The sequence below is a fragment of the Mucilaginibacter sp. FW306-07-L genome (assembly GCF_058782065.1).
In genome coordinates this window covers 2,074,241-2,189,583 of record NZ_JBYSXI010000001.1, presented here as the reverse complement: position 1 = coordinate 2,189,583, position 115,343 = coordinate 2,074,241, and the positions used below count along the sequence as shown (strand labels likewise).

General features: G+C 43.7%; 93 protein-coding genes, 1 tRNA gene, 1 other RNA gene and 1 riboswitch (2 of these 96 running past the window's edge). Of the genes, 56 read left to right on the top strand and 39 right to left on the bottom strand.

Annotated features, from left to right (window positions below; genetic code table 11):
* A protein-coding gene (gene mnmE / locus AC3WJC_RS09565) for a tRNA uridine-5-carboxymethylaminomethyl(34) synthesis GTPase MnmE (RefSeq protein WP_492398856.1) crosses the window boundary here: on the top strand, window positions 1–427 show its final stretch. Its footprint begins 935 nt before the window's first position; the window shows 427 of its 1,362 coding nt (coding positions 936–1,362); its start codon lies beyond the left edge, outside the window; the stop codon is at window positions 425–427.
* 340 nt (window positions 428–767) lie between these two features.
* On the opposite strand, the gene AC3WJC_RS09560 is transcribed toward mnmE, so the two are convergent.
* The gene (locus AC3WJC_RS09560) at window positions 768–1,970 is read right to left on the bottom strand and encodes a hypothetical protein (RefSeq protein WP_492398855.1); all 1,203 of its coding nucleotides are present in this window, start codon (window positions 1,968–1,970) and stop codon (window positions 768–770) included.
* A gap of 109 nt (window positions 1,971–2,079) precedes the next feature.
* Here AC3WJC_RS09560 and AC3WJC_RS09555 point away from each other — a divergent pair, with 109 nt between their 5' ends.
* The 9 genes from AC3WJC_RS09555 to AC3WJC_RS09515 all read left to right on the top strand — a co-directional run bounded on the left by AC3WJC_RS09555 (window position 2,080) and on the right by AC3WJC_RS09515 (window position 12,398).
* Window positions 2,080–3,075: a sensor histidine kinase gene (locus tag AC3WJC_RS09555; RefSeq protein WP_492398854.1), complete on the top strand. Its 996-nt coding sequence runs from the start codon at window positions 2,080–2,082 to the stop codon at window positions 3,073–3,075.
* Window positions 3,060–3,758 (top strand): LytR/AlgR family response regulator transcription factor, encoded by a 699-nt coding sequence (locus tag AC3WJC_RS09550; RefSeq protein ID WP_492398853.1) that lies wholly within the window; start codon window positions 3,060–3,062, stop codon window positions 3,756–3,758. The genes AC3WJC_RS09555 and AC3WJC_RS09550 overlap by 16 nt, the downstream gene beginning before the upstream one ends.
* Before the next feature lie 362 nt (window positions 3,759–4,120).
* A complete protein-coding gene (locus tag AC3WJC_RS09545; RefSeq protein WP_492398852.1) occupies window positions 4,121–4,717 on the top strand; it encodes an RNA polymerase sigma factor in 597 nt (198 codons plus the stop codon).
* 75 nt (window positions 4,718–4,792) lie between these two features.
* Complete coding sequence (locus tag AC3WJC_RS09540; RefSeq protein ID WP_492398851.1) at window positions 4,793–5,902, top strand: FecR domain-containing protein; 1,110 nt, start codon at window positions 4,793–4,795, stop codon at window positions 5,900–5,902.
* A gap of 235 nt (window positions 5,903–6,137) precedes the next feature.
* Window positions 6,138–9,563 (top strand): TonB-dependent receptor, encoded by a 3,426-nt coding sequence (locus tag AC3WJC_RS09535; protein ID WP_492398850.1) that lies wholly within the window; start codon window positions 6,138–6,140, stop codon window positions 9,561–9,563.
* Window positions 9,564–9,580: 17 nt separating this feature from the next.
* On the top strand, window positions 9,581–10,366 hold the full coding sequence (locus AC3WJC_RS09530) for a hypothetical protein (protein ID WP_492398849.1): 786 nt from the start codon (window positions 9,581–9,583) through the stop codon (window positions 10,364–10,366).
* Window positions 10,367–10,369: 3 nt separating this feature from the next.
* Window positions 10,370–11,158 (top strand): hypothetical protein, encoded by a 789-nt coding sequence (locus AC3WJC_RS09525; RefSeq protein ID WP_492398848.1) that lies wholly within the window; start codon window positions 10,370–10,372, stop codon window positions 11,156–11,158.
* Between the two features lie 294 nt (window positions 11,159–11,452).
* Window positions 11,453–11,806, top strand: coding sequence for a hypothetical protein (locus AC3WJC_RS09520; RefSeq protein WP_492398847.1), 354 nt, complete (start codon window positions 11,453–11,455; stop codon window positions 11,804–11,806).
* 16 nt (window positions 11,807–11,822) lie between these two features.
* Window positions 11,823–12,398 carry a Crp/Fnr family transcriptional regulator gene (locus AC3WJC_RS09515; protein ID WP_492398846.1) on the top strand — a complete coding sequence of 192 codons (576 nt, stop codon included), beginning with the start codon at window positions 11,823–11,825 and terminating at the stop codon, window positions 12,396–12,398.
* A 105-nt stretch (window positions 12,399–12,503) separates the two neighbouring features.
* On the opposite strand, the gene AC3WJC_RS09510 is transcribed toward AC3WJC_RS09515, so the two are convergent.
* From AC3WJC_RS09510 to AC3WJC_RS09490, 5 genes are all read right to left on the bottom strand, one after another.
* Entirely contained in the window at window positions 12,504–13,418 is a 915-nt protein-coding gene (locus tag AC3WJC_RS09510) for a helix-turn-helix domain-containing protein (protein WP_492398845.1), read from the bottom strand.
* Window positions 13,419–13,477: 59 nt separating this feature from the next.
* The gene (locus AC3WJC_RS09505) at window positions 13,478–14,479 is read right to left on the bottom strand and encodes an aldo/keto reductase (RefSeq protein WP_492398844.1); all 1,002 of its coding nucleotides are present in this window, start codon (window positions 14,477–14,479) and stop codon (window positions 13,478–13,480) included.
* A gap of 175 nt (window positions 14,480–14,654) precedes the next feature.
* Window positions 14,655–15,542 carry an NAD(P)H-binding protein gene (locus AC3WJC_RS09500; RefSeq protein WP_492398843.1) on the bottom strand — a complete coding sequence of 296 codons (888 nt, stop codon included), beginning with the start codon at window positions 15,540–15,542 and terminating at the stop codon, window positions 14,655–14,657.
* Between the two features lie 73 nt (window positions 15,543–15,615).
* Window positions 15,616–16,680 carry an alkene reductase gene (locus AC3WJC_RS09495; RefSeq protein ID WP_492398842.1) on the bottom strand — a complete coding sequence of 355 codons (1,065 nt, stop codon included), beginning with the start codon at window positions 16,678–16,680 and terminating at the stop codon, window positions 15,616–15,618.
* A 97-nt stretch (window positions 16,681–16,777) separates the two neighbouring features.
* The gene (locus AC3WJC_RS09490; RefSeq protein ID WP_492398841.1) at window positions 16,778–17,761 is read right to left on the bottom strand and encodes a helix-turn-helix domain-containing protein; all 984 of its coding nucleotides are present in this window, start codon (window positions 17,759–17,761) and stop codon (window positions 16,778–16,780) included.
* A gap of 238 nt (window positions 17,762–17,999) precedes the next feature.
* Here AC3WJC_RS09490 and AC3WJC_RS09485 point away from each other — a divergent pair, with 238 nt between their 5' ends.
* The 12 genes from AC3WJC_RS09485 to AC3WJC_RS09430 all read left to right on the top strand — a co-directional run bounded on the left by AC3WJC_RS09485 (window position 18,000) and on the right by AC3WJC_RS09430 (window position 35,907).
* Window positions 18,000–18,554 carry an RNA polymerase sigma-70 factor gene (locus AC3WJC_RS09485; protein WP_492398840.1) on the top strand — a complete coding sequence of 185 codons (555 nt, stop codon included), beginning with the start codon at window positions 18,000–18,002 and terminating at the stop codon, window positions 18,552–18,554.
* 40 nt (window positions 18,555–18,594) lie between these two features.
* Window positions 18,595–19,653, top strand: coding sequence for a FecR family protein (locus AC3WJC_RS09480; protein ID WP_492398839.1), 1,059 nt, complete (start codon window positions 18,595–18,597; stop codon window positions 19,651–19,653).
* A gap of 30 nt (window positions 19,654–19,683) precedes the next feature.
* On the top strand, window positions 19,684–22,695 hold the full coding sequence (locus AC3WJC_RS09475) for a SusC/RagA family TonB-linked outer membrane protein (RefSeq protein WP_492398838.1): 3,012 nt from the start codon (window positions 19,684–19,686) through the stop codon (window positions 22,693–22,695).
* Window positions 22,696–22,709: 14 nt separating this feature from the next.
* Window positions 22,710–24,305: a RagB/SusD family nutrient uptake outer membrane protein gene (locus AC3WJC_RS09470; protein WP_492398837.1), complete on the top strand. Its 1,596-nt coding sequence runs from the start codon at window positions 22,710–22,712 to the stop codon at window positions 24,303–24,305.
* Between the two features lie 67 nt (window positions 24,306–24,372).
* Window positions 24,373–25,353 (top strand): metallophosphoesterase, encoded by a 981-nt coding sequence (locus AC3WJC_RS09465; protein WP_492398836.1) that lies wholly within the window; start codon window positions 24,373–24,375, stop codon window positions 25,351–25,353.
* Between the two features lie 163 nt (window positions 25,354–25,516).
* Window positions 25,517–25,897 carry a hypothetical protein gene (locus tag AC3WJC_RS09460; protein WP_492398835.1) on the top strand — a complete coding sequence of 127 codons (381 nt, stop codon included), beginning with the start codon at window positions 25,517–25,519 and terminating at the stop codon, window positions 25,895–25,897.
* A gap of 102 nt (window positions 25,898–25,999) precedes the next feature.
* Window positions 26,000–27,142, top strand: a complete 1,143-nt coding sequence (locus AC3WJC_RS09455) for an efflux RND transporter periplasmic adaptor subunit (protein ID WP_492398834.1) — start codon at window positions 26,000–26,002, stop codon at window positions 27,140–27,142.
* A gap of 87 nt (window positions 27,143–27,229) precedes the next feature.
* A complete protein-coding gene (locus AC3WJC_RS09450; RefSeq protein ID WP_492398833.1) occupies window positions 27,230–30,391 on the top strand; it encodes an efflux RND transporter permease subunit in 3,162 nt (1,053 codons plus the stop codon).
* 3 nt (window positions 30,392–30,394) lie between these two features.
* Window positions 30,395–31,852: a TolC family protein gene (locus AC3WJC_RS09445; RefSeq protein ID WP_492398832.1), complete on the top strand. Its 1,458-nt coding sequence runs from the start codon at window positions 30,395–30,397 to the stop codon at window positions 31,850–31,852.
* A 266-nt stretch (window positions 31,853–32,118) separates the two neighbouring features.
* A complete protein-coding gene (locus AC3WJC_RS09440) occupies window positions 32,119–34,590 on the top strand; it encodes a glycoside hydrolase family 95 protein (RefSeq protein WP_492398831.1) in 2,472 nt (823 codons plus the stop codon).
* 95 nt (window positions 34,591–34,685) lie between these two features.
* Window positions 34,686–35,165: a PA2169 family four-helix-bundle protein gene (locus AC3WJC_RS09435; RefSeq protein WP_492398830.1), complete on the top strand. Its 480-nt coding sequence runs from the start codon at window positions 34,686–34,688 to the stop codon at window positions 35,163–35,165.
* 61 nt (window positions 35,166–35,226) lie between these two features.
* Window positions 35,227–35,907, top strand: coding sequence for a DUF421 domain-containing protein (locus AC3WJC_RS09430; RefSeq protein ID WP_492398829.1), 681 nt, complete (start codon window positions 35,227–35,229; stop codon window positions 35,905–35,907).
* Between the two features lie 20 nt (window positions 35,908–35,927).
* Here AC3WJC_RS09430 and AC3WJC_RS09425 read toward each other — a convergent pair whose 3' ends face one another.
* Complete coding sequence (locus tag AC3WJC_RS09425) at window positions 35,928–37,229, bottom strand: DEAD/DEAH box helicase (RefSeq protein WP_492398828.1); 1,302 nt, start codon at window positions 37,227–37,229, stop codon at window positions 35,928–35,930.
* Between the two features lie 212 nt (window positions 37,230–37,441).
* Here AC3WJC_RS09425 and AC3WJC_RS09420 point away from each other — a divergent pair, with 212 nt between their 5' ends.
* The gene (locus AC3WJC_RS09420; protein ID WP_492398827.1) at window positions 37,442–40,156 is read left to right on the top strand and encodes a family 78 glycoside hydrolase catalytic domain; all 2,715 of its coding nucleotides are present in this window, start codon (window positions 37,442–37,444) and stop codon (window positions 40,154–40,156) included.
* Here AC3WJC_RS09420 and AC3WJC_RS09415 read toward each other — a convergent pair whose 3' ends face one another.
* Complete coding sequence (locus AC3WJC_RS09415) at window positions 40,157–40,459, bottom strand: hypothetical protein (RefSeq protein ID WP_492398826.1); 303 nt, start codon at window positions 40,457–40,459, stop codon at window positions 40,157–40,159.
* Window positions 40,460–40,588: 129 nt separating this feature from the next.
* Between AC3WJC_RS09415 and AC3WJC_RS09410 the strand changes: the two genes are divergently transcribed.
* Both AC3WJC_RS09410 and AC3WJC_RS09405 read left to right on the top strand, forming a co-directional pair.
* Window positions 40,589–40,990 (top strand): hypothetical protein, encoded by a 402-nt coding sequence (locus tag AC3WJC_RS09410; RefSeq protein WP_492398825.1) that lies wholly within the window; start codon window positions 40,589–40,591, stop codon window positions 40,988–40,990.
* A complete protein-coding gene (locus tag AC3WJC_RS09405) occupies window positions 40,906–42,153 on the top strand; it encodes a M20/M25/M40 family metallo-hydrolase (RefSeq protein WP_492398824.1) in 1,248 nt (415 codons plus the stop codon). The genes AC3WJC_RS09410 and AC3WJC_RS09405 overlap by 85 nt, the downstream gene beginning before the upstream one ends.
* A gap of 28 nt (window positions 42,154–42,181) precedes the next feature.
* On the opposite strand, the gene AC3WJC_RS09400 is transcribed toward AC3WJC_RS09405, so the two are convergent.
* Genes AC3WJC_RS09400 through AC3WJC_RS09390 form a run of 3 tightly spaced genes read right to left on the bottom strand, consistent with a single transcriptional unit; the run spans window position 42,182 to window position 43,841 of the window.
* Window positions 42,182–42,772 carry a hypothetical protein gene (locus tag AC3WJC_RS09400; RefSeq protein ID WP_492398823.1) on the bottom strand — a complete coding sequence of 197 codons (591 nt, stop codon included), beginning with the start codon at window positions 42,770–42,772 and terminating at the stop codon, window positions 42,182–42,184.
* Window positions 42,759–43,256 (bottom strand): RNA polymerase sigma factor, encoded by a 498-nt coding sequence (locus tag AC3WJC_RS09395; RefSeq protein WP_492398822.1) that lies wholly within the window; start codon window positions 43,254–43,256, stop codon window positions 42,759–42,761. The genes AC3WJC_RS09400 and AC3WJC_RS09395 overlap by 14 nt, the downstream gene beginning before the upstream one ends.
* A 57-nt stretch (window positions 43,257–43,313) precedes the next feature.
* A complete protein-coding gene (locus AC3WJC_RS09390) occupies window positions 43,314–43,841 on the bottom strand; it encodes a hypothetical protein (RefSeq protein ID WP_492398821.1) in 528 nt (175 codons plus the stop codon).
* Between the two features lie 95 nt (window positions 43,842–43,936).
* Between AC3WJC_RS09390 and AC3WJC_RS09385 the strand changes: the two genes are divergently transcribed.
* The 11 genes from AC3WJC_RS09385 to AC3WJC_RS09335 all read left to right on the top strand — a co-directional run bounded on the left by AC3WJC_RS09385 (window position 43,937) and on the right by AC3WJC_RS09335 (window position 53,283).
* The gene (locus AC3WJC_RS09385; protein WP_492398820.1) at window positions 43,937–44,263 is read left to right on the top strand and encodes a YbjQ family protein; all 327 of its coding nucleotides are present in this window, start codon (window positions 43,937–43,939) and stop codon (window positions 44,261–44,263) included.
* Between the two features lie 68 nt (window positions 44,264–44,331).
* Window positions 44,332–45,702, top strand: a complete 1,371-nt coding sequence (locus tag AC3WJC_RS09380) for a dicarboxylate/amino acid:cation symporter (protein ID WP_492398819.1) — start codon at window positions 44,332–44,334, stop codon at window positions 45,700–45,702.
* A gap of 112 nt (window positions 45,703–45,814) precedes the next feature.
* Window positions 45,815–46,315 carry a hypothetical protein gene (locus AC3WJC_RS09375; RefSeq protein ID WP_492398818.1) on the top strand — a complete coding sequence of 167 codons (501 nt, stop codon included), beginning with the start codon at window positions 45,815–45,817 and terminating at the stop codon, window positions 46,313–46,315.
* 70 nt (window positions 46,316–46,385) lie between these two features.
* On the top strand, window positions 46,386–46,694 hold the full coding sequence (gene rplU, locus AC3WJC_RS09370; RefSeq protein WP_492398817.1) for a 50S ribosomal protein L21: 309 nt from the start codon (window positions 46,386–46,388) through the stop codon (window positions 46,692–46,694).
* Window positions 46,695–46,744: 50 nt separating this feature from the next.
* Window positions 46,745–47,131: a 50S ribosomal protein L27 gene (gene rpmA, locus AC3WJC_RS09365; RefSeq protein WP_492398816.1), complete on the top strand. Its 387-nt coding sequence runs from the start codon at window positions 46,745–46,747 to the stop codon at window positions 47,129–47,131.
* Between the two features lie 177 nt (window positions 47,132–47,308).
* Window positions 47,309–47,587: a 30S ribosomal protein S15 gene (gene rpsO / locus AC3WJC_RS09360; RefSeq protein ID WP_194100721.1), complete on the top strand. Its 279-nt coding sequence runs from the start codon at window positions 47,309–47,311 to the stop codon at window positions 47,585–47,587.
* 134 nt (window positions 47,588–47,721) lie between these two features.
* The gene (gene pnp, locus AC3WJC_RS09355; protein ID WP_492398815.1) at window positions 47,722–49,863 is read left to right on the top strand and encodes a polyribonucleotide nucleotidyltransferase; all 2,142 of its coding nucleotides are present in this window, start codon (window positions 47,722–47,724) and stop codon (window positions 49,861–49,863) included.
* A gap of 173 nt (window positions 49,864–50,036) precedes the next feature.
* Window positions 50,037–50,309 carry a hypothetical protein gene (locus tag AC3WJC_RS09350; protein WP_492398814.1) on the top strand — a complete coding sequence of 91 codons (273 nt, stop codon included), beginning with the start codon at window positions 50,037–50,039 and terminating at the stop codon, window positions 50,307–50,309.
* Between the two features lie 62 nt (window positions 50,310–50,371).
* Window positions 50,372–51,040: a ribulose-phosphate 3-epimerase gene (gene rpe / locus AC3WJC_RS09345; protein WP_492398994.1), complete on the top strand. Its 669-nt coding sequence runs from the start codon at window positions 50,372–50,374 to the stop codon at window positions 51,038–51,040.
* Window positions 51,041–51,186: 146 nt separating this feature from the next.
* Window positions 51,187–52,254: a 3-phosphoserine/phosphohydroxythreonine transaminase gene (serC, locus tag AC3WJC_RS09340; RefSeq protein WP_492398813.1), complete on the top strand. Its 1,068-nt coding sequence runs from the start codon at window positions 51,187–51,189 to the stop codon at window positions 52,252–52,254.
* Between the two features lie 81 nt (window positions 52,255–52,335).
* A complete protein-coding gene (locus tag AC3WJC_RS09335) occupies window positions 52,336–53,283 on the top strand; it encodes a D-2-hydroxyacid dehydrogenase (protein ID WP_492398812.1) in 948 nt (315 codons plus the stop codon).
* 206 nt (window positions 53,284–53,489) lie between these two features.
* On the opposite strand, the gene AC3WJC_RS09330 is transcribed toward AC3WJC_RS09335, so the two are convergent.
* Together AC3WJC_RS09330 and AC3WJC_RS09325 are read right to left on the bottom strand one after the other, a co-directional pair.
* Window positions 53,490–54,890 carry an MBL fold metallo-hydrolase gene (locus AC3WJC_RS09330; RefSeq protein WP_492398811.1) on the bottom strand — a complete coding sequence of 467 codons (1,401 nt, stop codon included), beginning with the start codon at window positions 54,888–54,890 and terminating at the stop codon, window positions 53,490–53,492.
* A 118-nt stretch (window positions 54,891–55,008) separates the two neighbouring features.
* On the bottom strand, window positions 55,009–55,785 hold the full coding sequence (locus AC3WJC_RS09325) for an SAM hydrolase/SAM-dependent halogenase family protein (protein WP_492398810.1): 777 nt from the start codon (window positions 55,783–55,785) through the stop codon (window positions 55,009–55,011).
* Between the two features lie 100 nt (window positions 55,786–55,885).
* On the opposite strand from AC3WJC_RS09325, the gene AC3WJC_RS09320 reads away from it, so the two are divergent.
* The 4 genes from AC3WJC_RS09320 to AC3WJC_RS09305 all read left to right on the top strand — a co-directional run bounded on the left by AC3WJC_RS09320 (window position 55,886) and on the right by AC3WJC_RS09305 (window position 59,284).
* Entirely contained in the window at window positions 55,886–56,845 is a 960-nt protein-coding gene (locus AC3WJC_RS09320) for a PhoH family protein (protein ID WP_492398809.1), read from the top strand.
* 128 nt (window positions 56,846–56,973) lie between these two features.
* Complete coding sequence (locus AC3WJC_RS09315) at window positions 56,974–57,918, top strand: phosphoribosylaminoimidazolesuccinocarboxamide synthase (protein ID WP_492398808.1); 945 nt, start codon at window positions 56,974–56,976, stop codon at window positions 57,916–57,918.
* 49 nt (window positions 57,919–57,967) lie between these two features.
* Window positions 57,968–58,345, top strand: coding sequence for an STAS domain-containing protein (locus AC3WJC_RS09310; RefSeq protein WP_492398807.1), 378 nt, complete (start codon window positions 57,968–57,970; stop codon window positions 58,343–58,345).
* Between the two features lie 21 nt (window positions 58,346–58,366).
* Complete coding sequence (locus AC3WJC_RS09305) at window positions 58,367–59,284, top strand: ribonuclease Z (RefSeq protein ID WP_492398806.1); 918 nt, start codon at window positions 58,367–58,369, stop codon at window positions 59,282–59,284.
* A 3-nt stretch (window positions 59,285–59,287) separates the two neighbouring features.
* Here the strand turns inward: AC3WJC_RS09305 and AC3WJC_RS09300 are convergent, their stop codons facing one another.
* The 4 genes from AC3WJC_RS09300 to AC3WJC_RS09285 all read right to left on the bottom strand — a co-directional run bounded on the left by AC3WJC_RS09300 (window position 59,288) and on the right by AC3WJC_RS09285 (window position 61,909).
* Window positions 59,288–60,250, bottom strand: a complete 963-nt coding sequence (locus AC3WJC_RS09300; protein ID WP_492398805.1) for a YpdA family putative bacillithiol disulfide reductase — start codon at window positions 60,248–60,250, stop codon at window positions 59,288–59,290.
* A 153-nt stretch (window positions 60,251–60,403) separates the two neighbouring features.
* Window positions 60,404–61,066, bottom strand: a complete 663-nt coding sequence (fsa, locus tag AC3WJC_RS09295) for a fructose-6-phosphate aldolase (RefSeq protein WP_492398804.1) — start codon at window positions 61,064–61,066, stop codon at window positions 60,404–60,406.
* Window positions 61,067–61,157: 91 nt separating this feature from the next.
* Window positions 61,158–61,257, bottom strand: an RNA gene (gene ffs, locus AC3WJC_RS09290) — signal recognition particle sRNA small type.
* 100 nt (window positions 61,258–61,357) lie between these two features.
* The gene (locus AC3WJC_RS09285) at window positions 61,358–61,909 is read right to left on the bottom strand and encodes a 2'-5' RNA ligase family protein (protein WP_492398803.1); all 552 of its coding nucleotides are present in this window, start codon (window positions 61,907–61,909) and stop codon (window positions 61,358–61,360) included.
* 76 nt (window positions 61,910–61,985) lie between these two features.
* On the opposite strand from AC3WJC_RS09285, the gene dinB reads away from it, so the two are divergent.
* Window positions 61,986–63,170, top strand: a complete 1,185-nt coding sequence (dinB, locus tag AC3WJC_RS09280) for a DNA polymerase IV (RefSeq protein ID WP_492398802.1) — start codon at window positions 61,986–61,988, stop codon at window positions 63,168–63,170.
* A gap of 52 nt (window positions 63,171–63,222) precedes the next feature.
* Here the strand turns inward: dinB and AC3WJC_RS09275 are convergent, their stop codons facing one another.
* From AC3WJC_RS09275 to mnmA, 4 genes are all read right to left on the bottom strand, one after another.
* A complete protein-coding gene (locus tag AC3WJC_RS09275; RefSeq protein WP_492398801.1) occupies window positions 63,223–68,817 on the bottom strand; it encodes an alpha-2-macroglobulin family protein in 5,595 nt (1,864 codons plus the stop codon).
* A gap of 64 nt (window positions 68,818–68,881) precedes the next feature.
* Window positions 68,882–69,286, bottom strand: coding sequence for a hypothetical protein (locus AC3WJC_RS09270; protein WP_492398800.1), 405 nt, complete (start codon window positions 69,284–69,286; stop codon window positions 68,882–68,884).
* Between the two features lie 26 nt (window positions 69,287–69,312).
* Window positions 69,313–71,643: a type I DNA topoisomerase gene (topA, locus tag AC3WJC_RS09265; protein ID WP_492398799.1), complete on the bottom strand. Its 2,331-nt coding sequence runs from the start codon at window positions 71,641–71,643 to the stop codon at window positions 69,313–69,315.
* A gap of 206 nt (window positions 71,644–71,849) precedes the next feature.
* Complete coding sequence (mnmA, locus tag AC3WJC_RS09260) at window positions 71,850–72,938, bottom strand: tRNA 2-thiouridine(34) synthase MnmA (protein WP_492398798.1); 1,089 nt, start codon at window positions 72,936–72,938, stop codon at window positions 71,850–71,852.
* A 238-nt stretch (window positions 72,939–73,176) separates the two neighbouring features.
* On the opposite strand from mnmA, the gene AC3WJC_RS09255 reads away from it, so the two are divergent.
* Window positions 73,177–73,695: a GNAT family N-acetyltransferase gene (locus AC3WJC_RS09255; RefSeq protein WP_492398797.1), complete on the top strand. Its 519-nt coding sequence runs from the start codon at window positions 73,177–73,179 to the stop codon at window positions 73,693–73,695.
* A gap of 419 nt (window positions 73,696–74,114) precedes the next feature.
* Here the strand turns inward: AC3WJC_RS09255 and AC3WJC_RS09250 are convergent, their stop codons facing one another.
* The 3 genes from AC3WJC_RS09250 to queG all read right to left on the bottom strand — a co-directional run bounded on the left by AC3WJC_RS09250 (window position 74,115) and on the right by queG (window position 77,553).
* On the bottom strand, window positions 74,115–75,365 hold the full coding sequence (locus AC3WJC_RS09250; RefSeq protein ID WP_492398796.1) for a glutamate-5-semialdehyde dehydrogenase: 1,251 nt from the start codon (window positions 75,363–75,365) through the stop codon (window positions 74,115–74,117).
* Between the two features lie 8 nt (window positions 75,366–75,373).
* Entirely contained in the window at window positions 75,374–76,450 is a 1,077-nt protein-coding gene (gene proB / locus AC3WJC_RS09245; protein WP_492398795.1) for a glutamate 5-kinase, read from the bottom strand.
* Between the two features lie 146 nt (window positions 76,451–76,596).
* Window positions 76,597–77,553: a tRNA epoxyqueuosine(34) reductase QueG gene (queG, locus tag AC3WJC_RS09240; protein ID WP_492398794.1), complete on the bottom strand. Its 957-nt coding sequence runs from the start codon at window positions 77,551–77,553 to the stop codon at window positions 76,597–76,599.
* A gap of 175 nt (window positions 77,554–77,728) precedes the next feature.
* Here queG and AC3WJC_RS09235 point away from each other — a divergent pair, with 175 nt between their 5' ends.
* The 3 genes from AC3WJC_RS09235 (at window position 77,729) to AC3WJC_RS09225 (ending at window position 79,854) form a co-directional block, all read left to right on the top strand.
* Entirely contained in the window at window positions 77,729–79,150 is a 1,422-nt protein-coding gene (locus AC3WJC_RS09235) for a hypothetical protein (protein WP_492398793.1), read from the top strand.
* Between the two features lie 124 nt (window positions 79,151–79,274).
* Window positions 79,275–79,667, top strand: coding sequence for a SpoIIAA family protein (locus tag AC3WJC_RS09230; RefSeq protein ID WP_492398792.1), 393 nt, complete (start codon window positions 79,275–79,277; stop codon window positions 79,665–79,667).
* The gene (locus AC3WJC_RS09225) at window positions 79,657–79,854 is read left to right on the top strand and encodes a hypothetical protein (protein ID WP_492398791.1); all 198 of its coding nucleotides are present in this window, start codon (window positions 79,657–79,659) and stop codon (window positions 79,852–79,854) included. The genes AC3WJC_RS09230 and AC3WJC_RS09225 overlap by 11 nt, the downstream gene beginning before the upstream one ends.
* Before the next feature lie 17 nt (window positions 79,855–79,871).
* On the opposite strand, the gene AC3WJC_RS09220 is transcribed toward AC3WJC_RS09225, so the two are convergent.
* The 5 genes from AC3WJC_RS09220 to AC3WJC_RS09200 all read right to left on the bottom strand — a co-directional run bounded on the left by AC3WJC_RS09220 (window position 79,872) and on the right by AC3WJC_RS09200 (window position 87,881).
* On the bottom strand, window positions 79,872–80,420 hold the full coding sequence (locus AC3WJC_RS09220) for a hypothetical protein (protein ID WP_492398790.1): 549 nt from the start codon (window positions 80,418–80,420) through the stop codon (window positions 79,872–79,874).
* A gap of 345 nt (window positions 80,421–80,765) precedes the next feature.
* Entirely contained in the window at window positions 80,766–81,173 is a 408-nt protein-coding gene (locus AC3WJC_RS09215; protein WP_492398789.1) for an OsmC family protein, read from the bottom strand.
* 84 nt (window positions 81,174–81,257) lie between these two features.
* Window positions 81,258–82,280, bottom strand: coding sequence for a PorP/SprF family type IX secretion system membrane protein (locus AC3WJC_RS09210; RefSeq protein ID WP_492398788.1), 1,023 nt, complete (start codon window positions 82,278–82,280; stop codon window positions 81,258–81,260).
* Between the two features lie 19 nt (window positions 82,281–82,299).
* Entirely contained in the window at window positions 82,300–86,523 is a 4,224-nt protein-coding gene (locus AC3WJC_RS09205) for a PKD domain-containing protein (protein WP_492398787.1), read from the bottom strand.
* Between the two features lie 119 nt (window positions 86,524–86,642).
* Window positions 86,643–87,881, bottom strand: coding sequence for a nucleoside recognition domain-containing protein (locus AC3WJC_RS09200; protein WP_492398786.1), 1,239 nt, complete (start codon window positions 87,879–87,881; stop codon window positions 86,643–86,645).
* A gap of 170 nt (window positions 87,882–88,051) precedes the next feature.
* On the opposite strand from AC3WJC_RS09200, the gene AC3WJC_RS09195 reads away from it, so the two are divergent.
* The 3 genes from AC3WJC_RS09195 to AC3WJC_RS09185 all read left to right on the top strand — a co-directional run bounded on the left by AC3WJC_RS09195 (window position 88,052) and on the right by AC3WJC_RS09185 (window position 91,416).
* Complete coding sequence (locus tag AC3WJC_RS09195) at window positions 88,052–88,480, top strand: OsmC family protein (RefSeq protein WP_492398785.1); 429 nt, start codon at window positions 88,052–88,054, stop codon at window positions 88,478–88,480.
* Window positions 88,481–88,507: 27 nt separating this feature from the next.
* Window positions 88,508–89,689 (top strand): trans-sulfuration enzyme family protein, encoded by a 1,182-nt coding sequence (locus tag AC3WJC_RS09190; RefSeq protein WP_492398784.1) that lies wholly within the window; start codon window positions 88,508–88,510, stop codon window positions 89,687–89,689.
* 359 nt (window positions 89,690–90,048) lie between these two features.
* Window positions 90,049–91,416, top strand: coding sequence for an OmpA family protein (locus AC3WJC_RS09185; protein ID WP_492398783.1), 1,368 nt, complete (start codon window positions 90,049–90,051; stop codon window positions 91,414–91,416).
* Between the two features lie 75 nt (window positions 91,417–91,491).
* Here AC3WJC_RS09185 and AC3WJC_RS09180 read toward each other — a convergent pair whose 3' ends face one another.
* Window positions 91,492–91,875: an SRPBCC domain-containing protein gene (locus AC3WJC_RS09180; RefSeq protein ID WP_492398782.1), complete on the bottom strand. Its 384-nt coding sequence runs from the start codon at window positions 91,873–91,875 to the stop codon at window positions 91,492–91,494.
* Window positions 91,876–91,899: 24 nt separating this feature from the next.
* Window positions 91,900–92,490 carry an acetate uptake transporter gene (locus tag AC3WJC_RS09175; protein ID WP_492398781.1) on the bottom strand — a complete coding sequence of 197 codons (591 nt, stop codon included), beginning with the start codon at window positions 92,488–92,490 and terminating at the stop codon, window positions 91,900–91,902.
* Window positions 92,491–92,601: 111 nt separating this feature from the next.
* On the opposite strand from AC3WJC_RS09175, the gene gpmA reads away from it, so the two are divergent.
* The gene (gpmA, locus tag AC3WJC_RS09170) at window positions 92,602–93,291 is read left to right on the top strand and encodes a 2,3-diphosphoglycerate-dependent phosphoglycerate mutase (protein WP_492398780.1); all 690 of its coding nucleotides are present in this window, start codon (window positions 92,602–92,604) and stop codon (window positions 93,289–93,291) included.
* 34 nt (window positions 93,292–93,325) lie between these two features.
* Here the strand turns inward: gpmA and AC3WJC_RS09165 are convergent, their stop codons facing one another.
* The 3 genes from AC3WJC_RS09165 to AC3WJC_RS09155 all read right to left on the bottom strand — a co-directional run bounded on the left by AC3WJC_RS09165 (window position 93,326) and on the right by AC3WJC_RS09155 (window position 99,314).
* Window positions 93,326–94,465 (bottom strand): efflux RND transporter periplasmic adaptor subunit, encoded by a 1,140-nt coding sequence (locus AC3WJC_RS09165; protein WP_492398779.1) that lies wholly within the window; start codon window positions 94,463–94,465, stop codon window positions 93,326–93,328.
* A 10-nt stretch (window positions 94,466–94,475) separates the two neighbouring features.
* Window positions 94,476–98,828 carry a CusA/CzcA family heavy metal efflux RND transporter gene (locus AC3WJC_RS09160; RefSeq protein WP_492398778.1) on the bottom strand — a complete coding sequence of 1,451 codons (4,353 nt, stop codon included), beginning with the start codon at window positions 98,826–98,828 and terminating at the stop codon, window positions 94,476–94,478.
* A 108-nt stretch (window positions 98,829–98,936) separates the two neighbouring features.
* Complete coding sequence (locus tag AC3WJC_RS09155; protein WP_492398777.1) at window positions 98,937–99,314, bottom strand: hypothetical protein; 378 nt, start codon at window positions 99,312–99,314, stop codon at window positions 98,937–98,939.
* Window positions 99,315–99,449: 135 nt separating this feature from the next.
* Window positions 99,450–99,557: riboswitch (SAM riboswitch) on the top strand.
* Between the two features lie 69 nt (window positions 99,558–99,626).
* Here AC3WJC_RS09155 and AC3WJC_RS09150 point away from each other — a divergent pair.
* The 4 genes from AC3WJC_RS09150 (at window position 99,627) to AC3WJC_RS09135 (ending at window position 104,455) form a co-directional block, all read left to right on the top strand.
* Entirely contained in the window at window positions 99,627–100,763 is a 1,137-nt protein-coding gene (locus tag AC3WJC_RS09150; protein WP_492398776.1) for a cysteine desulfurase family protein, read from the top strand.
* Between the two features lie 12 nt (window positions 100,764–100,775).
* Window positions 100,776–100,846, top strand: a tRNA-Cys gene (locus AC3WJC_RS09145).
* 864 nt (window positions 100,847–101,710) lie between these two features.
* Entirely contained in the window at window positions 101,711–102,613 is a 903-nt protein-coding gene (locus tag AC3WJC_RS09140) for an AraC family transcriptional regulator (protein WP_492398775.1), read from the top strand.
* A 3-nt stretch (window positions 102,614–102,616) separates the two neighbouring features.
* Window positions 102,617–104,455 (top strand): DUF885 family protein, encoded by a 1,839-nt coding sequence (locus tag AC3WJC_RS09135; RefSeq protein ID WP_492398774.1) that lies wholly within the window; start codon window positions 102,617–102,619, stop codon window positions 104,453–104,455.
* A 125-nt stretch (window positions 104,456–104,580) separates the two neighbouring features.
* On the opposite strand, the gene AC3WJC_RS09130 is transcribed toward AC3WJC_RS09135, so the two are convergent.
* The 5 genes from AC3WJC_RS09130 to AC3WJC_RS09110 form a co-directional block, all read right to left on the bottom strand.
* Window positions 104,581–105,552: a hypothetical protein gene (locus AC3WJC_RS09130; RefSeq protein WP_492398773.1), complete on the bottom strand. Its 972-nt coding sequence runs from the start codon at window positions 105,550–105,552 to the stop codon at window positions 104,581–104,583.
* A gap of 23 nt (window positions 105,553–105,575) precedes the next feature.
* Window positions 105,576–106,259: a hypothetical protein gene (locus tag AC3WJC_RS09125; RefSeq protein WP_492398772.1), complete on the bottom strand. Its 684-nt coding sequence runs from the start codon at window positions 106,257–106,259 to the stop codon at window positions 105,576–105,578.
* Between the two features lie 17 nt (window positions 106,260–106,276).
* Window positions 106,277–107,815: a RagB/SusD family nutrient uptake outer membrane protein gene (locus tag AC3WJC_RS09120; RefSeq protein WP_492398771.1), complete on the bottom strand. Its 1,539-nt coding sequence runs from the start codon at window positions 107,813–107,815 to the stop codon at window positions 106,277–106,279.
* Between the two features lie 16 nt (window positions 107,816–107,831).
* On the bottom strand, window positions 107,832–110,996 hold the full coding sequence (locus AC3WJC_RS09115) for a SusC/RagA family TonB-linked outer membrane protein (protein ID WP_492398770.1): 3,165 nt from the start codon (window positions 110,994–110,996) through the stop codon (window positions 107,832–107,834).
* Window positions 110,997–111,409: 413 nt separating this feature from the next.
* Complete coding sequence (locus tag AC3WJC_RS09110) at window positions 111,410–111,901, bottom strand: YajQ family cyclic di-GMP-binding protein (protein ID WP_492398769.1); 492 nt, start codon at window positions 111,899–111,901, stop codon at window positions 111,410–111,412.
* Window positions 111,902–112,046: 145 nt separating this feature from the next.
* On the opposite strand from AC3WJC_RS09110, the gene ppk1 reads away from it, so the two are divergent.
* The 3 genes from ppk1 to AC3WJC_RS09095 form a co-directional block, all read left to right on the top strand.
* Window positions 112,047–114,095 (top strand): polyphosphate kinase 1, encoded by a 2,049-nt coding sequence (ppk1, locus tag AC3WJC_RS09105; RefSeq protein WP_492398768.1) that lies wholly within the window; start codon window positions 112,047–112,049, stop codon window positions 114,093–114,095.
* Between the two features lie 3 nt (window positions 114,096–114,098).
* Window positions 114,099–114,986: a Ppx/GppA phosphatase family protein gene (locus AC3WJC_RS09100; protein WP_492398767.1), complete on the top strand. Its 888-nt coding sequence runs from the start codon at window positions 114,099–114,101 to the stop codon at window positions 114,984–114,986.
* A gap of 171 nt (window positions 114,987–115,157) precedes the next feature.
* Window positions 115,158–115,343, top strand: the 5' portion of a protein-coding gene (locus AC3WJC_RS09095) for a UbiX family flavin prenyltransferase (protein WP_492398766.1). 378 nt of this gene lie beyond the right edge of the window; only the first 186 of its 564 coding nucleotides appear in the window; the start codon lies at window positions 115,158–115,160; its stop codon lies beyond the right edge, outside the window.

Below are 115,343 nucleotides of genomic sequence, written 5' to 3'. Positions count from 1 at the left end.
CATTGAGGAGCTTAATGCCGATATTGAAAAACTACGCCGGCCCAATGTAAATATGCTTTTGGTAGCCAATAAGATAGATCTGTTAAACCAGGAGCAATTGAAGAGGTTGCCGAACGGTGTTATCCCCATATCAGCAGATAAAAAGCAGCAGATTGATGAACTGAAAAACAGCATCTACCAAGCTGCTGTAAAAGAAGAATTAACAGGCAACGAAACGCTGGTAACCAACATACGCCACGTAGAGGCCCTGCAAAAAACAGAAGACGCGCTAAACCGTGTGCTTAATGGCATAGAGGGCTCCATCACATCCGACTTTTTAGCGATGGATATAAAACAGGCCTTACACTATTTAGGAGAAATTACCGGCACCGTTACAACAGATGATCTGCTGGATAATATCTTCAGTAAGTTCTGTATCGGAAAGTAGTTATAGTTTACATGTTGTATATGTTTATTATTGTTTGACTATCAATATTTTATATTTAATTATTCGTTATTTTATCTTTTTATTATGCTAAACTTTGTTATATATTGTTGTTTTTGTACCCGAGCAACATATTAAGTAACAAATATCAGCATAAGAGTAAGATCGAAAAGATATGAGGATGGTAGAGAGAGTTTTTAAAAGATGTAATAAATCGTGATCATTCCTACCCGTAACACATCTGATTGTAGGACATGATGGGAGCTGCCTGTCTTATGTAAAAGTTGAAGTAGCAAATCGCTACGATATTCATAAACGTTAAGTTCATCTCCCGAATATATGCTTATTTGATTTTGCGCAACGTATAATGCAGGTTGTCCAGTTTAATCTTTTCCCAGCCTGTAGCAAGTTCCAGGGTATAAGTATCACCCGTCAGCGGAACGCTGACCACCTTCCAGTCCTTCAATAAAAAGCCGCCGCTGACTTTGAGCTTGCCCCAAACATCTTGGATCTCCCCGGTCGGGTAAACCGTGCCATAATCACCCAGGTCGAATAGGGTGTTCGGGTTAAAAACAATATTCATTTTTACGAGGTCGATTTGTAGTACGGGTTCCCGGGTAAACTGTTTTATATAAGCTGCCGCTTTTTCGAGGCGTGTGTTTTCCTTTTGTTGTTCGCTGGCGCGAATGGCTGTACCGCTGTAGCGGCTTTCATTCGCAGTAGTTATTGTTACCTGGTAGTATTTCCGGATCAACTCCGGAAAGTCGGCTGTGGAATCTAAGGTTTGTGTCCATTTGGAGTTTTTCTCCTGTAACAGCAAACCATAGAGTGGGCCGGTCAGGTAGGCGAAGGAGCGGATGAGTGAGCCGCGGTTACCTGCGGTATCTACTTGCTGATATAAATGACTACGCAGATCCTGCCGCCCCAAATAAGCACCGGTAAATTCCGCCAGTCCTTCGTTCATCTCCAGCACGCGCTCGTTACCGAAGGTCTTAGGAAACAATACTCTTCGTTTTTCCCTAAAAGCCAGGGCTTGCGACAGGTCAGGATTGCGCTGCCTGACCGGCTTCTGCAGCGCTGCTTTCAGCGCGTTGAGTTCCAGCAGAAAATAAGTTCGGCCAGCCATGGTGCTGAGGTGATCGGCTGTAGGGCTATGTCCATAAAAACCGATACTTTCCTGGATGCGGTGGAAATTTTCGTGAAGCACCAGATTGATACGCTCGTTCCGGTCTGTAGGCAAAGGCCATAACAGGCAGGACCAGGTTTTGCCCTGCCAGTGAATGGCCGTGTTAGCTATCATCACTGTTGATGGTAACTTCCCGACATAGATCCCATTTTCTGACTTAAACAAATGGGTGCTATCGGGCTGGTTGGCGTAAGTGAGGCGGGTTTGTGGGTCAACGAACAACATGGGGCCATATAAATGCGCATTCCAAAGCCGCTGATCTTGCGCCGCGGCTTCGGCTTCTTTAAAATAAGCGGCAGCTAAAGGCGATTGCGCTTTAACTGTGGATACGAACAATAGCAGGATCAGGAGCTTTTTCATAAAGCGAAGATCGAATAGCGGCTGATGGTTTTAAAGATCATTATACAAACGGTCATAAAATTTATATGAACGGTTAACCGGGATGACGTAAGGATGTGTATTTTAGGTAATGCGTAAAGTGCTGCTCCATGCCGGATTTTGGTTGCTGTTTTTTCTGCTTTGGGATCGGTTGTTATATTTTTATGTGAATAATGAATGGAACCGCCTTTATTTTTCGGCGTTGGATACGGCACTGATCATGTTGGCTTTCTACAGCATCTATTATTACCTGATGCCGGCATACTTTAAACACAAGAGTTTAACACGCCTCGTTTTTTCGGCAGTTCTGGTGATTGGTATTTTAGCTGGTCTCGCTGCCTGGATCATGGGGCAATTGCTCCAAAATATGATCGTTCCCATCAATTTCAAATTTAACTGGACCTATCGGGATATGCAATACAACCGGGTTTTGACGGCACTGACCGGGGTGCTGGCCGGGAGCTTTGTGAAGCTGGCGGCTGACCGCTTTGAAGCCCGGAAAAAGGTGCAGGCATTGGAAAAAGAACGGGCAGAAGCAGAGTTAACCTATCTCAAAGCACAATTAAACCCACACTTTTTATTTAATTCGCTGAATAGTTTATATGCTCAATTAGAATTACGAACAGGTGATCCTAAACAGACGCTGGCCGCACTGGCGGATTTATTGCGTTACCAGCTTTATGAGGGCACGCGGGAGTTTGTACCCTTAGCCGGTGAACTGGCTTATCTTGGTAACTATATTGCGCTGCAGCAAATGCGGCTGGATAACTGTACGGTGCATTACCAGGTTGACGGGGAGACGGACTTGTTGATCGCGCCGCTTCTGCTGATTACGTTTGTTGAAAATGCTTTTAAGCATGTATCGGACGCTGATCATAATTTTATTGAGGTTAAGGCCATAATTGCCGGTGACCGGCTGCGTTTCAGTTGCCGGAACAGTTATCAACTGAATAACAAACCGACCGGTATCGGTTTAACTAATGTCCGGAAACGTTTATCGCTGATTTATCAGGATGGTTTTGATCTGGCGATATCTGTAAGTGAAACAGTTTATGAAGTAAATTTAACCCTATGCTTAAAGTTTTGATCGTTGATGATGAACCCCTTGCCCGGCAGCAGTTAGAAGCCTATGTCGGCCGTTTGCCTGAACTGCAATTAGTAGGATCAGCACGGCATCCGGTCGCAGTACAGGCCATCCTGCAAACATCGGCTATCGACCTGATCTTCCTGGACATCCAGATGCCGCAACAGAACGGCTTGGATTTTTTAAAAAAAACAGATCTTTCGCAGCAGGTGATCCTGATCACCGCTTTCCCCGAGCATGCCGTCGAAGGTTTCGATCTTGAGGTAACCGACTATTTATTAAAACCGGTTACATTCGAGCGGTTTCAACGTGCCTGTCAAAAAGCGATCAGTAAAACTGAGAAGTCAGCCGGCTTTATTTCGGTCAAATGCGATCAGAGATTGGAAAGGATACCCATAGCTAACATTTTATATGTGGAAGCAATGGCCAATTATGTACACATCATTACCGATCAGCGAAAATATACGGTCTACTCCGGTCTTAGCGCAATTCAAAGACAGTTGCCCGGTCAGTTTAAACAAACGCACAAATCTTTTCTGGTGAATATGGAACGGCTGGTAAGCGTTAATAAGCAGGCAGTGTTCATCGGGGCCTACCAAGTTCCTTTAAGCCGCACCCGTAAGGCTGCTGTTTGGGAATACGTTAACACATTAAGAGTTTCTGCTTGCAATAAATCCAATTTATAAGGACATTTATGCACCATTAGACGGTGCTGTGGCCAATGCCGGTATCAGATTGAATGGTTGCAATGAAGCCACTTTACCGGCAGTGATATGTTCGGCAAAACTTTGCCTCCTGCACGAGTGATCATTTGGTTTAACAAATAAAGTCCGTAACCATTTCAACTCTTGTCATTTCATCAAAACTTAATTCTGTGACATTTAATTTATCAATAGGGTAGATGCTGGATTGAGAAACCGGATATATTGGTATGTAAGGCTTTAACTTGAATATTCACTGCTGTTTGTAAAATAACATTTACTTAATATTTAAACTATTTACCCTTTAAACTCACCGCTTAATTTTACAGGACTATTGTATAATATTAATGATTGTAAAGCGGGCTTACGATAAATTGAGTGATATGGAACTGGCTGCTTGTTTGGCAGAAAGGGATCATGCTGCATTTAAGGAGCTTTACAATCGGCATTGGCGATCATTATATACTTACGCCCGTTCCATACTGAACGACCGAGATGAGGCTGCGGATGTTGTACAAGATATATTTACTATCTTATGGAACCGCGCCGATCACTTACAAATTACTACCGGCCTGCGGGCATACCTGCTTACCGCTACGCGTAACCGGGCATTAAAGATGATCAGCAAAACAAAAAGGGCTGATGATTATGCCGAAGAACTCGCGGCATGTTTTGATGAGGAGGCCGGCGGCACAGACGAGCAGGCAAATTTTAAAGAGCTTTGCGCGATATTGGACAATGCTGTAAAAAAGTTGCCGGTAACCATGCGGGCCGTATATGTAATGCATAAAGAAGAGGAACTTTCTCACCGCTCTATAGCCGAAGAATTGGGCATTACCGAACATAGTTCAAGAACCATACTTAGCCGTGCTGTTGCTTCTTTACGTACCAAACTATCGCCGCTGCTTTCAATACTGCTGCTGTTTTTGGCTATCCAAAAATAATTTCATTTTTTTTGTTGACATCAGGTTCGCCTGAGGCTCTTATTATTAAACAGGGATATAACACTGTTGATAGTAATGAACAAAAGGCAGGCAAAGGAATTGATTGACAAGTACCTGAATGGTACCGCTACACCTGAAGAGCAGGCTCTTTTTGAACTGTTAGCTAACCGGGTTACCAAAAAAAGGCTGGAAAATATCGGTCCGGATGATTATACCGATCTGCGAGAACAGTTATATAAAAGACTGCCTCAGGCAACGCGCAGCACGGTGTTTAAACGGTACCGGTGGCTGGCGGCGGCATCACTTATTATTTGCGTTTCGGCAGCCGCACTCATCTTTTATCCCCGTAATTACCAAAAAACAGAACAGGTTTCGGCTATTGTGCCCGGGGGCAACCAGGCCATTTTAACCCTGGCTAACGGAAAGAAGATAACATTAACAACAGCCGGCGATGGCAAGCTGGCGGAACAGGCAGGCATCAGCATAAGTAAAACTCATAATGGCCAACTGATATACAGGGTAGCGGCAACTAACCCACATGCTGCCGTAGGTTATAACACAACCGAAACACCTAAGGGCGGGCAGTACCAACTGCAACTGGCCGATGGTACTAAAGTATGGCTTAACGCTTCGTCATCATTAAAATACCCAACCCGTTTTGAAGGCAGCGAGCGCAATGTCGAACTTACAGGCGAAGCCTATTTTGAAGTAGCCCATAATGTGGCCATGCCATTTAAGGTAAAAACAAGTAAACAGGTAGTAACCGTTTTAGGCACCCATTTTAACATTAATGCCTATGGCGATGAACCATTGTTAAAAACAACCTTGCTTGAAGGCAAGGTAAGGATAAACGCGCTCGGTTGCACGGCATCAGCCATATTGAAACCCGGCCAACAGGCCTCGCTTCGAGGAAGTGATCTATCAATAACCACGGGTGATACCGAAGAAGTCGTTGCTTGGAAAAATGGTTATTTCCGCTTTCGTAACGAACCTATTCAAAGCGTGATGCGCAAACTAAGCCGTTGGTACAATATTGATGTGCAATACACAGCCAACGTTTCAAACGAGGGATACTACGGCACTGTATCGCGGTACAAAAACATAAACCAGATTTTAACTGTGTTGGCAGAAACAGGATCAGTTCACTTTAAAATTGAAGGAAGGAGCGTAATTGTGATGAAATAATACAAAGCCAGCCCTTTGGTATTTCAACAAAAAAGGCCAAACCGGCGGCAACCGGAATGACCCTTGACCCGGAATACCCGACAATTCTTCAGGAACTATCAGCACCTGCAAAATGCCCCCAGCACGTAGAAATGTAGCGGCAGATTGCAATCAATCCAAGCAATAACAAATGTACACTATTTACCCTAATAAGTTAGTGCGGCGAAAGCACGCGCTTTATAAAACATTATTAATCATGAAGCTGACAACATTGATTATGATCATAGCTATCATACAGGTCAGCGCGGCAGTTAAAGCCCAAAGAATAACCTTATCAGCAACCAACACACGTATTGATAAAGTATTTAATCAAATACGTACGCAAACCGGCGTAGATTTTCTTTTTAACAACACCATCCTTAAAATGGCAAAACCCATAAATATTAACGTTAAGAATGCCGAACTGAAAGAGGTACTTGCGGTAATATTTCAGGATCAGCCGCTACGGTTTTCCATAAAAGAAAAAACCGTCATCATATCAAAAAAAGAGGATCAGCCGGTGAGTGATCAACACGGACCTATACTTGCCCGCCGGCCGGTTGCGGCAGGGAATATTGGCGGCAAGGTATTGGATGAACGCGGTGAGCCCCTGCCCGGTGCGAGCATCAGGATAGTTGAAACCGGCCAGGCAACCCAATCAGCCATTGATGGTAACTATAACTTTAACACTGAACCGGGGACGTATACCATTGAGGTGAGCTATGTTTCCTACCAAACAAAGCGAGTTACCCAGGTCGAGGTAAAGTCGGCAGAACTTACCAGCCTGAACATAGTACTGAAAAGTGCGACCAATGAACTGAACCAGGTAACGGTAACAACCAGTTACAGGCAGGAAGGTACCACCGCCTTATACGTTCGCCAAAAAAATGATGCGGGTATAACCAACGGCATCAGTCGCGAACAAATGGCGGCATTGCCCGACAAAAACATAGGCGAAACACTGAAGCGCATCTCCGGCATCAGCACGAATGATAACCGGCGGGTAGTAATTCGCGGTATTGCCGAGCGTTACAACCTGGCCATGATGGATGGTGCCACCCTGCCCAGCACCGATGTACAAGTACGCGATTTTGAGTTTGACATTGTACCAGCCAACCTGGTTGATAATGTTGTGATAAACAAAACAGCTACGCCGGATATGAGCTTTGGTTTTGGTGGTGGTCTGGTACAGATCAACACCATGGCAATACCCGATAATAATTTTACTACATTTAATATTGGCGGTAAATACATTAATGGCAGTACCGGTAAGGAATTTTTAGGTTACGGGAGAGGTAAGTATGATTATCTTGGCTTTGATGATGGCGGCAGGGATCACTTCCCTAAAAACCTGCTCATATTTACACCCAATAATTATAATCCTGGCAACCCCAATGCTACACCGTCGCCCGGCGTTACGCCCATAACCCCGGCAATGATAGCCGAGCAGAACAAGCGCATAGGCGGTTTTGAACGCCTGGGTACACGCAGCTACAAGGCTATGCCGGGCCAAAATTATCAGTTCAGCCTCGGGCGCAGCTATAACGTGGGCAACAGTCGCCTGGGTTTTGCAGGCTCGTTAAGCTATCGTAACGAACAATCTATAGATGACAACTCGCAATTTGGCCGGGGTGAGTGGGAAACATTGGGCAGTACTGCCTATGATGCCGTAACCGGGAAAGAACTGCTCCCCGGATTCTCAAAACAATATAACTTTAATACAACCTGGGGTGCCTTGTTAAATGTGGGCTGGAATACCAAAAACCACAAAATTGCGGCACGTAATTTTTACTCACGTGTGTTCCAAAACCAGTTTTCGTACCTTGAGGCTTATGGTCGCGACCCGCAGCCCCTGCCCACTGTACGCGAGTTTGACCGCCCCAAATTTATTGACCTGCTACAAAATCGTATAAATGGCGAGCATACCTTTGGCGCTTTCCGTTTCGACTGGAACGTTTCGAGAAACAAACTGATCAATAAAGAACAGGATGCTGTAGAGGCTTGGTTGGTACCCGGTCCGCCAAACGGCCCGCTGCGTGTTGTGCAGCCCAGCGCCACCAACGCAATTGGCGGTGGTACGTTTAACCGCTCACAATATTTGTATCAAGAAACAAATAAAATTGCGGAGGGAGCTTTAAGCTATCAGTTTAAGTGGTTAGGGCAAAAGCAGGTATTTAAAACAGGCTACCAATACCTCGAAAGAGAAGGTAAATATGACTGGATACTGCTCCCGATAGCCACAAACGCGGGCGGCGCATACGCTAATGTCCCGGTACAGCAATGGGGCCAATTTCTGGATTTTAAAGACCCTTTGAGAGACCTTTTTTATTACCCGGCCGGTTTTTCTGAAAACGGTTACAGTGGAAAAAACACCAATCAGGCCGTTTATGGCATGTTTGACAATCATTTTAACAGATGGCTGCGTGCTGTGTGGGGGCTAAGGGCCGAGTATTATCGCTATGACAGGATAAGAAATGGTGCCAACGACAAGATCACGGAGGAGCTTATTCAGCGGGGTGAAAAGGAGAAATTTGTTGACCCCGCAACCGGGAAAGTAGTTACCGCCTATGCCGATGCCGAAACTGAAGAAAAAACATGGCGCTACCTGCCATCGATAAGTTTAACCGCCACACCGATTAAGGATTTTAATCTGAGGGCGGCCTACGCCAAATCAGTAGTAAGGCCGGCGCTGATAGAAAACTCGCGCATGCAGCGCTATGACCCGGTAGTTGGTGGTTACCGCAGAAATGAAGGTGTACTATCTACCCTGATAGACCATTATGATCTCCGTGCGGAGTGGTACCCCAAAGCAGGGGAGGTGATATCCGCAGGGTATTTCTATAAGTATTTTGATAAACCGGCCGAGCTTTACCGTGATATGCCTGATGCTACCGGGCGTGTATACCTGGTAACCCGAAACTCGGAATGGGCCAAGGTACACGGCTGGGAGTTTGATGTACGTAAAAGCCTTGGCTTTATGCAACCTAACTGGCGCTTTATGAACGATGTTTACTTTAGCGGCAACCTTACCCTGCAATCATCTGAGGTACAGGCGCGCAGCTACGAAGGCAAAAGCATGGCAGCCGATAAATACGGCAACACTTATGAATACCGTGTTAAAGTTTTGCAAAAAGAAAAACGGCCTTTATTTGGGCAGGTACCTGTGGTTTATAATCTGGGTTTGCAATACAACGGCAGCAGGCTGGGTACCAATGTAGCTTACAACCACATGGGTTATAAAACATTTGTAACCGGCATTACGCCAGATATTGTTGAGTACGAACGCCCGCGCAAGCAGATGGATGCGCAGGTAAGTTACCGCTTTTTAAAGGACAAGAGGCTACAGGCCAGGTTTAACATGAGCAACATACTCAATACTCCATACCGCTTTTACATCAACAGTGCCGATACGTATAAGCTGCTTGATAAATGGCAGGGCATGAGCATGTCTGCAATAACTGCCACCGGCGTATCTGAGTGGAGCGATATTTATGAATGGAAGCCGGGCTTTTCGCAAAAATTTGAGGAAGGAAATTACGAAACCTCTGCCGACGGAAAAACAAAGACCCGCATAGGCGATAAAGAAACTCTGACCAGGCGGGTGGGCGCATCTTTCAGCCTTTCTATTTCCTACAACTTTTAAACATTAATACCGAATACATGAAAACGATAAAAATATATATCACAGCAGTAGCAGCCTCACTGGTACTGCTGCTGGGTGCGTGCAAAAAAAACGAGGGTAACATACTGGATAAAAGAAATGCTTTACCAATTACTTTCAGTATCCTGAACGTGAGCAACGCGCCGCTTGAGGCACTGATTGACACTACTAAGATAGATATACCCGTAGGGCGGTTCGACCTTAACAACGCGTATCCTATTCCTGATAATAAAAACAGCCTGAAACTAACCATTACCGAAAAAGAAACAGGGAAAGTGGTGATAGAAAAAGAGTTAAATAAGGATGACGGTCGCGCGTTCATCAGCTTTTTTTATATGAACGGAGAAATAGGTAAAATGCCCGAGTTGCCGCCTGTTGAGCCTGATAAGATCAAGATCATCTACATGTTCAGGCCCGTTAAAACAAATTACTCCGAACCGGTAGACATCGTATTGGGAAAATACTATTTAACGCCAAAGGTGTTTGAGGAGATAACCCGCATCAAGAACGTAAAGCCTAACGAGTTTACCGAGCCGGTAACTATTTCAACTTTTTCAACAGCGCCACAACCTTATAATGGAGTAAACTCGGCTGTTTCTTTCCAGGTTTACATTTATAAGGCAGGTACAAATACACTCTATGTAGACGGAACAAACTATACCTGGAACCCAACAGCGTCTACCGCGCCGAGACCAGGCGCTGCAACGGCCACTTCCAAATTGTATATTTTCAGCGAAGCCAGCACAACCGGTTATATGACATTCACCAAAAATTTTGAACTATAAAACATGAGCCCGATCATTAAACGTATAACCATACCCATTTTACTGGCCCTGCTGGTAATCACCATAGCCGCATGTAATAAAGATAATCTGGATACCGAAAAAGCCTTTCACGTGCTGGTAAGCGGTTACAACGGAACGGCCAATCCCTGGCAAATAAATATCGATACTACTGAATACAGGCACAATAACTACATTACAAAGCCTGCAAGTATAATGGCATTCAATGCCGTTTATACTTACCGGTCGCAAAAAGAGAGGTTTTTGACTATTACCGATACGGTTACAAAAGAGGTATTATTGAAAAAGCCGCTGCCGCCGACAGGCACTAAGGTCAATTTCAATTTTATTTATGTAGATGGACGAGAAGTGAAGGTAAACCCGCCTGCTGCTGATCCGGCCACCAATAAAGTGGGCTTCTATGTCCATCATTCCGCCGATAACAGGCCTTTTGACATCTTTTTGTACCGGCAGGATGCCATCACGGGCGAAGAATACCGCGTGTATCTGGCTAAGTCGGTAAGGCCTAATACATGGAAGTATGTTGATTACATGCCAACAGCAAATTTTGATAATAAAAATTTGTTGGACGCATCATATATTTACTTTACCAGGGCAGGCACTACCAACCAATGGGCATTTCAAAACAGTGAAGAAATGAGCCGGATCGCGGCCTCTGGACTGGGGCTCCCGCTTGCCGGTGAAAAAGGCCTGGTATTGCCTTACTTTTTAATTGAGGGAACCACTAATTTAGAGCATTCGCGCCTGTTCTTCACTCCCGACAGGTTTAATTGATAGGTCTGCACTCGTCCTAAAACAGTTAAGATTTATCCAGATTAATACAACAGCCCTTGCAATTACTGCAAGGCCTGTTATTTATTATGCATTATCAATGCGCTTAAATCAGCTTTTTTATCTCTATCAATAAATTTCATCCACTTATATCGGTTAACGGCCCGGATATTTTAAAACCTTCAACTACCTGAACTTTTTTAAGCCTGGCAACGGCGATCTTTGTAACAGAAAAACAGTTAAGCCCTGCTATGGCCACTGCGATGAATTTCTAAGTAAATAAAACGATATATAATAATGAGAGTAGTAACTATCCCGCAAAACGTGCAAGGCACAGAACCCATCATTATGCTAAATATGCTGAAATTTGCAGACCGCCGTCTGTATGTAGAAGAATACCTTCCGGCATTCAGCCGTGTGATGGAAACCCTGGGCTTAAAAGCCAAATTAAACCTTTTAAGCGATATGCTGGCCGGCATAATTGTTGACGAAGGTGAAAGCTGGGATGCTATACTGCTTGTAGAATATGAGAACGCAGATGCATTCCTGACCGTGGCACAAAGCGATACTTACCGCGAGATCGCCGAGCCATTAAGGTTAAAAGCCCTTGATGATCTGAAACTGTACATGACCCGGCAGTTCCGGCTGTAATATGTAATTTAGCCACATGCACCAACTGATCCTGAAAAATTTCGCCATGCACATAGCGCTTGGATCTCATGAGGAGGAACAGGCGCTTTCTTTCTTCCGTTTAAAGGAAGTGAAGAAACGCACCTGGTTGCTGCATCAGGGTGCAACTGATCGTTATATCTATTTCGTAAAGCGCGGTTGCCTGCGTATGTTCTACACGGATGAAAGCGGGGAAGAACATAATATCGGCTTCTATCCCGAGAACTGGTGGGCTTGCGATATCGTCAGTTTTTTCAAAGCGAAACCTTCAGCTAATGCTATCCAAACGCTGGAAGACAGTGAGGTATACTATATCGCTTTACCGCAATTGGAAGAATTGTTCCTGAACATTCCGAAGTTCGAGCGTTTTTTTCGCATCCTTACCCAAAACGGCTTTGAAGTGTTCCAACGCCGGGTTACCTCTCAGCTCTATAAATCCGCCCAAGAACGTTACCTCGAATTCCGAAAGTGCCATCCCGGGCTGGAGCAGCGTATCTCCCAAAAGCATATTGCCAGTTACTTGGGTATTACAGCCGCATTTTTGAGTATGATGCGAAAGGAAACCGGTGTTTAAAAGATAGAGCCACAATACCGGAACATGTAATTTTTAGCTTGTAAAGCAAATTAGTATGGCTATTATTTCAGAGCGAAATGGTATGTTTTATAAAGCCCCGCTTTTTCAATTTACCGACTGACGGTAGACAAGCGGTGTCTGATCTGTTTTTCGCCTGAACAATTTATTAAATGATTGCGGATAATCGAATCCAAGCCGGTAGGCTATTTCCGCAACCGTTAAGTCGCTGCTTGTTAGCAGTACTTTCGCTTTTTCGAGCAAATGATCCTGGATGTACTGCTGCGCGCTTCGCCCGGAAACGCTTCGCAGCAGATCACTGAGGTATTTAGGTGACCGGTTCAGCTTTTCTGCCAGGTAGTTAACCGTCGGCACGCCTTTGGTAAGCAGTAAATCATCATCATTAAAATAGGCGTGGAGCAGATTTTCTACCTCAGCTATCAGGTGGTGATGTGCCGTCTTACGGGTTTGGAACTGCCGGAGGTAAAAGCGCTGGCTGTAATGCAAAAGCAGTTCAAGATGCGATATCATTACTTCCTGTGTCAAACTATCTATTGAAGTGTTTAGTTCCTGACGTATGTTGTCAACAATACCGTTCATCAGGTTTTCTTCTTTCTCTGAAAGGAACAGGGCCTCGTTGATCGCATAAGAAAAAAAGTTGTATCCCTCAATCTTTTTTGCCAGTGAATAGCCTTTAAGCAGGTCCGGATGGAACGCCACGCACCAGCCCTCAAGCTCATGATCTTCAGGAACAGAGGCAACGATCTGCCCCGGTGCAAAAAAGGACATCAGCCCTTCATCGTAGTCATAAAATCCATGTCCGTACTGTACTTTTCCCGTCACTTTCTTTTTCAGGGCAATGCAATACACGTTCAGCAGTAAAGTGCTGAAGCGTTTATCCGGATTATGCTTCACATCTTCCATCCGAAAAACATCGATCAGCGGATGTTCTGCCCCCGGAAGAGAAAGAATCCGGCGGTGATCAGACATGGAATTTACAGGATATGGTATTTTATGGTTCATTGGCTGTAAGTTAAGTAAAGTAATGCAGGATATACCTGAATATACCCTGCGTTATTGTTTTATCGGTCAATTCCTTTCATTGAACCCGCGTCATAACGTGCACCCGTACTTGTTCCTAACGGCACGATAGATTCCAGGCGGGCCAATTCCTGCTCACTTAGCACAATATCGGTCGCGTCTATATTCTGCTCAATGTACTTAACGCGCTTGGTGCCGGGAATAGGCACATGGCCCTGCGCCAGCACCCAGGCTATCGCCAACTTTGAAGGGGTTACATTTTTTTCGCCTGCCAGCTCATTGATCGCGTTCACAAGCTCCACGTTCTTGTAAAACTGTTCTCCCTGAAAACGGGGTATATTTCTTCTGAAATCATCCGCAGGGATGTCATCCGGGCTTTTTAGGTCACCTGTCAGGAAACCCCTGCCAAGCGGCGAGTATGCGATCAAGCCAATGCCCAGTTCAGACAGCGTATCAGTTATACCGGCTTCCTCAACATCACGTTCAAACATGGAATATTCTGTTTGTACAGCAGTAAGCGGATGCACCGCGTGTGCTTTTCGTATGGTGGCCGAGGATACCTCTGATAGGCCGATATACCTCACTTTTCCTTCTTTAACCAATTCAGCCATAGCTTCTACAGTTTCTTCAATGGGTGTATTTGGGTCCAGCCGGTGCAGGTAATAAAGGTCGATATGGTCAGTCTTTAAGTTTTTTAAGGACCTTTCAGCCGATTTTTTTACGTAAGCCTTTGAGCCGTTGTAATTCCAGGTCAGTTGTTCATTATCATCTACCTCATAACCGAATTTAGTAGCAATAATATACTTATCCCGGTTACGGGCGACAGCTTTGGCGATCAATCGTTCATTCAGTCCGGGGCCGTACATATCTGCCGTATCCAGAAAATTGCCGCCCAGTTCAAAAGAACGGTGGATCGTAGCGATAGCTTCAGATTCGTCTGCCTTGCCGTAAATATCCCAGCCGTTCATGGAGGTCATCCCCATACAGCCCAGCCCTAACTGAGGAATTAAGAGTCCCTGACTACCTAACTTAACTATTTTCATAATGCAAATCGTTTTTTTGATAGGGCAAATCTCCGTCATATTAAACGCTTTGATGTGTCCATAAAGCGGAATATCGTGTCCATGCAGCCATATATAATGCTTCAATTGAATCAATTACCAGTGAATATGCATGGTTTTAATTAATCTGCGGTTAATAATAACCAGCCATCAATACTCAAGCCTGCAGATATGCGGCTTTAAACTCTTCGGCAAACTGTTCCAGCTTAATTTTGCCGGTTACTTTTGCACCGCTGCCAAAAAAATCACTGGTAATAATACCTGCACGTACGCCTTGGCCCATTTCTACTATAAGGCCCGTTAATTCAGGTGGCAAGCCTCCGGCAAGCATACCTTGTTTTAATTGTTCATCGGGTATTTGTGTCCATGTAATTTCAGGTTTACTTATAGCAAGGCCTAATAGTTTTGCAATATTGTTTCCGGTAGAAATATCACTTACCATGTACTTTACCTTAAAACCGTTCCCTTCGGTTTGTAATTCTGCTGCAAGTGCTGTTGACAGATCTTCCGGATGCGTAAGGGCCAATCGGTCATCACCATTGTAATTGTTACCGAATATACCCTTGCTTTTTATCAACGGAATATCTCTTAAAAAGTTAATGTAGAAAAAGCCTGATCTTAAAACGGTAATGTTCACACCATCTAACTCTTTAAATATCTTTTCAACACGATGAACGCCTTGTATAGGGCCGGTACCTTCAGCAGCGTCAGCGCCAATGCTGCTCAGCATTACTACCCTTGTTACGCTGGCCGCTTTAATGGCATTAGCATAAGCTTGTCCGGCATCGGCGATGTTTTGTATCATATTGCCCGGGCCCATTGATGGTGGCATCATGGTATAAACCGCATCAGCGCCGGTAAATGCTTTAGTTAAAAATGCCTGATCGCTAATGGAGCCGATAGCCGCCTTTGCGCCCAAGCCTTCAATTTCGATTTTGCGGTCATCATTGGTGGTGATCACGGTTATATCATGGCCGGCTGCGATCAGTTTTTTTACTAATGGTTTGGCTATATTTCCTAATGAGCCTGTGGTTGTAATTTTCATTTTTGGTAGTGTTTTAATGGTTAATGAAGCCAGTAAACTGGCGATTTAAGGTGTTTTATATTGATGATAAGTATTAATTGAGCACGGGATAATCCGTATAGCCTTCTTCGCCGGCAGTGTAAAGTGTGTTGTAATCCAACTCATTTAAGGGGGCGTTTTTTTCTATTCTCCTCATAAAATCCGGGTTGGCCAAAAAACTTCTGCCAAAGGCAACCAGGTCTGCCGAACCATCCTGGAGTTTGGCTTCGGCTGTTTCTGCCGTAAACCCGTTGCAGTATATAATGGTGTTAGCGAAGGCCTCACGAATTTGATGATGTGTTTTTTCGGGAATGCCCGGATTGTTTGAAATGTGCAGGTATGCTATGCCCAGCCGGTTTATTTCTTTAGCCAGAGTTACATAGGTTTCCTGTACTTCAGCCTCTGCGTAAACGGGCATATCATTAGAGGTTAAAAATGGTGAAATTCGCAGGCCAACCTTGTCCGGCCCAATAGCGGCTACTGTTTTTTCGATGATCTCCAACGTAAGGCGGGTGCGGTTAGTTATTGATCCTCCATAGTTATCCGTGCGGTTATTTACGTGGGGGTTTAAAGATTGCTCCAGCAGATAGCCGTGTGCACCGTGTAGTTCAACACCATCAAAACCTGCGGTTATGGCATTTTTAGCAGCCTGAACATGATCTTGTATAACACGGGCTATACCTTCTGCATCCAATGCCAATGGGGCCGAATATTCAAACATACCGGTATCTGTATAAATTTCGCCCGCCGCTTTAATAGCCGACAGGCCAACCACCTGATGGCCTTCGGGCAGGTTTAAGCTATGGGCTATTCTGCCGGTATGCATCAATTGCAGAAATATTTTGGAGCCGGCATCATGAACAGCATTGGTTACCTGTTTCCATCCTTCTACCTGCGCATTAGTAAAAATACCCGGAATACGTGGATAACCTAAACCCTCGGGGCTGGGCGAGGTGCCTTCGGTAATAATCAACCCGGCACCCGAGCGCTGCTTGTAATAGGTGGCCATTAAGGCATTGGGCACGTTGCCAATAGCACGGCTTCTGGTCATAGGTGCCATCACTACGTGATTTTTTAACTGTAGTGTGGCTTTGCTGTAAGGCGTGAATAACTTTTTCATTTTTTGCTTCATTTAGTTGATGAAGCAAAATTGCACCTAATAGTAAGCTGATAATAGCCTGATAAGGCAAAAAAACAGTCGGATACGACGAATAGGTTTAGGCCTGAGATGCATACCGTTTGGGTGTAAGGCCGTAATGTTTTTTAAACAGCCGACTAAAGTGGCTTAAATTGGTAAAACCCAGTTCGTACCCAACTTCAGCAACTGAATGCTTAGCCTGTTTCAACAAAAAGGCAGCCTCTTCCATACGGGCATACTGAAAGTAATTGTAAATCGTATCTCCAAAAGCCTGCTTAAATAGTTGTTTGAGTTTTGTCTCGCTCATGGCGGCAATCTTTGCCAATTCGTGCAGAACGGGTGGCGTGCTCAGGTCAGTAATAATTTCATTACGGATGTGGAGAAGCCTGGCCGCATCCGCGCTGTTAATATTTTGATGTGGTAAACTTTCGCGTTTAGATAGTTTTTGAAAAAGCAGGTACAGGAGTTCCTGTACTTTTATCTGCATGTAAAATTGGCTTAAATCATCGCTCATGTCTACCGCGCTTAAATTTTTTAGCAATAATTTAGCTTCTGCCGTCATGTTTTCAAAAAACAGAAATGTTTTACCGGGGCTGGTTATAGTTTCGAGTGTGGAATTTAATTTATTTAAGGCCAATAGTGTTTTCAGATAGGCGGGCATTATGGCGATCACCGCGTAACGTATGGTATGCCCCGCCGGGAAACGTATGGTTGAATTCAGGTCATTAGAGGTAACCTGAATGGCGGAATCATCGCGCTCGGAAAACTGGATATCCTGATCATTGTCATACGTGATGCCGAGCGTTTGCTCATTACTGTAAAAAAAGATGGTGATCAACTCATTACCCAATCCGGATGTGTTGCGTTTAATAATCAGGTCTTCCTTCAGCACATAATGGTGCATCGTGATCTTAAATCCCGGATCAAAGGATAGTTTGCGAATATATCCATTGCCTAAATTTTTCGGAATGGTTAATAAATCATTGGTTATCGTTGCCCCGATGTACCGGGCAAAATAGCTCATAAAATCAAACTCCGGTGTGGCGGTAAAGCTAAATATCATTAACTGTATTTTGTTAACGACCGAATTTAAGCATTAATAAAGCAAATATCTATACCTGGTTATTGCACCTCAAAAGCAGTGTTTATCATTAAGCTGAAATCTCTTGCCGGTCAATAAAAGATGTTGCGCAATATTTATTTATCTTCACGAAACCATTGAGTTAAGAATGATATTCTTAATAATAACCTAACATCAGGATAGCCTGCAGGTAATATTTATGCCAAACTTTTGCACTGCTATGGAAAACGTGCATGCACTAAAGCAGGATTGCCTAATAACCTACAAAATGGTATACTATCAATACCATCAAAAGGTTTATGCTTTTGTGGCACATAAAACCTCATCAGCCTATCTGGCTGAGGAAGTAACACAATTAACATTTATTAAACTTTGGGAAAAGCGGCACCAGCTTTCGGCCGAGCATACTATTGATGTGCAGTTGTTCCGCATAGCACGTAATGCCATGATTGACGAATTACGGAAGGATGCTGTGCGCAACAATTTGATCAACCAGTTAGAGCGTGAGATCAATCAGTCTTACATTGATAATCTGGGTGATAGGGAAACACTGAAAAATGTTAACGATGCCATTGAAAGGCTCCCGCCGGCACGAAAGATGATCTTTAAACTCAGCAGGTTTAATAATCTAACCAATGCCGAAATTGCTGAGATGTTGTCCATATCAATAAAAACGGTTGAAAACCATATAACCCTCGCCATAAAACAATTGCGTAAATCAGCTATCAGCACCACATTCATTATTTTGCTGGATGCTTTATTAAATAATTGTTAAGCGTTAGGGGCTAAGCGTTTGGCTCCCGTATTGGGAGTATATGCATCCAACGGACGAACTAATAAAACGATATTTAACCAGGCAGTGCACAGCCGAAGAAGCTGAACAGGTTTACCAATACCTTCTGCAAAACCCGGAGGCGGTAGAGCGTTTCCTCAGTTATAATGAATGGCACTCTTTTATTGCCGGCACACATCCTGATGACAAAAAATCAGAGGCGATGCTGGCGGCTATACTTTCAAAAGTTCATGTTGAGCCAAAAAGGCAACCGGTTAAGTTATGGCGATACATCAGCATCGCTGCTACAATATGCGTTTTTGCAGTATTGTTAATTTTTGAGCTTACACGCCATCAACCGATGAGCAAGCCGGATGTGGTTTCAAAAACGCAGATCATCAACTGGCAAAATGCTACCAACCATGGCAATCGTGTTCAGCATATTAAGCTGGATGATGGGTCGGATGTGGCTTTATCGCCGGGCTCAACGGTATGTTACAAACTTCCCTTTAAAAATAAAACACGCGATATATATCTTACCGGTGTTGCACGGTTTAAGGTAGCTAAGGACAGAATCCGTCCATTTACTGTATTCTCGGGCGAGGTAGCCACCACTGCATTGGGTACTGTTTTTACCATTACCGCCTGGCCTGCTGAAAATATAACACGTGTTAAGCTGCATTCAGGTAAGGTTAAGGTCATTAATACCGCGCATGGTTTTGAGCCGCAATACCTGTTGCCGGGTAAGGAATTGGTTTACAATAAAACTACCGGCAATGTAGATCTGCATAGCTTTATTAAGCAAGCCGCCGTTACTAAACCAGCAGTAGCAATTGCCGGCACCATGAAACTCAATGGCGATACCCTGCGCTTTGTTAACCAGCCATTGCCGGATGTATTCAGCAAATTGCAGCAGTTGTACGGAAACAACATTGCCATTAAGGCCGATCTGAAAAAGTACCGTTTTACGGGCGATTTTAACATCGCTACCGATTCGCTGCCGGTAGTATTATCAACCATCAGTACGCTCAATAAACTACAGGTAGTAAAAACCGATAGTACATATACCATCATACCCATCAGCATTCAAAAGAAAAAGTAAACATTTCATCACAAGAAAACCCAATTCATTATGTTCAAAAATTACAAAACTTGCTTTTCGGTCAGCTTGAAAACAGCTATGCTGTTTTTGGTGGCGCTGCTAAGCTTTACAATTGCCCGCGCGCAAACCGCGCCCTCGGCAACAGGTATCGTTAAGGATTCAACCGGCGTAGCCCTGCCCGGCGTAACAGTAAACGCGCAAAATATCGCTACAGGTGCCGCTATTAATGCCGTTACCGATAAGGACGGCCTTTTTAACATCAATAACCTGCAAACGGGCGGCAATTATACTTTTACCTTTACCTATGTAGGTTACATAACCAAAACCCTGTCGGGTTATACCGCTACGGCAGGTAACAAAATATCGCTGGCTGTTGTGTTAAAAGAGGGTGCTACAGCTTTAACACAGGTAGTGGTAACCGGCTACGGCCGCTCAAGCAAGGCAGAGGTTACGGGTTCTATTACCTCGGTACAAGCTGAGGATTTTAACCGCGGTGTAATTAGTTCGCCGGCGCAATTACTGCAGGGCAAGGTACCGGGGCTTAACGTTACACGCAGCGGCAACCCTAACGAAACGGGTTCTATCATTCTGCGTGGGCCCTCAACTTTACGGGGTGGCGGACAAGAGCCTTTTTATGTAATTGATGGCGTACCTGGTGCTTCAATAGCATTGCTTGCGCCGGAGGATATCATGACGATGGATATTTTGAAGGATGCATCATCAACAGCTATTTATGGTTCGCGTGCGGCAAACGGTGTTATCATGGTAACCACCCGCAAGGCCAAACCCGGCGAACCACGTTTAAGCTACAGCGCTTATGCCGGTTTTGAAAAAGTATCAAACCAGATAGATGTACTTACCGGCGACGAACTGCGTAAGTTTTTGGCTGATAACAACCGTAGCCTTAACCCGGTTGATAATAACGAGGGTGCTAACACTGATTGGCAGAAAGAACTTACCCGCAGTGCTTTTTCACATAACCACAATCTGTCCTTAAGCGGCAATACCGGTAAAACAGCTTACAATGTGAGTATGAATTACCTTAAAAATCAGGGTATCATCAAGGATTCGGAAATGGAGCGTTTTATTCTGCGCGCCAATCTCGATCAAAAATATTTTAATGATCGCCTGCGCCTGAATGTATCGGCAGTGAACAGCATTACTTCAACCAGCGATATCCCTGACGAGGTTTACCAAAACATGCTGACGTACTTGCCAACTGTTAATGTGAGGCAGCCTGATGGCAGCTTTACCGAAAACTTTACCCGTACCCGTGGTTATCTTAACCCGGTGTCGCTGGTTGAAAATTCGGTACTTGATGGTAAGGTAAAAACCTTTTTAGGTAACGCCATGGCCGAGGCTAAACTGTTTGACGGGTTGAGGTATACGCTTAGTTTATCGTACCAGGATGAGCAGAATAATAATAACGCTTATTACAATCGCGCTTCAGGCTTGGCACAGGGTTATAATGGTTACGCTTTGCGCAACAGTTATACAAATAATAAAAAGGTGTTAGAATCTTTTTTTAATTATGATAAAACCTTTGGCGATCATGATGTAAAGTTGCTTGCCGGTTACTCGTGGCAGGAAGACAGGAACAACGATGGTTTCAGTACCTCAAACCGTAACTTTATTACCGATGCTTTAACCTATAATAACCTAAGCCTGGGTAACGCACCTGCGGGTTCAACCATAGCTTATGATCAGGTAGCGCCCATCTCTACATTACGTCTCATCTCGTTTTACGGTCGTGCGCAATACAACTACAAGTATAAATATATGTTGCAGGCATCGCTTCGCCGCGATGGTTCATCGGCTTTTGGTATTAACAATCGCTGGGGCTATTTCCCTGCTGTATCAGCCGGTTGGAATATAAGTAAAGAAAGCTTTATGGAAAATGTAAAGTTTGTGAATGATTTAAAATTAAGAGCCGGTTACGGTAGCTCAGGCAACAGTTTAGGTTTTGACGCGTTTACGCGCCTGCTGCTTTACCAAACTTCAACCACGTCGCGTTTTTATTACAACGGCAATTTTATAAACGCGGTTGGCCCGGTGCAAAACCCTAATCCTGATTTAAAGTGGGAACGTACCGATATGACTAACATTGGTGTTGACTTCGCCTTATTCAATAACCTGTTAACCGGTTCAGCTGATGTGTATGATAAACGTACGTCTTCCCTTATTTGGAATTACAATGTATCTACCACAGAATATTTTACCAATACACTAACAGCTAATGCAGGTAAAATAAGCAATAAGGGTGTTGAGGTTATGCTTTCAGCTAAGCCTTTTAACGGCAAAAATTTTAAGTGGACAAGCTCTCTGAATTTCTCTTATAATCGCAACGAGGTAGCATCGCTATCAAACGATAAGTTTACGCTGCCTTATTTACAAACCGCATATCTGGGTGGTAAAGGCCAATCGGCCAATCCATCGCAAATTGTGCAGGAGGGTTATCCGATTGGTACTTTCTTATTGGCACGTTATGCAGGCAAGGATGCTAACGGCGTATCGCAGTTTTACAAAGCCGATGGTAGTATAAGCAACCAGCCACCCGTTGTAGCCGATTTTGCCATAGCAGGTAATGCGCAGCCAAAGCTGTTATACGGCTGGAACAATAGCTTTGCTTACAAAAACTTCGACTTTAGTTTCTTTTTACGCGGCGTTTACGGCAACAAAGTGCTGAATGCAACATTGGCTAACCTTAACAGCCCGTCTGACGCGGCTAACGTTAACATACCACGTTTTACGCTGGGTGAATCTCCTAATGATAATAACGCCTATATCCTTTCAGACAGGTACCTGGAAAGAGGTTCATACCTGCGTTTGGATAATGCTACCCTGGGTTATACATTTAAATTTAAAACCAAATCAATCAACAGCCTCCGATTTTACGCCACGGGCAATAACCTTTTTATTATAACTAATTATCGTGGTATTGATCCTGAAAGTAATATGGGCGGACTTAACCCCGGAATTGACAACAATAATTTTTACCCTAAAACCAGATCGTTCCTTTTAGGTATGAGCGTAAACTTTTAATCAGCCAAATAAACATGAAAAAGATATATTTATTTACCGCGCTATTAGCCGGTGTTATAACAAGCTGTACCAAGCTGGATACAGATGTTGAGTCGCAGCTTACACCCGGTAATTTTCCAACCAATCCCGAAAGTTTTATAGCCGCTACGGGTCCGGTATATACCCAATTGCGTTCAATTTACGCGGTGGATTACTGGCGTATGCAGGAGTTATCAACCGACGAAGCCATTATACCCGCCCGTGATGGTAATTATGACGACGGCGGCCAGTACCGATTTTTGCACCTGCACACCTGGGGGCCGGATCATCCGAACGTGCGCTCAAACTGGGAGTGGGGCTTTGGCGGTATAAACACCTGTAACCGAATTATCAGTTTATTTGAAGCCACGCCTGACAGTGATGATAAACGCCGCTCAATTGCCGAAATGCGTGCTATGCGTGCCTTATTTTATTATTTTATAATGGATCTTTATGGCAACGTTCCGTTAGTTACCAGCTTTCCGGTAACATCGCCGCCAAAAACCGCGCCACGTGCCGAAGTGTTCGCGTTTATTGAGAAGGAGCTGAAGGAAGTTGCGCCAAGCCTTAACGCTAACGCCGGAACGTTTACCTACGGCCGCCCAACCAAGTGGATGGCGTTTGCCCTGTTAGAAAAATTGTATCTCAATGCCCAATACTACACCGGCCAACCTAAGTTTACAGAGACGGTAGCCATGGCAGATAGTGTGTTGAACGGCGCAAAGAGTATCTACTCCTTAGATGCCGATTACATGACCTTATTCGCGCCGAATAATGGCCCGCAAATAAAAGAAACTATCTTTGCTGTTCCGTATGATCCGAATGTGGCTGAAGGTAATCACTTTACCCGTTTCGGCTTACATACCGCATTGCAGGCTAAATACAATATTCCGTTCCGCCCGAGTATCGCGCTGAGCACCATTAAGGATTTTTATGAGAAGTTTAACCTTGCCGGTGATGTTCGTAACACAACCTGGCTGGCCGGTAAGCAATATGAAAATAATGGGTCGCCGGTAGTTATCAAATCAACCAAAAAAGGCGTTGATGCGAGCTATACCGGTGCTGATGGTTCGGCAGCGGTTGATTATCACCTGGATTTTACGCCCGAAATGCCTTTGGTAAGGCCTGCTACCATGGATGTGGGTAATGATGAATTAGGTAAAGCAAGAGGTGTGCGCTCTATCAAATTTTACCCGGATCCGAACGCCAACTCAAGCACCCGTTATCAGGGTAATGATATGCCGGTGCTAAGGCTGGCCGATGTGATGATGATGAAAGCCGAAGCCATTTTAAGGGGTGCAACCGCCACCACCGTAAACGGCGAGCTGCAAACGCCTGATGTATTGGTGAATAAAATACGCGCCCGTGCCAAAGCGCCGTTGGTAACCGGTATAACCCTCGATCAACTGCTTGACGAACGCGCGCGTGAGTTTGCCTGGGAAGGCTGGCGCCGTAACGATCTGATCCGTTTTGGCAAGTTTGAAGGTGCCTGGGGCTTTAAAACCAGTACCGATGTTAACAAACGGATTTACCCGGTACCAACCAGCGAAAAAGCGCTGAACCCTAACCTGGTGCAAAATCCGGGTTATTAATCAGCTTAAATAAGTAACTTATAGCCCCGCTGCAATGGTAGCGGGGCTATAAGATTTTAAACTAAACATGAAGATAAAATTATGCGTTGCGCTGCTGGCCTTGGCAGGTCAGGCGTTATGTCAAACCAAAGATTATAAGGCCGAATATATAAAAGGTTATCGCGGTGGATACATCAAAGGCCAGGAGAGTATTGACGGTGCGCTTGAGTTTGCCGCCGTTGGCGATTTTGGTCGTGGCGGGGAGTATTTTCAAAAGGATATGGCAGCCAACCTGGCCAAAGCAGTAACCGGTGTAAATGCCGAATTTATTGTAGCCACGGGTGATAATATTTATCCTGATGGCGTGCAAAGCGTGCACGACCCGCTGTGGAACCTGTCGTTTGAGAATGTTTTTTATCAATACCCACTTCACCGCCCGTGGTATGCCGTGCTGGGTAATCATGATTATCATCAAAATCCGCAGGCCGAGGTCGACTATTCGCAGGTAAGCGGCCGTTGGAATATGCCTGCACGTTACTATTCGTTTAAACGTAAAGTAGGCGAAAATGCCGAAGCATTATTTGTTTTTATTGATACCAATCCACTTGAACCATCATCATACAATAGCTCCTACCGCGATGAATTGATTAAGCAGGACAGCACCAAACAAAAGCAATGGCTTGAAAAGGTTTTGGCTGATACCAGCTCAACCATTAAATGGAAGATAGTTATTGGTCATCACCCGCTTTATACCGCTGGTAACCGTGCGCTTAACAAGCCGGAGATGCGCTATTCGCTTGAGGGTTTATTTGAAAAGTATAAGGTAAATGTATACCTGTCCGGCCATGAGCATCATTTGCAATATTATCATCCACCACAAAAATTCACCCATCACTTTATTTCAGGCGCGGGGAGCGAAGCCAACCAAGAGCTAAAACCACGTGGACCGGTTGACTTTTTCGCCCCGATACAAGGCTTCATGATATTTTCGCTTACCCCTGATAAATTGCTGATGCAGGCCATTGACCGTAAAGGCAATGTACTTAAAAAAATTACTGTAACACGTTAGCCACGATTGTCTAAGTTGCTATATTAAAGTTTATTAATTAGCGGTCATTTTAATAACTGATTGAATAAGGTAAAGATTGTTTTAAATTTAATATTGTTAATACAGATTTGTTACTACACATTTGCCTGTTAGTTGAATTTTATTGATAACTTTGCAATTCAGGATGAATAACAAGTTTGCCTTCATATTTGTATCAGTTGTTTGCTGGTTTACCATCGCGGTAGTATCACCGTTCGCGGGCACTAATAACATCAGGCAAAGTATATTTCCATCATCTGATAATCATTATAGTCATCCTGCTGAAAGAACTACCTTCAGTACTGATGATGAGTCAGAGTCAGGCACCCAAAAAAGGCTGTTAGCCAGGTGCAGGCTTCGTTTTTTGGTTAACCGTAATTATGAGCTTAGTGTAATTACACCAACCAACGGTGTCATCCCCGGCTTTATATCGGCACATATTAAGCACTTATTTACGCGCTATGTTGTGCGTAAGGCTTCACTGCCCGGTTATTATGGCTTTCTGTTCAGGCTTAGCCCATTCTAAATCCATTTTTCTTTTCCACTGATTCATTCGCTTTTCGGCGGATGTGTTTTGCTTAATTATCGCGCTTGAGCGCTATTTTATTTCAGCTTTAACTACCAAACAATGAAAAAGTTAAATGTTTTAGGCTATGCTATAGCCGTTGCTTTGGCCTTCGCGGTCACGGGGTGCTCGTCAAGCGCCGCTACAGATGAAAAAACGGCTGATGCCGATACACTTCATTACCCGGTAATAACCTTGACGGCTACCGATACCGTATTAAAAAAATCGTACGTTGCCGATATACAGGCACACAGAAATGTAGAGATCAGGGCCCGTGTAAAAGGCTTTCTCGAAAAAATATATGTTGATGAAGGTAAGCCTGTTAAAAAAGGCCAGTTATTATTCAGTATCAACGATCAGGAATTTAAAGTAGAACTTTCAAAGGCTAAAGCGGCTTTAAGTAATGCCGTGGCCGATGCTAAGGCTACCGAACTTGAAGTTAACCGTGTTAAAATGCTGGTTGAAAAAAAGGTGATCTCCAGATCAGAACTGGAAGTTGCCCAGTCAAAATTAACGGCAGACAAGGCGACGATTGACGAAGCCCGCTCCATGGTGCAAAGCGCGCAAAACCAGCTTACCTACGCCCGCGTGCTTGCCCCGTTTGATGGTATTATTGACCGTATTCCACTAAAATCAGGCAGTTTGATTGATGAGGGTACACTGCTCACCAGCCTGTCAGACATTAGTTCGATGTACGCGTATTTCAGCTTCCCCGAAAATGAGTACCTGCGTTATGTACGCACCATGAAAACCTCGCCCGAAAAAACAAGCAATACAGTATCGCTGGTATTGGCCGATGGTGTTGAGTTTCCTCAAAAAGGAAAAATAGAAACCATTGAAGGTGAAATAGAACAAACTACAGGCTCCATAAATTTTCGTGCCCGTTTCCCTAATCCGCAGGGCCTGTTAAGGCACGGCGCCACCGGCAAACTATATATCTCTACAAAAACAGAAAATGTGGTTATGGTACCACAGCAATCGGTGTTCGACATTCAGGATAAAAGCTACGTTTACGTGGTTGATAAGGGTAACAAACTGCACATGCAGGCATTTACCCCGCTTACCCGTTTCTCACATTACTACATTGTAAAGGAGGGCCTCAAAGCAGGCGACAAGATACTTTACGAAGGTACACAGAACGTACGCGACGGAATGGTAATTAAACCCAAACAAGTAGCAAAGGACGCTATGATCGCTATGCAATAAGCAAAGCATCCCGACCTTCTATTGTGTTGGCGGCTCTATGCAAAGGGCACGCCTGAGTTTAGTATGTACACATCTTTCTGAAATGTTATGTTTGAAACCTTTATAAAGCGGCCCGTGCTGTCGCTTGTTATATCCCTGATTATTACTTTACTGGGTGTGCTGGCCCTGGTTACGCTGCCGGTTACCCAGTTCCCTGATATCGTGCCGCCATCGGTTACGGTAACTGCCAATTATACTGGTGCCAATGCCGAGGTGTGCGCCAAGGCCGTTGCCACCCCGCTTGAGCGGGCCATTAATGGCGTGCCGGGCATGACGTATATGTCCAGCGTTTGCAGTAACGACGGGTTGACCGTTATTCAGATCTATTTTAACGTGGGCATTGATCCCGACCAGGCCGCGGTGAACGTGCAAAACCGCGTATCGACCATTATTGATGAGTTGCCCGAAGAGGTAATTAAGGCTGGTGTTACCACCGAAAAGGAGGTGAACAGTATGCTGATGTACCTCAACGTAATGAGCGACGACAAGAATATGGATGAAAAATTCATCTACAATTTTACCGACATCAACGTATTGCAGGAGCTTAAACGTATTGATGGTGTTGGCCGTGCCGAAATTATGGGTGCCAAGGAGTACTCCATGCGTGTATGGTTAAAGCCGGATAAAATGCTGGCTTATAAAGTATCAACCGATGAGGTGATCGATGCTATCCGCGCGCAGAACGTGGAGGCCGCGCCGGGTAAAACCGGGCAAAGCTCCGATAAATCGCCGCAGATGCTGCAATATGTGTTGCGCTATCCGGGTAAGTTTTTTGATCCGAAGCAATACGAAAACATTGTTATCCGTGCCGATGAAGGCGGTGCGGTGCTGATGCTGAAAGAGGTGGCCGATGTTGAATTTGGCTCACTCACCTATAGCATGGTATCCAATACCGATGCCCGCCCTTCGGCTTCCATCATGATTAAGCAAAGGCCCGGCTCGAACGCCCGTGATGTAATCAACAATATCAAAACACGTATGGCCGAGTTGAAGGAAATCTCGTTCCCAACAGGCATGACCTATAATGTAAACTATGACGTATCCCGCTTTTTGGATGCCTCGATACATGAAGTATTACGTACGCTTATCGAGGCTTTCTTGCTGGTATTCATTGTGGTATATATTTTCTTGCAGGATTTCAGGTCGACATTGATACCCGCGCTGGCCGTACCGGTGGCCTTGATAGGTTCACTTTTTTTTATGCAGATGCTGGGTTTCTCCATCAATCTGCTTACACTGTTCGCATTGGTGCTGGCCATAGGTATTGTGGTTGATAACGCCATTGTGGTGGTCGAGGCCGTCCACGTAAAAATGACGGAAGAGCATTTAAGTCCGATGGATGCTACCGTTAGCGCCATGCGCGAGATCAGCGGGGCGATTGTTGCCATAACCCTTGTCATGTCGGCGGTGTTTGTGCCGGTGGCGTTCATGTCGGGGCCGGTAGGGGTGTTTTACCGCCAGTTCTCGTTAACGCTGGCCATTTCCATCGTTATATCGGGCGTTAACGCGTTAACGCTTACACCGGCGCTTTGCGCGCTGATGCTGAAGCATAACCACGCCACTCGGAAAAAGAGTTTTATTCAAAAATTCTTCTCCGGGTTTAACAAGAGATACGATGGCTTGCAAACCCGCTACGCCGGATGGATGAATTATCTTTCGCCACGTAAAGGCCTGACACTTATTATCCTGGTTGGCTTCTTTATCCTTACCTGGGGCACTAACGCCTTATTGCCAACCGGCTTTATTCCTACGGAAGATCAGGGGATGTTGTACGTGAACGTAACCACGCCCGCGGGTGCAACGGTTGAGCGTACCGAGCAGGTGCTGAAACAGGTTGAAGCGCAAACCAAAAGCATCAAATCCATTGAGTCGGTATCAACCCTTGCCGGTTATAGTTTGGTGAATGAGATAGCCGGTGCATCCTACGGTATGGCCATGATCAGCTTGAAACCCTGGGACGAACGGGAGGAGTCGTTAACCGATGTGATCAAGATATTAGAGGATAAAACACGCAACATCAGCGATGCTTCGATACAATTTTTCCCGCCGCCAACAGTGCCTGGCTTTGGTAATGCCAGCGGTTTTGAGATACGGATGCTCGACCGCAGCGGTCGTGGTGATCTGCAAAATGCGGCTGCGGTTACCCAAAAGTTTGTAAAGGCGCTGAATGACGCGCCAGAGATCATGGGCTCGTTCACCAGTTTCGACCCTAACTTTCCGCAATACATGATCACGGTCGATCAGCAAACGGCAGCGAAGAAAGGCATCACGATAGATAAAGCTATGTCGACCTTGCAAACTCTGATGGGTAGCTACTATGCTTCCAACTTTATCCGCTTTGGGCAAATGTACAAGGTAATGGTTCAGGCCGCGCCGGAGTACCGATCCAAACCTGAAGATGTGCTTAACCTGCAGGTGAAGAACAATAAAGGCGAAATGGTGCCATTTTCCACCTTCATCAAGATGGAAAAAGTGTTCGGGCCTGAACAGTTAACGCGCTACAATATGTATACCTCGGCCATGATAACGGGCGATGCCGCGCCGGGTTATAGCAGCGGAGATGCGTTGAAAGCCATCCAGCGTGTAGCCGAAGAAAACCTGCCCAAAGGCTTCGAGTTTGAATGGTCGGGCATGACAAGGGAGCAGGTACTTTCCGGCGACCAGGCGATATACATCTTCGCTATATGTTTGGTGTTTGTATACCTGCTGCTTGCCGCGCAGTATGAGAGCTTTTTGCTTCCGCTGCCGGTTATCCTCTCGTTGCCTACCGGTATTTTCGGAGCCTTCTTCTTTTTGAAGATATGTGGATTAGAGAATAACATTTATGCGCAGGTGGCCCTGGTTATGCTCATCGGCTTGTTGGGTAAAAATGCCATCCTGATCGTAGAGTTCGCCATTCAGCGTCAAAAAGAAGGTTTGACCGTAGTTCGAGCTGCCATTGAAGGTGCTGTATCCAGGCTTCGCCCGATCTTGATGACCTCGCTGGCGTTTATTGCCGGGTTAATTCCCTTGTGTATTGCCAGCGGCGCGGGTGCCATGGGTAACCGCTCTATCGGCACGGCATCAGCAGGAGGGATGCTTTTAGGCACCATATTCGGCCTGGTACTTATACCCGGCCTGTATGTGATATTCGCATCAATAGCTAATCGTGGAAATAAAACCAAGGCGAATATGATGCATACAGAAGAGGCTGAACTAATCGAAAACTAAAATATGAAAGATCATACGATGCTTAAAAAAGCAAATAAATATATAGTGCCTTTAGTTTTAGCAGCGATGTGTTTAGCAGCCTGCAAAAACTATAAGGCCACAACGGCCAAGGCCAACATTAAGTTGCCTGATACTTTTACGGGCAGCACCGATACTGCGAGTATCGCGAAGCTGCCCATCAAACAATTTTTTACCGATCAGCACCTCGTTAATCTGATTGATTCTGCACTTGGTGCCAATCCGGATATATTAACCGCCTTGCAGCGGGTAGAAATAGCCAAAGCTAACGTGCGATTTAATGCATCACGGCTGTTACCGCAAATCAGCGCCACGGCTAACGCAGGTGTCGAAAAATACGGCGACTATACCCAAAACGGCGTTGGTAATTACGATACCAATTTTTCGCCCAATATAAACGACAAGCAGCGCATACCCGATCCGGTGCCTAACTATTTTTTAGGCTTTCAAAGTTCATGGGAGATTGACTTGTGGGGGAAATTAAGCAGCCGGAAAAAAGCCGCTTATGCCCGTTTTTTGGTCAGCCAAAGTGGTTACCGGCTGGTGATTACATCCTTAACGGCACAGATAGCGCAGTCTTACTATCAATTGTTAGCCCTTGATACTGAGCTGAAGATTATCAAAAAGAACATTGGCTTGCAGGAAAAAGCTTTGGAGATTATCAAGATACAAAAATTGGGCGGCCGCGCTACCGAACTGGCTGTACAGCAGTTTCAGGCACAATTGCTGCGTACCAAAAGCCTGGAGTATAGCACCCGACAGCAGATAAAAGAAACCGAAAACCAGCTTAACTTTTTAACCGGTAATTTTGATAAGCCGATAAACAGGGATACGTCTATCAATTCAGCCACATTGCCGCCCGTGTTATCAGCAGGAGTTCCAAGTCAGCTACTATTAAACAGACCCGATGTGCAGGCGGCTGAGTTGGAACTGGCTGCCATGAACGCGGATATAAAAACAGCGCGCCGCAGCTTTTTGCCGTCCTTAACGCTTACACCTTATGTAGGTTACAATGCTTTCAAATCATCATTACTGTTTGATCCGGGAAGTTTAACATGGGGAGTTTTGGGCGGACTCACCGCGCCGATATTTAACCGCAAAGCCCTAAAGGCTGATTTGCAACGTACCGTTGCCGAAAGCAAGGTTGCTGTTTATAATTACCAGAGAACCATATTGGCCGGTTTTCAGGAAGTAAGTAACGGGTTAAATGGCATCGATAACTATAACAAGTTTTACGAGCTAAAACAAGAAGAACTCAAATCACTCAATAATGCTTTGGCCGTGGCTAATGATCTGTACCTGGTTGGCCGGGCCAACTATTTGGAGATCATCACTGCCCAGCAAAGTGTACTTAATGCCGAGCTTGACCTGGCAAATACCAAGCGTAATATATACCTGAGTGCCGTTGGCCTTTATAAGGCGGTTGGCGGAGGCTGGCGTTAGTATTATATTGATCAGCTAAGTAAACCCTGAAAATCAATTATTTTCAGGGTTTTTTATGTAGAATTTTGATTGCACATCAGATGGTTTACAGAGCTTACAATTACACAATAATGATTGTGGTGTAAGTTGATGATGTATCCAGATTTAGAGAAACAGTATTTTACCTTAAACCTTGCTTGTGGTAATAATTAAAATTACGCAACTTTAATCGCACCGATTATACCTATGCCGGATAGTAAAAACTATCAGATAAAAAGATTATCCCTATGATTAAGCATAAATACTTGTTATTAAGCCTATTATTGATTGTAGTTACCAAGCCTTTAACAGTGCTTTCACAAAATACCGATCTTAAATTATGGTACAACCAACCTGCCGGAAAAGTTTGGGAAGCCGCCTTGCCGGTTGGCAACGGACGAATAGCGGCTATGGTTTACGGTAATCCGGGTGCTGAACTTATACGTTTAAATGAATCTACCTTATGGAGCGGCGGGCCAAACCGCAATGATAACCCGGATGCACTGAAGGCTCTTCCGCAGGTCAGAAAATTAATATTTGAAGGAAAGTATGCCGAAGCCGGTAAGCTTGCTGAACAAAGAATACAATCCAAACGTATCAACGGGATGAATTATCAGCCCGTTGGCGATTTGGAACTGAGGTTTCCGGGGCATGATCAATTTACCAACTACCACCGCGAACTTGATATTGCATCGGCGGTTACAAAAACTACTTATCAGGTAAATGGTATCACTTATAACAGGGTAGTGTTCTCCTCCCTTACCGATCAGGTTATAGTTGTGCGGTTAACGGCCAATAAGCCTGGCAGCATTACGCTAAACGCGGCCATGTCAAGTCCGTTAAGATCATCAACCGGGGTGTATAACAATATGCTTGAGCTATCAGGTATTAGCGGAGATAAGGATGGGGTAGCCGGTAAGGTAAAGTTTAAATCATTAGTTAAAGTTAAGGCAGATGGCGGAGCGCTAACTTCATCAGGTAGTAACATTAATATCAACAGGGCCAATGCTGTAACGCTTTATATTTCCATAGCCACCAATTTTATAAACTACAACAACACAAGCGCTGATGAAGGTAAACGCGCCAAAAGCTATTTGGATAAAGTGCTTAACAAATCGTATACACGGCTACAGGCTGAGCATATAAAAGCTTATAAACGATATTTTGACCGTGTGAAAATAGATCTGGGTAAAACGGATTCAATTAAAAAACCAACAGATATACGGCTGCGTGATTTCGCTACGGGTAATGACCCATCGTTAGCCGCATTATACTTTCAGTTTGGCCGTTACCTGTTAATATCATCATCTCAGCCTGGGGGGCAGCCTGCTAACCTGCAAGGTATCTGGAACCAGCACACAAACCCACCTTGGGGCAGTAAGTATACCATCAATATAAACACCGAGATGAATTACTGGCCCGCTGAATTGACCAACCTGACAGAAATGCATCAGCCATTGGTGCAGATGGTTAAAGAACTGGCGGAAACCGGTAAGCAAACTGCCGGGGTTATGTATGGTGCAGAAGGCTGGGTGGCTCATCATAATACGGACCTGTGGCGTATCACCGGGCCGGTAGATGGTATTTACTGGGCTATGTGGCCAATGGGCGGAGCCTGGCTAAGCCGGCATCTTTGGGAAAAATATACGTACAACGGTGATAAAAAATACTTAAGCGAGGTATACCCTACACTGAAGGGTGCTGCCAGATTCTATCTTAATTTTTTAACAGAAGAGCCTACCCATCAATGGATGGTGGTTTCGCCATCCATATCACCTGAAAATTCGCCGCAATCACGGCCGGGTATTTCAATAGCAGCCGGTACAACTATGGATAACCAAATTGTATTCGACCTGTTTACCAATACCATTAATGCTGCCCGAATATTGGGTATTGACAGTGAGCTTATAAATGAGCTTACAATTATGCGTAAACGCTTACCACCAATGCAGGTTGGCAGGTATGGCCAGTTGCAGGAGTGGATAACCGATATAGATAATCCGAACGACAAGCATCGCCATGTATCACATTTATATGGATTGTATCCGGCCTCGCAAATATCACCTTACAGAACACCCGAATTATTTACGGCCGCCCGCACCTCACTTACGCAGCGCGGTGATATATCCACAGGTTGGTCCATGGGTTGGAAAGTTAATTTATGGGCTCGCCTGCTGGATGGTAATCACGCTTACAAACTGATAAAAAACCAGCTAACACCCGCAGGGCTTAACATGGGCGAAAACAGTGGTGGTGGCACTTATCCCAATCTTTTTGACGCGCATCCGCCTTTCCAAATTGATGGTAACTTTGGATGTACGGCCGGCATAGCAGAAATGCTGCTGCAAAGCCATGACGGGGCCATACATCTGCTGCCTGCTTTGCCCGATGCCTGGCAAAACGGACAAGTTAACGGCTTAATGGCGCGCGGCGGATTTGAAATAAAAAATCTGGCCTGGAAAAATGGCAGGCTTGTAAGCGTAACCATATTATCAAAACTTGGTGGTAATTGCAGGCTAAGGGTAAATGGTAAACTTAAAGGCAGTGTCTCGCTCAATAAGCCTAAAGGCGACAATCCGAACCCATTTTATAAAATTGCTGAAGTAGCGAAACCATTGATCGCGGAGCAGGCCAATTTATCTGTCGGCAAACCAATAGAAACAGCGTTATATGATTTCATGACCTTGCCCGGTAAGGCATATACATTCACAATTAAATAGTAGACCCAATTGGTTATATATAGAAAATAAGTATTCAAGCGGATTTTTATGTGGCTGATTTATTGCAGTAAGGTTAGTATCATTTAAATTATACTATGGAAAGCATTAAAGCATCTTCATTAAAGAGCAAAACAGAAGTCATTAGTGACCTAAAAGAAATACTACAACTGGTTAACGACGGTAAGGAGGGTTATCAGTCGGCAGCAAAAGCAACGGATAATACGGATCTTCAGGCATTGTTTTTAAAGTTATCCGGCGAGCGCATTGTATATGCCGCGGAACTAACGGAACACATTGCTTTGCATGGCGCGGAGGCGGAAAACGAAAACGGTGGCCTGTTGGGTGGTTTGCACCGCGCCTGGCTGAACATTAAACAGGCACTCAGCAGTAAGGAAGACAAAGCCATCCTGGAAGCTATAACCACGGGCGAAAGAGCCGTTATAGAAAAATACGACTCGTGCATAACCGATTATGCCGACCACGCGGATCACATTAAACTTTTAACCGAACAACGCGACGGCATAAAAGCGGCTTTAGCTGAGATCGAAAGGCTGATCGTTCAGCAAAACGCGTAGATTTCAGGGGCTCAATACGGGCCCCTTTTTATTTTTTAGACTATAATAAAAACTATTAGCTGTGGACTGGAACAAAATACTGATAGGCGACCTCGATTTTAGCTTCGCCGTGGAGATTGCGCTCCGTTCGCTTATCATGTTCGTTATGGTATTGCTGATATTGCGGCTGTCCGGAAAAAAGGGGGTAAGGCAATTATCCTTGTTCGAGGTAGCGATCATCATCAGCCTTGGATCAGCCGCCGGCGACCCGATGTTTAACGAAGATGTGGCCATATTGCCGGCGTTGATCGTATTTGCAACCATATTGCTGTTTTACCGATTAATTACCTATGCCGCCTCAAAAAGTGAGCAGTTTGAAAAGCTGCTGGAAGGTGATTCCATGTACATTGTTGAGGATGGAAAGTTTGTAGTAATGGATGAACAGGAACATACCTTTGCCAAGGATGAATTTTTTGCGGAAATGCGCCAGCAAAGTATAGAACATGTAGGCCAGGTGCGCACGGCGATATTAGAAAGTAATGGCAGCGTGAGTTTTTATTATTACAGCGACGAAGAGGTTAAATATGGTTTGCCCATAACGCCCAAAGCTTATAATCAAAAAAGCGAGGAGATAAAAGAGGAGCGATACTATGCCTGCACTTACTGTGGTAATACCGGAAAATTAGTATCGGGCAGGTACCAATGCAACCGGTGTAACAAAACCGAATGGGTAGCAGCGATAAAAACACTTAGATTGTCCTGACCGCTTCGGGTTTTGTTTTGTTATACCGATATGTCTATTTTTATTTTTTTGCCTTTTATTTTTTCGTTTTTAAGCAGGTTCACTGTACGCTCTATTAAATTGCGTTTCACCGCGGCGTATGCCGTATGGTCGAGCACTTCTATCAAGCCAACATCATCCTTGCTCAGTTCGCCTTTTTTAAGTAGTAAGCCTACAATATCTATTTTGTTCACTTTATCTTTCTTACCTGCCGCTATATACAGGGTTGACCATTGGGATGGTTTCGGCATAATAAGTTTTTCAGGCAGCTCCACAGCTTCGGGTACCTCGGTCAGGTAAGTCGGTTTTTCACCGGGAGCCAGCATCAGGTACGAAGTGCCTTTGGCGTGCATACGCGCGGTACGGCCATTGCGGTGTACAAAAGCTTCCTGGTTATGCGGCAACTGGTAATGGATCACGTGCTCAATCTCGGGTATATCCAACCCTCGGGAGGCCAGGTCGGTTGTTATTAATATCCGGTGACTGCCGTTTCTGAATTTTAGCAGGGCACGTTCGCGGTCATCCTGCTCCATACCACCGTGAAACATATCATTAGGTAAGCCCTTGTACCAAAGCAATTCGCTGATGCGTTCAACCGCTTCGCGGTGATTGCAGAAAACCAGCGTAGCATTATCACCTATTTTGCAGATGAGTGCGAGAAGGGCATCCAGCTTATCGGCCGCGTCGCTTATTACCGCCATTTGTTTAAGATCGGGCGCTGAAGATGCGCTGGTTAAGTAATTAAGTGTAGCCGGGCGTACAATCCGGGTAAAAGCGGGTATCTCGTCCATTTGGGTGGCCGATGTAAGTATGCGTTTATTAAGTGCCGGTAGCTGCCTGATGATGTAATCCATATCTTCCTGAAATCCAAATTCAAGTGCCTTGTCAAACTCATCTAACACCAGCGTTTTTATGGTAGCGGTATCAAAACTTTGGCGGCGCAGGTGATGGGCAATGCGGCCGGGTGTGCCTATCAGCACTGCCGGTGGTTGCGATAGGTTATTCAATTCCGTTTTTACCGGGTGCCCGCCATAGCAGCAGTTTACCTTAAACCCGCTACCCATCGCCCGGAAAACCTGTTCTATTTGTAAGGCCAGCTCGCGCGAGGGCACCAGTATCATAGCCTGTACGGTGGGTGTACCTTTATCCAGTATGCTAAGCAAGGGGAGCAAAAAGCCCAGCGTTTTGCCTGACCCGGTAGGCGATAGCAGTATCACGTCCCCCTTTTTTGCAGCGCTAATGGCGGCGTTCTGCATTTCGTTAAGGGCGGTTATTTTTAAATTTTGTAAGGCTTGCGCTATCATGAATGTGTGTAAGCCGCAAAGATAGGCTAAAAATGCTTGGCGGCTTGTTTTAATCACTATAGCAGTCTGATGAGGGCTATTAAACATCAGTAGCTTGATAAAGGACAGTCGGGGTTGCCGGTATAAACAACAAAAAGTATTATTGGGCTACCAATCAAATTACGCTTTACTTTCGGTTTATCGCCGGGTGACTCGTTACCTCAATAACTTGTATGATAACCTATTTAAAAAACCTTTACCGTTGCCTTATTTTGGTTTGTTTAATGCCTTTGGGTATGATGGCACAGCCGCGTGCCGCAAGCAAAACCACTATAAGGGTGCAGGCACTTAAATGTGATCAACTGGTTAATCCTGCAATTATTGGTGTACAGCACCCGGCTTTGAGCTGGAAATTGGTTTCGGCAGAACGGGCTAAGGCTCAAACGGCATACCAGGTAATGGTTTCGAGCAATGCTGATTTACTAGCTCAGGGCAAAGGCGACCTTTGGGATAGCGGCAAAGTACTTTCGGCCAACTCCACCCAGGTACTTTACAAGGGTAAAGCATTAGCATCCAGGCAAAAGGTTTATTGGGCGGTAACGGTTTGGGATGAAAAGGGGCTGTCGTCGGCCCGGAGCCCGATAGCCTCATGGAAAATGGGTTTACTGCACCCTAATGATTGGCAGGCCAAATGGATTGGCGCAATGGAAGACCTAACACCAAACCTTGCGGTTACTTATCCGGCACCCTATTTTCGTAAAGATTTCATCGCTGCTAAAAAAGTAAAGCAGGCCACCGTTTATGTAAGCGGTTTAGGTTTTTATGAATTATCTATTAACGGGAAAAAGATTGGTGATCAGGTTTTAGCCCCCGCGGTAACCAATTATGATAAGCGGCCGCTAACAAAATTGCTTTATCCTTATGATGACCAGTCGACACAGCGGGTTTTGTATAACAGCTTTGATGTTACTGAAAATCTGACGCAAAAAAATAATACTATAGGCATACTACTGGGTAACGGCTGGTATAACCAGCGCGACCGTACCGTTGAGGGTAACATGTGGTATGATCTGCCGAGGCTCATCTGCCAGTTAGAGATTACATATACCGATGGCACAAAGCAGGTAATTGCGTCAAACGATAGCTGGAAAACCAAAACCGGTCCGCTTTTAAAAGACGGCATATTCAGTGGCGAACAGTACGATGCCCGGCGGGAATTAGATGACTGGGGCAAGCATGGTTATAATAACTCGGACTGGAAACCGGCTATGTATGTTCGGTCGCCTACCGGTGCCTTGCAGCCACAACTAGCACCTTTTGACAAGGTTATCCGCACAATAAAACCAACGCCGGATAATAATATTAATGACTCTGTTTACCGCTTTTACCTCAATGAAACCGTATCAGGCTGGGCAAGCATTACGGTTAAAGGAAATGCCGGCGACGCTATCAAAATCAGATATATTAGTGAAGAAGGTGAAGACTATAGCCAGGTTGATACCTACACTTTAAAAGGCGGTGCTGCCGAAATATGGGAACCCAAATTTACCTGGCATGCGTTCCGGGTAGTAGAGGTGGTTAGTAAAGCGGTTAAGTTAAGTGCCGAAAATATCCGGGTAAAGGTGGTGCATACGGCTGTTAAGCCTAACGGCAGCTTTGACTGTTCCAACCCTTTCTTTAATAAAATCAATTCGGCTTTTGTTAAAACGCAACTGGCCAATATGCATGGCAGCATCAGCAGCGATTGTCCGCACCGGGAGCGTTTGGGCTACACCGGTGACGGGCAGGTGGCTATGGAAAGCGCATTGTTATCGTTCCATTTGCCGCAGTTCTATCAAAAATGGTTTAATGATATGGATGATGCCCGTAACAAAAATACAGGTTATGTTCCACATTCAGCACCATTTGGCGGCGGCGGTGGCGGCCCGGCCTGGGGTTCGGCGTATGTAATTATGCCATGGTTATATTATCAGTATTATGGCGATGCGGAAGTGCTGCGCAAGCATTACAGCGGCATGAAGCAATGGGTAGATTACCTGCATACCCGGACGGATAACCACGGACTGATCACCCGCGAAGAGCCCGATGGCTGGTGCCTGGGCGATTGGTGTACGCCTGAGAATATACAATTACCCGAACCGTTAGTGAACACGGCTTTTTATTATCATGTTACCATAACCATGGCCAAAGTAGCCGCCTTGATGAGAAAGGAAAATGACCGCACCAGGTTTGAGCGGTTGGCCGGGCAGATCAAAGCCGATTTTAACAAGGCTTATTATAATCCGGTTACTAAAACTTACTGGGAGGGCAGGCAGGGCGCGGATGTTTTTGCCCTGGCGTTTGATTTGGTACCTGATGGGTTAAGTAACGATGTGTTTAATACATTGTTAAGCCATCTCGAAAAACTCAACTACCACTTTGATACCGGCATACTGGCCACGCCGCTATTGCTTAAAGTACTATCGCAACATAACCGCGACGATATTGCTTACAAGCTCATGAATCAGCAGGAGGGGATAGGCTTCGGCTATTTGCTGGATGATAAAAACAGTACCCTGTGGGAAGCCTGGGATGGCGGCGGATCAAAGTGCCACCCAATGTTTGGCAGTGTGATCGGGTGGTTTTATAATGCTTTAGGCGGTATCAATCCCGGTGAATATGGCTATCAGAATTTTACTATAGCCCCTAAGCCGGTAGCAAACCTTTCTTACTGTAAAACAGCGTACACCAGTTTATATGGCAGGATCAGGTCGGAATGGAAAAAGACGGATAAAGGGTCTTTACAGATTTTGGTAGAAATACCGGTGAACTCCTACGCGAGCTTTGTTTTGCCGGGAGACAAAAAATCGGCTAAAGATAAAGCAGGTAGAACTATCCTGACAAAAAAGATAGATGGCCGGTATGTCATCATGCTGGCATCCGGTATACACCAGTTTACTGTAATATAATTACAATAAGGTAAAGTAAAGGGTGATGGATATGGCAAGCACAATGCCGATAAATAGGTAAACAAAAAGCTCCAAACGCTTCAAAAACTTATTCCTCATGGCTGCTGCCTCAGAGGTATCATGGTAATATAGTTTAGTTAATATTAGAGATGATAAGCCAACGGCGAATAAATAACCACCTACCCCGATCAACGTAAGGGGGTAAGTAATCCATACGTCAGGTTTAAAAACAATTAATAATATGCCTGCGATCAGCAGGAGCAAACCACAAATTACAGAAGCTATCTTTAGATTATTTTTCATTATTTTAATATATATAACGTTTAAAGCCAGCCAGCAGTAAATAGTTTTTAAACAATTTATTTGTATTGATATACAATCAGTTAAATCGATTATTTTTTTAATTACCTTAGTGAATATTCCTTACACTAAATGAAAAGACTTTTTACCCACATGGTGAGCACGCTGCTGTGCCTTGCCGGAGCCGCCGTTAACACTTTCGCTCAAAACGAACCGGACACCGCTGTATTTAGCCGGATAAAGGCGGCGGAACTAAGCAGTTCGCAAATACCGCACATCGCGCATTATTTAACGGATGTTTCCGGGCCAAGGCTGGCTAACTCGCAGGGTTATAAGCGGGCGGCTAACTGGGCCGTTGCAACGTTAAAAAAATGGGGGCTTACAAACGCCGGGCTTGAAGCGTGGGGGGATTTTGGCAAACAATGGGATATTGACGATTTAGCATCAGCATGCGTGTACCTTACGCGGCACCGCTGCGGGCATATCCTGTTCCGTGGTCAGCCGGTACCAATGGTGTTCAAAGTGGTAAGGTAGAGTTGCTGATTTCGAAACAATATCGCGATAGTACTTACCTGATACAACACGCGGCTGATTTTAAAGGCAAGTGGATATTATTAACAGGCAATCCACCTAATGGCGAAGGAAAATTTAAGCCGGTAGCCAAGCGCCTTGCCGATACATCACTGGCTAATTTAAAAGATAGTTACATGACAAGCCGTGCCGATATTGAAAGGGAAATAAATGGAATTGCCCTGTACAAGCGGCTGGATAAGCTCATAGAAAACGCAGGTGCGTTAGGGCTAATTATAGCAAGCAGACAAAATGCTGACGGTGCCGTATTTGTACAGGCCTATACCGGTTACCGCTTAACAGATACGCAAAATATGCCGCAACTGGCTATGGCTATTGAAGATGGGCAGCGTATTAAACGGCTCATTACTTCAGGGCACGAGGTAGAGATCGCGGTCAACATCAAAACCACAACATCAACGGCTGATACCAAGGGGTATAATGTGGTGGCCGAAATACAGGGGACTGATCCTAAACTACGTTCAGAAGTGGTGATGCTGGGCGGCCACCTCGACTCGTGGAGCGCGGCTACCGGCGCTACTGATAATGCTGCCGGGTGTATTGTAATGATGGAGGCCGTGAGGTTGCTTGATTCATTGGGGCTAAAGCCAAAACGTACTATCCGTATTGCCTTATGGGATGGGGAAGAAGAGGGGCTCTATGGCTCATACGGGTATGTGAAAAAGCATTTTATGAATGCAAAGGATTTCAAGCTGACCAAAGAGCAGCCTAAAATATCCGCTTATTTTAACCTGGATAACGGCACGGGTAAAATAAGGGGTATCTATACACAAAATAACGAAGCTGTTGTAACCATATTCAGCCAGTGGTTAAAACCTTTTGCCGACATGGGTGCATCAACAGTAACCGAAAGCAACACAGGGTCTACAGATCATGTATCATTTGACTGGGCGGGTATACCGGCTTTTCAATTTGTTCAGGATGAGCTGGATTATGAAACGCGAACCCACCACAGTAACCTGGATGATTATGACCATTTACAGATTGACGACCTGAAACAGGCGGCCATTATTGTAGCGTCATTTATATATCAAACCAGTGTGCGCCCGCAGCTTTTGCCACGAAAACCATTAAAAAAGGAAATGTTTGTGTTTGAGGGATTGTAAAGAATGCTTTTTATCAAGAATTACAGTATCAGTCAAACTGGTTCTGTAATCTTTCCAGGCGCTCAATAATCAGGTTTAACTTTTCCTGCTCTAACTTAAAAATACGGTCTTTCAGGTAAAAGGCTACATATAATAGCCATACTATGGTAAAGCCGTAAAACGAAAACCGGAATAGTTGCGATGATTGTTCAAGCACCTCGAACAGGTACAGCGATAACCCGACAGTAATTAAAAGCAGATAGAGGTAATAAAGCCAGCCGTACAGGTTTGAGCGGCGGTGCTGGTACTCCTTTAAGCCTTGCAAATATTCAAATGGGTGAATGGTAACATCTTCTTTTGATACCAGCTTGTAATCCTTTATCATCACAAACATGTACAGCAGCATAGTGCATAAAATTATGCCGATGCCAAAATATGTAACCCATGACTGAAACACCAGAAACAGCATAACAATTAATACCGCTACCGCGCCAATCAGCATACTTATTATGCCGCGCAACAACCTTTTATTAAGGCTTCCCACCCCACGTTTCACCTGCTTCAGCGCCTCGTCTACCGAAAGCTGATCGCGCTTTGGCTGCTCTTGCCAAACCGACATTATATGATCAAAGTCTTTCATACTGGTTGTATAATTCTGTTAACTTTTGTTTAATACGATGAATTTTTACCCGCAGATTGCCTTCGGATATACCTGAAACCTCAGCAATTTCAGGATAGGGCATTTCATCAAGCACCATGGTTATTATAATTCTTTCAGACTCCTCGAGTTTGGATATGCACTTATACAGGAGTGCTACCTGCTCGTTCTTTTCTGAAAACTCTTCGCGTTTGGTTTCCGCAATCAGCGGTGTCAGTTCATCCTTGGCCTGCCTTTTTTCTGATCGCAGGTAGGTAAGGCAAGTGTTTACGGCAATACGGTAGATCCAGGTAGAGATCATGGCCTGGTTACGAAACTTATCCAGGTTTTGCCAAACCTTTAAAAAGGTTTCCTGCAGCAGGTCGTTAGCCGCGTCATCATCCCCTGTGTAACCATAACACAGGTGAAATATTTTTTTTGAGTTGGCTTCAAAAATTTGCTTAAAGGCTGCTTCTTTACCGGCCACGTTTGCAGTTACAGTTAAATGGTGTTTTATGGTTTAGATGGCAAAGGTATTAATATGTTACAACTGGTAATCAATAATATTTAGCCATTGCAGTTTTTTATCGGCCTCATTAAGTAACTGCTCATAATCAGGTATATAATCATGCTGTACATCCTCATGTAGTTTATTGATGTTGTTGCGCACCTTCTCCAATTGCTTCATCATGATTACCCGGAGGGGTTTATAGGATGTTTTTTTGTCGGCGTATTGCAGGTAGTTGTGGCCAAAATTAATCAGCAGTTCAATCTCGGTGGTTTTTGATGCCGCGAACTTTACGTACTTATTGATCAGCCTTAATATTTTACGTAATGCTTTGGCGGCAAAGTAGCTTTGCGTAGGTAACTGGCTGAACGCGAAACCTACCTCGGCTTTAACCTGCTCAATAAAAGCGGCATCGTTATTGGCTTCAAATAGCAGGTAAGCCAGCAATTCCTTATTCTCCTTTTTGTGGCGGGCAAGGCGCAGCAACAGCTCTGCCATTTGTGTGGCGGGCAGATGTTGTAGTTCCTTTTTTATATTTTGTAGTCCGTAAGCAGTAACACTCATAGCAGGTATATCATCTAACGCAACAAAGTTCTGTTATTCATTTAAATATTGATGATATAACTTATGTTTGAGTCAACAATAAATACATTATAACTATGATAGTAACAACCAGTACACATTTAGAAGGCTACAAGGTAACCGAGCACTTAGGCGTTATCCGTGGTATTACCGTTCGTTCACGCGGGGTCGGCGGCAACTTTTTAGGCGGTTTGCAAACCATTTTGGGCGGCCGTAACAGTATTTATACCGAACTGTGTGAGCAAGCCCGCCAGGAAGCATATAACCTGATGATTTTGCATGCGCAGGAAGTTGGCGCAACGGCCGTGATCAATATGAGGTATGATGCCAACGAAGTAATGCAGGGCGTAACTGAAGTACTGGCTTATGGCACCGCGGTAAAGGTTAGCAAGGTGGACTTATAACACTTGGCTATGAACGCCTGCTTTTATTAACCATGTAAATTTGTAGCTTTGGGGTTTAACTGACTTGCATGCGCCGGAGCAAACTTACATTGTACATTTTTATAGCCCTTGTAGTGGGTGTAATAACAGGGTATTTTTATAATACCCTTGTTATTGATAAAATAAATACCAAAATAGCAGGTGCCGAAGCGCAGATAAAAACTATTGACGCGCGCCTGCTAACCATTACAGATACTACCGCCGCAGGCTATAAACAACTAAAATTACAACGTACCGAACAGGTAACCATCCGCAATGCTAATGATACCGCCCGCGAGGATAAACTGGTGGCCTTTAATGTGCTTAGCGATATATTTTTACGGCTGATAAAAATGATCGTTGCGCCGCTGGTGTTTACTACGCTGGTAGTGGGGGTAGCCAAGGTTGGCGATATACGGGCCGTTGGGCGCATTGGCGGTAAAACCTTGTTGTGGTTTTTAAGCGCAACGCTGGTATCGTTACTGTTAGGTATGGTGCTGGTTAACTTTTTTGAGCCGGGCAAGGCCATGCATTTGCCCCTGCCCGATAGCCATATCAGTACCGGTGTTCAAAAAGCGGCTCTTTCCCTGCGCGATTTTATCGGCCATGTATTCCCTAAAAGCATCATCGAATCAATGGCTAACAATGAGATATTGCAAATTGTGGTATTCTCCTTGTTTTTTGGTGTAGCAACCGCTGCCATTGGCGAAAAAGGAGAGGTGGTGATTAAAGCGATGGATGCCATTGCCCATGTGATCCTGAAAATAACAGGCTATGTTATGAAGGCAGCGCCGCTTGCCGTGTTTGGCGCCATAACCGCGATTATAGCTAAACAAGGGTTGGGCATCTTGTCAACCTATGCCATATTCATCAGCGAGTTCTATTTTTCATTAGTGATATTATGGCTCATTATTATACTGGCGGGTTATGTAGTACTGGGTAAACGGGCTATTACGCTGGTTAACAATATAAAGGATGCTATGTTGGTAGCGTTCAGTACCTCAACCAGCGAGGCGGCCTATCCGCGGGTGCTGATGGAGTTGGAGCGCTTTGGCTGTAATAACAAGATAGTGAGCTTTGTATTGCCGCTGGGTTATTCATTCAACCTGGATGGCTCCATGATGTACATGACGTTCGCCTCACTTTTCCTGGCGCAATCCTACAATATCCATTTATCGTTCGAGCAGCAATTATCTATGCTATTAGTGCTGATGTTAACCAGCAAAGGCATCGCCGGTGTTCCGCGCGCGTCGCTGGTGGTAATAGCCGGTACGATCTCCATGTTTAACATCCCTGAAGCCGGTTTAGCACTGCTGATCGGCATTGATCCATTGCTCGACATGGGCCGCTCAGCAACCAACGTTTTAGGAAACGCCATGGCTACTGCGGTTGTAAGCAAGTGGGAGAAAGAAATTGATTAAATGTAATTTTCAGTTATTCAATTTCAACTTATGCAATTGAATGTCGATTTTCGCGCCTGATTTTCCGAAACTCGGTGTAATCAATCAATAATCTGTGTAATCAAAGTATATAATGACTCTTCGTAATAAAAAGATATTTCTTGCCGCCAGTGTTATCTTGCCTTTTCTGGCCTATTGTTTTTACTATTATGGTATGATGGTGAAAAACGCGCCCTATAAATTCAATGAGTTTCAGTACATGGTTTTTGAGTATGGCGACGGGGATAACCTGGTCAATAAGTATAACTCAAAAACGCACGATTACCAGTTTATAGATGGCCGCGATTCATTGGTGAAAACCAAACTGAAATTAAGCAAGGACGACCTGTTATACCTGCACCGTAAAGCCGCCGATCTTGGTTTTTGGGATTTCCCGGCGCAGGAGGTAAACAGCGCCAAGCACGACCCCAAAGTACCTTATTACCTGATCCAGTTCAATTACATGCGTAAAAGCAAATCGGTACTGTTCCAGGCGAATTACCAGGGTAACGAAAAGTTGATTGATGCTAACCAACGCCTGATCAAAGAGATACAGCGTGTATTGAACGATGTCGAGCAGCGGAATAAAAAATAGTAGCTTATTTGTATTTGATAGATTAATATCTATATTTGCACCTCGAAATTTAAAAACATAATTAATAACAATGTACGCAATAGTAAGTATAGCCGGACAGCAATTTAAAGTTGCAAAAGACCAGCAGATCTTTGTACACCGCTTACAGGGAGATGAAGGCGCTAGTATTGAATTTGACACAGTATTGTTAGCAGAAAACGAAGGTAAATTCAAATTAGGAACTGATTTGAACGGTGCTAAGGTATCAGCTAAGATCTTGTCACATGTAAAAGGTGATAAAGTGATCATCTTCAAAAAGAAAAGAAGAAAAGGTTACAAAAAGAAAAACGGTCACCGTCAGCAATTTACCAAAATCGAGATCACAGGCATCGCTCTGTAATTATTGTTTAATCCCGAAGGTGTTTTATCCTTCATAAAAAGATATAAGAAATGGCACACAAAAAAGGGGCGGGTAGTTCCAGAAACGGCCGCGAATCGCATAGCAAACGCTTAGGTATTAAAATTTTCGGTGGTCAGCCTGCAATTGCTGGTAACATCATCGTTCGCCAGCGTGGCACCCCGCATAACCCGGGTCTTAACGTAGGCATTGGTAAAGATCATACTTTATTCGCGCTTATTGATGGCCAGGTAGTATTTAAAAAGAAAGCTGATAACCGTTCATACGTTTCAGTTATCCCTTTTGAAACTGAAGAAGTAGCTGAAGTTGCAGCACCTGCTCCAAAAGTAAAAGTTGCAAGCAAAGCTAAAACCGCTAAAGTTGAAGCACCTGTAGTTGCTGAAACTGAGGGTACTGAAGAAGCTGCTGTAGCTGAATAATTTTCAGTAAGCACTATGATATACAAAGGCTGCCCGTAATGGCGGCCTTTGTTGTTTGCACGGTATAACGTTATATATTTATCACGTAGTAATATCACTATTGCATATCCTGATTAATAAGTATATCTTTGCACCCACAATTAACAAAGTATTTACAGCTTTAATATTATTCAGGTAATGTATTTAAGTAAAGAAGCGAAACAAGAAATTTTCGCGAAACATGGTAACAGTGCTGCCGATACAGGTTCAGCAGAAGGTCAGGTAGCGTTGTTTACAACCCGTATTGCTCATTTAACCGGGCACCTGAAAAAAAATAAAAAAGATTTTGCAACCCAGTTATCACTGCAAAAACTTGTAGGTAAACGCCGCGCATTACTGGCTTACCTTTATAATAAAGATATTGCAAGGTACCGTGCTATCATCAAAGCGCTACAGCTTAGGGATATCATCAAGTAATCTTCAATCGTATTGCAAAAAAAGCCGTTCGTTTATACGAATGGCTTTTTTACTTTTGTGCGCAAGTTTTTAAAAACACATATAAACAACCGGTGCGTTCCTGAAGATGAAAAACGCATCACAATGAAAACAAAATGAGTTACAACGCAATTAAAAAGGTATTTGATTTAGGTGACGGCCGCACCGTTGAGATCGAAACCGGCAAACTGGCCAAACAAGCTGATGGTTCTGTAGTAGTAAAACAAGGCAACACCATGTTGCTGGCTACTGTAGTGTCATCGCCTGAAGCAAAAGAAGGGGTGGATTTTTTACCACTTTCAGTTGATTATCAGGAAAAATACGCATCCACCGGACGTATACCGGGTGGTTTTTTACGCCGTGAGGCCCGCTTATCAGACTATGAGGTATTGATCTCACGTTTGGTTGACCGCGCTTTACGTCCGCTTTTCCCGGAGGATTACCATGCCGATACCCAGGTAATGATCTCTTTAATTTCGGCGGATAAAGATATTATGCCTGATTGCCTTGCCGGTTTGGCAGCATCAGCGGCCTTAGCTGTTTCTGATATTCCTTTTAACGGCCCTATATCAGAAGTTCGTGTAGCTAAAATTGATGGCCAACTGGTAATTAACCCAACCATGAGCAATTTGGAGCGTGCTACTTTAGAATTTATCGTAGCCGGTTCGGAGTTTGATATCAACATGGTTGAGGGCGAATCAAAGGAAATTCAGGAAGAAGAACTTGTTGAAGCTATTAAATTCGCGCACGAGGCTATCAAAGTACAGGTACAGGCTCAAAAAGAGCTTGCTGCCGAAGTTGGTAAAACGCAAAAACGTATTTACAGCCACGAACACAGCAACGAAGAGCTGAAGAAACAAGTTTATGCCGCTACATATGATAAAGTATATGAGGTAGCTAAATCAGGTGCAGGCAAACACGAGCGTCATCAAAAACTACGTGAAATACGCGATATATTCACCGCTACCTTAGGTATCGAGATTGACGGCGTTACTGAAAGCCTGATCAAAAAATATTTCCACGATGTAGAGTACGATGCGGTACGTAACCTGATCCTTGATGAGGATATGCGTTTGGACGGCCGTAACTCAAAACAAATACGCCCTATTTGGAGCGAGGTAAGTTACTTGCCTGCAGCACACGGTTCGGCGGTATTTACACGTGGCGAAACACAAGCATTAACCACTGTTACCCTGGGTGCTAAGGATGATGAGCAAATGATAGATGGTGCCTTTATTAACGGCTACCAAAAATTCATTTTGCACTATAACTTCCCTGGTTTTTCAACCGGTGAGGTTCGCCCTAACAGGGGTGCCGGCCGTCGTGAAATTGGCCACGGTAACCTGGCTATGCGTTCACTAAAGCAAGTATTACCTGTTGCTGATGAAAACCCGTACACTATCCGTGTAGTATCTGATATTCTGGAGTCGAACGGTTCGTCATCAATGGCTACCGTTTGCGCAGGCACATTGGCGCTGATGGATGCCGGTATCAAAATCAAATCGCCGGTATCAGGTATCGCGATGGGTTTGATCACTAATCCGGAAGGTACTAAGTACGCGGTACTGTCTGACATCTTAGGCGATGAAGATCACCTGGGTGATATGGACTTTAAGGTAACCGGTACCGAGCATGGTATTGTTGCCTGCCAGATGGATTTAAAGATCAATGGCTTATCGTACGAAGTATTGGCTAAGGCTTTACACCAGGCTAAGGATGGCCGTTTGCACATCCTGAACGAGATGAAGAAAACCATCACCGAGCCGCGTGAAGACTTTAAACCACACGCTCCGCGTATCATCACCATTAAAATTGATAAAGAATTTATTGGTGCGGTTATCGGTCCCGGTGGTAAAATTATCCAGGAAATGCAACGCGAAACCGGTGCTACCATCTCTATCGAAGAGGTTAACAACCAGGGTATCGTACAAATATTCGCTGACAATAAAGAGTCTATAGATCAGGCAGTAACACGTATACGTAATATTGCCGCTAAAGCAGAGGTTGGCGAGATATATGAAGGTAAAGTAAAATCAATTATGCCATTTGGTGCATTTATTGAAATTATGCCGGGTAAAGATGGTTTGCTTCACATATCTGAAATTGACCACAAACGCTTTGAAAGCATGGATGGTATTTTCCAGGTTGGAGACGAAGTGCGCGTAAAACTGCTTGACATTGACAAGCAAGGTAAATTAAAATTATCACGCAAAGCTTTATTGCCAAGACCGGAAAGGCCGACCGAAGAAAACAAATAATTTAGTATTATTGCAAAATGAAACCCTCCCTAAAAACGAGGGTTTCATTGTTTAACAGGCACCTTAATAGTTTTGTAACATATTTGTCACAAATAAATTATTACAAACATTAGCAACAACTGTTTGTATTGGATAGTTAAATAGTATAGTTATATCCGGTGCTTAAATAAAAAATGAATCTTTCGCCCCTTGATCCTTTAGATTTTTTGAGTAATAACCCACAAGGGGTTAAATCTGATGCGCATGCGGATCTGGTGCAGTTGCTGCTTTATGAAATTATTCGCGTAAAAGATCTGATCAAGTATTACGATTCCATTCCGAATGGTGCCGGGCAGTTAGGCGCATCTATACTTAATGAACTGGTGTCCGAGGCTTACAGCTCACTGGTTAATTACGATACGGTTTTAATGAAAAAATATTACGACCTGTTGTTAAACTGCGATTGATCAGCTATTCAAATTTTTAACAAAGTTTAAACCGCATTAGCGCAATGCCTATATTTACCGCCATGAAGCCATTAATTGCCCCTTCCATACTTGCGGCAGACTTTGCCAATATGCAGCGTGATATTGAAATGCTTAACAACAGCGAAGCCGACTGGATACACGTTGATGTAATGGATGGTTTATTCGTACCTAATATCTCCTTTGGCTTCCCGGTTATAAAGGCGGTAAAGCAATATGCCACCAAACCGCTGGATGTTCACTTGATGATTGTTGAGCCGGATCGTTATTTAAAGGCTTTTAAAGATGCCGGTGCCGATGGCATTATGGTACACTACGAAGCCTGCCCGCACTTGCACCGTACCATACAAGCCATAAAAGATTTAGGATGCAGGGCAGGTGTAGCACTTAACCCGCATACCAATATAGCTTTACTGGAAGATGTTATTACAGACGTAGAGCAGGTTTGCATCATGTCGGTAAATCCCGGGTTTGGCGGGCAAAAATTTATAGCCAATACCTATAAAAAAATAAAGCAATTGCGCGCCCTTGCCGAGTACCATAACCCTAAGCTCTACATTGAGATTGACGGTGGGGTAGACGTAAACAATGCAGCCCAGCTTGTTGAGGCCGGAGCCAATGTACTGGTAGCAGGCAGTTCGGTGTTTTCAGCGGATAACCAGCACCAAGCTATATCAGCACTTAAAAATGCACAGCCGCTTCGGCTGGCATAATGCCATTCGCTGAATTGTTAATAAAGTGTCGCTTTTTTTCAACAAAAAGCAAATAATCTCTATATACTTTGTCAAAATAATTAACTTCGGCGTGTTAATATACTAACTGACCAAAGTGTTTTAGCATTCACATTTCAACAAATTATATGAAGCATAATTTTGGTGCCGGGCCTGGCATTTTACCTCAGGAGGTATTAAAGCAGGCTGCTCAGGCTGTTATTGATTTTAATGGTACAGGCTTATCAATCCTTGAGATCTCGCACAGATCAAAAGAGTTTGAAGCTGTTTTAGATGAAGCTGTACGTTTAGTTAAGGAGTTGTTCAGCTTACCTGAAGGTTACTCGGTATTGTTTTTACAAGGTGGTGCAAGCACGCAATTTGCCCTGGTGCCTTATAACCTGCTGCCGGAAGGTGGTAAGGCCGCGTATCTTGAAACCGGCGTATGGGCAAACAAAGCCCTTAAAGAGGCTAAATATTTTGGCGAAGTAGCAATAGTCGCTTCATCAAAAGAGAGCAACTTTACCTACATCCCTAAGGATTTTGAAATACCTGCCGATGCAGCTTATTTTCACATAACATCAAATAATACTATTTACGGCACGCAACTGCAAAACTTTTTCCCGTCGCCGGTACCGGTTGTTTGCGATATGTCGTCAGACATATTCAGCCGCAAAATTAATGTTGCCGACTTTGGCCTGATCTACGCGGGTGCGCAGAAAAATATGGGTCCTGCGGGTGTAACATTGGTTATTGTTAAGGATGAGATACTGGGCAAAACAGGCCGCAGTATTCCTGCAATGTTTAACTACCAAACACAAATTGAAGGTGGTTCAATGTACAACACCCCGCCGGTATTTGCCATTTATGTATCCATGTTAACCTTAAACTGGGTTAAGGCAAAAGGTGGTGTTGAAGCTATTGAAAAAGAGAACATCGCGAAATCAAAAGCTTTGTATACGGAAATAGACCGCAACCCATTATTTAAGGCTGTTGCCGCTACTGAAGACCGCTCGAACATGAATGTATGCTTTGTGGCCGAAAACCCAGAGCACGAAAAACCATTCCTTAAACTATGTGACGAAAAAGGTATTGTAGGCCTTAAAGGACACAGAAGTGTTGGTGGTTTCAGGGCATCAATTTACAATGCGCTGCCAATAACCAGCGTACATGTACTGATTGAAGCCATGCAGGAGTTTGCTGAAAAGAATAAATAATATGGTCAGCAGTCATTGGTCAATAGTCATTACATAGATGATGGTTGATCAATGACCAATGACATAAATGACTATTACAAAATGAAAATATTAGCTAATGACGGTATTGACCCGGTAGGCAAGCAAATGCTTGAGGAAGCCGGCTTTACCGTTGATACCAACAATATACCGCAGGATGAACTGCCTGCACGTTTAAACGAGTACGATGCTATTACCGTACGTAGCGCCACAAAAGTGCGTAAAGCGCTTATAGATGCCTGCCCTAACATTAAACTGATTGGCCGTGGTGGCGTAGGTGTTGATAATATTGATGTTGATTATGCTAAGGAAAAAGGCGTAGCCGTGTATAATACACCGGCATCATCATCATTATCTGTAGCTGAGCTGGTATTCGCCCATTTATATGGTGGCGTTCGTTTTTTGTATGACAGCAACCGTAAAACACCTGTTGAAGGTGCTACCAACTTTAACGTACTTAAAAAAGCTTACGCTAAAGGTGTAGAACTGCGTGGTAAAACCTTAGGTATTTTAGGCTTTGGCCGTATTGGGCGTGAGGTTGCCAAGATAGCCATCGGCGTAGGCATGGAAGTAGTGGCTTATGATGTATTTCCTTTTAACCCTGAACTGGAGATTGTTTTAGGCGGAGGTACAAAGGTGAATGTTTCGGTAAAAACGGCCTCATTTGAGGATGTGCTTAAACAATCCGACTTTATTACGTTGCATACCCCATTTGTTGAGAAAGCACTGATAGGTGAAGCAGAATTAGAACTCCTTAAAAAAGGTGTAGGCCTGATCAACTGCTCACGTGGTGGTTTGATTGAGGAAACAGCTTTGATCAGCGCGTTAGACAGTGGTAAAGTTTCATTCGCGGCATTGGATGTATTCGACAATGAACCAACCCCTCGCCAGGAAATCCTTTCTCACCCTAAAATTTCTTTAACTCCGCATATTGGCGCGGCTACTAACGAGGCTCAGGAAAGAATTGGAGTAGAGTTGGCCAGCCTGATCATCGAGCATTTTAAGAAGTAAGAAGTTTTATTGAACTGATATTGAAAGTCCATGAACAGAAATGTTTGTGGACTTTTTTGTATCTCTCATAAATCCTTTCAAGAAGGAGTAATTTAAAAGTATTTGTCATTTCGAACGAGGTACGAGGAGAAATCATATCGCTTTATTATAAACGCAGACAGATTTCTCGTATCGCTTCGAAATGACAAATTCAATATTGGTCGAAATTATAATATATAATGTACACCCTTTTCAGGAACAGTGGCATGATACCCCGCTTCTTTAATAGAGACAGCTAATGCATCCATGCTTGACGTTTCGCCGTGTACCAGGAAAACATGCTTTAATTTATCCTTATCCTGCGAGAGAATATTGTTCATTAAATCCTCATGATCGCCATGGGCGCTTAACACATCCGTCTGTTTGATGGTAGCATAGACAGCAAGGTCACGGTCTTTGATGTGAACGATAGGGTCGCCACGTAGCAGGCGATGGCCTAATGTGCCTTTTGCGCAATAGCCTATAAATAGGATAGTACAGTAGTAATTCTGAATGTTATAAAACAGGTGATCCTGTATACGTCCGCCTTCCAACATACCCGCGGAAGATATGATGATGCAAGGCTCGAAGTAATTTGATACCTGTCGGCTATCCTTCAGCGTTTCTACATAAGTAAGGTTGTCAAACTCAAACTCGTCACCCTTTTTGTTATAAAACTCCTGCGCTTCTTCGTTAACCAGGTAATGGTATTTGCGGAATACACGGGTTGCCATAGTAGCCATCGGACTATCAACAAAAACTTTAACTGACGGCAGTAAACCATTGATAAATATATTGTTAAGTGCAAAAACTAACGATTGCGTACGCCCGATACTGAATGCTGGGATAATTAACCGGCCCTGCTCTTTAATGCAGGCTTTGTCAATAGTTTCTATCAATGCATCTTCAACCGTTTTGCCTTTGGTATGAAAGCGGCCGCCATACGTAGCTTCACTCACCAAGTAATCAATAGGTGGTAAAGGTTGCGGGTCATTAAGTACCGGGTAATTCTTTCTGCCGATGTCGCCGGTAAAGGCAATCGTTTTTTCTTCACCATTATCATTAACCTTTAGTACAGCGGCAGCGGCACCAAGCAGGTGGCCGGCGGGTATAAAGGTGAGCTCAACATCACCGTTTAGCCGGAAAGGTTTATTAAAGCCAATAGTGACAAAGCGCTCCATGGCATCCATTACATGCTTTTGCAGGTATAAAGGCTGCTGCGCACCGCTATTGAACTTGCCCCGGTTACGGCTATGCTTGCGGCCTTTGTTGGCCTTGTTCATAAATATGCTTACCGAGTCGAGCAGAAGCAGTTCTGTCAGGTCAGCGGTAGGAGCGGTGCTCAGTATCTGGCCCTGGTAACCCATACGTATCAATGTAGGCAGGTTGCCGGAGTGGTCGATATGCGCGTGGGTAAGCACCACCACATCAATATCAGCCGGATCAAACGGAAAGTTTTCGTTGCTTTGCAGATGCCGTTCACGCTCGTAATCCAACCCGCAGTCAACCAGTATTTTATATTTATTTACCTCAAGCAAGTGCATGCTTCCGGTAACCTGGCGGGCGGCACCATGTATAGTTAATTTCATTAAATCCCCATCAGTTAGTTGCCCAAAACGCAGGCATGGTTGAGTAATTTACTCAGCAGCAAAGTTAAGCCAAAATGCCCTGTTTGCCGTTAATTAAAATAAATGTTACAAGGTGCTGTTATTCAAACTCAATAATCACGCTATCGCCAAGGTTGAGGCCAAGTAAGCCGCTGGCATTGCCTTTGTTTATGGCAATTTCAAGGTGATCGCTGATGCCGAATAAACACAGCTTTTCACCTTCGGGCACCTCATTATAATGCCAGCTTAGATGGTTGATGGTTTCGTTCCGCTTAAAATATAAGGTGAAGCGGCGGCCTTGTTGTATAGTATTAAAAAACTCCTTGGTAATATTCGTGATCACGTTTTGGAAGGAGTCGATATAGATCACAGCACCTTTGATCAGGTTTTTCTCGACCACGGGCTGTAGATTCATCTTCTTTTCAATGCCACTGATGCGCAGGCCTATCTCGTCAATACGTTCGCCGCGTGCCAGGTGGCAGGCTGCTTTAACAAAAATATCAGCCAGCGGGAAGTGTAAAAATTTAAGATCCTGCATAATGTTGATCTCGTAAACCTCCTCAGGTTCATCATCAAACATCAACGAGAAAATACCGTTATCAGCCCCAACAAAAAAATGATTTTTATAATGGATAGCCAGGTATTTAGTAAAGGAATTATATACCGTATCAATCCCTATCAGGTGTACCGTATTATCCGGAAAATAGTGAAAACTATTCTTTAAAATAAAGGCTGCCTGTTGTATATTGAAGGTGGATACGCTGTTGGTAATATCAACAATATTAACCTCGGGCAACAATTTTAAAATACTCCCCTTGAGGGCCGCAAGGTATATATCCTTATCGCCAAGGTCAGTAGTTAAAGTTATTATTGCCATTAATTATATAAATATTTATTGCTAATCTTGTACAAGCGATAAGCGCTACAAATATTCAATTTTTAATTCATAAAAATCAGCAACTAAAAATCAATTTGTATTGAACGAGTTAAAATTATCTATCGAAAACATCAATCCGGCGGTACTTTGGGGGCCTAATAATGATCATTTTGAGATCATTAAAAAGCAATACCCAAAGTTAAAAATAGTTGCGCGGGGTAACGACGTAAAGGTGTTGGGTGATGAGCAGGAGTTATTGGTTTTTAGTGAAAAATTCGGTTACCTGCTGCAGCATGTTGAAAAGTACGACAACCTTAATATAACTGATATAGAGCGTATACTGGGCTCAAAGGTATCATTGGCTCCGGTTAATGAAAACCCGGTAGATAAATCAGCCATGGGTGAGGTGATTGTTTTTGGCCATAACGGTATTATGGTTAAGGCACGCACGGCCAACCAGCGCCGCATGGTTGATAGCATCCTGAAAAATGATGTATTATTCGCTATTGGCCCTGCTGGTACCGGTAAAACATATACCGCTGTAGCCTTGGCTGTACGTGCGTTAAAAAACAAAGAAATAAAGCGTATTATACTTACCCGCCCGGCTGTTGAAGCAGGGGAGAACCTTGGCTTTTTGCCGGGCGACCTCAAAGAGAAGATAGACCCGTACCTGCGCCCGCTTTATGATGCGCTGGACGATATGATTCCGCCCGAAAAGCTGAAAACTTACTTAGAGAACCGTACTATCGAGATCGCGCCGCTGGCATTTATGCGCGGCCGTACGCTTGATAACTGTTTTGTAATATTGGATGAGGCACAAAACGCTACCGACATGCAGTTAAAAATGTTTTTAACGCGTATGGGCCCAACCGCCAAGTTTATTGTAACCGGCGACGTAACGCAGATCGATCTGCCTAAAAAACAGCAATCGGGCCTGCACACGGCTTTGCGCATACTAACAGATATTAAGGGCATCGATATTATTTACTTGAGCGGAGATGATGTGGTGCGCCACAAACTGGTAAGGCGCATACTGGAGGCTTACGGGGATATACAGTAATTGAGATTTGAGATGTTAGATAGGAGATATTAGACAATAACATCATATTTAATAATAATAATATTAGGAGTTTGGATTTAGGGTGGTGATCTCACTACTCACATCTCACTACTCACTATCTAAAACTAATGGACGCGATAAAAGAAACACATTTTAATTTTGACGGGCAAACTGCTTTTTACAAAGGCAAGGTGCGCGATGTATATACGATAAAAGATAAATACCTGGCCATGGTGGTTACCGACCGCATATCAGCTTTTGATGTGGTGCTGCCGGAGCCAATTCCGTTTAAGGGGCAGGTGCTTAACCAGATAGCGGCCAAGTTTTTAAAAGCTACTGAAGATATTGTACCTAACTGGGTAATTAGTGTGCCCGACCCGAGTGTTACCATCGGTCGTATATGCGAGCCTTTTAAGGTGGAAATGGTGATACGTGGTTACCTGGCCGGCCATGCCTGGCGCGAGTACAGCGCCGGTAAACGAAAAGTATGCGGCGTAGCTTTACCCGAAGGTTTAAAAGAGAACGATAAGCTACCTCAGCCTATCATTACACCAACCACCAAGGCATCAGTTGGGCATGATGAGGATATCTCCAAAGAACAGATACTGGCCAAAGGCATTGTTTCTGCTGAGGATTATGAAAAACTGGAAGCTTATACACAGGAATTATACGCACGGGGCACCGAAATAGCTGCCGAGCAAGGCCTGATATTGGTAGACACGAAATATGAATTTGGCAAGGCCGACGGCGTGATCTACCTGATAGATGAAATTCATACGCCCGATTCATCGCGGTATTTTTACAGCGAGGGTTATGCCGACCGCCAAAAAAACAACGAGCCGCAAAAACAGCTTTCAAAGGAATTTGTTAGAAGGTGGCTGATCGAGAATGGTTTTCAGGGTAAGGACGGGCAAACCGTGCCCGAAATGACTGAAGAGAAGATATTATCCATATCCGAACGGTATATTGAGCTTTACGAGCAGATAACGGGCGAAAAGTTTATTCGCTCATCAAGCGATGATATTTTAAAGCGGGTAGAGGGTAATGTTAAACAGGCACTGGCTGCCTTGTAATTATTCAAATATTAAAAAATTGCTATATTAGCTACATAATAAACTGACAATGAAATTTACTGTTGACAAACACGAGAAGTATATATTGGTGAAGCTGAATGAATCAAAGTTAAATTCATTGGTCACTCCTCAACTTAAATCAGAGCTTATCCTGATCAATACCGAAGGACAGCGAAACATCATCCTTGATCTTTCGCAGGTTAAATTTGCTGATTCATCGGGCCTGAGCAGCCTGCTGGTAGGGCATCGCTTGTGTAAAAATTCCGAGGGTGTTTTTATTCTTTGCGGATTGAATGACGCGGTTAACCGTCTGGTTACCATATCACAACTGGAAAACGTGCTAAGCATTGTTCCCACCTGCGAAGAGGCTATCGACCTTATTTTTATGGAAGAGATAGAAAAAGAACTTAAAAGGGAACTAAAATAACTTTTTGATTGTTTTCCGGGTATGAAGTTTGAAGTTACAATACTTGGAAGCAGTTCGGCAACGCCTATCTACAACCGTAACCCTACGGCCCAGGTACTCAATATTAACGAACACTTATACATGGTTGACTGCGGCGAAGGCAGTCAGCAGCAAATGATGCGGTTTGACATTAAGGCAAGCCGCATCGATTGTATATTTATCAGCCACCTGCATGGCGACCATTACCTCGGTTTGGTAGGTTTGCTGTCATCACTGCATTTAAACGGCCGTAAAAAACCGATGAATCTTTTTGGGCCTGCGCCGCTGATCGAGATCATCGAAATGCAGCTCAAATACTCTGAAACCACGCTGCAATATCCGCTTATTTTTAAAGCTACCAATGCCGAAAAGCCTGAGCAGATATTTGAGAATAATGATTTTACGGTTGAGACCATTCCCTTGCTTCATCGCATAGCCTGCACGGGTTTTATATTCAGGGGAAAAAAACGTACCCGTAAGCTAATTAAAGAGCGGATAGAAGAACTTGAAGTACCGGTGGCTTACTTCAGCGCGATAAAGGCAGGTCGTGATTACACCGCCGCTGACGGGAAAGTTTACGCTAATGACAGCCTGACCATACCGCCGCCGGAACCAAAAACGTATGCTTATTGTTCTGATACCATTTACAGCTCACATTATTTTGAGCAGATAAAGGGTGCTACGCTGCTATACCACGAAGCTACCTTTATGAATGATATTATAGAGCGTGCTAGGGATACGTATCACACAACGGCACTGCAGGCCGCTGATGTAGCTGTACAAACAGGAGCTGAAAGATTACTGATCGGCCACTTTTCGGCACGTTATAAAACGCTTAATGATCTGCTTGATGAAGCCCGTTCCCTATTTCCGGATACGGAGTTAGCGGTAGAAGGTAAAACGTTTATTGTTGACGAGTAGGAGTTAAGCCTTATTCTTATTTAAGATATCTCCGATGATCATTTCGGCATGAATGCGTGAGTTTTCAATAAACCATAAATGCGTATCCAGTCCACCGCAAACAACACCAGCCAAATACATGCCCGCTTGATTGGTTTCCATTGTTTCCGGATTATAGTGCGGAATCAATTTATCTGCTGAAAGTTCAATGCCCAGCTTTTTCAAAAAATTAAAGTTGGGTTTATAACCCGTCATCGCCATAACAAAATCATTCGGTATGGTAACCATACCCTCGGTAGTTTTAATGTCCGCCTCATGCTCGCGTACAGCCGCCAGTTCTGAGTTAAAGTATGCCTTGATGCTGCCTTCCTCAATACGGTTGATAATATCAGGCCGTACCCAGTATTTAACCCGGCTGCTCACCTCGCTTCCGCGCACTACCAAAGTTACCTCAGCTCCTTTGCGGTAGGTTTCCAAGGCCACATCAATAGCGGAGTTGCTGGCACCCACCACTATCACTTTCTGTAGGGAGTAATAGTGCGGGTCTTTATAATAGTGTTTTACTTTGGGCAGGTCTTCGCCCGGTATGTTCAGGTTAACGGCAATATCATAAAAGCCGGTGGCCAGCACAACGTATTTAGCCTGGTATGATGCTTTGCTGGTGGTAATATCATAATGTTCGCCATTGCGCTTTACTTTGGTAACCTCTTCAAACAAATTAACGGGTAACTCATTTGATAGCGAAACCCGCCTGTAATACTCCAAGGCTTCGGCACGGTTGGGTTTGTTATTGATGGTAACAAATGGAATACCGCCAATCTCCAACCTGTCCGACGTGGAAAAGAAAGTCATGGTATAGGGATAGTTATACAGGGAGTTTACCAGGCAGCCTTTCTCGATGATCCTGTAAGTTAATCCGGCTTTTTGCGCGGCTAAACCACACGCCAAACCAATTGGGCCGCCACCTATAATGAGTATATCAAGCATTTGTTATTATATCAGCAAATGTAAATTAAAACAAAAAATGTCATTCTGAAGGATGTTCGCGGTATTTCTTCGGTCATGGTAATGTTTAAATTACCTTACTTAATAGTACCGCATCCGTTCAGGATGACATTTTAATATTGTTGTAGCTGTTGCTTACGCTTTGTTAGCGCCTTTTTGATAGTCAGCTAAAAACTGAGCTAAACCGGTATCGGTTAAAGGGTGTTTAAGCAACGCGCCAATAGCGCTTAACGGGCCGGTTATTACATCCGAACCAACTTTAGCGCATTGTATAATGTGCATAGGGTGACGAACAGAAGCAGCTAATATTTGCGTTTCGTAACCGTAGTTATCATAAATCAAGCGGATATCTTCAATCAGTTGTATACCATCGGTTGAAACATCATCCAAACGGCCAACAAAAGGAGATACGTAAGTAGCACCCGCTTTGGCAGCTAACAAAGCTTGTCCGGCTGAAAATACGAGTGTACAGTTTGTTTTGATGCCTTGTGAAGTGAAATATTTTATAGCTTTTATACCATCCTTAATCATAGGTACTTTAACCACAATACGCTCATGCAGTTTAGCAAGGGCTAAGCCCTCAGCTACTATCTCGTCATAAGTAGTTGCTATAACTTCGGCGCTTACATCACCATCGGTAATTTCGCAAATAGCTTTGTAGTGGTTAATAATATTGTCATGGCCGGTAATACCCTCTTTAGCCATTAACGATGGGTTTGTTGTTACACCATCTAAAACACCCATTTCGTGTGCTTCTTTGATTTGTGCAAGATTTGCAGTATCAATAAAAAATTTCATTCTATTATGATGATTTTGTTGAAATAACAAAAAAGTAATTACCCGGGTAATAATTGAAGAAACTCAGGTAACAAAAGGTCGAGTTAAAAAAAATGGGTAAGCTACTTTTATCGCACCGCTACAACCCTCTACCCTTGCTGTGTTCCCACCCTGGGGGAGTTCAAGAGGAGCTGGTCGTAAAAGACTTACCCACCGCAAATATAGCAAACATTTCGTCACCACAACATAAATTGCACATTGTGTATTTAACACACTTATAATCAGCACGAATAATTATCATTAGTGCTAAACTTAGCTAAAAAATCGATTGTGGAATGGCAATACCTTATGTTGCTGCCAGTGCTGTTCGTGCCCGAAAGTATCGCGTTTTAATACCGTTAGCCCATCAATCTTAAAAACATCGTTATACTGTGCCTTGATAAAAAACGGCCAAAGCCGCTCAAATTGTTCTATAGATATATTACGCGCGATGGTAATGTGCGGCGTAACATTGATTTTCAGGTTCATGTTTTGCAACAATAGCCTGAACCATTTTTTTACGGCATCTGTCTGACTTACGTTGGCATAGATCGTCATGCTTCGGTCGCCATGTTTAAAATAATTGAAACCCTTAATGTGCAGTACGATGGGGGGCATGGTACTCAGCTTTTGCTCCATGCGTTGCAGGGAGGGTTCAATAATAAACGTTTTTTGCCTGTCGGCCATGCAAATGCTGATGTGCGCTTTGGCGTGCATACTATCAAACTGCCCGATGTGTTTGGCAGATGCTTGTTTGTATCGTTTTATCTCACAAATAACCTCTTCGGGCGGGGAGAGTAGCATCATATAGTCGGCGTAGTGCATGGTAGCAATTAGTTTTTGATCTGCAATATTTGCTAATATTTTTAGTAAATACAAATTTATTTTTGATATTTGTGCTATGTCCGGCAAGCGATACATCGTACACATTGATCTTGATTCGTTCTTCGTATCAGTAGAGCGTAAGTTCAATCCTGAGCTTATTGGCAAGGCCGTGATCATCGGCGGGTCGGCCGATAGAGGTGTAGTAGCCTCATGCAGTTATGAGGCGCGCAAGTACGGCGTACATTCGGCCATGCCTACCAGGCAGGCACTTAAACTTTGTCCGCACGCTATTGTACTGCATGGCAGCCATGGCCGGTATTCAGAAGCATCCCGAGAGGTAACCGAGATCATCCATAATGCGGTGCCGCTGTACCAAAAAACATCGGTTGATGAATTTTATATTGATCTGACCGGCATGGACAGGTTCCATGACCCTTATCAGATCGCGTCAGACCTTCGGCAAAAGGTAATGCGTGATACGGGGCTGCCCATATCATTCGGAATGGCATCCAGCAAAACGGTTGCTAAAATGGCTACCAACAAAGCTAAGCCCAACGGACAATTACTGGTACCCCATGGCGGCGAGATGCATTTTCTGGCTCCGCTGCCTATCAGTAAGATACCCATGCTTGGCGAGAGTACCTGTAAAAAGCTGTATGAATACGGCATCGAAAAAATAGGCGACCTGCAAAAGGTGGAGCTGCGTTTTTTACAAACCGTTTTTGGCAAGGCGGGTATATTTATATGGGAGAAGGCGAGGGGAATTGACCATAGCGAGATCATGCCGCATTCGGACCGGAAATCCATCTCAAGCGAACATACCTTTCATCATGATGTGTCTGACAGGCGAACATTGGAAACTATTTTGGTAAGCATGACGGAGGAACTGGCTTACAAACTGCGTAAAGAGGATAAGCTGGCATCCTGCCTGGCCATCAAGATACGGTATGCCAACTTTGAAACTCATACCGTACAGGAAAAGATCTCGCTTAGCGCTGCCGAGCACATCCTGATTCCGGGTATCAAAAACCTGCTCAAAAAGGCATGGAACGGTCACCGGCCGGTAAGGTTAATAGGCGTAAGACTGAGCAACCTGGCTACAGGCCGCTACCAGATCAACTTGTTTGAAGATAATGAGGAACGCATCCGCCTTTACCAGGCCATGGATAACATTAACTTTAAGTTTGGCGATAAAACGGTATGCCGCGCCGCCGGTATGGAAATAGGCACCCGTAACTTTAACCCGTTTTTAAAGGGATAAAACAAAACAGGGCTGCTACTGGCAACCCTGTTGTTTAGTGTTTTGTGTCGTATTACTTAACCACTTCAATCCACTGGCCTTTAAGCAGGGCATTAATGGAGTTGTTATACATCGCTTCGCAATAGGTTGCCGGTAAATAATACCTGCCCGCGTATGCCGCGTTAAGCATTACATAGTAGGTCAGTTCCTGCCCTTCACCCATACCGAAGTAGGTGTTAACCCTGTCATCACGAATGTCGCGATAATCGGATGGTGATGATTTAAAGGCCTCATCGTTATTAAGCATCCGGCTGTTTAATATTTCCCAACCGGAAGGGAAGATCTGCGTTAAAGCCAGGTTATCATACCGCCCTTGCCTGCCCGGATTGCGCAGTGTTACCTGTGCTACAAAATCAGTACCCTGTTTAAGTTTTGCCACATCAACCGGTTTGCCGCCTAAAGTAAAATAGGCAATACGCATATCCATAATTTCAGGATTTACATTGCTGACCACATTATCCGCTGATGATGGCTGACCTTTTTGTATCAGGCGAACATATAACTTATTGGTACCGTTATTTTTTACAAACACCTTACCACCATTTGGCGCGGCATCAGCCTGCCATACGTACGATTTGGCGTTGACCGAACCTTTACTGCCTGCCTGGTAAGCGAACGCCATTTTACCACCGTTTTTATTTACGCCGCAGTATTGTGCTATGGCGATGAGGGAGTAAGCGGTAGTTTGCGTACTGTACCAGTAATCGCGTGATAGGCTTGATGCCACCGTACGCATTAAGGCCGAAGCCCTTTGCTGCTGGCCCAAAAGGGTAAGCGTTTCTAATATCATAGCCTGGTCGCGTAGATCTGACCCATAAGTGCCAAACATGCTGTTGTATGGTTTAATTTGAGTAGGTAAGCCTTTAACCAGGTTCAGCGCGATCTCGGTTTGCCCGGCCAGTTTATAGGCCGCTGCCAAACGCCATTTGGCTTCAACACTGATGTATTGGAACTCGCGCAGGCGGTTCATAGCTCCCAACTCAGGCGCACGCGCGAGAGCCAGCAGATATAACCGGTAAGCCTGTATCAAATCGGCACCATAAAAGCTGCGTGTATCCGGAGCCCAGCCAAGTGCTTTTTGTTTCTGGAATTTTTTCCATTGCTCAATAAAACCTACCGGTAACTGATAGCCTTTAGCTTGGGCGGCCAGCATAAAATGCCCGGCATAGTTGGTACCCCAATCATCGGCATCGCCATAACCCGGCCAGTAGCTTAAACCGCCGCTGTTTACCCTAAAGCCGTTCAGTCTGTTTATGGCTGCCTTGATGTTACGCTCCGCTTCTGCTTTCTGGCGGTCGGTCAGATCCTGGATCTGCCCCAGGTACAATTGCGGGAATGCCGCCGACGTGGTTTGTTCCACACAGCCGTGCGGATATTGGATCAGGTAGCTTAACCGTTTTGAGAGGGTAAGTGCCGGTATGGCCGAAACCTCGAGCGTAGCTTTGTTGGTACCCAACATGCCCAGCGCGGTGTAAGGTACAGCCCACGATTTGCCAGGCGCGAGTTCTGCCTCCAGAATTTTTGTAACCGGCGGGTTAGGGTTGCGCACATTTAGTTCAACATCGTAAGCCGCTGTTTCGCCGCCGCTTTTGGCAATAATTTTAACCTTGCCAACACCAACAAAATCCTTCACATTTAAATTAAAAGTAACCAGTTGGTCGCCGGTTTTGGTGAACGTGAGGTTTTTAACATTGTTGCCGCCAAGGTTGCTGAACGCGTTTGACTGTACCTGAATGCTTACGTTTTTGATATTTTTTTCGAGCGCGAAAACCGTTACCGGCAGTTGTATCTGCTCCTGCGGAGCCAATACGCGGGGCAGGGTGGCCAGTATCATTAATGGTTTTTTAACCGCCACCGCTTTTTCGGCAAAGCCGTAACCGCCGGCATGGCCTGCAATTACCATTGCCCTTACTGATCCAATATATTGTGGCAGGGTAAAGCGCTGGGTTTGTTTTTCGCCCGCGTTTAGGTGGAACGGCCCCAGAAATTTCACCACCGGCTTAAAGCGGTTAACTGACACATTTTTGTTTTGCGAGGCGGTACCGTCGCCACCTATGCTAAGTATGCGTTCTAATCCGCCGCCGAAAGCGCCTATCACGTAATCAAACAAGTCCCAGGTTTTAACGCCTAAGGCTTCCTTAGCGTAGAAAGCGCTGTGCGGATCGGGGGTTTTAAAGCCGGTAATGTCCAGCAAGCCCTCGTCAACAATAGCTACGGTATAGGTCATTTCCTTGCCCGATGCTTCGGACACGGTAATGGCCGATTGTGTTTCCGGCCTGATCTTTTCAGGCATACTGATCACCGGTTTTAGTATCGTTTCCGGATTTTCAACCTGTAAACCAATTGCGCCGTACATGCGTATCGGCAAATCATTAATAGTTTGGGCATGGCGCTGTAGTAAGGTTACGTTAACAAAAACGTTTGGTGCCATGCTTTCATCAACCTTAAAGTTATAGCGGGTTTGGCCTTTTTTGGTGTCTATCCACTCGGTTTTAAGCACTTTGCTGCCATTTTCAAAGCTGATCAGCGCCCGGCCATCACTGCTGGTTGGTATGGTAAGGGTAGCTTCCTCGCCAACTTTATAGCTTTTCTTGTCGGATGTAAAGGAGAGCATGGCCGCCTCGGTAGGGTTGTCCTGCTGTAACCTTTCAGACCAGTTTGGCCAGTCAACATAAATGATCTTACCGGTTGAGTGCCCCGTTTGCGGATCTTTTACCTTGATAAGGTAACGCCCCCAGTCGGCCTGAGCTATACGCATTCCCCATTTACCACGACCGTTGGTCAGGTTAACGGTTTCCGTTTTTATCAGTTCATTATACCTGTCCTGCGTAAAGTTGCTCAGTTCGTCGCCGGTTTCATCCCACCACCAGCGCCATTGAATTTTGTATAATTCAACCTCAACCGAACGTCTGCCCGGCAATAGTTTGCCTTTGGTATCTACATCAGCAATGTCAATCACATGGTCTTTATCAGTAACCAGCATGCCCGAAAGATCGCTGCCCTTTGGTGTTTTTATACCCACGTAAGCAGGGTATACATTATAAGGTAAAGCTATCTGGTTTATACTAAAATTACCACCCGGTTCAAAAACCTTTACTACAAAGTTTGCTCTTAAACGGCCGGGTGCCTGTCGTTCAACATTAATATCGGTATTTACAGCGGCCACGCCATTGGCATTCAGGCGGGCATCAAATACGGTTTGCGTTTGGGTATTAAACGCAAGGGTAGGGTCATCAAACACATAATCATCAAAACCCTTAAATGTGGTTGTTTGTGCCGATAAAAATGCATCTACCTTGGCTTTCAGATTTTGTGCCGCACCACCAAAAAGCCATTGTGCCGATAAGGTACCATTAACGCCGCTGCCCTTGGTAAGTTCTTCAGCTCCGCCGAATGACAGGTTTAGTTTAAGCCGGTTAGGCATAATGGTTTCTACCTTGATACTTTTTTCAAACTCCGCGCCGCCTACTTTAACCCTTGCCAGCCAGTTACCTGTAGGTGATGATGTTTCAGTAGCGGTATGGAAGCTATAAAAACCATCAACCGATTTGGTTTGTGTAACACGCTTATAAAGTTGCCCCTGCGGGTTATAAAATTCAAATTCTACAGGATGATCCGGAGGGAGGGTTTTGAGTTTATCCTCTAAAATAAAGGTAAGATAAACATCATCTCCGGGCCGCCACACACCACGTTCGCCGTATATGAAGCCTTTTAAACCTTTTTGTACCTGCTCGCCGCTTACATCAAAACGGGTTAATGGTAACGAGCTGCCATCATCTAATTTTAGATAACCCCGCTCATTATTGTATTTGGCCATCAGCAGGTAAGGCTTGCGCTTCAGGTCGAACTTAGCGAGGCCATCGCCGTCAGAGGTGGTTTTGAAAATTACTTGTTTTTGATAGTCAAGTAATTGCAGTTCAACGCCGCTCATGGGTTGTGCGGTAAGCAAATTGGTAACAGCCACCAGCATGCTATTATCGCTGCCGCGTTTGGCTATTAAACCAATGTTTGATGCCATAATGTTACGTGTGGCCCAGCGCTGTTTGCTAAAGTACGAATTGGTACATGGGTCATTACGCTCATCCCAACGGTAATCATCAGGATAATAGTTATCATAACGCTGCCAAAACTCGTCGTCCTCGTCATTTACCTTGCCGGTATTACTGCCGCCATATTCGTAATCATCATAGCCTTCATCTTCATCGCTAACTTTTGCAGGCGAACCAGCACGACAGTTAAATAACGAATACTCCTTACGGAAGCCAATCACTACGCGGTATATAGCACCCGGTTCGGTACGCAGTAACTGGTCAATATCCAGCATAAAGCGGTTCTTTTTGCCCAGGTTAAGTGCCTTGTCATCGTCCAGTCGAATAGTTTTCTGTACTACTGGCTTAGCTACCTGGCGCAGTTCAGCACCGCCATCAAAACCGTTATTCTGAAAATATTGAGGTACATTGTTTTCATATACCTTGATGATGGTAACATCCACCGCTTTCAGGTTAACAGCCTCAAACGGCATCATCAGGTGCCCTGAATCCGGCAGGATAACGCCTTTGCCCGGTATGGTAACCGCCGGTAAACGGTTCTCAAAAAACACGTTGGCCGTGTAAGGTTTTGTTAGTTTTTTGTTTGATATATTCTCGATACCCGGATTTACCGTAATGGTGTAATTACCCTCGAGCCTTTCGGGCGCGTAAACTTTAACAACGCTGCCATCAATGGTATAAGCGGCATCGCCGATATTGTTAAAGCCGATCAGGCCGTTTAATTCCTGGCCGACCATAATGGCATCTGAAAATTGCACCTCGGCATATTCATCACTATTTTGTACGGCACGTACTGCCAGTACTCTGAAATCGCCAACGGCGGGTACCACAAAATCCTGGCTACCTTGCTTTTCAACATTCAGGCTGCTGCCATTCCACTCAACATAAAGAGGAGTAGCCTTACCATTTGCACGCGCAAGATTGTTTACCGTAAAGGTATGCAGTTTGGCCGCCGCGTTATGCTGCCAGGTTACTTTAGCTGATGAGGCATAGTTAACAGATATTATTTTTTCTATCGCTTTAGGGTCTTCGGTGTCGGCGGTTTGTATGCTGCCACCCAGTTTCATTTTATCGATAGATGTATTGGTAGCCGTACGTAAACCCGCAAAGCTTACTGTAAAATCAGGCTTGATAACCTGAAAATCAAAATCGAATATTTTGTACTCCTTGGGCACTTCAATCACCTTGCTCAGGTTGAAGTCGGCCGAGTAGTTTTGGCCTGGTTCCAGGGTTTCGGACGGGGTAAACTCAATGGTGCGAGCGTCAACCCAGCGGGCCTTGCCTTTTACTGATGGCGAAAATTCAAACAGATCATCATCAAGATCGCCATTTTGCTGGTGAGATACCTGTACCTCGCCTGATAGCTTTATGCGTATAACACCTTGTTTGGAAATGATCCCTGTGGTGTAAGCTTCGATATACTTACTAAAAACCGGATCAACAGGCGGGCGTTTAGGTTTGTGGATGAAGAAATAGCTTACAACAAATATCAATATAAGGGCTATCCCTATAGTGATTAATCTTTTGCGATTGTTAAAAAGATTTCTTTCACTCTGCATAAAAAAAGGTTTATATTTTTGAGTAAATATAAACCTCTTATCATATTAAGCAACTAAGTTGAAATTATTTTATCATTACGCCCGGTTTATTTACTATGGGCAATTTAATCAGGTTCATATCAACAATACTTTCGGGTAAAAAAATAAATTTTTTATCGTAGATGTTCTTGCCGATATAATAGCTCAACCAGTATTCGTTGCTCAGCCCAAAGGTTTCTTCGTCAATCGGTTCAATCAGCGCGAAGGCGTTGGGCAGCACAGTAGGGATCATGTGGCGAAGGGTAGAGGTTTTTACCTGCTCCCCGTTTTTTTCACCATAACCCTTAGCCGTAATCAATACATTATCAATCGGCTCGTTTTTGAGATTAATAAGGTATACATACCAGGTTTTGCCCTCTATGTTCTCACCTTCCAGGGCTACCGCTATGGCTATATCCTTAACTGTATTATCCGGAAGGTCTTTAATCATATTAATGAGATATTTGTATGTACTGATTATTTTTTCTTGGTGAATTTTTTAGCGCCTTTTTTAGGCTCCTTACCGGCCTCACCGGCCAGTGCTTTTACATCCTCAAAAGTTATGGTATTAGGGTCCTTGTCTTTCGGGATCTTGATGTTTTGTTTGCCATATTCAATATATGGTCCCCAGCGGCCATTCAGTATTTTAGCTTCGGGGTCTTCATCAAAAATTTTGATCAGCTTTTCAGCATCCTTTTTACGCTTTTCGTTGATGATCTCGATAGCTTGTTCTTCACTCACATCAAGCGGGTCTAAACCTTTTGGCAACGAGTAAAAAGCACTGTTGTGGCGTATATATGGGCCGAACTTGCCAATGGCAACCGTCATATCCTTATCTTCATACAAACCTGCCTTTTTAGGGAGCTTAAACAATTCAAGCGCTTCCTCAAGCGAAATGGTTTCAATGCTTTGGCCGGTACGCAGGCTGGCATATAAAGGTTTGTTTTCGGCATCATCACTATCGCCAACCTGAACAAAGGGGCCATAGCGGCCTATACGTACCGATATTTTCTTCCCGTTTTCAGGATGTACACCTAATTCACGTTCGCCGCGGGCTTTATCGGCCGTTTCAATGGTATTTTCAACATCTTTATGGAAGGGGCCATAGAATTTACGGATCATGTCCGTCCATTCCTTTAAACCCTGTGCTATTTCGTCAAATTGTTTTTCAACGCTGGCGGTAAAGTTAAAATCAACTATACCATTAAAATGCTGCACTAAAAAATCATTAACCACAGCGCCAATATCAGTAGGGAAGAGTTTGCCACGCTCGGCACCGGTATTTTCTGATTTTTCCTGTTTGGATATCGCACCATCCTTTAAGGTAAGCACCCTGAAATTGCGTTGCCTGCCATCACGGTCTTCCTTAACTACATAACCACGGTTTTGTATGGTTGATATGGTAGGGGCGTAGGTTGACGGGCGGCCGATACCCAACTCTTCCAATTTTTTCACCAGGCTAGCCTCGGTATAACGTGCCGGCGGACGCGAGAATCTTTCGGTAGCTGTAAGTTCCTGCAGATCTAACTGCTGGCCTTTTTGCAATGGCGGCAGCATGGTGTTTTCGCCATCCTGTGTGGTATCCTCATCTTCATCATTGCTCTCCAGGTATACTTTCAAAAAGCCGTCAAACTTCATCACCTCGCCATTGGCAACCAAATCCTCACTACGGGTCGATATATCAATTTTAGCGGTTGTTTTTTCAAACTGCGCTTCACTCATTTGCGAGGCTATGGCACGTTTCCAGATCAATTCGTACAAACGCTTTTCGGCGTTGTCGCCATCAATGGTATGCTTATCAAAATAAGTAGGCCTGATGGCTTCGTGCGCTTCCTGCGCACTCGCGCTTTTGGTTTTATATTTTCGTTGCTGATGGTATTTATCGCCATAAGCGCTGCGTATCTCCTGTGCAGCGGCGTTCAACGCCAATTCAGACAGGTTTACCGAATCGGTACGCATATAGGTAATGTTACCCGCCTCATACAGGCGCTGTGCCAATGACATGGTACGCGATACCGAATAACCCAGCTTACGGCTTGCTTCCTGCTGCAGGGTTGACGTAGTAAATGGTGCCGCGGGCGAACGTTTAGCCGGTTTGGTTTCCAGCGAATCAACCGTAAAGATCGCGCCTACACAATCCTGTAAAAACTTTTCGGCATCGCCCTGCTGGGCAAAACGCTGCGGAAGTTCAGCCTTAAAAGCATTTTTCCCCTTGCCGAAAATAGCTACTACTTTAAATGCAGCCTCAGATTGAAACTTATTTACCTCACGTTCGCGGTCAACAATCAGCCTTACCGCTACGGATTGTACACGGCCTGCCGACAGGGACGGTTTCACCTTTTTCCAAAGCACGGGTGAAAGTTCAAAACCCACCAGCCTGTCTAAAACCCGGCGTGCCTGCTGGGCATTTACCAGGTTGTAGTCTATTTTACGTGGATTATCTATCGCCTTTAATATGGCCGGCTTGGTTATCTCATGAAAAACGATGCGGCGTGTTTTGTCTTCCTTTAAATTCAGCGTATCAAACAAATGCCATGATATGGCTTCACCCTCGCGGTCCTCATCGGATGCTAACCATACCGTTTCGGCCTCCTTAGCTAATTTCTTTAACTCGCTAACTACCTGCTTTTTATCGGCGGGTACCTCATAACGTTGCTGAAAATTATTGGCTATATCGATAGCATCCTCTGATTTCACCAGATCGCGGATATGTCCGTAGCTCGATTTTACGGTGAAGTCTTTTCCGAGGTATCCCTCTATGGTTTTCGCCTTAGCGGGAGATTCTACTATGAGTAAGTTTTTAGCCATTAACAGTTTTAATTTTGTGCAAATAAAATATAAAGAACGCTAAACACAAATTTGTTTTGGTTTTAATTCCGTTAAGTTTTTTGAAACTGTGGGTGAATAACCGGTTTGCATTACCCTCTACCGGGAGGTAAATGCCTCTTAAATCACCTACTTAACGTTTTATTTGTTTGTGCAGAAAGGTACACAAACGGTAAGAGATTTATTTTTTATATCAGGAAGCCACCGCCCAGCAGATCATTGCCTTCATAAAATACCGCCGACTGCCCGGGCGCGATACCTGATACGGCATGATGAAAGTCGACCTTCATGTGTTCGCCCATTTGCACAATGTGGCTTTCCATGCCGGCATCTTTGTAACGTATTTTGGTTACCGCTTCAATAGGCTCGGTAATGGTTTCGTATTTTATCAGGTTAAGGTTTTTAACCCAGGCCTCTTTGCGTTCAAGCTCATCAGCGGTACCCAATACCACCGTATTTGTTTCAGGGCGGATAGCGGTAACAAACATCGGCTTGCCTAAAGCTATACCCAGGCCTTTGCGCTGTCCTATGGTATAAAAAGGATAACCTTCGTGCTGGCCTACGACTGTGCCATCAGTTAATATATAGTTGCCTTTACCAATCTTCGCATCCAGATCTTCCACCTTATGGCGTAAAAAGGCGCGGTAATCATTATCAGGCACAAAGCATATCTCGTAACTTTCGCTTTTACCGGCAAGTTCCATCTGGCCCATATCCAATGCCATCTGGCGGATCTCCGGTTTTGAAAAACTGCCTAACGGGAATTTTGTACGTGCCAGGTTTTTTTGTGATACTCCCCATAATACGTAAGATTGATCCTTATTCAGATCCTTACCTCGGGAGATCACATGGCGGCCATTATCATGCACGCGTATGTTGGCGTAGTGGCCGGTGGCAATAAATTCGCAATCCAGCTTATCCGCACGCTTTAATAAGGCATCCCACTTAATATGGGTGTTACATAGCACACATGGGTTAGGGGTGCGGCCGGCAAGGTACTCGTCAACAAAATTGTCAATTACATAATCGCCAAATTCATTGCGGATATCTAATATATAATGAGGAAAGCCATAGCTTACGGCAAGGGCACGGGCATCATTTATACTATCAAGACTACAGCAGCCGGTTTCTTTTGAGCTGCCGCCTGCTGATGCATAGTCCCAGGTTTTCATGGTAAGGCCTATAACTTCGTAACCTTGCTCATGCAGCATTACCGCCGCTACAGAACTATCGACACCGCCACTCATGGCCACTAATATCCTACCGTGCTTACTCATATTGGCTGCAAAAGTAAGTAATGTTTTACATAGGGAGATATTCGTAACACATTTTGACTGTGTTGTGATATCTACCTAACGGATAACAGGTCATATTTATCAGGTTGATTTGCATGACTGCTTTGACAAAATTATTGAACTTTGATGGCGGCATCATTAAACTATACCAAGTGTTGATGAGTTAAATAAAGCTTATATCAATTCAATAGTTTAGTGAAACCTATAAATAACAAAAACAATGAATGATATCATAATCACAAAAGCATCATTGGCGGATGCGCAAACCATTAAAAGCATTGGTAGCGAAACTTTTTATGAAACGTTTGCGGATAGTAATACAAAGGCCGATATGCAAAAGTATCTGAATGAAAATTTTAATGATGATAAAATAACAAATGAACTAATTAACCTTGATTCGGATTTTTTTATCGCCTGGGATGGCGGTGAAGCCATTGGTTATTTAAAACTCAATTCGGGCATAGCGCAAACCGAAATACAGGACGGTGAAGGGATGGAGATCGAACGTATTTATGTATTGAAAAAGCACCAGGGGAAGAAAGTCGGCCAATTGCTATATCAAAAAGCTTTGGATATTGCGTTACAGGCCAATAAAGCATACATCTGGCTGGGGGTGTGGGAAAATAACAATAAGGCGATCCGGTTTTATACCAAAAACGGCTTTGTTGCTTTTAGCAAACATGTATTTAATATGGGTGGAGATTTGCAAACCGATGTTATGATGAAAAAGCAATTGTAAAAACATTATCGATATTTTCATCAATCAATCTAAATAGGTGTAATTAAAACTCCAAAAGTCGCTTTTTAGCCCGCATTCCCAGTTTCGTTTGTTAATGTTGAAACATATTTATTGAATTATTTATATGAAAAATGCCTTTGTGTAATTAGGTTAAAATCAAGATTATGATTTTGTTAAAATTTTAACAAAAATGCATCTCACTATTGCAAACTTTATAACAGATGATAGATTTGTAATACCCTAATTTATAAAGATATGAACGCTGTTAACTTAACATTTGAACAAAAACTGCAAGGTGTAATACTTGTGGTGGTTTCTTTGGCAGTATCAGTAAGTTATTATTTACTGTAATTACCCCAAAAAATTCAGCGGGATACTGGCGTGCAGTATCCCGCTTTTTATTTACCGGATTTTTTTATTCAGGAGTTTCTTACCTGGCCGTTACCTTTCACAATCCACTTATAGCTGGTCAGCTCGTTAAGTGCCATAGGTCCCCGGGCATGGAGTTTTTGGGTGCTGATACCGATCTCGGCTCCTAAGCCAAATTGGGCTCCATCAGTAAACGCGGTGGACACGTTTACATAAACAGCGGCCGCATCAACCTCACGGGTAAAGCGGGCTGCCTCGCCATCATCGTCTGTTATAATCGCTTCGCTGTGTTTGGAGCTGTGCTTGGCTATATGCGCCAAGGCTTCATTAATATCTGTAACCGTTTTTACAGCAAGTTTGTAATCTAAAAATTCAGTGCCAAAATGTTCGGCAGTTGCCGGTTGCAATAAATGGGGGGGATAAATTCCGTCGAGCATCGCGTAAGCGGGTTCATCAGCATAAATAATTACCTGCTTATTGGCCAGTGGCTGCATAATGGCATAAAGATCATTTAACCGCGCTGAATGAATTAACACACAATCCAATGAATTGCATACGCTTACCCGCCTTGTTTTTGCATTAAATACAATAACCGCTGCCTTCTCAACATCGGCAGTGGGTGCTATGTAGGTATGCACTATACCGGCACCGGTTTCAATAACAGGTACCTTGCTGTTATCGCGTACGTAATTTATTAGCCCTTGGCTGCCGCGTGGTATTAAAACATCTATTTTACCAACGGCATTCAGCAGGGCATGCGTAGCTTCACGCTCTGCGGGGAGCAGGGTGGCGGTGCTTACATCAATATTATTGTTTTTAAGTACCTGATGGATAATTCCGGTAATGCACCGGTTTGAAAAGTCAGCATCGCTGCCGCCTTTTAAAATCGCCACGTTACCTGTTTTTAAACACAGCGCAAATACATCAAAGGTTACATTTGGCCTGGCTTCATAAATTACGCCTACTACACCAAGCGGTACGCTTACCTTTGTAATGTGCAGGCCGTTATCAAGATGCCTGTCATCCAATACATTGCCTAACGGGCTTTTTAATTGGGTTACAGCTATAATATCATTGGCGATGGCTTTTATGCGATCGGCAGTAAGTTTTAGCCGGTCGTATTTCGGGTCGTCCTTGTCCATGCGGTCAAGGTCTTTTTTGTTTTCAACAAGTATCTGGTCTGTTTGTGCAACAGCGGCAGCGGCAACTTCCTTTAATACCTTATCAATAACATCGTTCGTTATCAAAGCCATCTTTTGGCTCGCGGCTACAGCGTTATCAAAGTAATGGTTATAACTCATAGCAAGGTTTATTGTAAATACAGATAATCATAGTGAACCAATGGCTTTTGATTTTTCATGCCCATTTTTTCACGGGCCTTTTCAGCACCGTACTCAGCACGGCCCAAACCAATCAGGGTGCCATTACCGTCTACCAATTTAATAATATCACCTTTTCTAAAATCAGCGTTAATAGCCGTTAAGCCTATAGGCAGTAAGCTGGTTGCTTTATCAGAGGTTAGTGCCTGTTTAGCACCATCATTAAGTTGTACAACGCCGGTTGCTGAGGTTTCTGAATGTGCAATCCATTTTTTACGCCCCGAGGCGTTTTTTTGTGGGATAAAGCGCGTATGCGGCATATCACCGTTTAATATGCTGGTTAAAATATGATCGCGGGTGCCGTTGGCAATATGCACGGTAATACCTAATTGGGCTACCTTTTGTGCCATATGTGTTTTGGTGATCATGCCGCCACGGCCAAACTGCGATTTACGCTGCGACACAAAGGCCGAAAGGTCAACCGCTTTACCGTTAACCTCATTGATGATTTTTGAGGTTTCCAGTTGTGGGTTGCCATCATAAATACCATCAACATTGGTAAGTAATAGTAAAGCCTGTGCATTAAGCATAGAGGCGATGAGGCCTGCAAGTTCATCATTATCAGTAAACATCAGTTCGGTTACTGACACCACATCATTTTCATTTACTATAGGGATAACTTGGTGCTGCAATAATATTTCAAGGCAGTTTTTTATGTTGAGATAGTGCAGCCTGTCCCTGAAATCTTCCTTGGTGACTAATACCTGCGAACATAGCATACCGGCCTTCTCAAATAATTGCGCATAGGTATTTATCAGTTTTACCTGCCCTATGGAGGCCAATAACTGCCGGGCCGCGACGGCATCACAACGGTCAGAAACCTGGATCAGGCTACGCCCCGATGCTACTGCCCCTGATGATACCAGGATCACCTCGATGCCGCTTTTTTTTACTTCGGCTATCTGCTCAACCAGGTGGGCTATGCGCTCATTGTCAGGCAATCCATCTGCGCGAGTGAGTACATTTGAGCCTATTTTTATAATAATTCTTCGATATTTAACCGGCATAGATATCTTTTTAAAGCAAATTAACTCATTTCAAGGAATATTGAATACATGAATGATTTTATTTAAGCGATATTATACTTAATTATAGCTAATTCAATTAAATTCTTATTAAAAAGAGTTTAAAATATCAATAAATGATGTGTAAACTATAATTTCTGATCGATCGTGTCGGGCTGTAAAAATTTGATATTACGCTCCAGTCCGGCAAATTTGGCGCGTTTTACGGCTGATTTCTGGAACACTTTTTTAAAGGTTTCTTCGGTTAGTTCAGTCCAGTCGGCGGCGTTGAGTGCTAACAAGTCTGGGTGAGGTGTAAAGGATGGTTCGTTATGTATTACCGAAAATTTATTCCAGGGGCAAACATCCTGGCAAACGTCGCAGCCAAACATCCAGCCGTCCATCTTGTCTTTAAAAGCCGCCGGTATCTCATTTTTTAGCTCAATGGTGAGGTATGATATGCACCGGCTCCCATCAACTACATAGGGTGCTACAATGGCATCTGTAGGGCAGGCATCAAGGCAGCGCGTACATGTTCCGCAATGATCGGCGGTGGGTTCAATATCATATTCAAGCTCGAGGTCTATAATCAGCTCGGCCAAAAAGTAGAATGAGCCTGATCTTTTATTGATCAGGTTACTGTTTTTGCCTATCCAGCCCAGGCCTGCTTTTTTTGCCCAGGCCTTGTCAAGTACCGGTGCCGAATCAACAAATGCCCGTCCACCTACATCACCAATATTGTCCTGAATAAATTGAAGCAGGTGTTTCAATTTGTCTTTTATAACATGGTGATAGTCGGCCCCATAGGCGTATTTGGAAATTTTGGGCGCATCAGGGTCAAGCTGCTTATCGCTGGTATAGTAATTCAACCCTAATGATATCACTGATTTGGCTCCATCAACAAGTAAGCGCGGATCCAGCCGTTTATCAAAATGGTTTTCCATGTATTGCATTTCGCCGTGCATGTTATTATTCAGCCATTTTTCAAGGCGTGGGGCTTCTTCTTCTAAAAAATCCGCTTTGGCCATACCGCAAAACAAAAAACCAAGCCGCAAGGCTTCGGCCTTTATTAATTTGCTGTATACTGCCCTGTTATTTAAGCTCATGCCCGGTGTTGTACCTACAAAAGTAGGTAAACTTATACAGTAAGTAAATAAATCTATAACCCCACATTTCTTTTAACGTATACTGGCAGGTTCTATTTATATTTAGCTGATATTATGCTAACCTTATAATATGCTGATCCGGAAAAGGCTCTATTTAATTACATTAATTTTCTGTTTGGCATTAACCAGTGCATTTGCAGGTGCTATTGATACCAATTACGTTGCAGACTTGTTAAAGGGTGGGGAGCAGCATACCAAAGATGGCGACCTGACGCGCTATTTAACCAGTTATTTTGTTGAGGTACCGTTAAAAGATATACCCGCAGCCAGGAAACAGGTTAGCCGCCTGCTGCAGCAATACCGGAAAAACGAAGCGCCTGCATTTGAATACTTCATTAACGGTATTATTCAAAAAAGGCTGTTTAAAAATAATATGGCCAGGGTGAGCTTTGCCCGTGCTGTTAAAATTGCCGGTAAAACAGGTAATCACTACCTGCTTTACTCGCTTCATAGTAACGAGGCTTTTATCGAAATATCAGAAGGTAACAGTGCCGGGGCAATGACTGAATATCGCCTTGCTCAAAAGGAGGCAGCCACTTTAAATGATATTAACCGCTTTATATTGCTGGCTATCAATATTTCTGATCTGTATTATAAAAATAATCTTTATAAGCAATCCCTGCAATACCTGGATCAGGCCGAGGCGATGAATGCCGCAGCAAAGTCAAATGGCTTTGATCACAAAAACTTTATTTATTTTAATAAGGCCGAGATATATTTCAGGACGGATAATCACGATTCATTAAAAAAATATCAGCGTTTATTGTTAAGCCCCGACCGCGGCCCTACAGGTATTTATGAATTCAGGAAAAGGGTAGCATACTTAGAGGTTATAGCTGATGGTAGTTATATAAGGGCTATTGACGCGATCAATACATTACGTACAGATAAAAAATATCCGTTTGACAATGAAGATTTGATCTACCTGGCTGATGCCTACTACAGAGCGGGGATGAATGATTCGGCAAAGGTTACCATCAGCGCTGTGCTTAAAACCATTAATAATAATTATAACCCCTTTTTAACGCATCATCTGTATCAGATGCTCGGGCAAATAGAACTCAAGAGTGGCAATACTGCTGAGGCATCCAAAAACTTTAGCATAGCATTGGCCCACCTGCAAACGCATGCCGAACGTATGGTACAGGTAGCTAACATATCCTCGCAGATGAAGATAGACCGTATAGCGCAGGATTTTATCAGGAAGGAAGAAGAGTACAAAAGACAACGCCAGATGTTGATTTTCGCTGTAATTGTATTTGCGTTGCTGGTAGGCATCATTATTATGTTTTACCGTAATGTTCGGCAAAAGCATTATTATGAAAAGTTGTTATTTACAGCTAAGCACCAGGAACTGGCCTTTATCAATTCGCACGAGGTACGCCGGTACCTGTCGAACATTTTAGGTTTGGTGGGTTTGCTGCAAAGTTATAACCTGACTAAAGAGGAAGCCGACCGGATCATTAATGATATAGATACTTCAGCAAAAAGCCTTGACGAAGCCATCAAGAGCATCTCCGAAAAATTAGACAATTGACCTTTACTGCCTACGGAATACATCATTAAGCATTTTTTAGCTGCTTAATGCAGGTATTGGTATGGGCTTTGCTCAAAGGTTAATTAGTTAATGAAGATACGTTTTAGATTATTGCCAATAGCAGATGTTACGACAAATAGAGGAATTGCCGGCGCATGTGCTTGGATTGCACGCCGTAGGAGAGGTAAATAAGAAGGATATAAGTATGGTACTTGCGCCTGCGGTAGCGCGTTTTTTTAGCACCAACGGCGAAATTAACTACCTGCTTGTTGCCGAAAGTAGTGTTTGGAATTTTACAACAGGTGCAATGTTTGCCTATTTGTTTCTGATCCTTAAATATTACACCAAATGGAACAAGGTAGCCGTAGTTGCTGATGATAGCGGCGTGCGAACGTTTACAGCGATATTCCGTTTTTTGATACCAGGAGTTTCAAAACGTTTTTATTTAAGTGAGATGGATAAAGCGATACAGTGGATAGCTAAAAGAAATACAAATATAACTACCTATGATAACTGAAGAAAACGATCAAAACACCGACCCGAATGAGGCTCAATCAGGGGAAGATAACCATGCTGATGAATTAGCGAAAGGCAATCAGCCTAATGTGCAAAAAAAGCCCGACGATGAACGGGTACATACGGTTACACCTGATAATGATAGCGGAGATCCAGGCCCGCCGGTTGAAGAAAGAGATAGTAATTAGGGCTTATGCCCTAATTACTATCTCTTTCTTAGTTTGGTAAGCAACCCTCTGATTTTTAATTGTTTTAATATACTACGTATTTTACGTTCATTGCGGCTGCCCGCGTCAAGCGTGTCAAAAGCGAAACCGGCCGCTGTTGCATATACCGCATGATGAAAGGCATCAATGGCTACTGCTTTCGGCTCTTCCTCGTTTACAGGAGCCGCAGCATTATACTTTGGCAACATTACCAAAGCTGTACCCCATACGGCAGCAAAATGTACCGCGGTGGCGGGTAAGCCTTTTAAGCCCGTAAGTGATATAAGTCCGCGCGCTACACCCCAGGCCGTGCCGTAAGCCCAATGAATTTCCTGTGATACCTTTTCTTTTTGTTCCTCGGTAACTGGCTCTATATCGGCGGTTTCCTTAACAACTTTCAGTGTAGCATCACTTGGTTCGCGTTTGGTTATTTTCATTTCAATTAATTGCGATAATGTAATAGCGGCAGTACCCGCTAAGCCTGCAATTATGCCTTTACCGATGGCGCTGCCTAACTCTCCGAGTAAATTGTTTTGATGAATTTTCATAATATTTTTCTTTATAGATGTAGCTGATAAACAAATAATTTCTATGATAGGTTTAAAAAACATCTGATAGAAATATTACTATAGGTTGTAATAGATGAAGTCCGTATTTGAATTTTAAAAATTTATAAAAGGGAATTTAACGACAAGCAGTAATAAGAATATTATGTCAGTAACACGTAAAATACAGAAGTTTAAACATGCAATCGATTTTTTATTAGGTACTTTTGTTCCGTAAAAAAATTAAAGCCGCCCTTTATAGGCAGCTTTTTAAGATACTTCTTTTGGTTAGAGGTGATTGTTTTAGAGTGATTGGTTCAGGCCGGGTTTTTCCCGGCCTGAGTTTTTTCAGGCCACCGTGGTATTTATTTTAATGTTGCCTGTAAGTATTTTATGAATAGGGCAGTGGTCGGCAATTTGTAAAAGCCGGTCAATTTGTTCCTGTATCAATTCGCCTTTAAAGCTGAGCAGTCGTTCAATCAGTATACCCTCTTCGGTTTTTAATAGCTCCAGATCAACAGCTATTTCGTCAACTATCCACATTTTCCGGTCAATATACATCCGCAGGGTTATGCTTGTACAACTGCCAAGGCTGGCCAGTAATAACCCAAATGGGTCCATGCCGGTATCAGCGCCACCTTTGTCTACAGGCTCGTCTGCAATAATAGCATTGTTTCCGCTGGTTGTTATGGTTTGATAGTTTTCTTTACGGGTGACAGACCTTGCAGTAAGTACTGATTGTTTTTCCTGAGTCATGCAATATGATGTTTACTGAGGTCTAACCCGAGAATCAACCATTTTGTTGGCTTGCTTTAAATGATGGTGTTTATTATGATCTTATTAATAGAAGTCATAACATCTTAACGAGCCATTGAACTTATAGTTACCATCACCATTACCCGGAGTTTCATACACTACGCTGCCCTCGGTGGTGCCGCTGGTGCCGCCGTAGCTTAGTTTTGACATTGGCACATCATGGCTTACACCTACACGCAATTTATTATCGCTCTCGCTATGTTTAAGTATGTCAAAAATAAAGGATACCACCACGGCACTTGGCCCGTTGCCGCCACCGCGGTACCATAACCCTGCGTTAACACTTCTGCGTTTGTACTGCACGCCCGCGCTGTAGGAGTTGATATTGCTTTGCTTGTAAAACACGACGGATGGTATAACGAATGATTTTTCATAATCGTCCAGATTATCATATTTATTCAGATCGTAGCGATAACTGGCATGCGCGGCTATCCGCATAGGTAATTTAACAGGTGTGCCGGTAAATGATTCGTTTGGCCGGTTAACGTGAAACGCGGATGCACCAACCATAAAACCGCCCGTTACCAGGTTAATGCCCAAACCGGAGTCGAAGTAAAAGCGGCTGTTATAAGCTAACAGGTCAGCCGATGATTGCTGGCCGGGAATAATGCCGGATGTTGGGTCGATCTGATCGCCGAAAACAAGCTTGCTCATATCAACCGACCGGTTGGTAGCACCCGCCGCTAACCCGAAAGACAATACATAATCATCAGAACCTACACTATATGAGTAAACGCCCATGATGCTGTTTTTACGCAGGTAGGCAGTTCCTTCGCTGCTTCGGGTAAACATTACACCAAAGCCGCCGCCAAACCGGGGAATATTAAAGTCAACCGTAGCCGACAAATAATTCAAATTACCCGGAATGGTAGTATATTGATTACGGTAGGTGAGGCTCATACGCATTTTACCCTCAAACTGCCCGTTTAATGCCGGGTTTAAATATACCGGTGCATTAAAAAATTGCGAATATTGATGATCCTGCCCCAGGCCTTTAATAGCGGTAAGCATAAAAATAAGAACCAATAATTTGCTATGTATTTTCATTTATAGTAGAAGTCTTACTTTATCTTATCAAGTTAATTACCCCGTTACGCTTGGGTGCCGAATTGCTGTTGTACGACATGCCTTTCCATTCCGTGCCGTTTATAAACGTGGCTGATACCTGCCATATATAAGCGCCCTGTGGTGCCGGTGTGCCTTTATAGGTGCCGTCCCAGCCTTCAATAGGTTCGCCTGTTGCGCCAAGTTTGTCGGTTTCCCAAACCAGTTGACCCCACTTATTGAAAATTTGCATGCGCCAGGTTTTTATACCGGTACCCTTGGCCATAAAGGTTTGCAGCACGCTGCTGCTATTTGATGGTATAAAGGCGTTTGGCAAATACAGAGAGCCCGGCGTGCCTGATATTTTCACTTCTTTAACAACCGGAATGCTGCTACATAGTGTACCATCGGCATTGCGGCGTGTTACGGTTAAAGTAACGGTGTGTGAACCTATGTCCGTTTGCGGGTAGGTATATTCAGGGTTACGCTGGTTTGATGTGGCACCATTGCCAAAATCCCACAGCCATTCACTCGGGTTACCCTCGCTATCATCCCTGAAAGAGAAATGATAATCGGGTACAAAAATTTCCTGGCCGGGCAAAACGGTAAAATCAGCCTTAAGCGCTGGCCTTATCACCACCGGCTGGGTAATGTTATCGCCGCAACCTAATGGATTGGTAATAGCTAATTTTACATTGTAGGTATTGCTTGTAGTGTAAACATGGCTCGGAGCCGGATCATTTGAAACTGGCGTTCCGTCACCAAAATCCCAGGCATAAATGTAGGTTGCGTTTACCGCTTCAACTGTCGTGAATTTAACAGCATTGCCACAGTTTTCTGTCGCGCTGGTAAAGGCGGCAACCGGTGTATCAAATATAGTGATCTGGTTAGCTGTGTAGCTTGATGGAGCGGCATCGCCGCAATCACCGTTTGTAGCGGTAACAGTTACGTTATATTTTCCGGGCTCGGTAAATTTAAATGGCGATGCGCCAAGCGGTGCGCCGAATTCACGGTAAGGCGTGGTATTGTCATCCTTGTAAATTGTATAACGATAGGTAGTGCCAATTGAACCATTTTCAAATATTACTTCCTCATTAACGCAGGCTTGTTTGGTTCCGCCGCGTATGGTCATAACCGAAACGCCGGATACCGACACATTTACAGGCCACCTGAAAGGAATTGCTGCCGAAGTACCGCAACGGTTGGTAGCGATCATGTTCAGGTAGTAGGTAGTTGTTTCAACTGGTACAACTTTAAAAACGGCGTCGGTTTTATCGTTTTTAGAGATCTGATTAGGCGTGGCTATGCTGGTAGCCACCAGGTTGCCATCTTCATCCTCTAACCGGAACAGATACGTTTCGTCGCTGCCGTTTGAATTATTTTTAACCGTTAAAGTAAATGAACCGCAATCCACGGATGATCCGTTGTCGTTTGTTTTTACAGGTGCATTCGCTATGAGCGGCACAGGCCTTGAAGGTTTTATGCGGATAGATTGTGCCGGGGTTGTTACAGGTGAACATGAGTTTTGCTGCATTAGCGTTACCTGGTAAATACGGTCGGATCCATCTCCATTGGCAAAGGGCTCGAACGTGTGTGTAAACTCGGTCTCGTTTTTTTCAACCTGTCCGTTACCATCCCCAAAATCCCATAAAAATGTACCGGTTGTTGATGGCGATGTGTTTCTGAAAGTGATGATGGTTGATCCGCAGCCATAGTTATTGCCTACAATTTCAAACTGCGGGCGTGGAGTAGGGTCAACCCTCACGGTAAGGCGGTGGATGTTACCGGTACAGTTACCGTTTATCGGTATTATCTCATACACAACCGTACCAACATCTGTCGAACTGTTTACCAAAATATGGTTAATGGTTTTTGAAGTTCCCGATGCTGTAAAGCCGGATATTGATGGTGAGTTGCTTACCACTTTCCATTGGTAGGTGCTTGTGGCAACCGGCGACGTAATGGTATAATTAAGCGCGGTATTAGTACATATATTTTTTGATGTCGGGCTGGTAATATCATTTACCGGCTTTATAGATACAATCAGGGGTGATGATTCGATAGTTTCGCAGCCGCTGATATCGGTAGTGATGGTAAGCGTTAACGTAGCCTGACCTGCGGCTATTTCCGCTGCTGTAGGCTTATAAGTTGTTATAGGATTGTTTCTGTTGCCGAAGGTGCCGTTTGCATCAGCGCTTTTCCAGGTCAAGGTATTATAGGTTCCGGCGGTTAGGTTAGCATCCAGATCAGATACACCATCAGGACAGATCAGCGCGGTAAATTTAGGGTCAAGCTGCGGGGCGTTGCGCAGGGTGATCCGCTGTGTACGCTCAACAACAGTTCCGCAACTGTTCACGTGCCTTACTTTAATTTCATATCTGCCTGCGCCATCAAAACGGATAGTTGGATAGCGTGAGTTTTTTGTACTGTTGTTTATAAACACAGGCTGCGCTGCCCCCGCAGGTATGGTAGGGAAGGTCCACTCATAATTGGGCGATTCATTTTCGGCAGTACCGGTTATCACGGTTTTTGTTTTGCCTGCTGTTTCATTAAAAGGAATATCAAGTTTTACCTGGCAAATGGTAACATCGGGTGAGAGGGTAACGGTTGGTATAGCATCAACCATGATCTCCTGAGGGGCGGATTGTATGGCATCGCAGCCTGCTGTCATGGTTAAGCGTACAGAATACTTGCCTGCTTGTGTAAACCTGAACACCGGGTTTGCGCTTGTTGCGCTTGTATTTGCCGTATAAGTAACACCGGTGGCCGGGGTAACTGTCCAACGATAGATAGGGGTTATGGTTGTACAGGTACTTGTATTGTCAAAGGTTGATGTGTTAGTTACCGCTATGTTATTGTCGGTACAACCTATAGTAGGTATAGTGAATTTTGGCACCGGTGGATTTACGATACAAATAGATGCTGAAAAATCTGCAACCTCGCATTTATCATTCGCGCTTGGCTGAAAAATCAGCGTTACGGTATGTTGCCCGGGCGTGGTAAATACGTGTGTAATACGGTCGTTGATCTTTTTGTTCTTTAGTTCGGTACCGTCATCAAACCGCCAGGTATATAATGCATTTGGGTTAGCGCATGAACCTGTGCTTGAAGTTGGGCTTTGGCCCGGATTTGAGATGTTGTCAAATTCAACCGCTTTGCCAACACATCCGGTTAAAGGTGCCTGGAATTTATTTACCGCAGGCTCCAATACCTGTGCAACCTGTGGAGATGTAGTACCAACATTACCGCAATATGGATTTATGCTCTGTAACTCAATTCTGAAAACACCTCTTTGACCACCGCCGGCATCAAAACCACATGACGATTTTTCATAGGTATGCGTAAGCCTGCCGCTATTCGCTATAATTTCAAATAAGCTGAAGGTTCGTGTTGGTGTGCCATCGCCAAAATTAATGCGGTATGTTAATCCCGGAAAGTTGTTTTGTATGCCTGTATTTGATTGATAATCAATAAAATAAGGAAGTTCGGTATTGGAATTTTTACATACTACGGTGCCACCATCGGTACCCAAATTGGTAAATACTTTATTATTAATAAGCGGGTAGCATTTGGTGGCTACTACAGTGCCCGTTACCGCCTTTACGGTAATGGTATAATTGTTGGTTGCTGCAGTAAAGTTAGCATTGGGCGAAAAGGTGAGGTTGGCAACGGATGCATTAGTAACTTCATTAAATACACTGGCGGTTACCGTGGCGCCTGCTGTTTCATTACTAAAGTTATAAACCCGGTTATTTGCACCCTCACAAAGCCCGAATATATCACGGTACTGCGTACCGGATGTGTTTTGCAGGTAGGCCGATGAACTGATTGCGGCATTGAAACCGGCCGTAGTAACGATTGAAAAGGAGTTTGATACGGTACTTGTAACATCAGGTTTATTAGGACTGCGGGCAACTACTCTTACTTTGTAATTTGTACCCGCACTTGTGGTATTAGGTATGGTACCATTAACGTAAGAGGTGTAAAAGCCATTGAAAGTACCTAAAGATGTAGGGTTGCTACCAAAATTTCCGCTCGCGTCAGACAGTTGCAGCGTAAATATATTGTTTGATGTGGGAAAGTAGCCTGTAGTAAAATCAATTTTAAAGGATACGCCGATGCTTGAGCCCCGCCCGTATGGCCCGGCATCAACCGGGCGTAACGTAATGGTTTGTGCCAGTGCAGCGGCTGCACTTCCAATTATAATACTCAGTAAAAGAATAACTCGGGTAAGGTGTTTATTCATATAGCTCCGTAAAAAACAATTATGCCTGCCGGTAAAATGTTGTATTTTACACCTGGCAATGGAAAAGCAGATTTGTTTTTTGTACGGAATTAAAGCTGAATAGTTACGTTTTTAAGCTATCAGGCAAAGAAAAGATAACATACTAAGATAGCGGTGATCACCCCCGCCAGATCAGCAAACAGCCCGGCCGGGATAGCATAGCGTGAACGTTTAATACCTACCGAGCCAAAGTAAAGCGCTACGATATAGAAAGTGGTATCGGCCGAGCCGTTAAAGGTGCTGGCTAAGCGGCCGGCAAAACTATCGGTACCAAACGTTTTCATGGTATCGATCATCATGGCCTTTGAGCCTGAACCGCTCAGGGGTTTCATATAAGCAACCGGCATGGCATCCACAAAGCGGGTGTCAGCATTAAATTGCATAACCACCCAGCGTACGCCGTCGTTAATATAATCGAGCGCGCCGCAGGTTCTGAATACACTGATGGCTACCAGCATGGCCACCAGATAAGGTATTATTTTAACCGAAGTTTCAAAGCCGCCTTTTGCCCCTTCAATAAAAGCGTCGAATACATCGATCTTTTTGCGCAACCCACCCAATATGATTACAACAGGAATCAGGAACAGCAAAAAATTACTGGATACTTTGGATAGGGTAGTAATTTCTTCTTTACTCAGGTAAGTGGTTACGTAGAACACAAAACCGGCTATAAAAGCGGTAAGGCCGCCCAGCCAACCCAGTATCACACGATTAAATAAATTTATTTTTTGTTTGATGGCTACCGCGATTATGCCTGCTACAGTAGCTACATAAGTTGCTATAATGCATGGTAAAAGCACATCGGCAGGATCGGCGGCACCTAATATGGCACGCTGCGCGATGATGGTAACCGGTAGCAACTGCAAGCCTGAAGTATGCAGCACCAGGAACATGATCTGCGCGTTTGAGGCGGTTTCCTTATCCGGGTTAAGCTCCTGCAGGCTGCCCATGGCTTTAAGACCAAGGGGAGTAGCCGCGTTATCAAGCCCGAGCATATTAGCCGAAAAATTCATCAGCATTTGCCCTGTAGCCGGATGATTTTTAGGTACACCCGGAAATAGCCGCTGAAAAAACGGGCCTACAATACGCGAAAGGAAGTTGATGGCACCCGCTTTTTCGGCAACATTTAATATGCCGAGCCAAAAAGCCATGTTGCCTATCAGCGGCAAGGCAATATCCATTACCGATGATTTTGAGGAGTTGAAAACACCCTCGACCATTTGCTGAAAGATCTCTGTATCACCTAAAAAAACAAGTTTAATGAGCCCTACAATAAAGGCTATCACAAAAAAAGCTATCCAGATGTAATTTAAAACCATTCGTTATTTTGATACAGTTGGTGAAGATAGTGTTTTTATTAAAAACTTAAATAGAAGGTGAGTATTGGCTTCACTGACATATAAAACCATCATAATAAAAACATAAAGTGCCTCATATTACCGCATAAAACTGTTAAATTTCTAACTTAGTGCAATAATATAATTGCATTATGCCTAAAATAGAACTTTCGCGCGTTCATGGCAATTATGGCTTTGAAGCGCATGACGAGAACGGACACACCGTACGTATGGATACCAGCCCCGAAAGCGGCGGTGATAATTTTGGCGTTCGCCCGATGCAGATGTTGCTGATGGGAGTTGCAGGTTGTTCTGCTATTGATGTGATCAGTATCTTAAAAAAGCAGCGTCAGGATGTGAAGGATTATAAGATGGTGGTTAACGGTGAGCGCGAAGCAGGCAAAGAGCCATCCTTATGGCAAACGGTGGATATTGAATTCCATTTATATGGTACCATAGATGCCGACAAAGCCCAGCGTGCCGCGGAGCTTTCTATTAATAAATATTGTTCGGTTGCGGCTACCTTAGAGAAAGCCGGTGCCGCCATAACGTGGCAGGTGTTTGTACACCCGGCCGAATAGTGATTCATTTTATATTCTAATTTTCTCATGTCAGATCAGTTGAACCCGATATCGGAAGCGATACGTATACAAACTTCAAAAACCGCTCAAAAAGAGCACTCTACACCACTGTATTTAACAAGTAGTTTTACTTTTGATAACGCTGAAACCATGCGTGCTGCCTTTGCCGATGAGGTAGAGGAAAATATCTATAGCCGTTTTAGTAATCCTAACGTTGATGAGTTTATCAACAAGATGTGCGCCCTTGAAGGTGCTGAAGATGGATTTGCTACCTCGACTGGTATGAGCGCGATCTTCTCATCGTTTTTCGCCCTTTTAAAGCAAGGCGACCACATGATCTGCTGCAGCTCGGTATTTGGCAGTACGTTTACCATTGTAACTAAGTTTTTCCCGAGGTATGGTATCTCTTGCACCTTGGTACCTGCTGATGATAAGGAAGCATGGGAGGCTGCCGTACAGCCAAATACCAAAATGGTATACCTGGAAACTCCTACCAACCCGCAAATCGGTATTATTGATTTGGAGTGGGCGGGGCAGTTCACCAAAAAGCATAATATTATTTTAAACGTTGATAATTGCTTTGCTACGCCAGTTATACAGCGACCTATTGATTTTGGTGCCGACATTGTGATACACTCCGCAACCAAATGGATTGACGGGCAAGGCCGTGTGCTTGGCGGTGTTATTGTTGGCCGTACCGATTTGATCAAAGAAATTTACCTGTATTGCCGCCATAGCGGGCCGGCTTTATCGCCGTTTAACGCCTGGGTACTTAGCAAGAGCCTGGAAACACTTGACGTGCGTATGGAGCGCCACAGCAAAAACGCCTTAAAAGTTGCCGAAACATTGGAGCAGCACCCGGCCGTATCATGGGTTAAATACCCTTTTTTACCCAGCCATCCGCAATATGAAATAGCCAAAAAGCAAATGAAAGCCGGCGGTGGTGTATTTTGTTTTGAAATAAAAGGAGGCTCGGCCGCAGGTGCTAAGTTTTTGAACGCGTTAAAAATGCTTTCGGTTACCGCTAATTTAGGTGATACGCGCAGTATAGCCGCGCATCCCGCAAGTACTACGCATTCTAAATTAACGGAAGAAGAACGCTTATCAGTTGGGATCACTCCAGGCCTGATCCGTATTTCAACCGGGCTGGAACACGTGGATGATATTATCGCGGATATAAAACAAGCTTTAGCGCAAAGCGCGATATAGGTAATTATTAAAAAAACAGCCTTGTGTATTCGTGAACAGAATGTACAAGGCTGTTTTTATTTAATGGATTATATAAATAGCTTGAATCCCTCTTGCTACAAAGTGTATTTTATAATATGCATATTAATGAATATCACAATATAGCAATTATAAGTTTAAACGTTGAATTATAAAAATGTTAACGAAAAGCTTTATACCTTATTGTTCAATGAATTAATTTTAATATTTCATCAATATTTCATCAAAATCTTAAAACTTAAAGTTGTGCGTAATTTGTGGTAATGCTGCATGGCACCAATGTTGTCCCAATTGGTCAACTCTGTAACACAGATGATACAGAGCTTGATTAATATAACAATATGAAAACAACTTTAAAAAAAGCTTCGCTGCTGTTAACAGGCGTTATGGTAGGAGGCAAACTTTTCGCACAAACTCCTGACACAACCGTTTCAACAGCAAATTATGTAGAGCCATTCTCAGGCGGCAGCAACCTGCGCACCTGGTCAGTAGGTGTACACGGTGGTATGCTTTCACCATCTTCAATACTGGTAAACATGAGCCGCCAGGATTTCAGAAGCCCGCACGAAAATATTGGTTACGGTGCTTACATCAAAAAACAAATACTTCCATCATTCGGTCTGCAATTAGATTTCCTTCGCGGTAAACTTGAAGGTGGCTTGGGTCAAACTAACAACACTACCGGCAACACACCTCAAAGCTTTAGTACCGATCTAAACTGGTCGGCAGCATTAAGCGGTCAGTTCACTTTGGCTAACATTAACTGGAGGCACAAAAAAGGCGCTATCCAACCTTACTTAACTGCAGGTGGTGGTGTTATCGCTTATCGCCCGAGCATTGTAAATGCTGATGGTTCAACCACAGGATTCAGCGATGGTGGTGGCAACATTCACAAAGTATACATTCCGGTAGGTGCCGGTGTTAAGGTTAACCTGGGTTCAGGCGTAAATCTTGATTTAGGCTACCAGATTGGTTTTGTTAACGGCGATAACCTTGATGGTTACAACTACGGCATGAACAATGATAAATTCTCTTACGCTCACGTAGGTTTAGAGTTTGCATTGGGCAGCAGCAGCAAACCACAAATGGCAACTTACAACCCGGTAAATTCAATGCGTACCGAATACTTACGCAAAACTCAGGATCTGCAAGGCCAGCTAAATGTTCAAAAAGAAGAAAACAATAAACTTCGTAATGACCTGAACACTACCAACGAAAATCTTGCAAAATTAAGTGCCGACTCTGATAAAGATGGCGTGCCTGATATGTACGACAAATGCCCTGGTACACCAGCGGGCACACAGGTTGATGGTTCAGGTTGCCCGATTGGCAAACGTGAAGTGAAGGTTTACGTAACCGAAGAGGACAAGAAAGTTGTAAAAGACGCGATTGATAACCTGGAGTTTGATTTTGGTAAAGCTACTATCCGCTCAAAATCATATCCAAGCCTTGATAAAGTAGCACAATTACTGGTTGACAAAAACTTTAGCCTGAAACTTGCCGGCCATACCGACAACGTAGGTTCAGATGCAGCTAACCTGAAACTGTCAAAATCACGTGCTGAATCAATTAAATCATACCTGGTAAGCAAAGGTGCTAACGCATCACGTGTTGAAGCTACCGGTTACGGTGAAAGCCAACCTATCGCCAGCAACAAAACTGCTGAAGGCCGTCAGCAAAACCGTCGTGTAGAGTTTACCTTATATTAATAGCTGATACACTTTATAATAAACAATTACGCCGCATGGTTAAAAACCATGCGGCGTTTTAGTATCTGGTATATTTTAGTGTACGCTGTAAAAATCGGCTATGCCACCAAAATAGGTATCCGTCCAGCCTTCAACAATATCATCATAGGCTTCATCAGGTATGTTAGTGTGCTTTAGTTCGGCAGAGGTGCCATGCTTATCGGCATGTAGTTTTATGGTTACTATTGATGGTTCGTCCTGTTCGCCAAAATACCATTGCTGTACTATCTTTTTACCTTCTTCAAACTCCATGTTCTTCCCGGAGATACTGCCATCCCACATGGAAAATTCTGTGCCGGGCTCGGCCGACATGATTGCCGGTTCGCCGGTCCAAAGTTCAATGGTAAGCGGGTTAGTTAGCGCCGAATAAACCTCTTCGGGCGTGGCGGGTATGGTATAGTATTTCTTAAAATCTTTCACGGGTGCAAGTTAGCGTTAATTAGGCTATTTTGCTACCGGCCCCAATGGCAAAACCACACGGCCGTATACCTCGTTCAATACCTGGGCAATCCCGGTATATATGGCTGACGCGCCGCATATTATTCCTTCATAACCTGCAATGTGTTTTATAGTTTCATTACCGGTAGCATCGCCCCAAACCAGCAGGCCAAATAATATCGTTAATGATCCGAATACAAATTGTAGCGCCTTACTCAACTTCAGCGTGCCGAAGAACAGAAACAAGGTAAACAATCCCCACATGGATAAAAATGCCACGAGTGCATCATTAGATGTTTTTTCGGCAAGGCCGAGTTTAGGTAAAAAATTCATCCCGACGAAGGTTAACCAAAACATGCCGTAGGAGGTAAATGCGGTAAGGCCGAAAGTATTATTCTTCTTAGCTTCAATTATACCGGCTATTACTTGCGCTGTGCCACCATAAAATATGCCCATGGACAGGATCATGGCGTTGATCTCAAAAAAGCCGGCATTGTGAATGTTCAATAAAATGGTTGTCATGCCGAAGGCGCATAAACCCAAAGGAGCGGGGTTAGCCGTACTATCAACCACTGATACAGATGTAGTTGTACTCATAATTGTAAAGGATTTTAAGGTATATTATTGGATGCCTGCAATGTATGTTTTAAAAAACATTAACCAAAATATTTTAAACTGCTGCCGTATTTTAGCGTTGTAACATTAGTTATGCAGAAACTGGTTTTACTTCGCCATGGCGAAAGTGTTTTTAATCAAGAGAACAGATTTACCGGGTGGACCGATGTTGACCTATCTGAAGAAGGGTATGCACAGGCCCGCCGTGCCGGGCAGTTATTAGCTAAGCATGGCTATAACTTTGATGCCGGGTTTAGTTCGGTATTAAAACGGTCGATAAAAACGCTTCACATCGTGCTTGAAGAACTGGATCATTTATGGATACCGGTAACCAAATCGTGGCGGTTGAACGAGCGCTTTTATGGTGCCTTGCAGGGCTTAAACAAGGAAGAAACCATCGCCAAATATGGCGAAGAACAGGTACACAAATGGCGCCGCGACCCGAATGAGCATCCGCCAGCCATAACCAAGGATGATGAACGCTATCCGGGGCATGATATCAGGTACAAAAATCTGACAGGCCGCGAATTGCCCTTAACCGAAAACCTGAGTGAAACCATGGAAAGGGTATTGCCTTTTTGGGGAGAGGTGATCGTTCACGCCATGCGCGAAAGCAAGCAGGTAATTATGTGCGCCCACGGCAATAGTTTACGTGCGTTGATAAAGTATATCGACTTACTGAGCGACGAAGAGGTAACAGACCTTGAAATACCGACCGGCACGCCCTGGGTATATGAGCTGGATGATGAATTGAACCGCATTAGGCATTATTACCTGGAATAAAAAAAAACGCGGCAGTAATTGCCGCGTTTTTGTATTATTCTTCCTCCGCGGTGTTCTTCATTTTCATCAGCAGCGCGTAAGCGTTTTTGGTGACTATGCGGGTAGTGCTGTCAATACCCGCGCCGTTGATCTCCTCACGGCTATTGTTAATTTCGCCGGTTGCCACCTCACTTATCCTGAATGTGTTGTTGCCGGTTTGTTTAAACACATAGTGTTTGTTTTGCCAGCGCACAACGGCATCCTCATTAACGGTGAGCGCTTTTTTATTTTTAACGGCCACTTCGGCATTCATGAACATGCCGGGCAGCAAACTTGAATCAAATTGCTCAAAATGGCAATGTACGGTAGCCATGCGGTCCTGGTCAAGGTTTTTGCTGATAAGCAAAATCTCCGCCTCATATTTTTTTTCAGGATGATCATTGGTATAAGCTACCAAACGCTGACCGATACGTAACTGGTTCACATCCTTTTCAAAAACATTAAGGGCAAGGTGAATGTCCTTGGGGTTTACCAGTTCAAAAAGCACATCGGTAGGCGAGGTGTACTTACCTATGTTCACATTTACCTTGGCCACAAAGCCATCAATAGGCGATAGTATATTTACACTTTTTGAAATATTACCCGGCGTTAAACGCGAGGGATTGATACCGATCAGGTTCAGCTTTTGGGCAAGCGCCTGCATGTTAATGCGCTGGCTTTCCATTTCTGTTTTGCTTTGCTGAAACACCTTGTCACTGCTGGCTTTGCTGGCATTAAGCTCCAACTGGCGTTTGTATTCGGCGCTTGCAAACCCAAACTTTTCCTTAGCCGAAAGATAGTCCTGCTGTAGCTGAATGAATTGCATATCCTCCAGCACGCCGAGTATTTGTCCGCGTTTTACATGTACGCCAGGCAGCAACTCGGTGCTTTTTAAATATCCGCCTAAAGGGAAGCTTACACTGATGGTGCTTTGCGGCGGTACATCAATGCTGCCTTGCAAAGTCAGCAAGCCGCTTATCTGCCCGTAACCGGGCATACCGGTTTCAATGCCTGCATTTTTTATTTGCTGGGCGGTCAGCGTTACTATGGTGGTATCGGCTACAGGCTCATCCTGTTGCTTTTCTGCATCCTTACCGTCACCACATGCGGCAAACAGCATGGCCGTTAAACTTAATATCGAAATATATCTTTTCATTTTTGTGATGCTATAAGTTGTTTACTTTTTGCGCTTGAATAACCGCCTGGTTATAATTGTTAAGCGCATCAAGGTGTTCGCTTTTAATGTTGATGGCTTGGTCTACCAATATCACCCATTGCAGGTAATCAATTTCGCCGCCTATAAATTGTTTATCCGCAGTGGTAATAATGGTGTTGGCATTTTTAAGGCCGGTATTTTCAAAGTAATTAAGGCTGGCGGCATATTTAGCTATCTGCCTGGCTGCATTTGCCTGCTCGGTTTGTGCTTGTACCAACGCCAATTGTGTGCGCTTTTGTGATATTTGCCACTCCACCTTTGCCGCCGATGTTTTTGCCGATTGCGCGCCGAAGAACAACGGCACACTAATACCCGCGCTTACATAATTAAACCGCCTGACTGTGCCAAAGTAGGTTTCCTGGCCCTGTACTATCTGGTTGCCGGTAATGCTTTGGTTGTTGTATCCTACAAAAAACTCGGGCAATAAGCGGGCTTTCTCAGTTTTCCAGCGCCACTTAGCGGCTTCGGCCTGGTGATTTAGCAACTGTAACTGGGGCAGATCATCTGCTTTATAATTTTTTACCGGCTGTAGGAGCTTTAAGGTATCGGCAGATGGCACATAACGAACGCTATCGCCAAGCCAGGTATTAAATTGATCCAGTACGATCTCCATATCGGCAGACAACAAGCGTAATTGATTAGCTATTTGCTGGCGGTGAGCTTCGGCAGTGGTTTTTTCGAGCACGTTTGCTTCGCCTACCTTAAAACGCAGGTTGGTTTTTTTCTCAAACAGGGCATATAGGCTATCAGCATATTGCAGCAACTTTTGTTTTTGCTGAAGCGACACCCATTCATAATACAAGCGCCTTACGGTGCTTTTTACCTCCTGTTTAGTTATGGCGGTTTGTACCTGCGCGCTTAAATAGTTCTCGTTCAATGCACGGCGCTGGTTACTGTATACCGTAGGGAAGCTGATAGACTGGCTAACCGTAAATTTGGTATCATTTAAAACACTGTTTATTTGTCCGTACTCTCCGCCAATTTGTGTTTTAGGTAGATCAAAGGATGTTTTTTGCCTGATCTGTTCTGCTTTTTCATTCAGCAAAGCACCCTGTGCCTGTAAATTCTTTTGCAATGCGGTATTTACTGCCTGGTTAAGGTTTACAGGAGCAGGAGATTGCTGGGCACCGGCATTAGTAATAGTAACTACAAACAGGATAACCGTAGCAACCAGTTTTTTATTTATGCCACGCTTTTTTTCAGACAGTAAATACAAAGCAGGTAACACAAATAAGGTAAGCAGGGTAGCCGTGATCAGGCCGCCTATTACAACCGTAGCTAAAGGACGCTGAACTTCGGCACCGGCACCATTGCTTAACGCCATGGGCAAAAAGCCTAACGAAGCAACGGCAGCGGTCATTAACACGGGGCGCAGCCTGTTACGTGTACCCGTTTTAACCAATTCGAGTATATCAGTTATGCGGCCTTCATTTTTAATGCGGTTAAATTCAGATATTAATACAATGCCGTTAAGTACCGCCACGCCAAACAGGGCGATAAAACCAACACCGGCAGATATACTGAATGGCATCCCCCGTAAAGCCAGCGCGAACACACCGCCAATGGCCGAAAGCGGAATAGCCGTATAAATAAGCGCCCCTTCCTTTACCGATGAAAAAGCGAAATACAGCATAATAAATATGAGCAGCAGCGCTACGGGCACGGCAATACTCAGTCGTTTTTTGGCTTGGGTAAGATTTTCAAAAGCACCACCATAAACAATAGTATAGCCCGGCTCCAGTTTTACCTTAGCATTTACCTTTTGCTGCAACTCCTGCACAATGGATTGTACATCGCGCCCGCGCACATTGAAGCCAACGCTTATGCGGCGGCGTGTATTTTCGCGCTGAATTTGGTTTGGCCCCTCAACCTCGTCCACATTAGCTACCTGGTAAAGTGGTACCTGGCTGCCATTGGGCGTATTTATCAGCAGGTTGCGTACATCTTCAATACTTTTACGTTTTTCGCTGCCAACACGTACCACCAGGTCAAAACGTTTTTCACCCTCGTAAACCTGGCCCGCGGCAGCACCAGCAAATGCCGAGTTTACCGTACGGTTAATGTCGCTGATGTTGAGGCCGTACTTGGCAATTTCGGCACGGTTGTAATTAATAACCACCTGTGGCATGCCGGTTACTTTTTCAACATACCAATCCGCGGTACCATCAACTGTTTTGCTGATGCCACCTATCTGCTCCGCGTAGCGGGAAAGGGTATTCAGGTCTTCACCAAAAATTTTGCAAACCACATCCTGCTTGGCACCGGTCATCAACTCATTAAAACGCATTTGTACCGGGAACTGGAAACTTTGGGTAACACCCGGCACGGCATTTTGCACCACGGCCGACATTTTTGAAGCCAGCTCCTGGAAGCTTGCCGCGCTTGTCCATTCGCCTTTTGGTTTCAGTACGATGATCATATCCCCACCTTCAATAGGCATCGGGTCGGTAGGTATTTCGGCAGCGCCAATGCGCGATACGATCTTTTCTATCTCCGGAAAATTATCCTTTAATAAAGTAGAGATCTGGTTAAAGCTTTTAATGGTAGTGCTCAGGTTAGTACCCACCAGCAAGCGGGTTTCAACAGCAAAATCACCTTCCTCTAACTGGGGGATGAACTCGCCGCCCATCCTCGAAAATATGAATACCGCCACGGCAAACAAGGCAAAGGCTATGGCCACCATGGTTTTACGGATGGTGAGCGCACGGGTAAGCAGGCGTTCGTAAACGTTTTCAATACGTGCCATGACCCTGTCGGCCAGGTTAGGCTTATGGCTGATCTTTTTGCTGATGAATATGGAGCTGATCATGGGCACATAGGTAAGCGACAGAATGAACGCGCCTAATATGGCAAAGGCCACGGTTTGCGCCATCGGCTTGAACATTTTGCCTTCAATACCGGTGAGTGATAATATCGGCAGGTAAACGATCAGGATAATGATCTGCCCGAAAACAGCGGCGTTCATCATCCGCGAAGCGGAACCGGTTACTTCTTCATTGAGTTCCTGCTGTGTAAGCTGATCGGTATTTTGATATTTTTTAGAGAAATGCAGGTGATGCAGTATGGCTTCCACTATAATTACGGCACCATCTACTATCAAACCAAAATCAAGCGCGCCAAGGCTCATCAGGTTACCGCTTACGCCAAAGGTATTCATCATGATAATGGCAAACAACATGGATAAGGGGATAACTGAGGCAACGATAAGTCCTGCACGCAGGTTACCCAAAAATATCACCAGTACGAAAATCACGATCAGCGCGCCTTCCATCAGGTTATGCTCTACCGTACCAATGGCGTTATTCACCATCTTGGTACGATCCAGGAAGGGCTCTATCTCCAGTCCATCCGGCAAGGTTTTTTTAATTTCCTCAATGCGCTGCTTTACGTTCTTGATAACATCAGAGGAGTTTTCGCCTTTCAGCATCATTACGATAGCGCCGGTAACTTCGCCAATAGGATGGTAGGTTAGCGCGCCATACCTTGTGGCCGAGCCAAGCTTAACCTCGGCAATGTTTTTTATGAGCAGGGGGGTACCCGCCGATGTGGTTTTTACCACTATGTTTTCAATGTCGGCAATGCTGCCGGCCAAGCCTTCGCTGCGGATGTATAATACAGTGGGTCCTTTTTCGATATATGCGCCGCCCGTATTCTGATTATTAGCTTGCAGGGCGTTAAACACATCAGTAATACTCAGCCCCATTGATTTTAGCTGCATGGGGTTAACCGCCACCTCATATTGTTTTAGTTCGCCGCCAAAGGTTGATATATCGGCAACGCCCTTGGTGCCCAACAACTGGCGGCGCACCAGCCAATCCTGTATGGTACGCAGATCGGCCAACGAGTATTTATCTTCATAGCCGGGTTTAGGGCGCAATACATATTGATAGATCTCGCCCAGCCCGGTTGATACGGGCGCGAGTTCGGGCTTGTTGGCGTTTTCATTAATGTCTATCTGTTGCAGGCGTTCGGTAACCTGCTGGCGTGCCCAGTAAACATCTACACCATCCTCAAATACTACGGATATAAGCGAGAGGCCGAACCTCGACAGGCTGCGGCTCTCTTTTAAACGCGGAATATTGCTAAGTGCCTGCTCAATAGGAAAGGTGATCAGGCGCTCTACATCCTGTGCGCCTAATGATGGTGCTGTGGTGATGATCTGTACCTGGTCGTTAGTAATATCGGGTACGGCATCAATAGGCAGGCGGCTAAGTTCAAATACGCCATAAACTATCCATAGCGCGGTGAAAATGCCAACTGCCAGTTTGTTTTTAACTGAAAACTGAATGATTTTATTAAGCATGATTTGCCTATTAAATGATACAGAACGGGTATAAATAATAGACTGATAGCATGCAATTAATGCAGGCCATCATATTTAATACCCGATTAAGAAATAAAAGGAGGCAAATCAGGCACAGGGCGGACGAAACAAAGCCGCTAAGGCAGGATCAGGAATAAAGCACTGCCTGTATAAAGGATATGGTTTGTTTAATGCTTCAAAGTGATTTTTGATGGTGATGCTGCGAACCATCGGTATAAAGAATACATGGGCGGAATGCACATCAAGCTTTTTAAAGGGTAGCTGCATGTCGCGCTCATTGTCGTTATCATTCAAATCATCGCCCCAGTAGTGCATGGAGAGGAATTGCATCAGGCTCACGCTATTATCACGCTGTTTATGTTCGGCAAAGTGCTCAAACAAAACGGGCAGCTTTAATAGCTGATGCAGCTCGGTGTTATCGGCGGCAATAAGCAAGAGCAATATGTAAACGCAAAATTTGTTCACTGTTGCAAATGTACGGCTTAAAGCAACTTGAGCCAAACCTTAAATAGCAATGATTTATATATTCAAAAAAATAATCTATAAATTCTATATGATTAGTAGAATATAATTATATATTTGCATCATAGTTCTTTTAAATACTTATCCAGAAAGACAGAGGGAAAGGCCCTATGACGTCTTAGCAACCTGTACAGCAATGTATAAGGTGCTAATTCCTGCCCGGTAACATGCCGGGATAGATAAGAAGGTGTATGTTCATACGCTCTTTCCGGATAAGTTAACTGTTTGAAAATTAATTTATAAAGGAAATATTATATGAGCATCTACTTTGATAATGCAGCAACCACCCGTATTGACGGAGAAGTATTCAACACCATTACTCCGTACCTTATTGATAACTTTGGCAATCCTTCATCAACCCATCAGCATGGCCGACTGGCAAAGCAAGCCATTGAACAATCGCGCGAAACCATTGCCGGTTTAATTAACGCCGATCCATCCGAGATCATATTTACCAGCGGCGGTACTGAGGCTGATAATACCGCTTTGTTATCAGGCGTGCGCCTTCAAAATATTAAGCATGTAATAACTACACCGTTTGAGCACCATGCTGTGCTTAATACACTGAAAGCCCTGCAATCATCCGGTGAGATAGAATTAAGCTTTATCAACATAGATAAGTTTGGCAACCTTGACCATGATCACCTGGAATATTTGTTGCAAAGCAAAGGACGGGCGCTGGTATCAGTAATGCATGCTAATAACGAAATTGGCAATATCAACCATATTGAACTGATCGCTGAGGAATGTTGTAGGCACAACGCTATATTTCATACTGATACCGTGCAAACCATGGGGCATTATAAACATGACCTTAAAACGCTTGGCGCGCATTTCATCGCGGCATCAGCACATAAATTTCATGGGCCTAAAGGCATAGGGTTTTTATACTGCCGTGATGGTGTTGGACTGGAAAAATTAATTCATGGCGGCTCACAGGAACGCCGCCTGCGCGCCGGTACCGAAAATATACCCGGCATAGTAGGTTTAGCCAAGGCGCTTGAAATAGCTTACAGCCATATTGATGAACATGCGGCCTATGTACTATCGCTTAAAAACAGTATGCTACAAGGGCTGAGCGAGTTGATACCCGGTGTACAGTTTAATGGTAACTCAGCCGATGCCGGTAAAAGTTTGTATACGGTATTAAGTGCTGCCTTTCCGCTTAACTTCGCTAATGGTAACCTGATCGGATACCTGGATGATAACAATATCTCAGTTTCAGGTGGCAGTGCCTGCTCGGCGGGTTCAGCATCGCATGTGCTGCAGGCTATAGGGGCTGATCCATCAAAACAAACCATCAGGTTCTCTTTCAGTAAATATAATACTGCTGCCGAGGTAGAACATACGGTTAATCTACTGGCTGCATTGCGTAATTCGCAGGCGGCTTAATTGAATAAAAATAGTCGCGTGACCGAGAGGAGAGGTGGGGGTCTGCAAAACCTTATACGGCAGTTCGAATCTGCCCGCGACGTCGATGCTTAACAGGTGGAAGAGTTAGTTTATTGTTAATAAAGCAATCAATTTGAGCTGGTTATACACCACTATGTTTAAAGGCAATTAAACAATTGTTAAGAAATTCAATCCCCGTAACAATGATTTTCTGATCTCGTTTACAGAGATAAATCTATCAACAGAATGCATTGCCAAAAGAGGAAGAGAAAATTTGTGAAGTATCCGTATGGCTCCGGAAACAGCACCTTTATAATATATGTAGGTGTTGTAATGCTTGCGGCGGCTTTATTGTCGGTATTAACAATTCTCTATTAAACCACTGCCATACCCCGATGCAATATAATATCAGTAACTCCAAGTACTTACATGCTGTTTCTTGTTTGCATTGTAACAAACTTATGATAATATAAGGTTATAAGCAGATAATTATCTGTAACATAAGTGTATGCCTATCATTTAAGTTTGTTTTATTCAATCAGCCTATTAATGCGCATTACATCAGCGTAATTAATTACACTATGTTGAATTATTATAACCGTTTCGGTTTATAAAATGATTAGTTAAAGTTGGATGGAGCACCTCCGCGATGGAGGTGCTTTTTCATTTATATTAACTATATCATATTATTTAATAAGTATGATAAGTTGAGGTGTGCTAAAACGTTATTAAAGTAATATAATTTTGAAACCTTTACTTATCGCTGATTTACAGTTTGTTACAAGTAACAACTCTGGGTTGTTGAATTTATTTGCAAGGCAAAACCGGACATAGCAATATATTATCTACTGATTACTGAATATTACCATTATGTAGTTAATAATTGCATTTGAAAGTTAATTAACTGTAAATTGTTCATTACTAATTAACGCTTTAACTGATTAACGATGAAAGTACTACAGTTCACCATCCCTATGCCATACGATAAGAGTGTGGTAGTTGAAAAAGTGTGCCAACCGCATCATTACCCCTATTTGCACCGCCATAAAGAAGTACAGTTAACCTGGATACAAAAGGGCGAGGGAACACTCATAACCGGCAACAATATGCATGATTATTCGCCGGGCGATGTGTTCTTTATCGGCGCTAACCTGCCGCATGTGTTTAAAAGCAACCCGGAATATTTTGGTGTTGATAGCGGAAAGCAGATTGAGGCATTAACCATCTTTTTTAATCCTGAAGGTACACTTGCGCCACTTTTTGCCTTACCCGAAATGAAAAATCATGCCTTACTGCTCCAGCAGCATCAGCAGGGGTTTAAGTTTCCGCATTACATGGTAAATGAGATCATGCAGATCATGTCGGCCTTACAAAAAACAGCAGGGCAGGATCAGTTGGTTGAGTTTTTTAACCTGATGAAGAGCATGAATGGCATAAAAACCAAGCTCGAGCCATTATCAACCTATGGCACCTTGCCCGGCATTACCGATAGCGAAGGTTTGCGTATAGGTAAAATTTACAACTACATAATTCAACATTATTCGGAGCCGCTTACGTTGGAAGATGTAGCTAAGGTAGCATATATGACACCCGAATCCTTTTGCCGGTATTTTAAAAAGCATACCGGGCATACCTTTATCTCATTTTTAAATGAGATCCGGATTAACGAAGCCTGTAAAAAGCTCATTTCGCAAAGGTTTGAAAATATAAACATCATCGCTTATAAATGCGGCTTTAAAAGCATCACCAACTTTAACAGGGTGTTTAAGTTTATCATCGGCAATTCGCCGCGTGGTTACCTGGATGCTTATAATAATAACCTGATTAACTTAAACCGTGCCGCAAGCTGATCTATGAATAAACCTCTACGCAAACGAACATTAATAAGGCAATATTTAAGGCAATCAAAAAAAGCTAAACTTACTTCATTTTCCGCATTATGTGCATTGCTGGCTATGGCCGGTAATGCACTTGCTCAAACTCAAAACGGATCAGTTCTTTACGAACAATCCAGCGAAATGGCCGGGCCCATTATACAGTACGAACAGGATATTGATGCCATAGGCGATTTTTATTCGCCTTACGAAGTTAATGAGCGCTATGAGTACCAGTACATCTCGCGCGTACTTAACTCGCCCGAACAGCGCCGCCGCCTGGAGCAAATAGACAGCAGTTATTTAGCTGACTTGAAAAAAAACGACTTTGCCCGTTTAAGCATTTACGGGCAGGTTGATTACCTGATGCTCAAAAAGGAAATCAACAAGCACTTAGCCGGTGTAAAACAAGAGGGAGATAAATACAACAGCATAAAAGCTTACATTACTTTTGCCGGTAATATTTACTCGCTTGAGCAAAAACGCCGGCGCGGCGATTGGGTGGATGGAGAAAAAGTAGCTAAACTGCTTGATGACCTGTCAAAAAAAATATCAGCCGACTCGGTAAAGCTAAGTAAGGTACAGGAGTTGGATAAGCCACTGGCCAATACATTGAGCGATGCCGCTACAGGGTTAAAGGCGCGTTTAAAAAGCTTTTTTGATTTTTATAACACTTACGACCCCTCATTTACCTGGTGGGTACCTTTGCCTTACAAGCGCATTAACAGCCAGCTTGCCGGTTACGCCGATCTTGCCGGCTCAAAAGGTAAGGTTAAAACCACGCAAAAAGATGATGGCAGCGGCATAAAGGGCAAACCTATCGGGCGCGAAGCGCTGATAGCACAACTGCACGACGAATTTATACCCTACACACCAGAAGAACTTATTGAACTGGCTAATAAGGAGTTTGCCTGGTGCGATAAAGAAATGTTGAAAGCATCGCGTGAAATGGGCTTTGGCGATGACTGGAAAAAGGCGCTTGAAAAAGTGAAGAACAGTTATGTGCCCATGGGTCACCAGCCGGAACTGATTGTAAAGCTGTACAATGATGCCATCGGGTTTATAAAGGCCCGCGATTTGATCACGATACCACCTTTGGCCGAAGAAACCTGGGGAATGGTTATGATGTCGCCTAAACGGCAGTTGGTCAATCCGTTTTTTACAGGCGGTAAGGAGATCAGTATATCATACCCAACTAATACGATGGATTATGATGACCGCTTGATGAGCATGCGGGGCAACAATCCCTACTTTTCGCGCGGTACCGTACAGCACGAACTGATACCCGGCCATAACCTGCAGTACTTTATGAACAGCCGTTACAAACCTTATCGGCATGAGTTTTCAACACCGTTTTCTGTTGAGGGATGGGCCTTGTATTGGGAAATGCTGCTTTGGGATCAGGGCTTTGCCCAAAAGCCCGAGGAACGCGTGGGTATGTTATTCTGGCGTATGCACCGCTGTGCTCGAATTATTTTTTCGATGAGCTATCATCTAAACAAATGGACACCACAGCAATGTATTGATTTTTTGGTTGACCGGGTAGGGCACGAGCGGGCTAACGCGGCGGGAGAGGTGAGGCGGTCATTTGAGGGTGGCTACAGTCCGCTTTACCAGGTAGCTTACCTGCTGGGCGGCTTGCAATACATGGCCCTGAAAAAGGAACTGGTTGACGGCGGTAAAATTAGCTATAAGCAATTCCATGATGCGGCAATTAAAGAAAACCTGATACCTGTTGAAATGCTCCGTGCTATTTTAACAAAGCAGCAGTTAAATGCCGACTTTGAAACCAAGTGGCGCTTTTATAACCTGAAATAGTTTATCTGATTTAAACAAATGCTCCGCCATAAACGGAGCATTTTTTGTTTGCTGCTGTAACATGATATAAAAAACGGCCTGCGCAATTAAGCGCAGGCCGTAACTATTAAAACTGAATATACAAGTTAACCTTTCCGGGTTACATCGGTTAATTTAATTTCTATAACGTAAGTACCTTCAAGCTTTAAGTGCCAGGCCCATCTCGGGTTAACTGAGAATGTACCCATCGAAGCCGGAAAGCCATCAATAGTAGCGAACTGACTTGGTATGCGATAGTAGGTTGCATAACCATAACCAGGAAATTCTGTAAGCGGGAATGGCGCTATCACAAAGTCACAGATCAATGCGGTATCAGTTGACAAAACCGGGTTGAATTTTGCATAGCTTTCAAAGGTAGGCCTATCGCCGCGCTTAATAATTTCACCTTTGTTTGGATTAAAGGGCACACCATTTTTGTCAACTATTTTAAGTATCGCTCTCGCGCCCTCGTCTGATACTTTGGTACATGTTATCTTTGGGTTTTTCATAGGTGTTACAGCGCCCGTTACATCATGAAAAGCATTAGCCACATTATCGTCAACCTTAAAAAGGTCATCAATTGTAGGATCAACAACATTAATTGTGGCCAATGAAGGGTACATTTTTGTGCCTGTTGGGTTGGTCATCTGTACATCATACACATACCGGCCTAATGGCAGGTTTACTGATCCTCGGTTAAAGGTAAGCTGGCCGCTGGTTTCATTGAATTCCATAGGCAATCGCTTTAAAGTTTCACGTTTTTGGTTCAGCAATTCAATTGTGGTATCCGTTTTCGCGTTAAATGCCATACCCGGTTTAAACAACGTAATCTCATATTCGGTGTTAAACTCCTTGGGCAGCGGGCTGCCGTCCTCACTCCTCAAGTTCAGTATTTTATATTTATATGGTGGGGTTGAACCATCAGCGTTTATCCTATCAGACTGAAACAAGATAAGGCCTCGTATAGCATATATATTATTATCCTTGTAACGGATATAATCACTCTGAAAGCCGTTATCTATTTTCTTACAGGAAACAGCACTTCCTATGATAAATAATCCTAAAATTATCTTTTTCATTATGTTAAAATTTTGATGCATAGTTAATCTATCGGCTGTTGGTTAAAAAATAATCTGTGCCCACCATTCAGTACGTGCACAATTCCTGTTTTGGTAATAATACCGGATGTTTGGCAATCAGTTCCAAGATCTACTTGTGATTTAGGAATATTTTCAGGGTCTGCTTCCTGATCGTCCCTTGTACCAATTACCTTTGTGTAGGTTACATAATCAACATAGCTCAGGTAATCGCTGTAATCAAATGCCCGGCGAAATTTGATCATGTATTTAACATTCGGAATACTACCAAGCAAGCTATTATATAATTTTCCTGATAAGGTTATATCCTGCCTGTTTATCTTACCTTGAAACATGTAGGTTTTGAGGGAGTCATTTAGTTCTTTGGCAGGTATATCATTTATACCAAATTCAAAATTTTCGTTGCCTGTTTCAATCGCCTTCTGATTCTTTTTTGCCGACACATAGTCTGCCACACCATAATTTGTAGTTGCAAAAAAAGTTATATCACCATTAACAGCATCTTTTAAACCGGCATGGTCAATAACCTTTACTAATGAGTCAAATTGTGGTTTTGATTTTAAAAAATCATAAGTAGTCATGTCAACATAAGCTGAGCTTATTCCTCCATCATTCTTATAATCATCTTTTTTGCATGCGCTGGCCATTAAAATGGTAGTGCATAACATTATAGCTATATATTTTTTCATGTTTTTTACTTTATTAATTATACTTTGCCTAACCAATAAGTTGTTTGCTTTAAAAGCGGGTTTTGCCTGAATAGGGCAGGGTCTACCGGCCAGTAAAAGCCTTGGGCACGAAAACGTTGTTCGGTTAACCAATCTACAGTGTTTGCATATTTACGCGTGCGCAGTAAATCATAAAACAAATGACCCTCTAAATAAAGCTCCTTACCACGCTCGAGGATGTATTGATCCATTACCTGATCTTTAGTAAGCCCCGCAGCAACCAGATTTGGTGTCGCGGCACATCTTTTTCTGAACTTGTTGATTATATCCGTGGCGGTAACAACATCATTTTTATATAAGGCTATTTCAGCTTTCAATAATTCCATATCGCTAAGGCGGAATATGATCATGTTATTGCTTAAGTAATAGTCAAGCTTTTGGCCTTGATTACGGTAAATAACGTTAGCATACTTTAAACACATGGGTTGTGTGGTATTGGTAAGCGTAAAATTCTTCTTATACCTTATGTCTGTTGTATCTCCATCAGGAAAGTGCAGTTTTAAGTATGATGGTACTGTAAAAAAGCGTTGTTCTTTACCTATATCCCTTGCTGGAAAATCATTAACATATTTATAGTTAAGAAAGTAAATACCAATGTTATATTTTGAACCTTCAAGCGTATTCTCACTCATGTTGATCTCAAATATGCTTTCTGATGAACGGCCAACAAAAATGCTTTTGTAATTGGCTGTGTCGGTTAAAGTATATCCTCCGTTTGTCATTATAGCGTTAATGCTGGTGTCAGCGCTGTTGATGTCGGTCATGTTAACATTATCAGTTGTTACATCAGTCATGGTAGCACGCCACATATATAAATGAGTAAGCAGGGCATAGGCTGATCCTTTATTGGCCGTTACTTTAGCATCACCAACGTTTTTATAACGCCATGCGAGCATTGAAATGGCTTTATGGCAATCATCTTCAATCGCTTTCATTACTTCAGCTTTAGGGCTGCGGGCAAGCTGCGGGGCATTTATAGGGTCATCATAAGCCTCAGTAACTAAAGGAACATCGCCCCATACACGTACCATCATAAAATAACTCAGTGCCCGTAAAAAATAGGCCTGCCCAAGAATGTTATTCCTGAACTCCTTAGGGTCCTCCTCATCATCTAACTGTTGGTCTGTCATGTTCCCAACATTTTTTAAAACCACGTTTGACATGGCTATTGATTTAAAGAACAACCTGTAATTTGCCAGACTATTGATGTTATATTGAAAGGTAAAATCTCCGTTTTGTATTCCCTCAAGCCCATCCCCGGTGTATTGAATAGTAAAATAATTTTTGGCGATAGCATCGCCATACATGTAGTAACGGCTATTCTTATCGTTCATAGCATTACGTAACAATGCATAATTACCGGCAATGGCATTACGTGCATCCTGAGCGGTTTTCCAGTAAGCCTGAAAATAGGTGGAGTTTTTTGGCTCTTGTTCAAGCAATTTTTTGCAGGAACTTAAAGCAGCAATAGCTGTAATAAACGCTATTAAACTTAATATTCTATATAATTTTTTCATTTGTATTATAGTGTTTTTAAAGTTGAACGCTTACACCTATTGTGTACTTTTTAGGTATTGGATAGCCTGCGCCATTATATTCACCGTAAGGGTTTACTGCTTCAGCATCAGGCAATAATTTTGATTGCTGGAACATAAATAAGTTATCAACTATTCCGAATACTCTAAGTTTGCTAATACCAAGACGGTTTAATAACGGGCGAGAAAAATCGTAGCTAATATTTACACTCTTAACGCGGAAGTATCCTCCCTTATCCATAAAAAATGTTTGGGCGCCTGTGTAATAATAGCGGTATGAACCTATGTCATATTTAGCATATTGAGCATTATCCCCGGGCATTCTCCAAATGTTAATTTTGCTTAGATCTGGTATTGAGTAGGTTGCAAAATTTAAAACAGGGTTTCCGTCGGTTGAATTTGAAAAGCGGTCTGCTTCAAAAAGATTAAGTACGTCACGATCAAAGGTGAAAGTTGAAAATATGCTTAAACCAAAATTCTTGTAATTAAAGTTATTTGTCCAACCACCAGTATACTTAGGGTTAGGGTCGCCAATAGGTGTTTTATCTGGGTTAATGCCATCATTAAATACATCAATAAAATAATCACCATCAAGGTCAGCCAAATAAAAGGCACCGGCATCGTAAGTACCATTGCTGTTGCGGTAACGTTCGCCGGTATAAGGATTAACCGGTATACTCTCCGTAGTTGGGAAAACACCCAATGTTTTATAAAGATAAAAAGCGTTAATAGGAGAGCCCACTGACAATATGTGCGATTTATCAAACCTGTCTCCGCTCATTACCAGGTCACGGTTGCCGTTTGGCAAGCTCATGATGCGGTTTTTATTGTAAGAAACATTTAAGCGTGTGTACCATCTGAAGTTGCCTTCAAGCGGGTTAGCCGAAATAGTGATCTCAGCTCCGGAGTTTCTGACACCGATTGAATTTGTAAGGGCAAGATCGTAACCGGTTGTAACAGGTAAATCAACACTAAATAATTGCAGAGACGATTCTTTGTTATAAACATCAAACGATACTGCGTATTTGCCGTTCTTGATTTCAATATCAGTACCAATATTCCATTGTTTTGATCTTTCCCAACTCAGGCTGCTTTGGGCTGCACCATCATAAAAATTTGGCGTGATAGCTGTAACCCCGTTGTATGACGATGCGCCGCCATTACCGTTAAAGCCACCATTGTTTACGTTGTATAAGTTGTATTGTAAATAGTTGTTATTAGGTAAACTACCTGATGTTCCGATACTGGCACGTAATTTCAACAGCGTGAAAGGGTTGTTCTCATTGTCTTTCATAAAAGATTCTTCTGAAAGAAGCCACCCTATTGAAGCTGACGGAAAAAAGCCCCATTTATGATCTTTACCGAACCGGGATGAGCCATCTGAACGTGCGCTTACCGAGAAAAGATATTTGCTGTCATAATCATAAGCTAACCTGCCATAATAAGATAACAATCCGTATGCCTGGTAATCAGAACTCGCGCCTAAACGGTTTTGCTGAAATCCTTGCACTACCTGAATGTTATCAGAAGGGCCATTGGCGCCTGAAGCGATTGTTGTTTGAAATTGGTTATAAAGTATATCCTGACCGGCAACTACACTTAATGAGTGTTTGTTAAAGGTGTTGCTATACGTTAAAAAGTTTGACGTGTTTAAATTGACACCATTGTCGGCATAACTGTAAGCGTAATTACCCTGGCCGTTTTGTAATAAACTGCTACGGCTAAGATCCCGGCGAGATGTATTTAAAAGGTAAGATGATTGGGAATTAAGGCTTAAATGCTTATTAATATCGTAGCTCAAATTCAGGTTGAATGTAAGCTGATTGCTTATATTTTTATCCAGATTTTCGCTATATGCACCAAGGTAGTAGGCTTTTTTATCTTCATCCATATTAATTAATGATGATGGCATGTTGCCAGAGCCAAGGCTTACAGGGCTTGCATTATCGCCATTACCCCGGGCTCTGTCAGATCTTGAATAAGCGATGATCGGGTTGATCATTAATTTGCCTTTAAGCGCACGAGACACCAGGTTTAACCTGCCTGAATATCTTTTAAAGCCGGTTGCTTTAATAATGCCTTCCTCGTTATAATAACCGCTGCTGAAACGGTAAGTCATGCCGCCATTTCCGCCGCCGCTCAAGCCCAGGTCAACGTTTGATATTTTACCGGTCTGATAAAAAAGGTCCTGCCAATCGGTATTACCATTAAACGCTTCATTTAAGCTATCAGTTAATATATAAGGAAGTTGCCTTTGGTCAGCATAAGTTAGCTGGCGTTGCAATACATCCAGCTTTTGGCGGCGTTCTGTTGCTCCAAGTGTTACATCGCGTAGCTTTGGGCGTTGGGTAATACCTGTGTAAGTATCTATATTTACTTTAGGATCACCGGAAAGGCCTTTTTTAGTAGTGATAAGTATTACGCCGTTTGCGGCACGTGAACCATAAATAGCCGCTGCCGAAGCATCTTTTAAAACATCAACTGTTTCAATATCTGTAGGGTTTATTCCTGCCAGATAGTTAGCTCCTGTGCCTACGCCAGGCCCTACATAATTTTCATTAGGCTGGGGTACGCCATCAACTACATAAAGCGGACTGTTAATAACATTGTATTGATCGTAACCGCGGCTAACTAATGAGTTTCCACGAACGGATACGGTTGGTGTAGCACCCGGCTGGCCCGAGAAATTCTGAACGTTTACACCAGAAAGGCGGCCTTGTAACAATTGGTCAAAGCTGGCTGCAGGCAGGTTGGCAATTTCTTTTGCCGAAAGGCTAGATACCGCCGCTGTTGATTTTTTACGAGCAATTTTCTGGTAACCGATAAGCACCACCTCACTTAGCTGCTGCGGGTTATCCTTTAAGGTTACCTTAATGGTTTGCTTTGATCCTGCCTCAACTTCGGCAGTTAAAAAACCAACAAACGTAACCACTAATACAGGGTTAGGGGTGGTTGTTTTTAGGGTAAATTCGCCTTGTGCATTGGTTGAGGTAGTGGCGGTTCCACCTTTTTCTTTTACGGTTGCGCCGGGTACGCCAAGGTTGTCTTTATCAACAACGGTACCTTTTAATACCGTTTGTGCAAAGGTGCTTAGTGGTATAAGCCAGCATAAAAAACCGCACACAACCAAGAAGCTCTTGATAAACGTAAATCTTTTTGTCATAAATTAATAGTTGCGTTGTGAAAGTTTTGAATAATATCTCAAATCTATCTTCAAAGGCACCCTATTTCTTTTAGTATTTTATCTCAAAATGGCTTTATCTTAACCATTTTGTTACAATACAACATGGGCATTTAACAAAATGATAATAATTAGCTATTGACAGAGCCTAAAGATTTATTAAATGTGATAAAACGAATTACTATATGTCACGAGTTGGTTACAATAAAATAGGGTGTTTTTAAACGGTTATTTAATAATAACATACACCCTTTAGTATTTTAATAAGTAAAAAACATCTACATAAATATTAAATTTATAGAAGTACATACTGGAAATTTAAATCCACTTATTAAAAACAAAAACCCGGCATATAATTATGCCAGGCTGAATAAGCTTTATGCTGATGTTTGTTATTAGTTACGCATGTTAATGTATTGCAGTGGCTGGCCAAAATCTCCGCCGCGGCACAGGCTGATCACGGCTTGCAGGTCATCAAGTTTTTTACCCTGAACACGTACCTGGTCATCCATAATAGATGCCTGTACTTTAAGTCCACTGTCTTTTATAGCCTTAACTATTTTTTTGGCTATTTCTTTATCTATACCTTCCTTAACCGAAATTTCCTTACGTATCATGTTACCGGCAGCATAGTGTTCCTTACCAAAGTCAAGAGCGTTGGCATCCAAGCCCTGCTTCATCATGCGGGTAATAATGGCATCGGTAATGGCTTTGAGGCGCATATCATTTTCGGTAACAATAGTTATCTCGTTGGTTTTCTTATCCAGCTCAACCGTACTTTTTGAGTCGTTAAAATCATACCGGTTCAGAATTTCCTTTTTAGCGTTGTTAATAGCGTTATCAAGGGTTTGTCCGTCTATTTTGCTTACAATATCAAATGATGGCATATCGGGTAGTGTTTAGTTGGCAAAGGTATCACAAAAAGCTAATTTAACAGTTAATAAACAATGATGCTTACAATGAGTTAATACTAAATTAACAAATAAATAAGCACATTTGTCAATTCGGCTGTAAAGCCGGATTGTTTACTATATGGATGCCAAACAGATACCGTTAACCAATCGTGAAATAAGCTGGTTATATTTTAATGACCGTGTGTTGCAGGAAGCTGCCGACCCAACCGTACCACTTATTGACCGTATACGTTTCCTGGCTATCTTTTCATCAAACCTTGATGAGTTTTACCGGGTGCGGGTTGCTACGCTTAACCGCTTAGCCAACCTCAATCAAAAATCAAAGCAGATATTAGGTTATAACCCGAAGAAGCTGCTTAACCAGATCAAGAATATCGTAGTTAAGCAGGAGCGTAAGTTCAATAACCTGTACGAGAATATCATCATCAAACAACTTGCTGAGGAAAAGATATTTATACTTGACGAAAAGCAACTCAACGTAGCCCGCGGTACTTTCGTTAAAAACTATTTCCGCGAAAAGCTGCTGTCAACACTGGTGCCCATCATGTTGATTGACGGTGCGCAGTTACCCGAATTAAAAGACCGGGTTATTTACTTTTTTGTAAAGCTTACTAAAAATAAAAAGTCAAGGTACGCGCTGATTGAATTTCCGGAGAACCTTTCGCGGTTTTTGGTGCTACCCGAAACCAATAACCTGAAGTTTATCATCCTACTGGATGATATTATCAGGTATAACCTGGAGGATATGTTCTTCATTTTCGATCATGACAGTATCGAGGCCTACTCGATACAGCTTACCCGCGATGCAGAGCTCGACCTGGATAAGGAAGTAAGTGAAAAGTTTGTTGACGCGCTCTCTAAAAGCCTGGCCAAGCGAAAAAAAGGCAAGCCTATGCGTTTGCTTTATGATACCGATATGCCTGCCGACATGCTGCATCATTTGGTTGGTAAAATGGGTTTACATGGCGAAAGCATGATACCGGCCAGCCGTTATCATAATTTTAAGGATTTTATAAAGTTCCCTAACGTAGGCCGTTCGGAGCTGGAGTACAATAAATACCCGGCACTTCCGGTTGATAGCCTGTCGTTTGGTAAAAGCCTGATGGGGCTTATTGCCAAAAAGGATTATCTGGTAAGCACGCCATACCAATCTTTCGATTACATTATACATTTTTTGCGCGAGGCAGCTATTGATCCGAAGGTTAAGGAGATCAGTATTTCTGTTTATCGCCTGGCTGATAATTCAAGGGTTGTGCACGCGCTTATCAATGCGGCGAAAAATGGCAAAAAAGTAACCTGCCTGGTTGAACTGCGTGCCCGCTTTGATGAGCAGAATAACATATATTGGAGCAACCGCTTAGAAGAGGAAGGCGTACGTGTAGTTTATGGTATACCCGGTTATAAGGTGCACTCCAAAATATGCCTGGTAACCCGCTTAGAGAAAACCAGGCTTGTACATTATGCCTGCCTTTCAACAGGGAATTTTAACGAGAAAACCGCGAGCATTTACGCCGATCATACCTTGTTTACGGCCAACAGAAAATTAACCGATGAACTTGCAGAAGTATTTAAGGCTTTAAACAGGAGCGTTTTGCCAAAGGGCTTTAAAAACCTGATCGTTTCGCCTGTTGATTCGCGCCCGGCTATTTATAAACTCATTGATAATGAGATAAAGAACGCCAAAGCCGGTAAGGAGGCTTATATGATACTGAAAATGAACAGCCTCGCCGACGAAGAGTTGATAGCCAAGCTTTACCAGGCCAGCAACGCGGGTGTTAAAATACAAATGATCATTCGGGGTATGTGCTGCCTGGTGCCCGGCATGAAAGGCTTTAGCGAAAACATAAGCGTAATAAGCATAGTTGATAAATATCTGGAGCATGCCCGCGTGCACATATACTGTAACGGGGGTAACGAACTGATATACCTTACCTCGGCTGATTTTATGACCCGCAATATTGATAACAGGGTAGAGGTTGGTTTTCCGATTTATGATGAAGACCTGAAAAAGGAGATCCGGAAAATTATAGACCTGCAATTGGCTGATAATACCAAAGCACGCGATATAACATTCAACAACAGCAACAAATATCACCGTAACCGGAATGCCGACCCGCACCGTGCGCAGATAGACATATATAATTACCTTAAAAACAAAAACATCTAAAAAGTGAGATACGCCGCTATTGACATAGGATCTAACGCTGTAAGAATGCTGATCGCCGAGATAGTTGAAAACAACCACTCGGTATCCTTTAAAAAAAACACACTCATACGTGTACCGTTAAGATTAGGTGACGATGCCTTTCTTCATCAGCATCTGTCTGAAAAAAAGGCAGGCGACCTGGTTAAAACTATGCAGGCTTTTAAAAACCTGATTGATGTTTATAAAGTAACTGATTATATGGCCTGTGCCACATCGGCCATGCGCGAGGCAAAAAACGGACCCGAAGTTGTTAAGGAGATCAAGGAAAAAGCTGGTATCGATCTGGAAATAATACATGGTGCCAAAGAAGCCAAGATCATATACAACAGCCATGCTGACCAGGAGATCGACAAAAGCAAAAACTATCTCTATATAGATGTGGGCGGCGGCAGTACCGAACTATCATTATTCGCGGCAGGTGAAATGATCGCCTCGCACTCATTTAACCTGGGTACCATACGTATACTGGATAACCAGGATAAAGAGGAAACCTGGGAAGAAATGCGTGAATTTATTCGCAAACATACCCGCGGCTTTAAAGATATTGCGGGCATTGGTACCGGCGGCAACATTAACAAGCTGTACCGTTTGGCCGAGCAGAAGGATAAAACGCCTATGCAGTTCAATAAACTTAAATCGCTTTACAGTTACCTGAGTTCTTTTTCGTTAAAGGACAGGATCAACGTGTTGGGCCTGAATCATGACCGTGCTGATGTAATTATACCGGCTTGCGAAATTTACATCACCGTAATGAAAACGGCGGGCATCAAGCAAATATTTGTGCCAAGCGTAGGTATGGTTGATGGTATCATTCAAACGTTGATAGAGAAGAACTTCCCTCAATACCGATAGAAATTATTTGAAAATAAATTATTAAGTTTTTGTAATAATCTTATTATATTTGTAGTGCCCTCTCAAGGGCATGTTTTTCATAGGTAGATGTAGGGTCGGGTACATAGTATTCGACCCTTTTTTTATGCCTGCAACTTTATGCCGCATGTATTGTTATACTTGCATCCAGATATGAAAAAGAAGATCGTTATAGCAGTTACCGGTGCAAGCGGGGCCATTTATGCCAAATTATTGTTAGATAAATTGCAGCAATTGCAAAGCCAGGTAGCAGAGGTAGGCATCATCATGTCTGACAACGCGCGTGAGGTTTGGCGGGTGGAACTCGGTAATGACGATCATCAATCTTATCCATATAAA

Coding starts and splice junctions, on each gene's coding strand:
- AC3WJC_RS09560 (WP_492398855.1), bottom strand. CDS start 1,970: ATGAAAAAGCTCCTGATCCTGCTATTGTTCGTATCCACAGTTAAAGCG.
- AC3WJC_RS09555 (WP_492398854.1), top strand. CDS start 2,080: ATGCGTAAAGTGCTGCTCCATGCCGGATTTTGGTTGCTGTTTTTTCTG.
- AC3WJC_RS09550 (WP_492398853.1), top strand. CDS start 3,060: ATGCTTAAAGTTTTGATCGTTGATGATGAACCCCTTGCCCGGCAGCAG.
- AC3WJC_RS09545 (WP_492398852.1), top strand. CDS start 4,121: ATGATTGTAAAGCGGGCTTACGATAAATTGAGTGATATGGAACTGGCT.
- AC3WJC_RS09540 (WP_492398851.1), top strand. CDS start 4,793: ATGAACAAAAGGCAGGCAAAGGAATTGATTGACAAGTACCTGAATGGT.
- AC3WJC_RS09535 (WP_492398850.1), top strand. CDS start 6,138: ATGAAGCTGACAACATTGATTATGATCATAGCTATCATACAGGTCAGC.
- AC3WJC_RS09530 (WP_492398849.1), top strand. CDS start 9,581: ATGAAAACGATAAAAATATATATCACAGCAGTAGCAGCCTCACTGGTA.
- AC3WJC_RS09525 (WP_492398848.1), top strand. CDS start 10,370: ATGAGCCCGATCATTAAACGTATAACCATACCCATTTTACTGGCCCTG.
- AC3WJC_RS09520 (WP_492398847.1), top strand. CDS start 11,453: ATGAGAGTAGTAACTATCCCGCAAAACGTGCAAGGCACAGAACCCATC.
- AC3WJC_RS09515 (WP_492398846.1), top strand. CDS start 11,823: ATGCACCAACTGATCCTGAAAAATTTCGCCATGCACATAGCGCTTGGA.
- AC3WJC_RS09510 (WP_492398845.1), bottom strand. CDS start 13,418: ATGAACCATAAAATACCATATCCTGTAAATTCCATGTCTGATCACCGC.
- AC3WJC_RS09505 (WP_492398844.1), bottom strand. CDS start 14,479: ATGAAAATAGTTAAGTTAGGTAGTCAGGGACTCTTAATTCCTCAGTTA.
- AC3WJC_RS09500 (WP_492398843.1), bottom strand. CDS start 15,542: ATGAAAATTACAACCACAGGCTCATTAGGAAATATAGCCAAACCATTA.
- AC3WJC_RS09495 (WP_492398842.1), bottom strand. CDS start 16,680: ATGAAAAAGTTATTCACGCCTTACAGCAAAGCCACACTACAGTTAAAA.
- AC3WJC_RS09490 (WP_492398841.1), bottom strand. CDS start 17,761: ATGATATTTAGCTTTACCGCCACACCGGAGTTTGATTTTATGAGCTAT.
- AC3WJC_RS09485 (WP_492398840.1), top strand. CDS start 18,000: ATGGAAAACGTGCATGCACTAAAGCAGGATTGCCTAATAACCTACAAA.
- AC3WJC_RS09480 (WP_492398839.1), top strand. CDS start 18,595: ATGCATCCAACGGACGAACTAATAAAACGATATTTAACCAGGCAGTGC.
- AC3WJC_RS09475 (WP_492398838.1), top strand. CDS start 19,684: ATGTTCAAAAATTACAAAACTTGCTTTTCGGTCAGCTTGAAAACAGCT.
- AC3WJC_RS09470 (WP_492398837.1), top strand. CDS start 22,710: ATGAAAAAGATATATTTATTTACCGCGCTATTAGCCGGTGTTATAACA.
- AC3WJC_RS09465 (WP_492398836.1), top strand. CDS start 24,373: ATGAAGATAAAATTATGCGTTGCGCTGCTGGCCTTGGCAGGTCAGGCG.
- AC3WJC_RS09460 (WP_492398835.1), top strand. CDS start 25,517: ATGAATAACAAGTTTGCCTTCATATTTGTATCAGTTGTTTGCTGGTTT.
- AC3WJC_RS09455 (WP_492398834.1), top strand. CDS start 26,000: ATGAAAAAGTTAAATGTTTTAGGCTATGCTATAGCCGTTGCTTTGGCC.
- AC3WJC_RS09450 (WP_492398833.1), top strand. CDS start 27,230: ATGTTTGAAACCTTTATAAAGCGGCCCGTGCTGTCGCTTGTTATATCC.
- AC3WJC_RS09445 (WP_492398832.1), top strand. CDS start 30,395: ATGAAAGATCATACGATGCTTAAAAAAGCAAATAAATATATAGTGCCT.
- AC3WJC_RS09440 (WP_492398831.1), top strand. CDS start 32,119: ATGATTAAGCATAAATACTTGTTATTAAGCCTATTATTGATTGTAGTT.
- AC3WJC_RS09435 (WP_492398830.1), top strand. CDS start 34,686: ATGGAAAGCATTAAAGCATCTTCATTAAAGAGCAAAACAGAAGTCATT.
- AC3WJC_RS09425 (WP_492398828.1), bottom strand. CDS start 37,229: ATGATAGCGCAAGCCTTACAAAATTTAAAAATAACCGCCCTTAACGAA.
- AC3WJC_RS09420 (WP_492398827.1), top strand. CDS start 37,442: ATGATAACCTATTTAAAAAACCTTTACCGTTGCCTTATTTTGGTTTGT.
- AC3WJC_RS09415 (WP_492398826.1), bottom strand. CDS start 40,459: ATGAAAAATAATCTAAAGATAGCTTCTGTAATTTGTGGTTTGCTCCTG.
- AC3WJC_RS09410 (WP_492398825.1), top strand. CDS start 40,589: ATGAAAAGACTTTTTACCCACATGGTGAGCACGCTGCTGTGCCTTGCC.
- AC3WJC_RS09405 (WP_492398824.1), top strand. CDS start 40,906: ATGCGTGTACCTTACGCGGCACCGCTGCGGGCATATCCTGTTCCGTGG.
- AC3WJC_RS09400 (WP_492398823.1), bottom strand. CDS start 42,772: ATGAAAGACTTTGATCATATAATGTCGGTTTGGCAAGAGCAGCCAAAG.
- AC3WJC_RS09390 (WP_492398821.1), bottom strand. CDS start 43,841: ATGAGTGTTACTGCTTACGGACTACAAAATATAAAAAAGGAACTACAA.
- AC3WJC_RS09385 (WP_492398820.1), top strand. CDS start 43,937: ATGATAGTAACAACCAGTACACATTTAGAAGGCTACAAGGTAACCGAG.
- AC3WJC_RS09380 (WP_492398819.1), top strand. CDS start 44,332: ATGCGCCGGAGCAAACTTACATTGTACATTTTTATAGCCCTTGTAGTG.
- AC3WJC_RS09375 (WP_492398818.1), top strand. CDS start 45,815: ATGACTCTTCGTAATAAAAAGATATTTCTTGCCGCCAGTGTTATCTTG.
- rplU (WP_492398817.1), top strand. CDS start 46,386: ATGTACGCAATAGTAAGTATAGCCGGACAGCAATTTAAAGTTGCAAAA.
- rpmA (WP_492398816.1), top strand. CDS start 46,745: ATGGCACACAAAAAAGGGGCGGGTAGTTCCAGAAACGGCCGCGAATCG.
- rpsO (WP_194100721.1), top strand. CDS start 47,309: ATGTATTTAAGTAAAGAAGCGAAACAAGAAATTTTCGCGAAACATGGT.
- pnp (WP_492398815.1), top strand. CDS start 47,722: ATGAGTTACAACGCAATTAAAAAGGTATTTGATTTAGGTGACGGCCGC.
- AC3WJC_RS09350 (WP_492398814.1), top strand. CDS start 50,037: ATGAATCTTTCGCCCCTTGATCCTTTAGATTTTTTGAGTAATAACCCA.
- rpe (WP_492398994.1), top strand. CDS start 50,372: ATGAAGCCATTAATTGCCCCTTCCATACTTGCGGCAGACTTTGCCAAT.
- serC (WP_492398813.1), top strand. CDS start 51,187: ATGAAGCATAATTTTGGTGCCGGGCCTGGCATTTTACCTCAGGAGGTA.
- AC3WJC_RS09335 (WP_492398812.1), top strand. CDS start 52,336: ATGAAAATATTAGCTAATGACGGTATTGACCCGGTAGGCAAGCAAATG.
- AC3WJC_RS09330 (WP_492398811.1), bottom strand. CDS start 54,890: ATGAAATTAACTATACATGGTGCCGCCCGCCAGGTTACCGGAAGCATG.
- AC3WJC_RS09325 (WP_492398810.1), bottom strand. CDS start 55,785: ATGGCAATAATAACTTTAACTACTGACCTTGGCGATAAGGATATATAC.
- AC3WJC_RS09315 (WP_492398808.1), top strand. CDS start 56,974: ATGGACGCGATAAAAGAAACACATTTTAATTTTGACGGGCAAACTGCT.
- AC3WJC_RS09310 (WP_492398807.1), top strand. CDS start 57,968: ATGAAATTTACTGTTGACAAACACGAGAAGTATATATTGGTGAAGCTG.
- AC3WJC_RS09305 (WP_492398806.1), top strand. CDS start 58,367: ATGAAGTTTGAAGTTACAATACTTGGAAGCAGTTCGGCAACGCCTATC.
- AC3WJC_RS09300 (WP_492398805.1), bottom strand. CDS start 60,250: ATGCTTGATATACTCATTATAGGTGGCGGCCCAATTGGTTTGGCGTGT.
- fsa (WP_492398804.1), bottom strand. CDS start 61,066: ATGAAATTTTTTATTGATACTGCAAATCTTGCACAAATCAAAGAAGCA.
- AC3WJC_RS09285 (WP_492398803.1), bottom strand. CDS start 61,909: ATGCACTACGCCGACTATATGATGCTACTCTCCCCGCCCGAAGAGGTT.
- dinB (WP_492398802.1), top strand. CDS start 61,986: ATGTCCGGCAAGCGATACATCGTACACATTGATCTTGATTCGTTCTTC.
- AC3WJC_RS09275 (WP_492398801.1), bottom strand. CDS start 68,817: ATGCAGAGTGAAAGAAATCTTTTTAACAATCGCAAAAGATTAATCACT.
- AC3WJC_RS09270 (WP_492398800.1), bottom strand. CDS start 69,286: ATGATTAAAGACCTTCCGGATAATACAGTTAAGGATATAGCCATAGCG.
- topA (WP_492398799.1), bottom strand. CDS start 71,643: ATGGCTAAAAACTTACTCATAGTAGAATCTCCCGCTAAGGCGAAAACC.
- mnmA (WP_492398798.1), bottom strand. CDS start 72,938: ATGAGTAAGCACGGTAGGATATTAGTGGCCATGAGTGGCGGTGTCGAT.
- AC3WJC_RS09255 (WP_492398797.1), top strand. CDS start 73,177: ATGAATGATATCATAATCACAAAAGCATCATTGGCGGATGCGCAAACC.
- AC3WJC_RS09250 (WP_492398796.1), bottom strand. CDS start 75,365: ATGAGTTATAACCATTACTTTGATAACGCTGTAGCCGCGAGCCAAAAG.
- proB (WP_492398795.1), bottom strand. CDS start 76,450: ATGCCGGTTAAATATCGAAGAATTATTATAAAAATAGGCTCAAATGTA.
- queG (WP_492398794.1), bottom strand. CDS start 77,553: ATGAGCTTAAATAACAGGGCAGTATACAGCAAATTAATAAAGGCCGAA.
- AC3WJC_RS09230 (WP_492398792.1), top strand. CDS start 79,275: ATGTTACGACAAATAGAGGAATTGCCGGCGCATGTGCTTGGATTGCAC.
- AC3WJC_RS09225 (WP_492398791.1), top strand. CDS start 79,657: ATGATAACTGAAGAAAACGATCAAAACACCGACCCGAATGAGGCTCAA.
- AC3WJC_RS09220 (WP_492398790.1), bottom strand. CDS start 80,420: ATGAAAATTCATCAAAACAATTTACTCGGAGAGTTAGGCAGCGCCATC.
- AC3WJC_RS09215 (WP_492398789.1), bottom strand. CDS start 81,173: ATGACTCAGGAAAAACAATCAGTACTTACTGCAAGGTCTGTCACCCGT.
- AC3WJC_RS09210 (WP_492398788.1), bottom strand. CDS start 82,280: ATGAAAATACATAGCAAATTATTGGTTCTTATTTTTATGCTTACCGCT.
- AC3WJC_RS09205 (WP_492398787.1), bottom strand. CDS start 86,523: ATGAATAAACACCTTACCCGAGTTATTCTTTTACTGAGTATTATAATT.
- AC3WJC_RS09200 (WP_492398786.1), bottom strand. CDS start 87,881: ATGGTTTTAAATTACATCTGGATAGCTTTTTTTGTGATAGCCTTTATT.
- AC3WJC_RS09195 (WP_492398785.1), top strand. CDS start 88,052: ATGCCTAAAATAGAACTTTCGCGCGTTCATGGCAATTATGGCTTTGAA.
- AC3WJC_RS09190 (WP_492398784.1), top strand. CDS start 88,508: ATGTCAGATCAGTTGAACCCGATATCGGAAGCGATACGTATACAAACT.
- AC3WJC_RS09185 (WP_492398783.1), top strand. CDS start 90,049: ATGAAAACAACTTTAAAAAAAGCTTCGCTGCTGTTAACAGGCGTTATG.
- AC3WJC_RS09175 (WP_492398781.1), bottom strand. CDS start 92,490: ATGAGTACAACTACATCTGTATCAGTGGTTGATAGTACGGCTAACCCC.
- gpmA (WP_492398780.1), top strand. CDS start 92,602: ATGCAGAAACTGGTTTTACTTCGCCATGGCGAAAGTGTTTTTAATCAA.
- AC3WJC_RS09165 (WP_492398779.1), bottom strand. CDS start 94,465: ATGAAAAGATATATTTCGATATTAAGTTTAACGGCCATGCTGTTTGCC.
- AC3WJC_RS09160 (WP_492398778.1), bottom strand. CDS start 98,828: ATGCTTAATAAAATCATTCAGTTTTCAGTTAAAAACAAACTGGCAGTT.
- AC3WJC_RS09150 (WP_492398776.1), top strand. CDS start 99,627: ATGAGCATCTACTTTGATAATGCAGCAACCACCCGTATTGACGGAGAA.
- AC3WJC_RS09140 (WP_492398775.1), top strand. CDS start 101,711: ATGAAAGTACTACAGTTCACCATCCCTATGCCATACGATAAGAGTGTG.
- AC3WJC_RS09135 (WP_492398774.1), top strand. CDS start 102,617: ATGAATAAACCTCTACGCAAACGAACATTAATAAGGCAATATTTAAGG.
- AC3WJC_RS09130 (WP_492398773.1), bottom strand. CDS start 105,552: ATGAAAAAGATAATTTTAGGATTATTTATCATAGGAAGTGCTGTTTCC.
- AC3WJC_RS09125 (WP_492398772.1), bottom strand. CDS start 106,259: ATGAAAAAATATATAGCTATAATGTTATGCACTACCATTTTAATGGCC.
- AC3WJC_RS09120 (WP_492398771.1), bottom strand. CDS start 107,815: ATGAAAAAATTATATAGAATATTAAGTTTAATAGCGTTTATTACAGCT.
- AC3WJC_RS09115 (WP_492398770.1), bottom strand. CDS start 110,996: ATGACAAAAAGATTTACGTTTATCAAGAGCTTCTTGGTTGTGTGCGGT.
- AC3WJC_RS09110 (WP_492398769.1), bottom strand. CDS start 111,901: ATGCCATCATTTGATATTGTAAGCAAAATAGACGGACAAACCCTTGAT.
- ppk1 (WP_492398768.1), top strand. CDS start 112,047: ATGGATGCCAAACAGATACCGTTAACCAATCGTGAAATAAGCTGGTTA.